Annotated in this window: 106 protein-coding genes, 1 pseudogene and 1 riboswitch (2 of these 108 only partly in view); of the genes and pseudogenes, 62 read left to right on the top strand and 45 right to left on the bottom strand. The window is 69.6% G+C overall.

Annotated features, from left to right (window positions below):
* The 6 genes from EDD27_RS28015 to cydB all read left to right on the top strand — a co-directional run.
* A protein-coding gene (locus tag EDD27_RS28015; protein ID WP_127941005.1) for a uracil-xanthine permease family protein crosses the window boundary here: on the top strand, positions 1 to 125 show its final stretch. 1,288 nt of this gene lie to the left of the window's left edge; 125 of the gene's 1,413 nt are visible here — the last part of the coding sequence; its start codon lies off the left edge, out of view; it ends in the stop codon at positions 123 to 125.
* Entirely contained in the window at positions 122 to 991 is an 870-nt protein-coding gene (locus EDD27_RS28010; RefSeq protein WP_127935033.1) for an FAD binding domain-containing protein, read from the top strand. The genes EDD27_RS28015 and EDD27_RS28010 overlap by 4 nt, the downstream gene beginning before the upstream one ends.
* The gene (locus tag EDD27_RS28005) at positions 981 to 1,457 is read left to right on the top strand and encodes a (2Fe-2S)-binding protein (RefSeq protein ID WP_127935032.1); all 477 of its coding nucleotides are present in this window, start codon (positions 981 to 983) and stop codon (positions 1,455 to 1,457) included. Before EDD27_RS28010 ends, EDD27_RS28005 begins: the two co-directional genes overlap by 11 nt.
* On the top strand, positions 1,454 to 3,814 hold the full coding sequence (gene cutA / locus EDD27_RS28000; protein WP_127935031.1) for an aerobic carbon-monoxide dehydrogenase large subunit: 2,361 nt from the start codon (positions 1,454 to 1,456) through the stop codon (positions 3,812 to 3,814). The genes EDD27_RS28005 and cutA overlap by 4 nt, the downstream gene beginning before the upstream one ends.
* A gap of 218 nt (positions 3,815 to 4,032) precedes the next feature.
* On the top strand, positions 4,033 to 5,379 hold the full coding sequence (locus tag EDD27_RS27995) for a cytochrome ubiquinol oxidase subunit I (RefSeq protein WP_127935030.1): 1,347 nt from the start codon (positions 4,033 to 4,035) through the stop codon (positions 5,377 to 5,379).
* Positions 5,380 to 5,393: 14 nt separating this feature from the next.
* Positions 5,394 to 6,278 carry a cytochrome d ubiquinol oxidase subunit II gene (gene cydB, locus EDD27_RS27990; RefSeq protein WP_127935029.1) on the top strand — a complete coding sequence of 295 codons (885 nt, stop codon included), beginning with the start codon at positions 5,394 to 5,396 and terminating at the stop codon, positions 6,276 to 6,278.
* Here the strand turns inward: cydB and EDD27_RS27985 are convergent.
* The 5 genes from EDD27_RS27985 to EDD27_RS27965 are packed head-to-tail and all read right to left on the bottom strand — an operon-like array spanning position 6,271 to position 10,848.
* On the bottom strand, positions 6,271 to 6,999 hold the full coding sequence (locus tag EDD27_RS27985) for an ABC transporter ATP-binding protein (protein WP_127935028.1): 729 nt from the start codon (positions 6,997 to 6,999) through the stop codon (positions 6,271 to 6,273). The genes cydB and EDD27_RS27985 overlap by 8 nt on opposite strands.
* Positions 7,000 to 7,042: 43 nt before the next feature.
* Positions 7,043 to 7,774, bottom strand: a complete 732-nt coding sequence (locus EDD27_RS27980; protein WP_127935027.1) for an ABC transporter ATP-binding protein — start codon at positions 7,772 to 7,774, stop codon at positions 7,043 to 7,045.
* A complete protein-coding gene (locus EDD27_RS27975) occupies positions 7,771 to 8,760 on the bottom strand; it encodes a branched-chain amino acid ABC transporter permease (protein WP_206641686.1) in 990 nt (329 codons plus the stop codon). Before EDD27_RS27975 ends, EDD27_RS27980 begins: the two co-directional genes overlap by 4 nt.
* On the bottom strand, positions 8,744 to 9,625 hold the full coding sequence (locus EDD27_RS27970) for a branched-chain amino acid ABC transporter permease (protein ID WP_127935026.1): 882 nt from the start codon (positions 9,623 to 9,625) through the stop codon (positions 8,744 to 8,746). The genes EDD27_RS27975 and EDD27_RS27970 overlap by 17 nt, the downstream gene beginning before the upstream one ends.
* Entirely contained in the window at positions 9,619 to 10,848 is a 1,230-nt protein-coding gene (locus tag EDD27_RS27965) for an amino acid ABC transporter substrate-binding protein (RefSeq protein WP_127935025.1), read from the bottom strand. Before EDD27_RS27965 ends, EDD27_RS27970 begins: the two co-directional genes overlap by 7 nt.
* Before the next feature lie 97 nt (positions 10,849 to 10,945).
* Between EDD27_RS27965 and EDD27_RS27960 the strand changes: the two genes are divergently transcribed.
* The 3 genes from EDD27_RS27960 (at position 10,946) to EDD27_RS56975 (ending at position 15,177) form a co-directional block, all read left to right on the top strand.
* On the top strand, positions 10,946 to 11,992 hold the full coding sequence (locus EDD27_RS27960; RefSeq protein WP_127935024.1) for a LacI family DNA-binding transcriptional regulator: 1,047 nt from the start codon (positions 10,946 to 10,948) through the stop codon (positions 11,990 to 11,992).
* 123 nt (positions 11,993 to 12,115) lie between these two features.
* On the top strand, positions 12,116 to 12,835 hold the full coding sequence (locus EDD27_RS27955) for a LamG domain-containing protein (protein WP_127935023.1): 720 nt from the start codon (positions 12,116 to 12,118) through the stop codon (positions 12,833 to 12,835).
* A 32-nt stretch (positions 12,836 to 12,867) separates the two neighbouring features.
* Positions 12,868 to 15,177: a PQQ-dependent sugar dehydrogenase gene (locus EDD27_RS56975; RefSeq protein WP_127935022.1), complete on the top strand. Its 2,310-nt coding sequence runs from the start codon at positions 12,868 to 12,870 to the stop codon at positions 15,175 to 15,177.
* A 103-nt stretch (positions 15,178 to 15,280) separates the two neighbouring features.
* Here the strand turns inward: EDD27_RS56975 and EDD27_RS27945 are convergent, their stop codons facing one another.
* The 6 genes and pseudogenes from EDD27_RS27945 to EDD27_RS58900 form a co-directional block, all read right to left on the bottom strand.
* Complete coding sequence (locus EDD27_RS27945) at positions 15,281 to 15,700, bottom strand: hypothetical protein (RefSeq protein ID WP_127935021.1); 420 nt, start codon at positions 15,698 to 15,700, stop codon at positions 15,281 to 15,283.
* A 32-nt stretch (positions 15,701 to 15,732) separates the two neighbouring features.
* Positions 15,733 to 16,749, bottom strand: a complete 1,017-nt coding sequence (locus EDD27_RS27940; protein WP_127935020.1) for a leucine-rich repeat domain-containing protein — start codon at positions 16,747 to 16,749, stop codon at positions 15,733 to 15,735.
* A 47-nt stretch (positions 16,750 to 16,796) separates the two neighbouring features.
* Positions 16,797 to 17,080: pseudogene (locus EDD27_RS56970) on the bottom strand (transposase); the annotation flags it as partial.
* 222 nt (positions 17,081 to 17,302) lie between these two features.
* Positions 17,303 to 17,785 (bottom strand): SMI1/KNR4 family protein, encoded by a 483-nt coding sequence (locus tag EDD27_RS58905; RefSeq protein WP_127935019.1) that lies wholly within the window; start codon positions 17,783 to 17,785, stop codon positions 17,303 to 17,305.
* A 336-nt stretch (positions 17,786 to 18,121) separates the two neighbouring features.
* Positions 18,122 to 24,367, bottom strand: coding sequence for an RHS repeat-associated core domain-containing protein (locus EDD27_RS27930; RefSeq protein ID WP_127935018.1), 6,246 nt, complete (start codon positions 24,365 to 24,367; stop codon positions 18,122 to 18,124).
* 239 nt (positions 24,368 to 24,606) lie between these two features.
* Entirely contained in the window at positions 24,607 to 24,981 is a 375-nt protein-coding gene (locus tag EDD27_RS58900; protein ID WP_127941003.1) for a GntR family transcriptional regulator, read from the bottom strand.
* A 402-nt stretch (positions 24,982 to 25,383) separates the two neighbouring features.
* Between EDD27_RS58900 and EDD27_RS27920 the strand changes: the two genes are divergently transcribed.
* The 8 genes from EDD27_RS27920 to EDD27_RS27890 all read left to right on the top strand — a co-directional run bounded on the left by EDD27_RS27920 (position 25,384) and on the right by EDD27_RS27890 (position 30,359).
* Positions 25,384 to 25,635 carry a hypothetical protein gene (locus tag EDD27_RS27920; protein ID WP_127935017.1) on the top strand — a complete coding sequence of 84 codons (252 nt, stop codon included), beginning with the start codon at positions 25,384 to 25,386 and terminating at the stop codon, positions 25,633 to 25,635.
* A gap of 147 nt (positions 25,636 to 25,782) precedes the next feature.
* Positions 25,783 to 25,980, top strand: a complete 198-nt coding sequence (locus tag EDD27_RS27915; RefSeq protein ID WP_127935016.1) for a hypothetical protein — start codon at positions 25,783 to 25,785, stop codon at positions 25,978 to 25,980.
* Positions 25,981 to 25,982: 2 nt separating this feature from the next.
* Positions 25,983 to 26,507 (top strand): DUF6879 family protein, encoded by a 525-nt coding sequence (locus tag EDD27_RS54600; RefSeq protein WP_164903821.1) that lies wholly within the window; start codon positions 25,983 to 25,985, stop codon positions 26,505 to 26,507.
* On the top strand, positions 26,504 to 27,352 hold the full coding sequence (locus EDD27_RS27910; RefSeq protein ID WP_164903820.1) for a helix-turn-helix domain-containing protein: 849 nt from the start codon (positions 26,504 to 26,506) through the stop codon (positions 27,350 to 27,352). The genes EDD27_RS54600 and EDD27_RS27910 overlap by 4 nt, the downstream gene beginning before the upstream one ends.
* Positions 27,353 to 27,399: 47 nt before the next feature.
* On the top strand, positions 27,400 to 27,657 hold the full coding sequence (locus tag EDD27_RS27905) for a hypothetical protein (protein WP_127935014.1): 258 nt from the start codon (positions 27,400 to 27,402) through the stop codon (positions 27,655 to 27,657).
* Positions 27,639 to 27,920, top strand: a complete 282-nt coding sequence (locus EDD27_RS27900; protein WP_127935013.1) for a hypothetical protein — start codon at positions 27,639 to 27,641, stop codon at positions 27,918 to 27,920. Before EDD27_RS27905 ends, EDD27_RS27900 begins: the two co-directional genes overlap by 19 nt.
* Before the next feature lie 769 nt (positions 27,921 to 28,689).
* The gene (locus EDD27_RS27895) at positions 28,690 to 29,382 is read left to right on the top strand and encodes an SRPBCC family protein (protein WP_127935012.1); all 693 of its coding nucleotides are present in this window, start codon (positions 28,690 to 28,692) and stop codon (positions 29,380 to 29,382) included.
* Between the two features lie 80 nt (positions 29,383 to 29,462).
* The gene (locus EDD27_RS27890) at positions 29,463 to 30,359 is read left to right on the top strand and encodes a hypothetical protein (RefSeq protein WP_127935011.1); all 897 of its coding nucleotides are present in this window, start codon (positions 29,463 to 29,465) and stop codon (positions 30,357 to 30,359) included.
* A gap of 18 nt (positions 30,360 to 30,377) precedes the next feature.
* Here EDD27_RS27890 and EDD27_RS27885 read toward each other — a convergent pair whose 3' ends face one another.
* A complete protein-coding gene (locus EDD27_RS27885; protein ID WP_127935010.1) occupies positions 30,378 to 31,019 on the bottom strand; it encodes a thymidine kinase in 642 nt (213 codons plus the stop codon).
* A gap of 24 nt (positions 31,020 to 31,043) precedes the next feature.
* Here EDD27_RS27885 and EDD27_RS27880 point away from each other — a divergent pair, with 24 nt between their 5' ends.
* The 4 genes from EDD27_RS27880 to EDD27_RS27865 are packed head-to-tail and all read left to right on the top strand — an operon-like array spanning position 31,044 to position 35,914.
* Positions 31,044 to 31,466: a hypothetical protein gene (locus EDD27_RS27880; RefSeq protein ID WP_241564289.1), complete on the top strand. Its 423-nt coding sequence runs from the start codon at positions 31,044 to 31,046 to the stop codon at positions 31,464 to 31,466.
* A 6-nt stretch (positions 31,467 to 31,472) separates the two neighbouring features.
* Positions 31,473 to 33,488: a hydantoinase/oxoprolinase family protein gene (locus EDD27_RS27875; RefSeq protein ID WP_127935009.1), complete on the top strand. Its 2,016-nt coding sequence runs from the start codon at positions 31,473 to 31,475 to the stop codon at positions 33,486 to 33,488.
* Complete coding sequence (locus EDD27_RS27870; RefSeq protein WP_127935008.1) at positions 33,485 to 35,299, top strand: hydantoinase B/oxoprolinase family protein; 1,815 nt, start codon at positions 33,485 to 33,487, stop codon at positions 35,297 to 35,299. Before EDD27_RS27875 ends, EDD27_RS27870 begins: the two co-directional genes overlap by 4 nt.
* A gap of 45 nt (positions 35,300 to 35,344) precedes the next feature.
* Complete coding sequence (locus EDD27_RS27865; RefSeq protein WP_127935007.1) at positions 35,345 to 35,914, top strand: hypothetical protein; 570 nt, start codon at positions 35,345 to 35,347, stop codon at positions 35,912 to 35,914.
* Between the two features lie 212 nt (positions 35,915 to 36,126).
* On the opposite strand, the gene EDD27_RS27860 is transcribed toward EDD27_RS27865, so the two are convergent.
* On the bottom strand, positions 36,127 to 36,996 hold the full coding sequence (locus tag EDD27_RS27860) for an NAD(P)-dependent oxidoreductase (RefSeq protein WP_127935006.1): 870 nt from the start codon (positions 36,994 to 36,996) through the stop codon (positions 36,127 to 36,129).
* A gap of 122 nt (positions 36,997 to 37,118) precedes the next feature.
* Positions 37,119 to 37,217: riboswitch (guanidine-I (ykkC/yxkD leader) on the top strand.
* Positions 37,218 to 37,268: 51 nt separating this feature from the next.
* On the opposite strand from EDD27_RS27860, the gene EDD27_RS27855 reads away from it, so the two are divergent.
* The 5 genes from EDD27_RS27855 to EDD27_RS27835 all read left to right on the top strand — a co-directional run bounded on the left by EDD27_RS27855 (position 37,269) and on the right by EDD27_RS27835 (position 43,214).
* The gene (locus EDD27_RS27855) at positions 37,269 to 38,408 is read left to right on the top strand and encodes an agmatinase family protein (protein WP_127935005.1); all 1,140 of its coding nucleotides are present in this window, start codon (positions 37,269 to 37,271) and stop codon (positions 38,406 to 38,408) included.
* Entirely contained in the window at positions 38,405 to 39,385 is a 981-nt protein-coding gene (locus tag EDD27_RS27850; protein WP_127935004.1) for an ABC transporter substrate-binding protein, read from the top strand. Before EDD27_RS27855 ends, EDD27_RS27850 begins: the two co-directional genes overlap by 4 nt.
* On the top strand, positions 39,382 to 40,389 hold the full coding sequence (locus EDD27_RS27845) for an ABC transporter permease (protein ID WP_127935003.1): 1,008 nt from the start codon (positions 39,382 to 39,384) through the stop codon (positions 40,387 to 40,389). Before EDD27_RS27850 ends, EDD27_RS27845 begins: the two co-directional genes overlap by 4 nt.
* Positions 40,386 to 41,141 carry an ABC transporter ATP-binding protein gene (locus tag EDD27_RS27840; RefSeq protein ID WP_164903819.1) on the top strand — a complete coding sequence of 252 codons (756 nt, stop codon included), beginning with the start codon at positions 40,386 to 40,388 and terminating at the stop codon, positions 41,139 to 41,141. The genes EDD27_RS27845 and EDD27_RS27840 overlap by 4 nt, the downstream gene beginning before the upstream one ends.
* 66 nt (positions 41,142 to 41,207) lie before the next feature.
* Entirely contained in the window at positions 41,208 to 43,214 is a 2,007-nt protein-coding gene (locus EDD27_RS27835) for an outer membrane protein assembly factor BamB family protein (RefSeq protein WP_164903818.1), read from the top strand.
* Here EDD27_RS27835 and EDD27_RS27830 read toward each other — a convergent pair.
* Positions 43,199 to 45,157, bottom strand: a complete 1,959-nt coding sequence (locus EDD27_RS27830; RefSeq protein WP_127935000.1) for a hypothetical protein — start codon at positions 45,155 to 45,157, stop codon at positions 43,199 to 43,201. The two genes, EDD27_RS27835 and EDD27_RS27830, sit on opposite strands and share 16 nt — an antisense overlap.
* Positions 45,158 to 45,226: 69 nt before the next feature.
* On the opposite strand from EDD27_RS27830, the gene EDD27_RS27825 reads away from it, so the two are divergent.
* Positions 45,227 to 45,907, top strand: a complete 681-nt coding sequence (locus tag EDD27_RS27825) for a histidine phosphatase family protein (protein ID WP_127934999.1) — start codon at positions 45,227 to 45,229, stop codon at positions 45,905 to 45,907.
* Here the strand turns inward: EDD27_RS27825 and EDD27_RS27820 are convergent.
* Complete coding sequence (locus tag EDD27_RS27820; RefSeq protein WP_127934998.1) at positions 45,894 to 46,424, bottom strand: uridine kinase family protein; 531 nt, start codon at positions 46,422 to 46,424, stop codon at positions 45,894 to 45,896. The genes EDD27_RS27825 and EDD27_RS27820 overlap by 14 nt on opposite strands.
* Positions 46,425 to 46,533: 109 nt before the next feature.
* Between EDD27_RS27820 and EDD27_RS27815 the strand changes: the two genes are divergently transcribed.
* On the top strand, positions 46,534 to 47,691 hold the full coding sequence (locus EDD27_RS27815; protein ID WP_127934997.1) for a CaiB/BaiF CoA transferase family protein: 1,158 nt from the start codon (positions 46,534 to 46,536) through the stop codon (positions 47,689 to 47,691).
* 74 nt (positions 47,692 to 47,765) lie between these two features.
* Positions 47,766 to 49,256 carry a carboxyl transferase domain-containing protein gene (locus EDD27_RS27810; protein ID WP_127934996.1) on the top strand — a complete coding sequence of 497 codons (1,491 nt, stop codon included), beginning with the start codon at positions 47,766 to 47,768 and terminating at the stop codon, positions 49,254 to 49,256.
* On the opposite strand, the gene EDD27_RS54595 is transcribed toward EDD27_RS27810, so the two are convergent.
* Genes EDD27_RS54595 through EDD27_RS27775 form a run of 7 tightly spaced genes read right to left on the bottom strand, consistent with a single transcriptional unit; the run spans position 49,247 to position 55,918 of the window.
* Positions 49,247 to 51,157, bottom strand: a complete 1,911-nt coding sequence (locus tag EDD27_RS54595) for a hypothetical protein (RefSeq protein ID WP_164903817.1) — start codon at positions 51,155 to 51,157, stop codon at positions 49,247 to 49,249. The two genes, EDD27_RS27810 and EDD27_RS54595, sit on opposite strands and share 10 nt — an antisense overlap.
* Entirely contained in the window at positions 51,157 to 51,654 is a 498-nt protein-coding gene (locus EDD27_RS27800; protein WP_241564288.1) for a sigma-70 family RNA polymerase sigma factor, read from the bottom strand. The genes EDD27_RS54595 and EDD27_RS27800 overlap by 1 nt, the downstream gene beginning before the upstream one ends.
* Before the next feature lie 33 nt (positions 51,655 to 51,687).
* Positions 51,688 to 52,083, bottom strand: a complete 396-nt coding sequence (locus tag EDD27_RS27795; protein WP_127934995.1) for a hypothetical protein — start codon at positions 52,081 to 52,083, stop codon at positions 51,688 to 51,690.
* Positions 52,080 to 52,526, bottom strand: coding sequence for a hypothetical protein (locus EDD27_RS27790; RefSeq protein ID WP_241564287.1), 447 nt, complete (start codon positions 52,524 to 52,526; stop codon positions 52,080 to 52,082). Before EDD27_RS27790 ends, EDD27_RS27795 begins: the two co-directional genes overlap by 4 nt.
* 26 nt (positions 52,527 to 52,552) lie before the next feature.
* Complete coding sequence (locus tag EDD27_RS27785; RefSeq protein ID WP_127934994.1) at positions 52,553 to 53,329, bottom strand: carbon-nitrogen hydrolase family protein; 777 nt, start codon at positions 53,327 to 53,329, stop codon at positions 52,553 to 52,555.
* Positions 53,289 to 54,209 (bottom strand): DUF418 domain-containing protein, encoded by a 921-nt coding sequence (locus tag EDD27_RS27780; RefSeq protein WP_164903816.1) that lies wholly within the window; start codon positions 54,207 to 54,209, stop codon positions 53,289 to 53,291. The genes EDD27_RS27785 and EDD27_RS27780 overlap by 41 nt, the downstream gene beginning before the upstream one ends.
* On the bottom strand, positions 54,206 to 55,918 hold the full coding sequence (locus tag EDD27_RS27775) for an alpha/beta hydrolase (protein WP_127934992.1): 1,713 nt from the start codon (positions 55,916 to 55,918) through the stop codon (positions 54,206 to 54,208). Before EDD27_RS27775 ends, EDD27_RS27780 begins: the two co-directional genes overlap by 4 nt.
* A gap of 26 nt (positions 55,919 to 55,944) precedes the next feature.
* On the opposite strand from EDD27_RS27775, the gene EDD27_RS27770 reads away from it, so the two are divergent.
* Positions 55,945 to 57,114, top strand: a complete 1,170-nt coding sequence (locus tag EDD27_RS27770; protein ID WP_127934991.1) for a pyridoxal phosphate-dependent aminotransferase — start codon at positions 55,945 to 55,947, stop codon at positions 57,112 to 57,114.
* Positions 57,115 to 57,117: 3 nt separating this feature from the next.
* On the opposite strand, the gene EDD27_RS27765 is transcribed toward EDD27_RS27770, so the two are convergent.
* Genes EDD27_RS27765 through EDD27_RS27755 form a run of 3 tightly spaced genes read right to left on the bottom strand, consistent with a single transcriptional unit; the run spans position 57,118 to position 60,053 of the window.
* Entirely contained in the window at positions 57,118 to 58,206 is a 1,089-nt protein-coding gene (locus EDD27_RS27765; protein WP_127934990.1) for an FUSC family protein, read from the bottom strand.
* Positions 58,207 to 58,240: 34 nt separating this feature from the next.
* Positions 58,241 to 59,326 (bottom strand): FUSC family protein, encoded by a 1,086-nt coding sequence (locus tag EDD27_RS27760; protein WP_206642216.1) that lies wholly within the window; start codon positions 59,324 to 59,326, stop codon positions 58,241 to 58,243.
* Between the two features lie 43 nt (positions 59,327 to 59,369).
* Positions 59,370 to 60,053 carry an alpha/beta fold hydrolase gene (locus EDD27_RS27755; RefSeq protein ID WP_127934989.1) on the bottom strand — a complete coding sequence of 228 codons (684 nt, stop codon included), beginning with the start codon at positions 60,051 to 60,053 and terminating at the stop codon, positions 59,370 to 59,372.
* Positions 60,054 to 60,209: 156 nt separating this feature from the next.
* Here EDD27_RS27755 and bar point away from each other — a divergent pair, with 156 nt between their 5' ends.
* Complete coding sequence (bar, locus tag EDD27_RS27750; protein WP_127934988.1) at positions 60,210 to 61,301, top strand: barbiturase; 1,092 nt, start codon at positions 60,210 to 60,212, stop codon at positions 61,299 to 61,301.
* A gap of 54 nt (positions 61,302 to 61,355) precedes the next feature.
* Positions 61,356 to 61,883 (top strand): SseB family protein, encoded by a 528-nt coding sequence (locus EDD27_RS27745; protein ID WP_127934987.1) that lies wholly within the window; start codon positions 61,356 to 61,358, stop codon positions 61,881 to 61,883.
* A 37-nt stretch (positions 61,884 to 61,920) separates the two neighbouring features.
* Here the strand turns inward: EDD27_RS27745 and EDD27_RS27740 are convergent, their stop codons facing one another.
* On the bottom strand, positions 61,921 to 62,925 hold the full coding sequence (locus EDD27_RS27740) for a cation:proton antiporter (protein WP_127934986.1): 1,005 nt from the start codon (positions 62,923 to 62,925) through the stop codon (positions 61,921 to 61,923).
* Positions 62,904 to 63,896: a hypothetical protein gene (locus EDD27_RS27735; RefSeq protein ID WP_127934985.1), complete on the bottom strand. Its 993-nt coding sequence runs from the start codon at positions 63,894 to 63,896 to the stop codon at positions 62,904 to 62,906. Before EDD27_RS27735 ends, EDD27_RS27740 begins: the two co-directional genes overlap by 22 nt.
* A 177-nt stretch (positions 63,897 to 64,073) precedes the next feature.
* Here EDD27_RS27735 and EDD27_RS27730 point away from each other — a divergent pair, with 177 nt between their 5' ends.
* From EDD27_RS27730 to EDD27_RS27705, 6 genes are all read left to right on the top strand, one after another.
* Positions 64,074 to 64,652: a prepilin peptidase gene (locus tag EDD27_RS27730; protein WP_206641683.1), complete on the top strand. Its 579-nt coding sequence runs from the start codon at positions 64,074 to 64,076 to the stop codon at positions 64,650 to 64,652.
* Positions 64,653 to 64,695: 43 nt separating this feature from the next.
* Positions 64,696 to 65,877, top strand: coding sequence for a chorismate synthase (aroC, locus tag EDD27_RS27725; RefSeq protein WP_127934984.1), 1,182 nt, complete (start codon positions 64,696 to 64,698; stop codon positions 65,875 to 65,877).
* 182 nt (positions 65,878 to 66,059) lie between these two features.
* Positions 66,060 to 66,560 (top strand): shikimate kinase, encoded by a 501-nt coding sequence (locus EDD27_RS27720; RefSeq protein ID WP_127934983.1) that lies wholly within the window; start codon positions 66,060 to 66,062, stop codon positions 66,558 to 66,560.
* Positions 66,557 to 67,630, top strand: coding sequence for a 3-dehydroquinate synthase (gene aroB / locus EDD27_RS27715; RefSeq protein WP_127934982.1), 1,074 nt, complete (start codon positions 66,557 to 66,559; stop codon positions 67,628 to 67,630). Before EDD27_RS27720 ends, aroB begins: the two co-directional genes overlap by 4 nt.
* Positions 67,627 to 68,061, top strand: coding sequence for a type II 3-dehydroquinate dehydratase (gene aroQ, locus EDD27_RS27710; RefSeq protein WP_127934981.1), 435 nt, complete (start codon positions 67,627 to 67,629; stop codon positions 68,059 to 68,061). Before aroB ends, aroQ begins: the two co-directional genes overlap by 4 nt.
* A complete protein-coding gene (locus tag EDD27_RS27705; protein ID WP_127934980.1) occupies positions 68,058 to 68,813 on the top strand; it encodes an SGNH/GDSL hydrolase family protein in 756 nt (251 codons plus the stop codon). Before aroQ ends, EDD27_RS27705 begins: the two co-directional genes overlap by 4 nt.
* Before the next feature lie 1,056 nt (positions 68,814 to 69,869).
* Here EDD27_RS27705 and EDD27_RS27700 read toward each other — a convergent pair.
* Positions 69,870 to 71,870: an ATP-dependent DNA helicase gene (locus EDD27_RS27700; RefSeq protein ID WP_127934979.1), complete on the bottom strand. Its 2,001-nt coding sequence runs from the start codon at positions 71,868 to 71,870 to the stop codon at positions 69,870 to 69,872.
* Positions 71,871 to 72,100: 230 nt separating this feature from the next.
* Here EDD27_RS27700 and EDD27_RS27695 point away from each other — a divergent pair, with 230 nt between their 5' ends.
* Both EDD27_RS27695 and EDD27_RS27690 read left to right on the top strand, forming a co-directional pair.
* On the top strand, positions 72,101 to 73,258 hold the full coding sequence (locus EDD27_RS27695) for a hypothetical protein (protein ID WP_127934978.1): 1,158 nt from the start codon (positions 72,101 to 72,103) through the stop codon (positions 73,256 to 73,258).
* Between the two features lie 69 nt (positions 73,259 to 73,327).
* Positions 73,328 to 74,911 carry a Na+/H+ antiporter gene (locus EDD27_RS27690; RefSeq protein ID WP_206641682.1) on the top strand — a complete coding sequence of 528 codons (1,584 nt, stop codon included), beginning with the start codon at positions 73,328 to 73,330 and terminating at the stop codon, positions 74,909 to 74,911.
* Positions 74,912 to 74,945: 34 nt separating this feature from the next.
* Here the strand turns inward: EDD27_RS27690 and EDD27_RS27685 are convergent, their stop codons facing one another.
* The gene (locus EDD27_RS27685; protein ID WP_164903815.1) at positions 74,946 to 75,203 is read right to left on the bottom strand and encodes a UBP-type zinc finger domain-containing protein; all 258 of its coding nucleotides are present in this window, start codon (positions 75,201 to 75,203) and stop codon (positions 74,946 to 74,948) included.
* Positions 75,204 to 75,329: 126 nt separating this feature from the next.
* Here EDD27_RS27685 and EDD27_RS27680 point away from each other — a divergent pair, with 126 nt between their 5' ends.
* The 7 genes from EDD27_RS27680 (at position 75,330) to EDD27_RS27650 (ending at position 82,948) form a co-directional block, all read left to right on the top strand.
* Positions 75,330 to 76,091 carry an ABC transporter ATP-binding protein gene (locus EDD27_RS27680; RefSeq protein WP_127934977.1) on the top strand — a complete coding sequence of 254 codons (762 nt, stop codon included), beginning with the start codon at positions 75,330 to 75,332 and terminating at the stop codon, positions 76,089 to 76,091.
* Positions 76,079 to 76,843, top strand: a complete 765-nt coding sequence (locus EDD27_RS27675; protein WP_127934976.1) for an ABC transporter ATP-binding protein — start codon at positions 76,079 to 76,081, stop codon at positions 76,841 to 76,843. Before EDD27_RS27680 ends, EDD27_RS27675 begins: the two co-directional genes overlap by 13 nt.
* On the top strand, positions 76,840 to 78,660 hold the full coding sequence (locus tag EDD27_RS27670; RefSeq protein ID WP_127934975.1) for an AMP-dependent synthetase/ligase: 1,821 nt from the start codon (positions 76,840 to 76,842) through the stop codon (positions 78,658 to 78,660). Before EDD27_RS27675 ends, EDD27_RS27670 begins: the two co-directional genes overlap by 4 nt.
* Positions 78,657 to 79,544, top strand: coding sequence for a branched-chain amino acid ABC transporter permease (locus EDD27_RS27665; protein ID WP_127934974.1), 888 nt, complete (start codon positions 78,657 to 78,659; stop codon positions 79,542 to 79,544). The genes EDD27_RS27670 and EDD27_RS27665 overlap by 4 nt, the downstream gene beginning before the upstream one ends.
* On the top strand, positions 79,541 to 80,707 hold the full coding sequence (locus EDD27_RS27660) for a branched-chain amino acid ABC transporter permease (RefSeq protein WP_127934973.1): 1,167 nt from the start codon (positions 79,541 to 79,543) through the stop codon (positions 80,705 to 80,707). Before EDD27_RS27665 ends, EDD27_RS27660 begins: the two co-directional genes overlap by 4 nt.
* Positions 80,708 to 80,720: 13 nt before the next feature.
* Positions 80,721 to 82,010 (top strand): ABC transporter substrate-binding protein, encoded by a 1,290-nt coding sequence (locus tag EDD27_RS27655; protein ID WP_127934972.1) that lies wholly within the window; start codon positions 80,721 to 80,723, stop codon positions 82,008 to 82,010.
* A gap of 131 nt (positions 82,011 to 82,141) precedes the next feature.
* Positions 82,142 to 82,948 carry a UTRA domain-containing protein gene (locus EDD27_RS27650; RefSeq protein ID WP_127934971.1) on the top strand — a complete coding sequence of 269 codons (807 nt, stop codon included), beginning with the start codon at positions 82,142 to 82,144 and terminating at the stop codon, positions 82,946 to 82,948.
* A 4-nt stretch (positions 82,949 to 82,952) separates the two neighbouring features.
* Here EDD27_RS27650 and EDD27_RS27645 read toward each other — a convergent pair whose 3' ends face one another.
* Positions 82,953 to 85,025, bottom strand: a complete 2,073-nt coding sequence (locus tag EDD27_RS27645) for a transglycosylase domain-containing protein (RefSeq protein ID WP_127934970.1) — start codon at positions 85,023 to 85,025, stop codon at positions 82,953 to 82,955.
* Positions 85,025 to 85,966: a class A beta-lactamase gene (bla, locus tag EDD27_RS27640; protein ID WP_127934969.1), complete on the bottom strand. Its 942-nt coding sequence runs from the start codon at positions 85,964 to 85,966 to the stop codon at positions 85,025 to 85,027. The genes EDD27_RS27645 and bla overlap by 1 nt, the downstream gene beginning before the upstream one ends.
* Positions 85,967 to 86,166: 200 nt before the next feature.
* On the opposite strand from bla, the gene EDD27_RS27635 reads away from it, so the two are divergent.
* Genes EDD27_RS27635 through EDD27_RS27620 form a run of 4 tightly spaced genes read left to right on the top strand, consistent with a single transcriptional unit; the run spans position 86,167 to position 87,653 of the window.
* Positions 86,167 to 86,556, top strand: a complete 390-nt coding sequence (locus EDD27_RS27635; RefSeq protein WP_127934968.1) for a hypothetical protein — start codon at positions 86,167 to 86,169, stop codon at positions 86,554 to 86,556.
* 46 nt (positions 86,557 to 86,602) lie between these two features.
* On the top strand, positions 86,603 to 86,929 hold the full coding sequence (locus EDD27_RS27630) for a YidH family protein (protein ID WP_127934967.1): 327 nt from the start codon (positions 86,603 to 86,605) through the stop codon (positions 86,927 to 86,929).
* A 10-nt stretch (positions 86,930 to 86,939) separates the two neighbouring features.
* On the top strand, positions 86,940 to 87,275 hold the full coding sequence (locus EDD27_RS27625) for a DUF202 domain-containing protein (RefSeq protein ID WP_241564286.1): 336 nt from the start codon (positions 86,940 to 86,942) through the stop codon (positions 87,273 to 87,275).
* 48 nt (positions 87,276 to 87,323) lie between these two features.
* Positions 87,324 to 87,653 (top strand): hypothetical protein, encoded by a 330-nt coding sequence (locus EDD27_RS27620; RefSeq protein WP_127934965.1) that lies wholly within the window; start codon positions 87,324 to 87,326, stop codon positions 87,651 to 87,653.
* Between the two features lie 75 nt (positions 87,654 to 87,728).
* Here the strand turns inward: EDD27_RS27620 and EDD27_RS27615 are convergent, their stop codons facing one another.
* Together EDD27_RS27615 and EDD27_RS27610 are read right to left on the bottom strand one after the other, a co-directional pair.
* Entirely contained in the window at positions 87,729 to 89,579 is a 1,851-nt protein-coding gene (locus tag EDD27_RS27615; RefSeq protein ID WP_127934964.1) for an ABC transporter ATP-binding protein, read from the bottom strand.
* Positions 89,576 to 91,300: an ABC transporter ATP-binding protein gene (locus EDD27_RS27610; protein ID WP_127934963.1), complete on the bottom strand. Its 1,725-nt coding sequence runs from the start codon at positions 91,298 to 91,300 to the stop codon at positions 89,576 to 89,578. Before EDD27_RS27610 ends, EDD27_RS27615 begins: the two co-directional genes overlap by 4 nt.
* Before the next feature lie 223 nt (positions 91,301 to 91,523).
* Between EDD27_RS27610 and EDD27_RS27605 the strand changes: the two genes are divergently transcribed.
* Entirely contained in the window at positions 91,524 to 91,985 is a 462-nt protein-coding gene (locus EDD27_RS27605) for a nucleoside deaminase (RefSeq protein ID WP_127940994.1), read from the top strand.
* A 99-nt stretch (positions 91,986 to 92,084) separates the two neighbouring features.
* Here EDD27_RS27605 and EDD27_RS27600 read toward each other — a convergent pair whose 3' ends face one another.
* Positions 92,085 to 93,200: a ferritin-like domain-containing protein gene (locus EDD27_RS27600; RefSeq protein ID WP_127934962.1), complete on the bottom strand. Its 1,116-nt coding sequence runs from the start codon at positions 93,198 to 93,200 to the stop codon at positions 92,085 to 92,087.
* A gap of 83 nt (positions 93,201 to 93,283) precedes the next feature.
* Between EDD27_RS27600 and EDD27_RS27595 the strand changes: the two genes are divergently transcribed.
* Positions 93,284 to 93,922, top strand: a complete 639-nt coding sequence (locus EDD27_RS27595; RefSeq protein ID WP_127934961.1) for a TetR/AcrR family transcriptional regulator — start codon at positions 93,284 to 93,286, stop codon at positions 93,920 to 93,922.
* 4 nt (positions 93,923 to 93,926) lie between these two features.
* On the opposite strand, the gene EDD27_RS56965 is transcribed toward EDD27_RS27595, so the two are convergent.
* Together EDD27_RS56965 and EDD27_RS27585 are read right to left on the bottom strand one after the other, a co-directional pair.
* A complete protein-coding gene (locus EDD27_RS56965; protein ID WP_241564285.1) occupies positions 93,927 to 94,385 on the bottom strand; it encodes an aggregation-promoting factor C-terminal-like domain-containing protein in 459 nt (152 codons plus the stop codon).
* A gap of 337 nt (positions 94,386 to 94,722) precedes the next feature.
* A complete protein-coding gene (locus EDD27_RS27585; RefSeq protein WP_338324666.1) occupies positions 94,723 to 95,127 on the bottom strand; it encodes an aggregation-promoting factor C-terminal-like domain-containing protein in 405 nt (134 codons plus the stop codon).
* Between the two features lie 187 nt (positions 95,128 to 95,314).
* Here EDD27_RS27585 and EDD27_RS27580 point away from each other — a divergent pair, with 187 nt between their 5' ends.
* Positions 95,315 to 95,800 carry a glutathione peroxidase gene (locus tag EDD27_RS27580; protein WP_127934960.1) on the top strand — a complete coding sequence of 162 codons (486 nt, stop codon included), beginning with the start codon at positions 95,315 to 95,317 and terminating at the stop codon, positions 95,798 to 95,800.
* Between the two features lie 16 nt (positions 95,801 to 95,816).
* On the opposite strand, the gene EDD27_RS27575 is transcribed toward EDD27_RS27580, so the two are convergent.
* Positions 95,817 to 96,698 carry a helix-turn-helix domain-containing protein gene (locus EDD27_RS27575; protein ID WP_164903814.1) on the bottom strand — a complete coding sequence of 294 codons (882 nt, stop codon included), beginning with the start codon at positions 96,696 to 96,698 and terminating at the stop codon, positions 95,817 to 95,819.
* Positions 96,699 to 96,736: 38 nt separating this feature from the next.
* On the opposite strand from EDD27_RS27575, the gene rplK reads away from it, so the two are divergent.
* Complete coding sequence (gene rplK / locus EDD27_RS27570; RefSeq protein WP_127934958.1) at positions 96,737 to 97,162, top strand: 50S ribosomal protein L11; 426 nt, start codon at positions 96,737 to 96,739, stop codon at positions 97,160 to 97,162.
* Positions 97,163 to 97,210: 48 nt separating this feature from the next.
* Positions 97,211 to 98,380 (top strand): 2,5-dihydroxypyridine 5,6-dioxygenase NicX family protein, encoded by a 1,170-nt coding sequence (locus EDD27_RS27565; RefSeq protein WP_127934957.1) that lies wholly within the window; start codon positions 97,211 to 97,213, stop codon positions 98,378 to 98,380.
* On the opposite strand, the gene EDD27_RS27560 is transcribed toward EDD27_RS27565, so the two are convergent.
* Entirely contained in the window at positions 98,352 to 99,410 is a 1,059-nt protein-coding gene (locus EDD27_RS27560; RefSeq protein ID WP_127934956.1) for a LacI family DNA-binding transcriptional regulator, read from the bottom strand. The genes EDD27_RS27565 and EDD27_RS27560 overlap by 29 nt on opposite strands.
* 179 nt (positions 99,411 to 99,589) lie before the next feature.
* Between EDD27_RS27560 and EDD27_RS27555 the strand changes: the two genes are divergently transcribed.
* Positions 99,590 to 100,801, top strand: a complete 1,212-nt coding sequence (locus tag EDD27_RS27555) for an ABC transporter ATP-binding protein (RefSeq protein ID WP_127934955.1) — start codon at positions 99,590 to 99,592, stop codon at positions 100,799 to 100,801.
* 120 nt (positions 100,802 to 100,921) lie between these two features.
* On the opposite strand, the gene EDD27_RS27550 is transcribed toward EDD27_RS27555, so the two are convergent.
* Positions 100,922 to 101,671, bottom strand: coding sequence for an SDR family NAD(P)-dependent oxidoreductase (locus EDD27_RS27550; protein ID WP_127934954.1), 750 nt, complete (start codon positions 101,669 to 101,671; stop codon positions 100,922 to 100,924).
* Positions 101,672 to 101,697: 26 nt separating this feature from the next.
* Here EDD27_RS27550 and EDD27_RS27545 point away from each other — a divergent pair, with 26 nt between their 5' ends.
* On the top strand, positions 101,698 to 102,867 hold the full coding sequence (locus EDD27_RS27545; protein WP_127934953.1) for a PQQ-dependent sugar dehydrogenase: 1,170 nt from the start codon (positions 101,698 to 101,700) through the stop codon (positions 102,865 to 102,867).
* On the opposite strand, the gene EDD27_RS27540 is transcribed toward EDD27_RS27545, so the two are convergent.
* Positions 102,827 to 103,162, bottom strand: coding sequence for a carboxymuconolactone decarboxylase family protein (locus tag EDD27_RS27540; protein WP_127934952.1), 336 nt, complete (start codon positions 103,160 to 103,162; stop codon positions 102,827 to 102,829). The genes EDD27_RS27545 and EDD27_RS27540 overlap by 41 nt on opposite strands.
* A gap of 261 nt (positions 103,163 to 103,423) precedes the next feature.
* On the opposite strand from EDD27_RS27540, the gene EDD27_RS27535 reads away from it, so the two are divergent.
* Complete coding sequence (locus tag EDD27_RS27535; RefSeq protein WP_127934951.1) at positions 103,424 to 104,101, top strand: LptM family lipoprotein; 678 nt, start codon at positions 103,424 to 103,426, stop codon at positions 104,099 to 104,101.
* 10 nt (positions 104,102 to 104,111) lie between these two features.
* The gene (locus tag EDD27_RS27530) at positions 104,112 to 107,102 is read left to right on the top strand and encodes an AAA family ATPase (RefSeq protein WP_127934950.1); all 2,991 of its coding nucleotides are present in this window, start codon (positions 104,112 to 104,114) and stop codon (positions 107,100 to 107,102) included.
* 23 nt (positions 107,103 to 107,125) lie between these two features.
* Here the strand turns inward: EDD27_RS27530 and EDD27_RS27525 are convergent, their stop codons facing one another.
* Positions 107,126 to 108,298, bottom strand: a complete 1,173-nt coding sequence (locus EDD27_RS27525; protein WP_127934949.1) for a TerC/Alx family metal homeostasis membrane protein — start codon at positions 108,296 to 108,298, stop codon at positions 107,126 to 107,128.
* Between the two features lie 116 nt (positions 108,299 to 108,414).
* Between EDD27_RS27525 and EDD27_RS27520 the strand changes: the two genes are divergently transcribed.
* The gene (locus EDD27_RS27520; protein WP_127934948.1) at positions 108,415 to 108,888 is read left to right on the top strand and encodes a hypothetical protein; all 474 of its coding nucleotides are present in this window, start codon (positions 108,415 to 108,417) and stop codon (positions 108,886 to 108,888) included.
* A 128-nt stretch (positions 108,889 to 109,016) separates the two neighbouring features.
* Positions 109,017 to 110,036, top strand: a complete 1,020-nt coding sequence (glnII, locus tag EDD27_RS27515; protein WP_127934947.1) for a glutamine synthetase — start codon at positions 109,017 to 109,019, stop codon at positions 110,034 to 110,036.
* A gap of 47 nt (positions 110,037 to 110,083) precedes the next feature.
* On the opposite strand, the gene EDD27_RS27510 is transcribed toward glnII, so the two are convergent.
* The 4 genes from EDD27_RS27510 to EDD27_RS27495 form a co-directional block, all read right to left on the bottom strand.
* The gene (locus EDD27_RS27510; RefSeq protein WP_127934946.1) at positions 110,084 to 111,622 is read right to left on the bottom strand and encodes an aldehyde dehydrogenase family protein; all 1,539 of its coding nucleotides are present in this window, start codon (positions 111,620 to 111,622) and stop codon (positions 110,084 to 110,086) included.
* A 59-nt stretch (positions 111,623 to 111,681) separates the two neighbouring features.
* Complete coding sequence (locus EDD27_RS27505; protein WP_127934945.1) at positions 111,682 to 112,554, bottom strand: UTP--glucose-1-phosphate uridylyltransferase; 873 nt, start codon at positions 112,552 to 112,554, stop codon at positions 111,682 to 111,684.
* Between the two features lie 196 nt (positions 112,555 to 112,750).
* Entirely contained in the window at positions 112,751 to 113,020 is a 270-nt protein-coding gene (locus EDD27_RS27500) for a DUF1876 domain-containing protein (protein WP_127934944.1), read from the bottom strand.
* Positions 113,021 to 113,087: 67 nt separating this feature from the next.
* A protein-coding gene (locus tag EDD27_RS27495; RefSeq protein WP_241564284.1) for a cupin domain-containing protein crosses the window boundary here: on the bottom strand, positions 113,088 to 113,224 show its 3' portion. The gene runs 409 nt beyond the window's last position; the window shows 137 of its 546 coding nt (coding positions 410-546); its start codon lies off the right edge, out of view; it ends in the stop codon at positions 113,088 to 113,090.

Here is a 113,224-nt window from a genome sequence, read left to right as displayed (position 1 = left end):
TCATCGCCGGGGAGTTCGTCCTGGAGGGCATCGCGCTCGGCACCATCGTGGTGCTGGGCGGCTACCACCTGCTGCGGGCCATCGCCGGGCGGTCGCTCAAGCCGGCCAGGAGCGAGGCCGGGTGAAGCCGCCGCCGTTCGAGTACCACGCCCCCCGCGACCTCGGCGCGGCGTTGCGGACCCTCGCCGAGGTCCGGGGCAAGGTGCTGGCCGGAGGGCAGAGCCTGATCCCGATGCTCAACATGCGGCTGACCGCGCCGGAGCATCTCGTCGACATCAATCATGTGGCGTCGCTGGGCGGCATCGAGAGCTTGGAGGCGGGGGTGCGGGTCGGCGCGCTGGCCCGGCACTCCGAGGTGGCGCGGGCCGGCGCGCATCCCCTGCTCACGCGGGCACTGAAGCTGGTCGCCCATCCGGCGATCCGCAATCGCGGGACCGTGGTGGGCAGTCTCGTGCACGCCGATCCGGCCGCGGAGCTGCCGGCCGTACTGGCCGTCCTGGGCGGATCCGTGCGGGTCGCCCGGTCGGAGGGGGACGCGCAGGTGGAGCGGGACGTGCCGGCGGAGGACTTCTTCACCGGGCCCATGGAGTCGGCGGTCCAGCCTGGCGAGCTGGCCGTGTCGGCATATTTCCCGGCATTGGGCCGGCGGACCGGAGGCGCCTTCGAGGAGGTCGCCCGCAGGCACGGCGACTACGCGCTGGCCGGCGTCTGCGCCGTCGTCACGCTGGACGAGGAGGCCTTCGTCACCGCCGCCAAGGTCGCCTGCGTCGGGGTCGGCCCCGTGCCGGTGGTCGTGGACGTGGGCGAGGCGAGCGGGCACTGTCCCGTTCACGAGCTCGACTGGGCCGAGGTGGCGCGGCTCGCCCAGAGCGCGGTCGAGCCGGAGGACGACATCCACGCATCGGCCGCCTACCGCAGGCACCTCGTGGGCGTGCTCGCCGAGCGGGCGCTGCGCAACGCGGCCAGGGAGGCGGAGACCGGTGGAGCATGAGATCACGCTCGTCGTGAACGGCGCCGCCAGGCGGGTGAGCGTCCCCGCCCGCCGGCTGCTGTCCGACTGCCTGCGCCACGACCTCGGCCTGACCGGCACCCACGTGGGGTGCGAGCACGGCGTCTGCGGCTGCTGCACCGTGCTGCTCGACGGGCAGCCCGTACGCTCGTGCCTGACGTTCGCCGTCACCGTGGACGGCCGCGAGATCACCACCGTCGAGGGCCTCGCAGGACCGGACGGGCTCTCGCCCGTGCAGCGGGCCTTCGCCGAGTGCCACGGGCTGCAGTGCGGCTTCTGCACGCCGGGGTTCCTGTGCACGGTGACCGCCCTGCTGGCGGAGAACCCGGCGCCGACGGAGGAGGAGGTGCTGGAGGGCGTCTCCGGCAACCTGTGCCGGTGCACCGGCTACCAGAACATCGTCAAGGCCGTCCACCGGGCCGCCGAGCTGCTGGCGGAGGAAGCATGACGACGAGGTTGTTCGGGGAGTCCGTAGCACGCCGGGAGGACCCCAGGCTGCTCACCGGACAGGGTCGCTATCTGGATGACCTCGGGGGTGACGCGCTCGCCGCCGCGTTCGTGCGCTCGCCGCACGCGCACGCCCGCATCCGCGACATCGACGTCGGGCCCGCGCTGGACGTGCCGGGGCTCGTCGCCATCTACACCTGGGAGGACCTGCCCGAGCGCGTGGGCCGGGCGCTCCCGCTGCTCATCCCGCACCCGGCGCTCACGCACGGGCGCACCGCGTACCCGCTGGCCAGAGACGTCGTCCGGCACGTCGGCGAGCCGGTGGTGATGGTCGTGGCCGCCGACAGGTACGCGGCCGAGGACGCCTGCGCGCTCATCGAGGTCGACTACGAGCTCCTCAAGCCGGTCGTCGGCCTGGAGGAGGCCGTCCAGGGCGCCCAGCTCGTGCACGAGGACGTGCCCGGCAACATCGGCGCCCACCTCGTCCAGGAGGTCGCCGCCGCCGACGGGCGCGGCGCGCGGGAGGCCATCGAGACCGCGCCGCACACCCTGGCCTTCCGGCTCGACATCGAGCGCAGCGCCAGCATGCCGCTGGAAGGCCGCGGCGTGTACGCCCGATGGGACGGCTCGGATCTGCGGGTCTACTCCAGCACCCAGACCTCCACCAGCGTCCGCATGGCCGTCGCCGCCGCGCTCGGCCTGCCGCTGCCGAAGGTCGAGGTGATCGCGCCCGACGTCGGCGGCGGGTTCGGCGTGAAGATCGTGCACCCGTGGCCGGAGGAGATCGTCATCCCGTGGGCGGCCATGACGCTCGGCCGCGAGATCAAGTGGACCGAGGACCGCAGGGAGCACTTCATCGCGTCCGCGCACGAGCGCGGGCAGGTGCAGTACGTGCGCGTCGGGTTCGACGACGACGGGCGGGTCCTCGGGCTGGACGTGACGATTCTGCACGACCACGGCGCCTACACCCCTTACGGGATCATCGTGCCGATCGTCACCTCGACCCAGCTGCTCGGCCCCTACAAGATCGGGGCGTACCGGGTCGAGTTCAGCGCCGTCTACACCAACACCGTGCAGGTCACGCCTTATCGGGGCGCGGGCCGCCCGCAGGGTGTGTTCTGCATGGAGCGCACCATGGACAAGATCGCCCGGTACCTGGGCAAGGACCGGACCGAGGTGCGCTCGGCCAACTTCATCCAGCCGGGCGAGTTCCCGTACGACCAGCGGATGACCTTCCAGGACGGGCGGCCGCTGATCTACGACAGCGGGAACTATCCCGAGATGCTCCGCATGGTCAAGGAGCTGATCGGCTGGGACGACTTCGAGCCGGCGCCCGGCCGGGGCATCGGGATCGGCTGCTACGTCGAGGGGACCGGGGTCGGGCCCTACGAGGGCGGGCACGTGCAGGTGACCTCCGACGGCCGCGTGCACGTGTCCACGGGACTCACCTCCCAGGGTCAGGGACACGAGACGGTGTTCGCCCAGATCGCCGCCACCGAGCTGGGCGTGCCCATCGAGCGGATCAGCGTGGTCACCGGCGACACCCGCAGGTTCGGCTACGCCGTCGGCACGTTCGCCTCACGAGCGGCCGTCGTCAGCGGCAACGCCATCGCCCTGGCCTGCAGAAAGGTACGCGACAAGGCACTGCGCATCGCGGCCGACGCCCTCGAGGCCGATCCGTCGGACCTGCAGATCACCGACGGCGTGGTGCACGTGGCGGGCGCGCCGACCGCCTCCATCCCGCTGTCCACGGTCGCGGTGCTGGCCAACCCCCTGCGGTACGCCTTCGACGACGAGGCCGCCAAGGCCACCCAGTTCTCCGGCACCGCCTCCCCGGACCGGCCGCCGGTGGCCGAGGGCGAGGAGCCGGGGCTGGAGGGGCGCGATTACTACTCGCCGATCAGGTCAACGTTCGCGGCGGGCATGCACGCGGCCGTCGTCGAGACCGACCCGGACACGGCCGAGATCAGGATCGTCCGGTACGCGGTCGTGCACGACTGCGGCCGGCTCATCAACCCGATGATCGTGGAGGGGCAGATCCACGGGGGAGTGGCGCAGGGCGTCGGCGGCGCCCTCTACGAGCGCATGGTGTACGACGCGCACGGGCAGCTCGTCAACGCCTCCTTCATGGACTTCCTCATGCCGTACGCGACCGAGGTCCCCCGCGTCGAGACCGCCCATCTGGAGACGCCGTCGCCGCTCAACCCGCTCGGCATCAAGGGCGCGGGCGAGGCCGGGGTCATCCCGGTGTCCGCCGTCATCGCCTCGGCCATCGAGGACGCCGAGGGCATCGAGATCGACCGCATGCCCATCTCCCCGTCCGAGCTCTTCGGCCTGCGTAGCGCCCACGCGCGGTGATCCGGACGCCCTGATCGGCGCGTGGGTCCGCCGGACGGGGTACACGGGAATCAACCCGGCGGGGGACGCCCTGACCCGCCTCCACCAGGCATTCTCGATACCCGGCAACCAGCATGCGAAGCGATGTGACCAAGGTCGCATCGCATTGCTCTACAGCTTGTAGTACTACTTCTAGTAGATGAACTACAGCCTGTAGAGCTCAGGAGTCGACGGGGAAGATGGACGCACTTGACCTGGCACGGTGGCAGTTCGGGGTGACCACCGTTTACCACTTTCTGTTCGTGCCCCTGACCATCGGTCTGGGGATCTTCGTGGCCGGCCTGCAGACGGCCTGGCACCGTACGGGGAAAGAGCACTACCTGAAGCTCACGAAGTTCTTCGGGAAGTTGTTCCTGATCAACTTCGCCATGGGCGTGGTGACCGGCATCGTGCAGGAGTTCCAGTTCGGCATGAACTGGAGTGAATACTCCACGTTCGTCGGCGACGTCTTCGGGGCGCCGCTGGCGATGGAGGCACTGCTGGCCTTCTTCATGGAGTCCACGTTCCTGGGGCTGTGGATCTTCGGGTGGGACAAGCTGCCCAAGAAGGTGCACCTGGCGTGCATCTGGGCGGCGGCCATCGGGTCCAACCTGTCGGCCTACTTCATCCTCGCCGCCAACGCCTGGATGAAGCACCCGGTGGGCTACGAGGTCGTGGACGGCAAGGCCAGGATGACGGACCTGTGGGCGGTGCTGACGAACTCGACGGCGCTGGCCCAGGTGCCGCACGTGATCGGGGCGGCGTTCATCGTGGCGGGCGGCTTCGTGCTGGCCGTGAGCGGCTACTGGCTGCTCAAGACGCGGGCCGAGATGTGGCGCAGCGCGGCGCGGGCGGCGCTGGTGATGACCGCCATCGCGGGGGCGGTGGTCGCGGGCACCGGCGACATGTCGGCCAAGCTGATGTACGAACAGCAGCCCATGAAGCTGGCCTCCGCCGAGGGCCTGGAGCGCGACACCGCGGGCGCGGCGTTCACCGTCGCCCCGGGCATCGAGATCCCGAACGTGCTCAGCTTCCTCGCCACCAACGACTTCAACGCCACCGTCCAGGGCACCGAGGACCTGCAGCGCCGCTTCGAGCAGCGGTTCGGCCCCGGCGACTACCGGCCCGACCAGACGATCGTGTTCTGGTCCTTCCGGGTGATGATCGTCTTCGGGCTGGCCACGGTGGGCCTGTCGGTGCTGGGGCTGTGGCTGACCCGCCGCAAGCGCGCGTTCCCGCGGTGGTTGTCGCGGGCGTTCCTGCTCGCGCTGCCGCTGCCGCTGGCCGCGGTGATCGCCGGATGGCTGCTGAGCGAGATCGGCCGCCAGCCGTGGACGGTCGCGGGCGAGCTGCTGACCGCCTCCAGCGTGTCGCCGGGGGTGACGCTCGCCGAGGTGGCCATCTCGTTGACGATCTTCACGTTGCTGTACGGGGTGCTCGCCGTGGCCGAGGCCGTGCTGCTGACCCGGCACGTACGCAAGGGCGTCGAAGAGCCCGAACCCGTCACCGAGAAGACCGAGCGGCTTGAGCCGTCGCTGATGTACTGAGGAGGGACACCACCATGATCGATCTCTGGTTCGTCATCATCGCCTTCCTCTGGACGGGCTACTTCGTGCTGGAGGGCTTCGACTTCGGCGTCGGCCTGCTGGCGCCGCTCCTCAGCAGGAACGCCGCCGAGCAGCGGCAGAGCCTGCAGACCATCGGCCCGGTGTGGGACGGCAACGAGGTGTGGCTGATCACCGCGGTGGGTGCGATGTTCGCCGCGTTCCCCGCCTGGTACGCGGGCGTGTTCAGCGCGTTCTACCTGCAGGTCACGCTCATCCTGGTGGGTCTGATCGTGCGCGGCGTGGGCCTGGAGTGGCGCGGCAAGGTGAACGACCCGCGCTGGTGCGACCTGGGCATCATGGTCGGCAGCGGGCTGCCGGCGTTCCTGTGGGGCGCGGTCTTCGCCGACCTGCTGTTCGACAGCGCGCCCGCGGCCGTGCTCGGCGGCGCGTTCACGCTGGCGGTGTGCGCGCTGCACGGCGCCGTGTTCCTGACGCTCAAGACCACCGGCCCGGTACGCCGCCGCGCCCGCGTCGCGGCTCTGGCGGCGAGCGCCGTGGTCATCCCGGTGGCCGTGTTCGCGCTGTCCAATCTCGGCACGTTCCCCGCGCTGGCCGCCATGGCGGCGCTGGCCGCGGCCTCCGCCCTGATCTGGCGGCGCAGGGAGGGCTGGGCGTTCGCGGCCACCGCCGCGGCGATCGTGCTGGCCACGCTGGCGGTCTTCATGGAGCTGCGCGTGTCGCCGCTGCCCGGGCTGACGCTGGCCGAGGCGGCCTCCGGGGCGTACACGCTGACGATGCTGAGCTGGATCGGGCTGATCACCTTGCCGTTCGTGCTGGTCTACCAGGGGTGGACGTACTGGGTGTTCAGGAAGCGCGTTCAGCCGGCCCCAGCTAATTAGCGGGCGCGCCGCCGAGGTAGAGCTTGCCGAGCCGCGGATCGGCGGCCAGTTCGCGCGCCGGGCCGGAGATGTGCACGCGGCCGAGGTCGAGCACGCAGCCGACGTCGGCCATCTCCAGGGCCCGGCGCGCGTTCTGCTCCACCAGCAGCACCGCGACGCCGGTCCGGCGCATGAGGTCGATCTGGTCGAAGACCACCTGGGTGTTGCGCGGGTCGAGGCCCATCGACGGCTCGTCCAGCAGCACCACCTTCGGCTCCAGCATGAGCGCGCGGGCGAACTCGACCTGCTTCTGCTGCCCGCCGGACAGCAGCCCGGCCATGCTGCCCCACCGCTCGGCCACGACCGGGAACAGCTCCTTGACGGTCTCGATGCGGGCGTTCAGCCGGGCCTGGTCGCGGACGGTGAACCCGCCGAGCCGCACGTTCTCGGCCACGGTCATCTCACGGAAGACGCTGTGTCCCTGCAGCACGTGGGCGAGGCCGAGGCCGAGCAGGCGCTGCGGGGACAGGCCCGTCACGTCCTGCCCGGCCAGAACCACGCGGCCGGACCGGGGCGTGAGCAGGCCGCTGGCGACCTTGAGCGCGGTGGACTTGCCGGCGCCGTTCGGGCCGACGAGGCAGACGACCTCGCCGGCGCGGACGGTGACGCTCAGGCCGCGCAACACGAGCGCTGCCCTGCCGTACCCGGCCTCGACGTCCTCCAGGGACAACACGGTGTTCATGGGTCGCTCACCCTCCTCACTCGCTGCGTCGGGTTCACTCCTCTCAGACACCGAGATACGCCTCCAGCACACGCGGGTCGTCCCTGATCACGGACGGCGGGCCCGCGGCGATGGGCGCGCCCCGGTCGAAGACGATGACGTGGTCGCACATGCCCATCACCATGTCCATGTTGTGCTCGACGACCAGGAACGTGCGGCCCTCGGCGTTGAGGTCGCGCACGAGCGAGACGATGCGGTCGATCAGCGCCGGGTTGACGCCGCCCGCCGGCTCGTCGAGCAGCACCAGCTCCGGCTCGGCCATGAGGGCGGCGGCCAGCTCCAGGAGCTTCTGCTGACCGTAGGACAGGTCGCGGGCCTCGGCGTCCTCCAGGTGCTCGATGCCCATCCTGCGCAGCCAGTGCCGGGCCCGCTCGACCTCGCCCTTGTCGCGCAGGCCGGCCAGCAGCTCGCGCAGGCGGGTGCGGCGGACGGCGACCAGCATGTTCTCCAGCACCGTCAGGCGGGGGAAGACCCGGCAGAGCTGGAAGGTGCGGCCGATGCCGGCGTGCGCGATGCGGTGCGGCGAGTGGCGGGTGATGTCGCGGTCGCGGTAGAGCACCCGGCCCGCGTCCGGCTTGATCATGCCGGTGATGAGGTTGAAGAACGTGGTCTTGCCCGAGCCGTTCGGCCCGATCAGGCCGTTGATCTTCCCTTCGAGCAGCTCCACGGTCGCGCCGTCCACGGCCAGCACGCCGCCGAACGACTTGCTCAGCCCCTCGGTCCGCAGCGACGTCATGGCGTCACCCCCTGGAGCCGCTGCTCGGCCGTCTCGTCCGGAATGGACGGCCCGGCGCGTCTTCTGGTGAAGCGGGCGAGGATGCCGTCCGGCATGAACAACACGACCAGCACGAGCACCAGGCCCGTCGCGGTCAGGTGGATCTGCGTCTCGCCCAGCGCGATCAGGAAGTATTCCCCGGCCGGGGCCACGATGAGCGCCCCCAGCAGCGGGCCGAACAGGTGGCGCACGCCGCCGAGCAGGCTCATCAGCACCATGTAGGAGCCGATGAGGATGGAGAAGACGAAGATCGGGTCCAGGCTGCCGAACCAGACCGCGTAGAGCCCGCCCGCCAGCGCCACGAACAGGGCGGACAGGGCGAACGCCGTCACCTTGTACGCCGCGGTCGGCACGCCCAGTGACTCGGCCTTGTCCTCGTCCTCCCTGATGGCCCGCAGGCCCGCGCCGAAGCGGGAGCGGGAGACGTACCACCAGGAGGCCAGCGCGATCGCCAGCAGCGCCAGGAACAGGTAGAAGAACACCATGTGCGTCTGGCCGCGGTGCAGCCCGGGGAAGGGCGAGGGGACCTGCAGGCCGGTGGAGCCGCCGGTGAGGGAGCGCCAGCCCTGGACGACGAGGTTCATCATCGACACCAGCGCGATCGAGACGATCACGAAGGACGCGCCGCGCACCCGGACCGCCGCGATGCCGACGACCACGGCGAACACCGTGACCAGCAGCGCCGACGCCAGCAGCGCCACGACCCACGGGACCCCGGCGCGGACGACGAGGAGGCCGGTGCCGTACGCGCCGAGGCCGAAGAACGCCGAGTGGCCGAGCGAGACATACCCCGTGAATCCGCCCAGGAGGTTCCAGGAGGTGGCCATGGCGGCGTACATGACGGTCAGCGCGCCCGCGTACACGAGGTAGTAGTTGGGCACCAGAAACGGATAGGCGATCGCCAGCGCGGCAACCAGCAGGGGGAGCCCTCTAGAAGCGATGCGCAAGCCGGCCTCCGAAGAACCCCTGGGGGCGCACGAGCAGGGCCAGGAAGAGGAAGACGTAGAACATCATCGTGGCCCAGGTCGCGTCCACGGTCACCAGCACGAGGCCCTCGACCACGCCGAGCAGGACGGCGGCCAGCGCCGCGCCGATCACGCTGCCCAGGCCGCCGACGACGATGATGGCCATGAGCTTGCCGATCCACACCCAGTGCGAGGCGGGGAAGAACGGCGTGATCAACGCCAGGACCGTGCCGCCCACGGCGGCGGTGGCCAGGCCCACACCGAAGCCGTAACCGGCCACCCGCTCGGTCTGGATGCCGACCAGTCTCGCCGCCTCCCGGTGCTGGATGGTGGCCCGGAGCGACTGCCCGAACCGGCTCTTGACCAGCACCGCGAACAGCACGACGAGAGTGATCGCGGCGACCCAGAATGCGATGATCTTGTCGTAGGGGAGGTGCACGCCGCCGATGGTCAGGGAGCGGGTCGCGTACTCCATGCTGACCGACTTGTACGAGCCGGTGTAGAACGTGCCGAGCAGCCCCTCGATCGTCAGCGCGATGCCGAACGTCAGCAGCACCGACATCATCGCCAGGTTCTCCGGCGCCAGCCGCGCGATCAGCAGCCGTTGCACCGCCACGCCCAGTGCGAAGAACAACGGCACCGTCACCGGCAGCGCCAGGAACGGGTCGAGGCCGAACGCGGTGTGCACGGTGTAGGTCAGATAGGCGGCCAGGAACAGGAACGCCGGGTGTGCCACCATGACCACCCGCATCACGCCGAAGTACAGCGACAGGCCCGAGGCGAGCAGGGCGTAGAGGCCGCCCGTCAGCACGCCCAGGGCCAGTCCCTGCAGGAGCAGGCTCACCATTCCTTCTTCGGGTAGACGATGCCGGCGGTCTTGGCGTTCTCCGGCAGGACGATCTCGACCTTGCCGTTGACGTACTGCTGGATCATGTGCGCCTGCTCGGGCCTTCCCTGGTCGTCGAAGGACAGCGGGCCCACGACCGTGTCGAAGGTGCCCTGCCGGATGTGGTTCGCCAGCTTGTCCTGGCATTCGGGGGTCGGGTCCACGCACTTGACCGCGTTCACGGCCGCCTCGACGATCTGGCCCACGGTGTAGCCGTTCGCGGCGTCCTCGTTGGCCTGGCCGCCGAACATCTCCTTGTACCGCTTGACCATGTCCTGGTTGCCGGTGAACGTGGCGGTCGCCGACCAGCCGACGGGCGAGAGGATGTGCTCGGCCGCCCCCTTCACCGCGGCGGGGAACTCCGCGAGCGTCGGCCCTGTCGAGAAAGCCGCCAGCTTGGGCTGCACCTTCAGCTCCTGCAGCGCCCGCACCAGGCCCACCGAGTCCTCGAACTGCGTGCCGCCCACGACGATGTCCGGCTTGGCGGCCGCGATCTTGGCGGCGATGGGCGCGAAGTCGGTCGTCTCCGGCGGGTAGACCTCGTCCACCACCGTCTTGATCCCGGCCGCGGCCAGCTTGTCGCGCAGCCCGTACGCGGTGCCCTGCGCGAACGGGTCGTCCAGGCTCGCGTACGCCGCCGTCTTCGGCTTCTGGTCAGCCGGCAGCTTGAGTATGTATTCGGCCAGATAGTTGTAATGATCGCCGGCGATCGCCGGAGCCGCGTAGAACAGCCGCTTGAAGCCCTGCTCGAAGACCTCCTTGGCGGCCCCGGCCGGCTCCACGAAGAGCATGTTGTACGACTCCGCCACCTTCGCCGCAGGGATGACCAGCCGCGAGGAGAAGGGGCCGAACACCAGGTTGACCTTGTCCTGCGTGATCAGCGACTCGTAGTCCGAGCTGACCCGGTTGGGGTCGGAGGCGTCGTCGCGGAAGATCAGCTCGACCTTCCTGCCCAGCAGGCCGCCCTTGGCGTTCACCTGGTCGGCCCAGACCTGGTAACCCTCCTGGATGCCCTTGCCGGGCTCGGAGAAGTCGCCGGTCAACGGGAGCGAGATGCCGATCTTCACCGGCCCCGTCTGCCGGCCCGGCGTCTGGGCGCCGCCGGGTTCGTCGGTCTTGGCGCAGGCGGTCATCCCTAACGCGCATATCGAGATGATCGCCAGGCCTTTGAGAACTCTTGCCATCGAGGGAACCCCCGTCTGGAGAGGTGCCGCGTAAGCGCTTTCGGAAGCGCTTTCGGTTACGATTACACGGGATTCAGCCCCGGACAAGGGGGTTCGTATGGCACATCGGCCCTCCTCGGGTGCCCGCCGCCCGCCCCGCCTCGTAGACGTCGCCGAAGCCGCGGGAGTCTCACTGGCCACCGCCTCGCGTGCCATGACGGGCAGCACGGGGGTCAGCCCACAGGTCGCGGCCCACGTGCAGGCGGTCGCCTCCCAAGTGGGATACGTGCCCAACAGCCACGCGCGGGCGCTGGCCGGCGGGCAGGCCTCCATGGTCGGGCTGATCGTGCACGACGTCGGGGACCCCTACTTCGGCGAGATCGCCAGGGGCGTGCTGCGCGAGACCGAGAGCCTCGGTTACCTGGCGCTGATCAGCCAGACCCAGCGCGACCCCGGTGCTGAGCTGGGCAGGATCCGGGCGCTGCGGGCCCACCGGGTGACGAAGATCGTCATGGCGGGCTCCGGCTACATCGAGGCGGCGACGGAGGTCGACATCGCCGCCGAGGTGCGCTCGTACACGGCGGCGGGCGGCCGGGTGGCCGTGATCGGCCGGCATCACCTGCCGGTGGACGCGGTGCTGCCGGACAACGCGGGCGGCGGCGTCACGCTTATGCGGCACCTGCTCGACCTGGGCCACCGCCGGCTCGGCGTGCTGGGCGGCCCCGCCAATCTGACCACGGTGGAGGACCGGCTGGCGGGCCTGCGCACGGCGTTCGACGTGGCCGGGCTGGACTGGCGCTCGGTGCCCGTCGTGCACGGGGACTTCACCCGGGAAGGCGGCGCGGCGGCGACCGAGCGGCTGATGCGGGCGCGTCCCGATCTGACGGCGGTGGTGGCGCTGAACGATCCGATGGCGGTGGGCGCACTGTCGTGGCTGCTCAACCACGGGCGCAGGGTGCCGGAGGAGATCTCGGTGGCCGGGTTCGACGACGTGCCGGTGGCGCGCGACGTCTACCCCGCGCTCACGACGATCAGGCTGCCCATGGTCGGCATGGGCAAGCAGGCGCTGGAGCTGGTGCTCAAGCCGCCCGCCTCCCGCCCGCGCCGCCGCCGCACCCCCCACGAGCTGGTCGTCCGAGCCTCCACCGCCCCGCCCCCGCCCTGACCGCGTGTCGTCCTCACAGCGGCCGCCGCCCTCTTGACAGACCCTTCCCCCGGGATACGATCCGCTCGAAGGCAGCCACGTAAGCGCTTTCGGAAGCGCTTACGACCGGCGAGAGGATCCCGGATGTCAGCCCTTCGCACTCTCACCATCGCGGCCGCACTCGCCCTGGCCGCTCCCGCACTCCCACTGCCCGCCCAAGCCGCCACCACCCAGGACTGCGCACTCGGACACGCCCGCGTGAAGCAGGTGGACGCCGGCCACAACTGGGCGCCCGTGACCCCTGCCAAGTGGCAGTTCCCCGGCGACCAGGTGATACTCGCCGAGGCCGGGGTCGCCCGTCCCGGACCACGCCGGCCTTTCGAATACGCGGTGCTGAAGACCGGCCCCGAGTTCGCCTCGGCACGCATCGACGCGAAGGTCCGGCTGGACACTCCGACCAGCGTCAGCAACCGCGACGTGATCATCGTGTTCGGCTACCGGTCGGACACCGAGTTCTACTACGTGCACCTTTCGCAGGACAACACCATCTACCCGCACAACGGGATCTTCGTCGTCAACAACGCCGACCGCCTGCGCATCGACGACCAGTGGAACGGCCAGGTCGGCGCGCCACCCGCGGTGACGGACACCGAATGGCACCGCGTCCGCGTCACGCACTGCACGGACACCGGACGCATCTCGGTCTACGTGGACGGCGCCGAAACCCCGCTGATGACGGCCACCGACCGCACGTTCACCTCCGGCCGGGTCGGCTTCGGCTCGTTCGACAACATCGGCAGGATGCGCGACATGACCGTCAAGGGCACCCCGGCCTGCGACGACACCGCGCCCGTTGAGCAGTGAACCCGCGAATCGACACCCCTTGGTGGTGAGGCATGCCCAGAACCCTCCGAGGCCTGCTCGCCGTGCTGCTGGTGACCGCATTATGCGCGTCGCCGGCGGCCGCGCAGGCGGAGCCGACTCCGATCGACGACCCCATCCCCGAGAAGCCCGCCCCGTCCGGCCTCACGCTGACGCTCGAGGAATTCGCCTCGTTCCCGAAGACCGACACGATCCCGCCGCCGACCGACCAGCGCCTGGTCCGCTGGGCCAGGATCAACTACCTGGGCGAGCTTCCCGACGGCTCACGCCGCCTGTACGTCAACGACCTCAACGGCAAGCTCTACTTCCTGGACAAGAGCGGCGGCCAGCCGCGTGAGTACCTCGACGTCGGCGCCACGTTCGCGCCCGACTTCATCTCGGGACGCGGCCTCGGCAGCGGCTTCGGCTTCGCCGCCTTCCACCCGGAGTTCGGTCAGAACGGCAAGCTCTACACCGTCCACACCGAGTGGGGGAACGCGCTCACCACCAAGACCCCCGACCTGCCGCCCCAGCCCGGCGTCAGGTTCCACGGCGTGATCACCGAGTGGACGGCGACGGACCCGAAGGCGAGCACGTTCTCGGGGACCCGCAGAGAGGTGCTGAGGCTCGCCTTCTCCGGCCAGATCCACGGCATCCAGCAGATCGACTTCAACCCGGCCGCCCGCCCCGGCGACGAGGACTACGGCCTGCTCTACATCGCCGCCGGCGACGGTGGCCGCGGCGTCAGCAGCGACGATCCGCAGAACCTGGCCGTGCCGCACGGCAAGATCCTGCGCATCGACCCGTCCGGGACGAACGGCGCCAACGGCCGGTACGGCATCCCCGCCGGCAACCCGTTCGTGAGCCGGCCGGGCGCGCTCGGCGAGATCTACGCCTATGGCATGCGCGACCCGCACCGCTTCAGCTGGGACCCGCACGCCGGCAACCGCCTGTTCCTGGGCCACATCGGTGAGCACGCGATCGAGGCCATCTACGACGTCGGCGCGGGGGACAACCTGGGCTGGAGCGAGCGCGAAGGGCCGTTCCTGTTCAACAAGGCCGACCGTTGCCATCTCTACACGCTGCCGGACAACGACGCCGAGTTCGGCTACACGTATCCGGTGGCGGCCTACGACCACGACCCGCCGCCCGGTCACTCCTGCACGTCCGACAGCGGTCACGCGGTCGTCGGCGGGTTCGTCTACCGCGGTACGAAGCTGCCGCTGCTGCACGGGAAATACCTGTTCGGCGACATCGTGGACGGCCAGGTGTTCTTCACGATCGCCTCGCAGATGAGGGAGCAGACCGGCCGCCGGGCCACCATCCACAAGCCGCGACTGGTGGACGCCGCCGGCAAGCAGGTCACCATGCAGGACCTGGCCGGCCACACCCGGGTGGACCTGCGTTTCGGGCGCGACGCCGCCGGTGAGCTGTATGTGTTGTCGAAGGCCAACGGCAAGATCTGGAAGGTCACGAAGGCCGGGTGGACACCGCCAGACGTGCTGCCGAGCCTGCGTGACGACCTGGTGGCGGCGTACGACTTCGAGCACCCGGTGGCCGGTGACCCGGCCAAGGAGCGCGACCAGGGTCTGTCCGGCACCGACATCACGCTGGTCAACGGCGGCGCGGCCATGCGCGTGGCCGACCGCGCTTACCGGGGCAGCACGTACGCGCTGCAGACCCGCCAGGTCGGGCCCGCCACGGCAGGCAACGACGACTGGAAGGCCGGGATCTACGGCGCGAACGGCGTGCCGGCCCTGCGGGCGTTCAACGCCGTGCAGGGCGTGACCATCATGGGCTGGTTCAAGATGCAGGGCACCGGGCCCGCGCCCAACTCCAACACCGCCGACCCGGCCGACTTCTTCAACGCGATCGGCCTGGCCGGAGTGCTGAGCGGCAACTCGCAGGGCCATGACGTCAGGGCGCTCCTGGAGCTGATCACCGTGAACGGCGAGCTGCGCGTGGTGGCGCTGGCCCGCCGCGTGGACGGCAGCAGCTCACAGACGTTCGCGGCCGGCCAGCCGTGGCAGGAGATCCTGCCACGGGACCAGTGGGTGTTCCTCGCCGCGACGTTCGACTTCGACACCGCGACGATGAAGCTCTACCGGAACGGCCGGCCGCTCGACGGCTTCTCCACCGTCGCCGGCGACCCGTGGGGCGTCGAAGGCGACCCCGAGCCCGACGTCACCTCGGCGACCGACCCCCGCGGCATCAAGATCGGTGGCAGCTACCCGCAGAACACCAGGGAGCAGAACCCGTGCGACTGCCGCATGGACGGGTTGATGTTCCTGGACCGGGTGGCGTCACCAGGCGAGGTCAGAGCGCAGTACGAGCTGATGCGGTAACGCACGACCGCTGGACGGGGCCGCCGCCGCTCTCGCTGCCCGGGGGAGCAGGCGGCGGCCACGCCCGGCCGGACGCGCGAATTCGTCATGCGTGCCCAACCGGTCACTTGGGCGTCTGCGAAACCCGGTGATCGGTCAGGTGCAGGTCGCCGTTGAGTTGCGGCTTGAGGACCTCCAGCACCTCGAGCGGGCCGAGGACGGTCCAGCGGGGGCCCACCAGGTGCGGGTTGTACTCGGGCGCCCGGTCCATCCACTCGTCCTTGAGCTTCTCGGTCTTGAAGGTGTTGACGAAGAACTCGCCTTCCTGGGTCTTGCAGTACGCCGTACGGATTTCATCGGCGTCGACCTGCACCTTCGGCTTGCAGCCCACCTTGGCGGAGAGTTGCTCGACGGTGAGGGGGGCGGCGTTGGCCTGCGCATTTCCCGCTGCTCCGTAGTCACTGTTCTTCCCGACGTACTGGGAACAGCCAGTGACCAGCCCGGCCAGCAGCGCGAAAGCGGCCAGACGTGGAAATGTCGTCATGTGCGGAGGTACGCAGGGCCTGCCACCCCGGTTCAGCGCAAGATCACGCAACCCCGGGCGGCCAGTCGCCGCAGCACCTCGGGATCGCCGTCGAGCTTGTTCCACCGCAGGTCGAGCTTCTCCAGCGCGGGCAGGTCGGACAGGGACTCGGGCAGCTCGCGCAGCCTGTTGTTCCGCAGGTCGAGGTGGGTGAGCCGGGGTGGCATCGTGTCCGGAAGCTCGCGCAGGCGGTTGTTGCGCAGGTCCAGCACGCGCAGCTCGCCGAGCCGGTGGATGGAGGCGGGCAGCCGGGTCAGGCGGTTGCCCTGCAGGTGCAGCTCCCGAAGCCGGGCCAGGCCGGCCATCGGGGCGGGGAGCTCCTCCAGCCGGTTGTTGTAGAGCCGCAGCTCCATCAGCGAGGTCATGCCGCCGATCGCGTCGGGGAGGCGGGTGAGCCGGTTGTCGGTCAGGTTGAGGTAGGCGAGCCGGTCCAGCCGTCCGATCGATTCGGGCACCTGCGTGAACAGGTTGTCGCTGAGGTAGAGGTAGTCGCTGAGGGGCAGGTCGCCGAGCTCGGGCGGGATCTCGGTGAGCCGGTTGTGGCCCAGGTCGAGCATGCGGAGGCGGGTCAGGCCGCCGATGGCCGAGGGGATCTCGGTGAGCGCGTTCTCGGCCAGGTTGAGCGATTCGAGTCCGGCCAGTTTCCAGAGGGAGCCGGGCACCTCGGTCAGGTCGTTCCCGCCGATCGCCAGGTGGCGGAGTGCCGGGGGCAGCCGATCGGGCAGGGCGCCGATGCGGTTGCCGTACAGGAAGAGTGTCTCCAACTGCGGCGGGCAGGCCGGGAAGGTCGTCAGCTCGTTGCCGTCGAGGTGCAGCGTGCGCAGGGCGGTGAGCCGGGAGAGGTCCGGCAGCCGGCGCAGGCCGTTGCCGTCGAGCCGCAGCTCCTCCAGCGCGGCCAGCCCCGCCACCCGCTCGGGGACCTCGGCGATCGCGTTCCAGGCCAGGTCGATCAGCCGGACGTCGTCGGGGATCTGCGGGAAGGCGGTCAGTCCGGCATCGGGCGCGCGCATGGCGTCGATCATCTCAGACGGGCGGCACCGAGAGGGAGGGGCGCACCATCGGCGGTGTTGCGCTCCTTGTACCGCTCGGCATCGAAGCCGGGCGGTCGTCCGCTCCTGCGACCTTGCTTGAGACGGCTGGCTTGCTGATCCTTCTTGATCGGAATGACGCCTTGATACCGCGTCGGCGCAGGTAGGCGCGGTTACCTCGCGAGGAGTACGCCTTATCGGCCAGCACCCGCCCAGGACGCTTACGCGGACGGCCCAGACCGAGACGCACCATCCGTACCCGCTCCAGCACGCGCAGGAAGTACGGGCTATCGGCGTGCTGGCCAGGACTGAGCATCGTCGCGATCGACGGCAACGCCAGTACGGGAAGCAGGGCAAGTCCGCCGCTGCATAGAGGCAACGGGTGCTGCCCGGAAGTGACCCGTGGCTGGAGTGGTTGGCTGGACAACCCCGGGAACGCGCCGACGCGCGGCTGAGTAATGCGCGCCAAACCAAATAGCAAGGGTTGACACAGTCGGATCTGATCGCGCGATTTCCGGGCCAGAAACCTGTGAATTTAAGTGAAATATTCGCAGGGTTTCATTCGCTCCAGGAATTCCTGAAAGGAGCTTGCGATTCGCCTAGGTACGCGATCTTCATCGATGTATGCGACTGAAGGTTCACCCCCAGGCCCCACCTCGGAGTAATCTAGCATTATAGCGTCGTGGCCCCCTGAGGGCATGACACAGATAACAATGCCTATCTCGGGATACCCCCATTCAGCGATCATGTCCGGACTTCCTAGACCTGATGATGAATCTATTCCCCACTCTCCTCCTATGCCTCGGATCGCTTCAATTTCGATATGGTCGGGCGCCCAGGAGGTCGGGAAATCGGTGGGAAAACAACGATTTCGAGGTACTCCGCCGTTTCGTTGAGATAGCACCTTGACGTATGACCGAGGCAGCTGAAAGCCCAGGGATTGTTCGGCTTGGCCGATTAGTTTAGCATCCAGTGCCGGCCCAGTATAATATTCACTATCTTCAAAGATTTGATTCATTCTCACGTAATGGACTCGGAATAATTTAGCCGGGCCCGGACTCCTTCCCGTTTTGTCTACACCCTCTGATTGTGATCGGACTTGAGTGATTTGTAACTATATACTTCAAATGTTCACAGATGACACCTTGCTGCCTGCGTGGCTATGTTCGCGTAGTGGAAAGTTACACTTGTCCGTCCAAAGATGGCAACCCCCATGTTGGCCTGCGTATCTCCTTCCGGGAGCCCGTGGCCGAAAGGAGATACTAGATGATCTCGGAATGTCCCGATCTTGTTCTCGTGGGGTCGCAGGCCATGTGTGTCATCATGGCTGGCTGTCGGCCATCTTGTTGTTGTTTTACCACATTGTGAAGCCGCCGGTGTGACCAGTCTTTGAATGCACTTCTTTTTCGATCAGCTGCATACGCCCGTAATCCTGATGATGGTGCCATGTATATCCTTCAGGGGTACGTTCCAGGCCTGCTTCCTTATTGGCCGCAGCGAAATCCTTTGAGCGGTTACCGGTGGGGGTGATGTTGACGTCATTCACGTCAGGATGACGCCATTTAGAAAAGTCTGGGTAGCCGTGTTTATCAAACGGGACACCGGTGACTGGATGCTGCTTTCCTGCCAAATGTCCGTTTCGGGGTGAGGTAACCGAGGACCTTCCGGACTTAGGTGTAGAAGGAAGTCCGGTACTGGTCCCCCCCTTGCTGCCACGTCCGAGAGTGAGCACTGTAAGCAGGATATTCAATGCGTCATCGTTCTCGTGGACAGTCCCCCTGCCACAGTGGACTGGATCACGCCTGCAGAGCTCTGCCTGTCGTTCTCGCTGCCGAAGTCTAACTTCGGCTTCTTTCTTGTCGCGTATCTGCGCGTCTCGGCCCTGGTCGCGAGTCCTAGTCCTCCGCTGTTGCTCGTACTTCTGGTGTCGCTTCTTGTGGATCTTCTGTTCGCGGGCGGTCTTCTTTTTGCCGCTGGCGTGGTGGGTTTTGGCGAAATTCTGGTTGGCGTTGGGGCGTTTCTTGCTACGGGAGTAGCCGTAGCTCTTGTCGCTGCTGCCGCCGCCGGCATCGACGCGGCGGCCGTCGGGGTCGGATTGGTCGATGGGGTTGTTGGCGGCGTAGGAGTAGGGGTTGGCCCATTCGGGGGTGCGCAGGTCGAGTTCGGGGTCGGTGGAGATGAACTTGGCGATGGTGGGGTCGTAGTAGCGGGCGCCGAGGTAGGTCAGGCCGGTGGAGGCGTCTTCGGTCTTGCCGAGGAAGCCGCGGTCGGTGAACGGCAGATCATCGGCGCCGCGGCGTTGGCCGAAGGGGAGGTAGCGTTCGCGGCTGACGGTGCCGGTGGTGTCGTTGACGGCCAGTTGAGTGCTTCCGTGGTTGCCGGCGAGTAGCCAGGTGACGCCGCCGCTGTCGCGCATGGCGATCATGGATCCGTCGCTGGCGGTGTAGTAGCGCTTGCCGGTGACCTGGCCGCTTGCCAGGCGTAGTTCCATGGCGCCGCCGAGGTAGAGGGTGGTGCTGCCGTCGGGGTCGCGGCGAAGGAGGCGTTCGCCGTCGGTGTCGTAGACCATGCTGGTCTGCTGGCCGTCGATTGTGGCTTTGGCCAGCTGGCCGACTTCGTTCCAGTCGAAGGTGGCCTGCTTGCCGGCCACGGTGCGGGCAACAAGCTGGCCGTTGTTGTCGTAGCTGTAGGTGTCGGTGCCGGTGGGGCGGGTGATGGCAGTGACAGCGTTCGGGCGGACGGCGCTGGCGCCGGCGGTGGGGTAGGTGTAGGTGGCGGTCTGGCCGTTGTCGGTCAGGCTGGTGAGATTGCCGACCTTGTCGTAGCTGTAGGCCTGGCTGTAGGGGTCGACGCCCTGGGCGTCGCCGGTGCCGGTGCACGAGCCCGCGGTGGTGGTGTAGGCCGTCTTCAGGCGGAGCAGGCCGTCGTAGGTGAAGCATTCGGACTGGCCGTCGGTGGTGCCAGAGACGGCCGAGGCGGCATCCAGGACCCGGGTGATGTTGCCGCCGATGGTGTAGCTGTAGCGGTCGTCTTGGATGGTGTCCGGGGTGGCGGTGTCGGCCTTGGTCTGGGTCGTGACGCGGGAGAGCCAGTCGGTGGTGGGGTCGCGCTCGAGGACGCGTTTGATCTGGCCGTTGCCGCCCAGCATGCGGCTGGCCAGCTTGCCAGTGAGGGTGAAGGTGGTGTCCTTGACGTAGGTGAAGCCGCCCAGGTCGGAGGTCAGGCCCTTGGCGAAGCCGAGATCGGTGTAGCTGTGGGTGAGCTTTTCGGCAGGCAGGCCCCCGGCCGCGGGCAGGCCCTGCTCGCGAAGGTTGCCGGCCACGTCATAGGCGGTGGTGAAGACATAGTCGCCGCCGAGCGCGCCCTCGCCAGCGGGAATGGTGACCTTGGTGGTGGTGGGCCGGTAGTCGCTGTCGTAGCCGGTGACCGTCTGGGTGTAGGTCTGGCCGCCGGAGTAGCGGGTGGCTGCGTCCGGCTTGCCCTTGGCGAGGGTGTCGTAGGTCCATTCGGCGAGCTTGATGCCGGTGTTCGGCTCGCCGGCCCACTGGGCGGTGCGGCGGCCGAGGTCGTCGTAGCTGGTGGAGATCTTCTGGCCCTTGCCGTCGATGCTCCAGATCTGCCGGCCCGCTGCGTTGTAGCCGTAGCTGGAGGTGCCCGCGTCCGGGTCTTTGGCGGCGGTGCGCCGGTCCAGCCAGTCGTAGGTGTAGGTGCGGACGTTGCCGTTGGCGTCCGTCATCTGGGTGAGGTTGTCGCTCAGGTCGTAGCCGTAGCTGGTGTCGGCATGAGCGGTCGCGTCGGCCCACTCTTCGACCTTGACGACGCGGTCGAAGACGTCGGTGACGGTGGCGGTCTTGCCGCCGACCGGCGGGGTTACCTCGGTGCGCTCGGTTCCCGGGTAGGTGGTGGTGGTGCGGCGCAGTTCGGTGCCCTGGTGGTAGGCGATCGATGCCATGGGCCGTTCCAGCCCGTCGTAGAGCGTCTTGGTCCACTGTGGCAGGCTGGTCAGCGCCGGGTTGAGGAGCCCGCTACCGGGCGCCTGGCTGTTGTGTACCGGCTCGGAGACCGCCTCGGCCAGGCTACGCGGGTCGTAGGTGGTGGCGATGACGATCCGGCCGCCACCCGGTGAGGCGGTCTGCGTCTCCCGGGTGCGGCCGAGACCGTCGTCGTAGCTGTGCGTGGTGATCCACTGGGCCTGGGCTCCGCTGCCGGTTAGCAGCTGCTTGACGGTGGTTTTGATCGGCGCGGTGGGCTGGCCTAGCCCGCCGCTGAATGGGATGTCGTAGGAGGCGGTGGCGCTGGGGGTGCCGCCGCTGCGCGGCTGGCCCGGCTTCCACACCGCGGTGGCACGGCCGAGCGCGTCGTAGTCGGTCTCGGTGATTTTGCCGTTGGCGTCGGTGACGGAGGTCGGCTCGCCCAGGGTGTGCGACAGGCGGGCAGTGGTGGTGTGGCCGAGCGGGTTGGTGACGGTGATGCCGTCCTTGGGCCAGCCCACGGTCGGGGTGTAGGTGGTCCTGGTGGTCTTGTTGAGCGGGTCGGTGGAGGTTAGCGTCCGGCCGTAGTCGTCGAAGGTGGCCTTGGTGGTGGAGATGGTGCTCGCGTTGGCGTAGGCGCGGATCTCGGTGGGGTTGCCGTCGCTGGGCTTGTTGGTGGCCGGGTCGGTGCCCGCGTCGTACAGGGTGATCGTCTTGCCGACCAGCGTGCCTGCGGTACAGTCGTCGCCGGAGCGTTTCTCCACCACCGACGGAAAGTCGACCAGCCACTGATCGGAGTCGGCGTTACGAGCGTAGGTGGTGGTCGTGCAGGAATTGTCGCCGGCTACCCCGTCCTGGCCGTAGTCGTTGACCCTGGTCGGCAGCCCGTCGCTGTTGTAGGCGGTCCGCTCGTCGGTGTAGCGCCAGCTGCCGCCGGTCACCTTCTGCCGGGACCGCTCGCGGGTCTGCAGGACGAGCGCCGGGTCCTTGGTGCCGGGGCCGTTGCCGGTGCTCTGGAGGGTGTACTCCCAGCGGGTGGAGTCGATCTCGGTGTAGGCGCGCGGGCTGAGCGAGGTCATCTGCCAGGTCTGCTCCTGCAGCACCTGCCCCTGCAGCAGTGGCACGTCGGTGATGGCGGTGCCGTCGAAGTTCGTGACCTGCTGCTCGCTGCCGCGCAGGAACGTCTGCGTAGTAACGGTGTAGCCAGCCGGGTCGCTGCCCGAGCCCTTCAGGGTGCGCACCTGGCCGTAACCGCGCCAGTCCGAACCGTCCGGAGAAAGGCCAGGCTCGGCGAACTCGACCGGGTTGACCCACAGAGGGCCACCCAGGAACTCGTAGCTGTGCACCACATCCGGCGAACCGGCCACCATGTCCCGCTCGACCACCTTGGTCGCGAGCTGTTTGTAGTAGCGGGTCCACGCCTCGTAGCCGGAGTCGGGGTCGGTGCCCATGTCGACCTGGTAGCAGTCCCCGACCTTGTCGTTGTGGTAGCTGGAGCCGTCGCGGCCCTTGCCACCGCCACACGGGTCCGCCTGGCCGTAGGTGACTTCTATCCGGCCGCCCATCCCGTTCTTGATCGCGGAGATGCGCGGCACCATCCGCCACGATAGCTGGTCCGGCCAGTCGGAGTTGTTGATGTAGTCCATCTTCCCGGCGAGCATCACCGCATCGAAGTCCAGCGGCGGTAGGACGACATTCGGGCTGGCGGCCTGCCCGGTCTGCTGAACAGTGTCCAGCCACATCGCCGAGTCGAACGGCAGCCCCTGGTCGGTGCGCTGGTAAACCCAGGTGTGGGTGAAGTCCAGCCGGTCCACCGGATCCCACACCCCAGAGGTGGGGTTGCGGGACTCGGTGCCGATGGTGGTGAGCTTACGGGTGGAGAAGAACGCGATCGCGTCGTTGGCGCACCCGGCAACCTGGTCGCATCGCAGGTCGGTAGGCACGTCGTCGCCGTCGCGGGCGACGGTGGTGAACGTGGTGCGCGCGGTCGGCGTACTGCTGGCAACCTGCGAGTTGTGCCCCCACGACACCGAGGCCAGGAATCCGCCCCGGTCATACGGGAGCGTTTCGTAGACCTCATCGACGCAGGAGGGCAGGCAGAAGTGGTTGGTCTCCCGGGTGTAGGAGTAGTCGATCACGTTCTCGTTGCGGTCGACCTCCTGGTCCAGGTTCCACCGCCACACCCCGGTGCAGGTCGGCGGGATGGAGTTGTTCCAGTAGCGGTCGAAGCACGGCTCGCCGTTCTCGTCACCGACGTAGGGGACCTGCCACTGGGCGGCCTTGGTATAGCCGAACCGCCACACCTGCCCCTCACGGTCGGTGATCTTCCAGTACGCATTGCCGTCCGCGCCCCCGGCCACCTGCTCGATTTTCCAGCCGAAGTCCGGGACCGTTTTCCACGCCCCCGAGGTGCGGTCCTTGATGATCTGCGCCGACCGGCCACCCGCGCTCAGCACCAGCTCCGACTGCGTCAGATCGTTGGTGCTGGAATCCTCGTCGGTCTGATCCGGCGACTCCCAGCAATACGCCCGGCCGGCTTTGTTCTCCTCGGCGATCCAGACGAGCTCGGCGGTGTTGTCGTCGTAGTAGGTCCACACCGTGCAGCGGCGATAGCGCCGCTCGATGAACCCCGCGCTCAGATCCCAGCCAACCCCGACCACACCAGACTGGTTGTTGGTCCACGACCCCTGCCCGTCCACCGACGAAGCGCTGTACTGCAGCGACAGGTCCGGGCCATTACCGGCCGGCGACGGCGGCTCCGGCAGCGGCACGTCGTAATCGAACCCGCCACCAGACGTACCCGCCTGCCACGTACCAGACGGCTTCAAGTCGGTGGCGCCCCAGTTCCCGTCCGGCCCGGTCAGGTTGCCCGCCAGCAGATACACCGAGCCCTCGGCCAACTGCGCGGCCAGCATGGTGTCGGATGCCTTGACCGCGTCCGCCTTGCGGTCCTTGCCCAACGCCGGCGTCTTGACCGTAGCCTGTCCCGCGTTGGCGGGAGCCGCCTCCACTTGCGCGGTCAGCGTCCCGGTCTTGAGGTCGTTGACGGAGGGCACTACGGTCGGCCGCACCACACAGGAGCGGGGGCGAGGCTGTTGCAGTACGCACGCGGGCAGCCGCACCACCTGCAGTCGGCTCACGAACTGACCACCGAAGGCATCGCGGAAACCGGCGTAGGAAAACGCCGCCCGCACCTTGCCCGGGCCCGTCCCGTCATCGGCCCGGGCCAGTCGGGCTGCCACGCCCACGCCACCCAGCTTCTGGGCGGTCTCCGGGGCGAGCGTCTCCACCGTGACCTTCTCTAGCTTTGCGCCTTGGACCTGGCCCACCTGCACCGGCAGTGTCCCGGCGTCGGCCAGCTTGCCTGGCTCGGGCACGCTCACCTCGGCCTTGCCCGGCTTAGGCCAGACCGGCTTCCTCCGCGTCACTTTTGGTACGGACTCCTCCGCGCCCTTGGCCACCTCTTTCGCCGGCACCGGCCGAGCATCCACCGACTGCTCGGGATTAGGCGCGGCCGCCGCCGCGGACTGGATCAGCTGATCAGGAACCCCGACACTGGAGAGCAACACCATCGCCGCAAGGCCGACGATGAAGACCACGAACCGCATCCGCAGACGACGACCACGCATCCCGAACTCCTTCGCGGCACGCTGACGCAGACCCCGGGCAACAGGGCCGTCAGGCGCCTAAAGCAGACATAAGGACGATCACTAGGAATGTGATCGACAAACGAAGATCGGTCAACGACTGGAACGTCGCTTACCCAACACGATGAGTCAGGAAGCGTTAAGCGACTCTCGCAATGTTGCCTGGTCAGGCAGGGCGTCAAGACATTCGCTATTAGTGGGATTCCACGGCGTGACCTACATCACATATATGGCGGAACCGCAGCGTGAACGCTGCTGTCTGCGGGGTTTCCACAGGGAGTTGGCACGCCAAAAATCCGATCGAGCTCTGCCCTGTCGATAAGGCGTCCATCAATTGCGGTTTGGATGCGGCTCAGGCCTGCTGTGGCCGGCTCCCCAGGGACTGACTTGTCCTCGCGGATGAACGAGCCCCGTCCGGGGATGGTTTCAATCAGCTTGAGCTCGTCTCGCAGGTAGGCGATGGCCTGACGAATCGTCAGGTGGGAGACCTCTAGCTCTCGCTCAAGCTCGACCTCGGAGATGACATCGTTGTAGCCGATCTCGCCGGCATCGATCCTCCGCTTGATCTCGTCGGCGACCTGACGCCACTTCGGAATCCGCGGGTTGAACGCGGCGTACGACCGCCGCGTCGGACGTGCGGTGCTGGTGGGCCCTGGTCCGGTTCAAGACCACGCGATCGTTCTGGAGGCTGGTGTGATTCCGCGGGAACTCCACGGCATACAAGTAGCGCCCTTGCAGCCGCAGAACTCTTGATCGAATGGTTCGATGTGTCCCCCCGATCCGCCCGCGTCAGGGCCCGAAGCTACACATGCGAATGCGAAGACGCGACCGCAGAGCACTACAGGCCCTCGGCCAGCGCGACGCCGAGCCGGGCACGGCCACCGCGTTGCGAGCCGGGTACCAGGCGTCCGCGACATCGACACTGCGCTGAGGAGCCCGGGCGAGGCCCGCCAGGCGCTCGTCGGGGAGTTGGTCGCCGAGCAGAACCGGATGATCTGATGAGCGCCAAACCGGTGGCCCGTACCGTCGCGCTCCAGCGCAGGGAGTCCGAGCGGCTCCAGCGCCACGTCGGGGCGGCCCTGGCCGCCATGCGGAACGGCATGGATCACGGCTGGCGGCATCTCTCCGCCGAGGACGCCGAACAGCTCTGGCGGGCTGGCGTCGGCATCATGGCAATCGTCGGCGAGGCCCGCGAGCGTCCGGCCGACGTGATCGACTTAGACGCCGAGCGCCGTCGCCGTAGGCGCTGACGGTCCCGCAAAGTTTGTGGAAGAGACGCCCCGCTGATCATCCGGTCGGCGGGGCGTCGCCATTCGCGAACCCTTGACGCGGTCCTGACCGCGACGGACGATCGGCACGAGTCGAGAAATCCCAAGCAATCCGATCAAGGAGTTGCCATGCGTCTGCGGTTCCTGGGAAGCAACAGCGAGCAAGGCACATGCCCCGCGGTCTACGAGACCGATCGCGACACGATCGCCGTACAGGGCAGGATCGTCACCGATCCCGCCGCGCTGGGCGATGCCGTTAACCTGGCCTCCGACGAGGTGATCGTCGAGATCCCCAAGGACCTCCTGCCCTACTTCCCCAAGGGGTGACCGTGCTTCTGTCTGAGGCTGAGCTGGGCAACCTGCTCGCGACCTTCACCACCAGCGCGTTCCGGTTCGAGCTGCGCGAGCGCTACAACAGCACCGTGGGCGCCGAGCCGTTCCGCAAGTGGCAGGCCGGCGAGCCGGATGACTACGCGTGGCATCAGTCTTGGATGGAGAAGGTCAGTCGTGATGTCGCGGCCGGGAAGACCTGGCAGCGCGTCCGCATCGTGTCCGTGCCGCCATCGGACTACACCAGGTACGGCATCGAGGTCGCCAGGCTCAGCGTGCAGGCCGGCGAGGACATCCGTTACCTGCGCCGCGACGTAGCCGAACAGCTCGGGCTGCAGCCGTACGACGCGTGGTTGCTGGACGACGCCCGCCTGATCTGGCTGCACTTCCACGACGCCGACGACACGTTCGCCGGCGCCGAGCTCGTCACCGATCCCGAGGTCATATCCCGTCATCTGGCGTGGCGGGACATGGCCCTCAAGCATGCCCAACCGCTCGAAGACTTCGCCGCGCACCTCCCGTGAATCAGCCCCTTCTTGGCCAGCAAGCCGTTCAAGCGCTCGGCATCCGCCTGCGAGACCTACGGCGCGATGCCGGGCTGACCGGCCGCCAACTCGCCGCCGCCTGCGGTTGGGTGCCGTCGAAGGTCTCCAAGCTCGAGCTCGGCAAGCAGGTGCCCACCGAGGACGACATACGCGAATGGTGCTTGGCCTGCCGCTTCCCGAGCGAGATCGCTGACTTGATCATGGCTGTCCGGTCGATCGACGCCCAGTACATGGACTGGCGCCGCTCCCTCAGGACCGGCACACGGCGCCGCCAGCGCGCCAACATCGACGCCTACGAGAAGACCACGCTCATCCGGGCCTGGGAGCCCACAGTCATCCCTGGGCTACTCCAGACGGCTGCCTACGCGCGCGGGATCCTTACGACGGTCGTGAACTTCCACGGCATCCCAGACGACGTTGAGGAGGGCGTACAGGCCCGCATGGAGGCCCAGCGCGTGTTCGATCGCCCGCAAAGGCGCATCCTGTTCCTTCTCGGCGAGGGCGCGCTACACACAGCCGTGGGTGATCGGGCGACGATGGCCGAACAACTCCGCCGGCTCCTGCAAGCTGGCCGCGCCCCGCGGATCAGCCTCGGGATCGTGCCGCTCGCGGCCCCGTACACCGTGCCGCGGAACAACGCGTTCACGATCTACGACAGTCGGATGGTCACGGTGGCCACGTACACCGCCGAGCTGACGTTGCAGCAACGCCATGAGGTCGCCATCTACGAAAGGGCCTTCGATCGCCTCCTGGCCCTGGCGGTACACGGCGAGGCGGCACGCGACCTGATCGAGCGGGCACTTGCCGATCAAGAAGAAATCTGAAGCAACTTCATTGAGCTCTGCGACGCCCGATTCGTAGCGTCCTGGACATGGACAGTCATGGGTCCGCATCGCCCATCTCCCCCGCCCGCACGGGCGTCACGAGCAGGCCTGCCGGTGGTGACGTGACGCGGCACCGGCAGGCCGTCTACGTCCCCGAGTTCCGCGACGTTGAACAGATGCCGGACGGTTCCTGGTCGGCGGTCCACCACAGCGGCCAGGAGGTCACCGCGCCGACGTTGAGGAATCTCGTGTACGTCGTCGCGCCAGCCGTGCGCATCGCCCCCGGATGGCGGCGTCGCTCATGACCTGCCCGCGGTGGTGCATTGAGGGCCACAACGACGGCGAGCGGCGGCACCTCGCAGAGATCCGCGACGTCTGTGTGACGGCGGACGGCACCGGGGCGCACATTCCACAGCTCTACTTCGACCTCCGACAGGGCCCGGACGATGACCAGCCGATGATCCATATAGAGATCGATGAGCGGCCGGTTGCGCGGCTCACGGTCGGCGAGGCGGTCAAGGCGGGCTTGAGCCTGATCGGGCTTGCTGGGCAGGTGATTGGGCAGTGACCGCCGAGGCCCGGGCGCGCGGAGTGTGCGCGTTCTGCGCCGTCCAGATCGTCAAGACCAGGTATGAGGGCATGGTCCCTGTCGACCATTGGGACGCGGTCCAGCCTCAGCCCGGCGTGCTGTTCTCCATGCAGTGCCCGAAACGACCACGGCCCGGGATGGCCCGGGGCTTGGCGCGTACGATCATCACACCCCACACTAAGCAGGGCGCGGCGGCGCTGGTCCCGTTCCAGGCGTCAGCCGCCGCGTCCCTCTCTTCCTTACCAGTCGCACGAGTGCATGCCGCCGCCAGTGGGCGCCGTGAATCTTGCAAACCATGGCCGCCGCGGCGGCCGGTCCGGCGTCCCTCTGGCCGGCCGGTATGGCTGGGACGGTAATAGTTGATCTTGTCGGGCCTCCCGGGAGTGGGGAGAAAATTGGTTCCAGGCGGCCGGTGGAGGGCGGTTTCAAGATCCACGTTGCAACCCCCCGTCCCCCGCCCTCTGACCTGGGTCTTTTTAGTGTGGCTGTCATCTTGGATGCGCGACGCTCGACGGTCTTGATCGTGGTTGTGATGCGCAATCGAGGTGAGATCCGAGCGTGTTCACGCTGCGTGACACGAGCTGAGTGACGGGTCGTCTCCTCTCATTGCTCTGCGTGATGGGGCTGGCCGTGACCGTGGGATGGATAAGGCGCCGACTCGGGTGGACCTTGACACCAGGACCCCACCGGGCAGACACGTTCGCCAGCGACTATCCCGATCTACGTGGATGGCTCTTAGAGTGGCGGGATGAAGGTGGCGGGCAGCGCCGTGATCGGCGTTCAGAGGGATCAGGTGTGGGCAGCGCTCCAGGATCCGGCGGTGCTGGTGCGCACCATTCCGGGGTGCGAGCGCCTCGAGGAGAGCGGGCCGGACACCTACCGGATGACGGTCAACGCGGGGGTGGCGTCCATCAAGGGCGTCTACCAGGGGGAGGTCGCGCTGGCGGATCCGCTGGCGCCGGAGAGCTTCACGCTCAAGGCGCGTGGGCAGGGCGCGCCGGGAACGGTGGACGCGACCGTCCAGGTACGGTTGAGCGAGATCGACGGTGGGACCCGGGTCGACTACGACGCGGACGCCGTGATCGGCGGGATGATCGGCGGGGTCGGGCAGCGCATGCTCGGGTCGGTGGCCAAGCGGACGGCGGGGGAGTTCTTCGCTGCAGTGGAGGACCATTTGCGCGCGCCGGTGGCCGCAGCTCACGGGCTGGCCCCTTCTCCGGACACGGCCGCTGTCCCGGTGAGCGCTGTGCCCGGTGCGCTGGCGGGCGAGCGCACCGGCGAGGCCGGTGCCGTGGGGGCTGTTTACGAGCGGCCGCCCAAGCGGCACACCGAGACGCGGCCGTGGGTGATGCTGGCGTCGTTCGGCATGGGGGCGGGCATCGCGCTCACGAGTGTCGCGATCGGCTGGGTCCTCGGCCGCGCCTCCCGCCGCCGCTCCTGACCGCACGCCGGGTGGCCACAGCACCGGTGGGGCGGCTGGGGCTCTCGCGGAAAAGGATCTCCAGGCGTAGCGTGGCGGGTATGCGGCAGGCACACGCGGAGGACGCACGGACAGAAGCCAGGCGAATCGTAAGCAACCTGCTCGGCGAGGAGCGCCCCACCGCCGAGACCCTGATCAATGACGTGCGCCCCGTGCTCGGGGACGAGCGCACCGACCGCACGCTCGAACTGGCCCTCGGCGCCTCCCTCACCAGGCGGTCTGCCGAGCTGGCCGCCATCGCCGCGCTGCTGGTCGGCACCCGCGAGCTGGGCGCCGACTGGTGGGGGCGGTCCAGGGGCGGCAAGCTGCCGCCGCCGGACGAGGTGGTCCGCACGGCCGTCGCGATCGAGCCGTGGACCGACCTGACCGCGCTCGAGATGCTGGCCGCCTGGATCTCCGACGACGCCGCCGACCAGCTGTGGGGCCGGGCCGTCGCCGCGGTCGATCTCAACTCCTGGCAGGCCGAGGACCGGTTCGACCTGCCGCCGGGCGTCAAGCCCGGGCAGCGGCTGGTGGTGCACTTCGACGCCGGCGGGCGGCTTGACGCGGTCGTCACGCGGCGGGCCGACGAGGATCTCGGGTCCAACCTGGACTTCCATTCCCTGCGGTATTCGCGGCCCGCGGAGGCGCAGTGGAGCTGGGGGGTGGCGGCCGGGCTCGGCCCGCACCGCCTGCCGGGGGAGCACCCCGACCCGTACGCCCGCGAGGTGCCCGCCGCCGCCGTGGGCGTCCTGCGGGCCTGGGCCCTGCGCCACGGCGCCTCCCGCGAGCAACTCGGTGAGCGCTGGGAGACGGTCGGCGATGTGGTGGCCGCCATTGAGCGGGTGGACTGGATGTGGCGCAGCGGCGAGTGGTTCGGCTGGTGGCGCGGCGCGTCGGCGCTCGTGGACGACTCGGCGTACCTTCCGTACCGGCTGGAGGAGCTGGCCGCCGGCTGATCGGCACCATCGCCAGAGCTAGTTGGGTGAGCCCTCGCCGAGCAGGCCCGAGCGGTGGTGGCGGCGGCAGAGCACCTGGTAGCGGACGGGGGAGGCATCGGTGTCACCGATCACCACCTGCTCGCCGGTCCGGACCATCGCCCCGCCCACGACCCTGGCGTTCAGCTGCCCGGGCCGCCCGCACCAGCACAGCACCTCGACCTGCAACCGGCACACCTCGTCGGCCAGCTCGAACAGCCGCTGCGCCGCCGGGAACATCACGGAACGGAAGTCGGAGGCCAGCCCGAACGCGTACACGTCCACGCCGTACTCGTCCACCAGGTCCGCCAGCTGCTCGATCTGCTCGACGGTGTAGAAGCACGCCTCGTCGCAGATCAGATAGTCGACCCGGTCACGCACTCCCGTCACCAGCCGCACGAGGTCGAGCGAGTCGTGCACCTCGATGGCCTCGAGGCCGAGCCCGATCCGGCTGGTGACCTTCGGCCCGCCCGACCGGTCGTGCTTGGTCAGCACCAGACCACGCCGCCCTTGCCGCCCGTGGTTGTAGTTCATCTGGAGCGCGAGCGTCGACTTCCCGCAGTCCATGGGGCCGAAGTAGAACTTCAGTACAGCGTCCCTGGCGGAAGACGGTACGGCAGACAAGGCAGACGATTCGGTCACGGGCCGCCAGCTTAGCGGCTTGGCTTGTTCCATGACCTCGTGGGACATTTTCCCCCTGAGGTTTCAGGAGGAACTGTGGTCACTGATAAACCGCCGGCGCTCGACGCGATGATGAAGCAGGACGACCTCACGGCTGCCCAGGCCGACGCCACCCGATGGCGATACGGCTTTCTCGTCGTCGTGGTGGGCATCGTCGCGGTCCTCGTCGCCTTCGGCGCCGCCGTGTTCGCCACGCGGGAGTTCGCTCCGCTGTTCGCTGGTGTAGCGGGAGTGATCGGTACCATAATCGGTGCATATTTCGGGGTGCAGGCGGGGCAGTCGGGGAAGGCGAGGGTCGAGGCTGAGCTCGCCAGATCGCAGGAAATGGTGATCAGGCTGGCGGCGTACGTCGGCACGGAAAACGCGCCCAGAGTCATCGACGAAGTGCTCGGCCGACGCCCAAGCTGAGGAGCCATGCGTAGCGTCCGTATCGGAGTGGACACCGGAGGCACATTCACCGACGTGGTGGCGGTGGACGAGCAGACCGGTGAGATCCTCACCACGAAGACCCCCTCGACCCCCGCCAACCCCGCGGACGGATTCCTCGCGGGCATCGCCAAGCTGGGCGAGCTCGACGTCGGGTCGATCGTGCACGGCACCACGGTGGCCACGAACCAGCTGCTCGAGGACCGGATCGCGAACCTCGGGTTCGTCACGACCGAGGGCTTCGAGTTCATCCTGGAGATCGCCAGGCAGAGCGTGCCGGACGGCTACGGCAACTCCTACTTCTGGGTCAAGCCGCCCAGGATCGTTCCCGTGCACCTGGTGAAGACCGTCGGCGGGCGGCTGGACCACCTGGGCAACGAGGTGTGGCCGTTCTCGGAGGAGCAGGCCATCGAGGTGGCTCGCTGGTTCAAGAGCAAGGGCATCACCGCGATCGGCGTGTGCTTCCTGCACTCCTACGCCAACCCCGAGCACGAGCGGCGCATGCGCGAGGTGCTCTGGCGCGAGCATCCGGAGGCGGTGATCTCGCTGTCGAGCGACGTGCTGCGCGAATACCGCGAGTACGAGCGCTCGGTCACCACCCTCGTCGACGCCGCCGTCAAGCCCGCCATGCGCGGCTACATCGCCAGCCTGTCCCACCGTCTGGGCCGGCCGTTCTCCGTCATGAAGTCCAACGGCGGGATCCTGTCGGCACGCGAGGTCGTCAACCAGCCGATCACCACCGTCCTGTCCGGGCCGGCGGCGGGCGCGCTCGGCGCGGCGCTCATCGCCTCCACGGCCGGGCACAAGTCGGTGATCACGCTGGACGGCGGCGGCACCTCGACCGACGTGGCCGTGGTGATCGACGGCGAGCCCTCCATCACCACCGAGGGCACCATCGGCCGCTACCCGTGCAAGATCCCGATGATCGACATCGTCACGGTCGGCGCGGGCGGCGGCTCGATCGCCTGGATCTCGCCCGAAGGCACGCTCAAGGTCGGCCCCAGGTCCGCCGGCGCCGACCCTGGACCGCTCTGCTACGGCAGGGGCGGGACGGAGGTGACGGTCACCGACGCGCACGTGTTCCTCGGCCGCATCCCGCCGCACCTGCTCGGCGGCGAGATCCCGCTGAACGCCGACGCCGCTCGCACCGGCATCGAGGCGCTGGCCGACAAGCTCGGGCTCAGCCCGGAGCGCACCGCGACCGGGATCCTGGAGATCAGCGCGTTCAACCAGAGCAACGCGATCCGGCAGCTCACCGTCAAGCGCGGGCTGGACGTGCGGGACTTCCCGCTGGTGACGTTCGGCGGGTCGGGGCCGCTGCTGGCGTGCCGGCTGATCGACATCCTGGGCCTGCCCTCGGTCGTCATCCCGCGCGACCCCGGGAACGTTTCAGCGTTCGGGCTCCTCACGGTGGACGTCAAGAACGACTACGTCCGCACGTACGTCACCCGCGACCTCTCCCTCGGCAAGGCCGCCGAGATCTTCCACGACCTGGAACATCAGGCGGGCGAGGCGCTGGACCGCGAGGGCTTCGACGACCCGGTCTACGTGCGCAGCGCCGACCTGCGCTACTACGGCCAGGGCTACGAGGTCCGCGTCCCCGCCCCGGCCGGCGAGGTCGACGCCGACTGGTGCGCCCAGGTGATCGACCGCTTCCACGACGCCCACGAGAAGCTCTACGGGTACGCCTACCGCGACGACCCCCGCCACGGGGTCGAATGGGTGAACCTGCGCGTCTCCGGCATCGGCCCCATCACCCGCCCGACCCTGAGCCCGCTGGAGAAGCCCGGTGTGGGCGCCACGTCCGTCCGGCCCGTGCACTTCGAGGAGACCCGCGACACCCCGATCCACCAGCGGGCCGCCCTCGGCCCCAATGCCCGGGTGAGCGGACCAGCGGTGATCGAGGAGTACGGCTCGACGATCCCCATCCACCCCGGTTTCACCGCCACGGTGGACACGTACGGAAATGTGGAGATTAAGGCGGAGCTGGTGAGTGACCATTGAGCACGGCTGATCCCATCCTCATCGAGATCGTCGAGGGCACGCTGGCCTCCGTCGAGAAGGAGGTCGAGACCGCCATCGCGCGGACGGCGCGCTCGCCGATGATCCGCGACGCGCACGACTTCCGCGCCGGCATCCACGACGTGCGCCTGCGCAAGCTGACCGGCCGCTCCTACAGCGCGCTCGTCCAGCCGATCGTGCGCGACTTCCCCATCGAGACGATGAAGCCGGGCGACGTCTACTTCCACAACGACGTCTACCTCTCCGAGGGCGGCATCGGGCACCTGCCCGACCTGTGCGTGACCGTGCCGGTGTTCCACGAGGGCGAGGTGGTGGCGTTCGTGCAGGCGTTCGGCCACCACGACGACATCGGCGGCGCCGTGCCCGGCTCGATGCCCTCGCACGCCCGCTCGGTCTTCGAGGAGGGGCTGATGGTCCCGCCGATCAAGCTCTGGGACGAGGGCGTGCCGAACGAGGCCGCGCTGCGCATCATGACCCGCAACTCGCGGATGCCCGACTCGCTCGCCGGTGACCTGGACGCCGAGTGCTCCGCCTGCCTGATGGGCGCCCGCCGCCTGGCCGAGCTGTTCGAGCGGTACGGCAGGCAGGCCGTCGAGGAGTGCTTCGACGCCATCATCTCCAAGACCACGGAGACGTTCCGCAGGGAGCTGCTGTCGAAGGTCCCCGAGGGGACGTACGTGTGGGAGGACTACGCCGAGCACGACGGCGTGGACGAGCCCCGCCTGCACGCCCAGCGCATCACGCTGACCGTCGACCACGCGGCCGAGTCTCCTTTGACGATCGACTTCACCGGCACGTCCCCGCAGGCCAAGGGCCCGATCAACCACGCGGGGGACTACGCCGACGGCGTGTTCCTGAAGAAGTGGCTGGCCCCGGTGCTGCGCAACCTGGCCGACACGCCGGAGCGGATGGCGGAGCTGGACGTCAACGAGGGCGTCGTGCCGCTCATCAAGATGATCTTCCCGGAGAAGGGCACGCTGCTCACCCCGATCTTCCCGGCGCCCACGAACGCCCGCACGTTCGTCATCCTGCGCCTGCTCGGCGTGCTCGCCGGTGTCCTGGCGAAGGCCACGGGCGGGCGCATGCCGGCCGACCAGGAGACGATCCGGTACACGGGCGTGTACGGGACGGACGCGGACGGGCAGCCGTACCTGATGCGCGAGGTCCTCGGCGGCGGCTCCGGCGGGCGCTGGTACGCCGACGGCGAGGACACCATTCACGTGGTGCCCGATTCGCGCAACATCCCGGTCGAGTTCGCCGAGGCGCGGTGGCCGTTCCGGGTGGAGCGGCTGGCGCTGGCCTGCGACTCCGGCGGGCCCGGCATGTTCAGAGGCGGGCTCGGCTACGACAAGCACATCAGGATGCTCCGGGACGCCTCGTACATGTCCATCGCCGACCGCTCGATCCTGTCCTGCTGGGGCGTCAACGGCGGCCTCGCCGGGCGGCCGTTCCGGGTGGAGATCGCCGGCAAGGAGATGGAGGGCCTGGTCGACGACTATCCGGTCCAGGCCGGGGAGGTCATCCGCATCCGGACCACCGGGGGTGGCGGCTGGGGGTCGCCGTATGACCGGGATCCGCGGGCGGTGGCGGCCGACGTGCGGGACGGGAAGGTGTCGATCGCGGGGGCGCTCGGGGACTACGGGGTGGTGCTGGACGGGGACCGCATCGACGAACAGGCGACGGCCGAACTCCGCGCCACACTGCGGCCGCCGGCGGATCGGTTCTTCGACAGGGGGCCTGGGTACGCCAAGCTCTCGGGAGGACGGGCTCAAGCTGGCGTGGACGAATTGTGAGGAGTTAATCACGCTTCGTAAGGATGGGGATTAGCATGATCCTTCGTGAACCCCCCGTTCTCTGCTTACGTCGATGAATCCATGCTGCTCGCACGCGGCCTGTATTTGATGGCGGCGGTGCTGGTGGCCCCGCACCAGGCCGACCGCTATCGCGCCGAGCTCCGCGCGCTGCTCCTGCGAGGTCAGCTGCGGCTGCACTGGCGCGACGAGAACGACAAGCGTCGGGCACAGCTCATCGAGGCTGTGACGGCGTTGCGGCCGCTTGGCGTCATTGTCGCCGGTACCGGCCTGGATTCGAGGCGTCAGGAGCGAGCGCGTCGGAAGTGCATGGAATGCCTTCTCTGGGAACTCGGCAATCATCATGTGGACGATGTGGTCTTCGAACGTCGGCACAGCGAGCTCGATCAACGGGATCACGAAATGGTCGTGATTCTAAAAGGTCGCCACGCGATCCCGCCAAGGCTGCGTCTGTCGTGGCATCACCCAGAGGCGGAGCCTCTGCTGTGGCTGCCGGACATCGTGGCGGGCGCAAAGTCGCTAGCCGAGCGCGGTGATGAAAGGTTCTGGAGCCAAGTAAACGCCGACCTGCTGGTGCTCAACATCGATGCCCGCTGAGAAGCGCGAAGCCCGGGCTTCCGTCGTCCGGCGGTCCACCCGGGCCCACTTCCATCCCCCCCGCAGGAGGGCGGCGATGCCCCTACTGTACCCGAACGCGCACGGATAGTCACGTGGAATGCGCAGGCCCGGGCTCCTGTCAATTCCGGCAGTACACCCGGGCCCACTTCCCATCCTCCCCGTAGGAAGGCGGCGTGCTGCGACCTTACCGTTTACCCCTTGTCGAAGCTCGCGAAATACGTAGCCGCCATGTCCTCATCGCCGTGCCCCTGAGCCTCCGCTCGCCGGAACCTCTCCCCGGCCGCCGCCACCACGTCCAATCTCACCCCGGCCGATTCCCCGGCCTCGACGATCAGCCGCGTGTCCTTCTCGGCATTGGACACCGTGAAGCTGGGCGTGAAGTCACCCTCCATGATGGCCTTGGACTTGGCCTGGAAGTAGGCGTTGTCCAGCGGCCCGCCGCTGATCACCTGGCGCACCAGATCGGGGTCCATGCCCAGGCCCTTCGCCAGCGCCAGCGACTCGGCCACGACGGCGGTGAGGGAGATGGCGTAGCTCACGGATGCCATCTTCAGCTTGGACCCCGTGCCCTCCGCCCCGTCCTCGCCCAGCCACAGGGTCCGCTGGCCGACCGCGTCAAAGACGGGCTCCAGCACCTTCCTGGCCGCCGACGGCCCCGCCGCCAGAATGATCAGCTTGCCCTGCTCGGCCGGCGCCTTGGTGCCCTGGACCGGCGCGTCCGCGAACGTCAGCCCTTGCTCGGCCGCCAGTGCGGCCAGCCCCGCGACCGCGTCCACGCCCACCGTGCTCATCTGCGCCCACACCTGCCCGGACCGCAGCCCGGGAGCGGCGGCGGTCATTGCGGCGCGTACCGTGTCGCCGTCGCTCAGCATCGTGACGATCACGTCCGCGCCCTCGACCGCCTCCGCCGGCGAGCCCGCCACGACCGCGCCGTCGGCCGCCAAGGGCTCGGCCTTCGCCCTGGTACGGTTCCACACCGTGACACGCAGGCCGGACTTGAGCAGGTTGCGGGCCATGGGAGCGCCCATGATCCCCGTTCCGAGTACCGCGACAGAAGTCATGGAATCACCGTATGACTGCCGGGGGAGCGGCCTGCGGCCGGGGAGCCGGTAAGCCGACTGGAACAAGGTTTTAACGGCGTGGAAACACCGCGGGAGTGCACTGAGGGGGACTCACCGAGAGCGTGAGGCGCACCTAGGGTTCCGCCGGTTCGCGGGTCTGGTCCGAGAGGTGCAGGCGGCCTGTGCCGGCCGCTCCACGGCGGGACAAAAGCCCGGGAGGTCAGCCAACGCCTGGCTGCCTTCCGGCCGGGCGACGATCATTCGGAGCTCGAATGCACTGGCACCCCCGCAAACTCCACGACGACTACGGACCCGAGGCGCGCTTCGCCGTCGAACGCGAGGCCGAACTGCCCACCACCGCCTGGGACCGCGAGGTGGCCCGCGCTCTGGAGCTGGGCCTGCAGGGCGCCGACTCCATCGTGGACCGGCGCATCCCCACCTTCTCGCGCGGAGAGTTGCCGCACTTCGCGGGCATCAACACCTTCCTCAAGGCCCCGTACGTCGAGGACGTGCGCACCTGCGGCGACTACGACGTGGCCGTGCTGGGCGCACCGTTCGACGGCGGGACCACGTACCGCCCCGGCACCCGGTTCGGCCCGCAGGGCATCCGCCGCATCTCCGCGCTGTACGGCCCGTACAGCTTCGAGCTGGGCGTGGACCTGCGCGAGTCGATCACGATGGCCGACCTCGGCGACATCTTCACGATCCCCGGCAACATCGAGAAGACCTTCGACCAGATCTCCAAGGCCGTCTCCCACGTGTACGCCAGCGGCGCCTTCCCCGTCGTCCTGGGCGGCGACCACTCGATCGGCTACCCGACGGTACGCGGCGTCGCCGAGCACCTGTCCGGAAATCTCGGGATCATCCACTTCGACCGGCACGTCGACACCCAGGAGACCGACCTCGACGAGCGGATGCACACGACGCCGTGGTTCCACGCCACCGACATCCCGAACGTGCCCCCGCAGAACCTCGTCCAGATCGGCATCGGCGGCTGGCAGGCCCCCAGGCCCGGCGTGAAGGTGGGTCGCGAGCGCGGCACCACCATCATGACGGTCACCGACTGCGTCGAGATGGGCATCGAGGCGGCCGCGGAAAGGGCGCTGGAGGTGGCCTGGCGCGGCGCCGAGGCGGTGTGGTTGTCGTTCGACGTGGACTGTCTGGACGCGGCGTTCGTGCCGGGCACCGGGTGGCCGGAGCCGGGCGGGTTCCTGCCGCGGGAGGTGCTCAAGTTCATCCAGATCATCGCCGACGCGGCGCCGCTGGCCGGGATCGAGGTCGTCGAGTGCAGCCCACCGTACGACAACGCCGACATCACCTCGCTGATCGCCACCCGCGTCATCTGCGACACGCTCGGCTGCCTGGTCCGCTCCGGTCACCTGCCGTCCAAGAAGAAGGAGGCCGCGTCATGATCCGCCGGCTCCTGGCCGCCGCCCTGCTCGTCCTCTGCGCCGCCTGCGGCGGCGGCCAGTCCGCCGCGCCCACGGGCTCCGGCGGGAAGGCCGTCACCCTGGGTTTCTCCGCCTGGCCCGGCTGGTTCCCGTGGCAGGTCGCCCAGGAGAAGGGGTTCTTCGCCAAGAACGGGGTCACCGTCGAGCTGAAGTACTTCGACAGCTACACCGACAGCCTCACCGCCCTCGCCACCGGCAACATCGACGCCAACAGCCAGACGCTCAACGACACGCTCGCGTCCGTCTCCGGCGGTGCCCGGCAGACGGTCGTGCTGGTGAACGACAACTCCACCGGCAACGACCAGATCATCGCCAAGCCGGGCATCACGTCGGTGGCGCAGCTCAAGGGCAAGACGGTCGCCGCCGAGCAGGGGACCGTGGATCATTACCTGCTGCTGCTCGCCCTGCGCAAGGCTGGGCTGAAGCCGAGTGACATCACGTTCAAACCGCTGCCGACGGATGCGGCGGCGGCCGCGTTCAAGGCAGGGCAGGTGGACGCGGTCGGCGTGTTCGCGCCCTTCACGACGACCGCGCTGGAGCTGCCCGGCGCCACCGCGATCGCCACGTCCAAGGACTTTCCCGGGGCCATCCCGGACCATCTGGTGGTGTCGCGCTCTCTCGCGGCCGACCGGCCGGAGGTCGTGCAAGGGCTGGTGAAGACCTGGTTCGACACGCTGACCTGGATCGGGGCGAACAAGGCGGAGGCTCGTACGATCATGGCCGGGCGGGCAGGGGTGAGCGAGCAGGCCTACGCCGACTACGACGCCGGGACCACGATCTTCTCGCTCGCCGACAACCTGGAGGCGTTCAGCTCGGGGAGCCTGGAGAAGCAGGCCAAGGAGATCGGTGCTTTCCTGATCCAGTCGGGCCTCGCTGACACGTCCCCGCCGCTGGACGGCCTGCTGGATGCGCGCTTCGTCCAGGGGGTGTCATCATGAGTGGTCCACCTGCCCGTACGGCATCCGCCCAGAGCGCCGAGTCAGCGCGGTCGAGGTCCGTGCCACCGGGCGGGGGCCCCTCACAAGAGGTGGCCGCCGCACCGACGAGCGAGCGGCGGTCAGGAGACCGCGCCGACTGGCCGCCGCTCCCCAAGCGCCCCATCCGGGGCGGGGCGCGCACGACCGCCTCACCGCTCGCCCGCTTGCTGCCCCGGCGGCCGGGGAGTGCCCGTGGGTGGCACGGCCGGGCGTTGCGGGGCCGGACGCGGTGGGGGCTGCGGGCCGTGGCGGTGCTCGTGCCGCTTGCCCTCTGGTGGGCCGTCAGCTCCATAGGCGTCGTCGACCCCACCTTCCTGCCCTCGCCGGTCGCGGTCGCGCAGGCGTTCGCCGAGATGGCAGCCAGTGGGCAACTCCTGACGGACGCCGGCGCCAGCCTGGGCAGGGTGAGCGCGGGATTCGGGCTGGCGGTGGTGATCTCGGTGCCGCTGGGCATGGCCATGGGCACGTCCCAGGTCGCCCTGGCGCTGCTGGAGCCGGTGATCGGGCTGCTGCGGTACCTGCCGGCGTCGGCGTTCATCCCGCTGCTGATCATCTGGCTCGGCCTCGGCGAGCCGTCCAAGATCGCGATCCTGGTCATCGGGGTGGTGTTCTTCAACACGCTCATGACGGCCGACGCGGTGCGCGCCGTCCCCGGGGAACTGCGCAAGGCCGCCGCCACTCTGGGGGCGACGCGAGGCGAGGTGCTGCGCAAGGTCGTGTGGCCGTACGCGCTTCCCGGCGTCCTCGACGCGATGCGCGTGAACGCCGCCGCGGCATGGAACTTCGTGGTCGTCGCGGAGCTGATCGCCGCCGAGTCCGGGCTCGGCTACCGGATCGTCCGCGCCCAGCGTTTCCTGCAGACCGACCGCATCTTCGCGGTGCTCGTCGTGATCGGCGTCGTCGGTCTCGCCATCGACGTCGGCCTGAGGCTGGCCAGGGCCAGGATCGGGAGGTGGGTGGGGTGACGCTCGTGCTGCGCGACGTCGTCAAGGAGTACGCCGGCCACCGCGTCCTCAACGGCATCGGCCTGGAGGTGGGACGCGGCGACTTCGTCTGCATCGTGGGCGCCAGCGGTTCGGGCAAGTCCACGCTGCTCAGCATGATCGCCGGCCTGGAGCCGGTCACCGGCGGCACGATGGAGCTCGACGGCGTTCCCGTGAGCGGGCCGGGCCCCGAGCGCGGGCTGGTGTTCCAGTCGGGGGCGCTGTTCCCGTTCCTCACGGTCGCCGAGAACGTCGGGTTCGGCCTGCGGCTGCTGCCCCTGCCCGCCGCCGAGCGCGAGCGGCGTGTCCAGTGGTACCTGTCGGAGGTCGGACTGTCGACCCTCGCGCACGCGTTGCCCAGGCACCTGTCGGGAGGGCAGCGGCAGCGGGTGGCGATCGCCCGGGCACTGGCCTGCGAGCCGTCCATCCTGCTGCTCGACGAGCCGTTCGGCGCCCTCGACGTGCAGACGAAGGAGGACATGCAGCTCTTCCTGCACCAGGTCTGGCGCGACACCGGCGCGACGGTGCTCATGGTGACGCACGACGTCGAGGAGGCCGTGCTGCTCGGCAGGCGCGTGATCGTGCTCACGTCCGACCCGGGACGCGTGGCGGCCGAGTTGCCCGTGCCGCTGCCCGACCGCCGGGAGATCGGGCTCAAGCGGACGCCGGACTTCCTCGACCTCCGCGCGACGGTCGAGGACCTCATCAGAGGACGAGTATCGACACGAGATTAGTTCCTTTACCGTTATCCGCTATTGACGGGAAACGACGCGCCTTCCTAGGTTTCGGTCATGACCCTAATGAAACGCTTACTGGCGTGCGGCATGGTGACCGCCCTCGCCGTGCTCGGCGCCGCCCCAGCGGTCGCGTCGGCGCCACGCGTGGAGGATCTCGGCGTTCCCCTGGAGGACGTGCTGCTGATCGGCGGCGTGGTGGCTCCGGGACCCGGCGGCCGGACCGTGCTGTGGGGCGCCTCCTCGGGTGCCCCCGCCCACCTCAACGCGGTCGATCCCGCGACCGGCGCCGAGGTGGGCAGGTACGACCTGCCGGGCGCCGCCGGCTCCTGGGCCGTGGACGCCGCTCCGGACGGCGGCGTCTACGTCGGCACGTACGGCGACGGCCGCCTCTACCGCTGGACGGACCAGGGCGGCGTCCAGGACCTCGGCAGGCCCCTGCCCTCGGAGAACTTCATCTGGACCGTGGCCGCGGGCGAGGGCGCCACCGTCTACGGCGGCACCTCGCCGGGCGGCCGGCTGTTCGCCTACGACCCGGCGACCGGCGTGCGCGACTACGGCAGGCTCTCACCCAGCCACGCCTACGTCCGCAGCGTCTCCTACGCCGACGGGAAGATCTACGCGGGCACCGAGGCCCCCGCAGCCGTTTTCGAGATCGACGCCGCCTCCGGCGCGACCAGGCAACTGCCCACGCCCGACGGACTCGACCCGGCAGGCAAGTGGGCCTACGACGTGAACGTCGCGGCCGGCTACCTCTACGTCCGCTTCGGCGGTTCGAGCCCCGGCCCGCTGCACGTCTGGGACATCGCCGCCGGCCGGTGGAGCGACACGCTCGACGTCGCGCACGGCCTGGACGTCTCGCCCCCGGACGACGACGGCGCGGTCTACCTGGTCAAGAGCGGTGAGCTGGTCCGCTACGACCCCCGCACCAAGGGCACGACGGGGACAGGCGTGCCCATCACGGGCCGGGTGGCCAACACGCGCGGCATCGGCTGGGCCGAGCTGGGCCTGCCGGACTATCCGGGCAAGAGCGTCGTCGGACTGCTGTGGCGCGGCCTGATGTTCCGCTACAACCCGCAGACCGGCGCCAAGTCGTTCGTGCAGACGGCGGTCAAGGGCGAGCCCATCGACGTGACCGCGCTCGCGGAGGGCCCCGACGGCCGCATGTACGCCGGCGGCTTCCTCAACGGCGGCTTCGCCGCGCTGGACCCGGAGACGGGCAAGAGGGAGGAGTTCCACACGTTCTCCCAGAGCGAGGACATGACCGCCCACGACGGCAAGCTCTACATCGGCGCTTATCCCGAGGCCAGGGTGTACGCCTACGACCCGGCGCTGCCGTGGAACAGCACCGAGTACTCGCCGAGCCCCGAGCCAGGCCCGGCGGCGAACCCGGCCCGGCTGTTCGACCTGGCCGCGGACCAGCAGATCAGGCCGCGGGCTCTGGTGTCGGCGGGCCGCTATCTTGCCGCGGGCACCATGCCCGACCTCGGTCACCTGGGCGGCGTGCTGGCGGTGTGGGATCCGCGGACCGGGACGCTCAAGCACGCGCAGCGCCATGTGGTGAAGGACCAGAGCATCGTCTCCCTCGCCTACCACGACGGCGTGCTCTACGGCGGCACGTCCATCTACAGCGGCCAGTCGGCCACGCCGCCGACGCAGCCGGAGGCCAAGCTGTTCGCCTGGTCGGTGAAGGAGAACCGGCTGCTGTGGGAGATCGTCCCCGCCCCGGGCAAGCCCGCCGTCCCGGCGCTGGCGTTCGACGACCGGGGGCGGTTGTGGGGGATCGCCGGTGGCGAGGTGTTCGCGGTCAGCACGGCCGCCCGCAAGGTGGTCGAACGCGTGACGCTGTCGGGCAGCAAGAGCGCGAGCGGGCAGCTCGCCTTCAACCGGCGCGATCACGTCCTGTACGGCGCGCACGCCGGCCAGTACGTCTTCTCCCTCGACCCGCGGACCGGGCGGCACACCGTGCTGCGGCAGGGACCCGTGCACCAGCTCGCGGTGCACGGGTCCGGGGACGTCTACTTCGCCGAGGGACCGCGCCTGTTCCGGCTGACCGGTCAGCAGACGCGGTAGGTGTAGAAGTTCTCGAAGCGTGACAGGTAGAGGTGGCCGTCGGGACCGAGGGTCAGGTTGGAGATCGGGCGGGCGATGAGCGCGAGCGCCATCGTCCCCGGATCCATCCGGTACGCCTTCCCCTGCACCTTGCCCCACAGGAAGCCCTTGTGGAAGACGAGGTGGGTGTCCAGCCAGACCTGCGTGGCGCTGGACCAGGGATAGGTCTGGTGCTTGACGCTCCTGACGGTCCGTCCGCTGGCCGGGTCCAGCTCGAACAGGGTGTCCGGGGTCAGCCCCCACAGCCGCCCGGCGCCGTCGAAGGCGATCGAGCCGAGCGCCAGGTCGCCGGGCACGGGAGTGGTCTGCCAGAGGAGCGAGTCCGTGGCGATGTCGTACGCGAACGCCACGGCCTCGCCCCGCGGCGTGCTGGTGCCGCCGAAGGCCGAGGTGGCGCCGTAGACGATCCCGTCGCGGTAGGCCAGCCCGATGATGCTGTGGCCCGGGATGATGTCCCGTCTGATCACCGTGCGCCCGGTGGCGGGATCGAGCAGGCCGAGCGCGCCGCCATGGGTGCCGGACTTGGGCACCGTGCCGAACGCCAGCCAGTCGCCCGCGGAGATCATCGCGAAGGGCCGGTCCTGCTCCTGGCCGCCGAGGTCGAGGAGCAGCCTGGGCGCGGTCCCGTCGAACTCGTAGATCCGCGCGCCGGGGTAGACGCCGAGGTAGAGCTTGCCCTTGTGGGTGACGATGCCCTCGCTCTGGCCGACGTTCGGCCAGTACGCGGACTCACCGGTGGCGGGATCGTAGGCGGCCAGGCCCCCGGTGAAGAAGCCGCCCGCGTAGATCCGGCCGTCGGGGCCCGCGCCGAGTGAGCGGATGCTGACGGGCTGGCCGGTCAGCGTGCCGTCGAGCAGCCGGCTCTGCCCGGTCTTGCGGTCGAAGTGCCAGATGCGGCCGGTGGAGCTGGTGCCGACGAGCGTGTGCCCGAGCCAGCCGAGCGTGCGAGCGGCGCCTTCGCCGTACTCGGTGAAGCCCAGCTTGGTGATCTTCCCGGTCTCGAGGTCGTACTTGGCGAGTTCGCTGTTCTGGAACAGGTAGAGGTCCTGGCCGTGCCTGCCGCCGCCGACGGTGAGGCTGTCGACGTCCGGCACGACGTCCTTCCACTTGCGTTCGTCCAGGTCGTACACGCCCATGGGGTTGGTTCCCGTGGAGGTGCCGAAGCGGACGAGCAGGTGGCGTCCGGCCACGTCCACGTCGTAGGCGTAACCGCTGCCCTCGATCGGCGGGTCGATCACCCGCTGGAGCGTGCCGTCGGGGGAGAGCACCGCGACCTTCATGCTGACGGCGCCGACGCCGGCGTACACGGTGCCGTCCTCGCCCACGGCGAGGTCCCTGACGAACTGGTCGCCCGGGACCGGGCTGCCCAGGTCGGTGTACCGGCCGGTCGCGGTGTCGTAGCGGAAGAGCTTGCCCGTGGGCGAGGTGCCCCCGTAGACGGCCGAGCCGTCGGGGGCGGCGGCGACGGTCCAGATGAACGTCTCGGTCGCGATGGGGATGCCGAGCTCGCTCACGTGGTCGGTGGACGGGGTGTAGCGGAAGAGGCGGCCCATCGCCCCGGCCGTGGCGTTGTAGCTGCCCACGTACACCGAGTGGTCCGGGGCGACGGTGACGGCCCAGGAGCCGAGGGCGAGCGGGAGTGGCCGCTCGGCGATCAGACGGCCGTCGCGGGCGTCCCTGATCCCGAGCAGTGCCGGGCCGGAGGCGCTGGAGGTGACGGAGTAGACGCGCGGGCCCTGCGGGTGGGTGGCGTCCAGTGCGGTGCCCGCGGTGGTGGCACCCGTCAGGGGGAGCCTGCCGAGGGTGTGGAAGCCGCATCTCGTGGGCGGGGCTGATGCGGATTCGGCCTGGGCCGGAGCGAAGAGAGATAAGACGATGAGGAGTGCTGCTGCCAAGATGCGCATGTGCGACCTCCGATGGCTGATAACGGCCTTGACCGTAATTGGTCGGCGGCTCCGTGGCAAGATGGGCGGATGGGGCCGGTGCAGATCATCGCGGTGCGACACGGACAGAGCCAGGCCAACTTCGCTCATGAGCAGGCCGGCGACCGGCCGCTCTTCTACGAGCCAGGCGACCACGAGGTCACGCTGACCGAGCTGGGCAGGATGCAGGCCGCCGCGCTGGGCCGGTTACTGGCGGGCATGCCCGCCGCCGAGGTCCCCGAGCTGGTGTGGTGCTCGCCCTACCTGCGGGCGCTCGACACGTGGAAGATCGCGCAGCACGCGTGGGGCGTGGACCCGCTTCCCGTCAGCGTGGACGAGCGCCTCAGGGACCAGGAGGCGGGGGCGTTCGCGCACTACAACCTGCCAGCGATCAGGGAGCGGTTCCCCGAGGAGCTGGCGCGGCGGGAGGAGGAGGGCGCCTACGCCTTCCGGCCGCCCGGCGGCGAGTCCCTGGCGGACGTCGTCGTCCGGCTCAGAGACTTCCTGAAAGATCTGGACGGGCGGGCGGACGGGCGGCGGGTGCTGATCGTCGCCCACGACTCGGTGGTGCTGGGGTTGCGCCACGTCATCGCGGGCGGCCCGGACGCGGAGCTGGCGGCCGTGCTCGCGTTCGCGCCGGTGCTCAACGCGTCCGTCTCCGTCTGGCGCACCGGCGGCGGCCGGTTCGACCTCGTCCGCTTCAACGACGTCGCGCACCTCACGTCCGGATGACGAGATCGGCCCGCTCGCGGGTGCGGTCCGCCGCGAACCACGCCTTCTCGGCCGCGAACCACTCCCGCCACCGCGGCTCCAGCCCGGGCCCGTCCCGCTCCAGCACGCGGGCGAAACGCACCGGCTCCGCCGCCTCCAGCCATACCGCGAACGCCAGCAGGTGGGCCGCCGAGGCGCGGGCCGTGCCGACGCCCTCGATGACGAGGGCCGGCGCGACCGGGACCGTCACCTGCTCGGCGTACTCGCCGCGCACCCAGTCGTACCTGCGGAATCCTCCAGGCTGACCGTGCTGGAGCGGGTGCAGCACCTGCTCCTCCAAAGCGTGGAACCAGTGTCCGGGGCCCTCCTCCCATGGCACGGGGAAGTCGTCGCTGTGGATCACCTGGCACGCGAGCGCCGCCCCCAGCCGCTTCGCGAACGTGGTCTTGCCCGCCCCGGCGGGCCCGTCGACGGCCACCAGGCGGACCGGCCCGCAGGAGGGCGGCAGGCTCCTGATGCGGTCGGCCAGCGAATTCATCGACCCAGGTTAGATGACGGGGGACGGGCAACTGAGAGAATGTTCTTTCGCTCGAACGCACAAGCAGCCCGGACGCACAAGCAGCCCGGACGCAAGCAGGAGGACAACCGTGCTCGGACCCCTCGGTGACATCGTCGTGCTCGACCTGTCCAGGGCCCTGGCCGGGCCGCACGCGGCGCAGATGCTCGGCGATCTGGGCGCACGGGTGATCAAGGTGGAGCATCCGGACGGAGGCGACGAGTCACGCGGATGGGGCCCGCCGTTCGTGGGCCCCGATCAGGATATTTCGACGTATTTTCTGGCGGCCAACCGTAACAAGCAGTCCATCGCCGTCGACATGAAGTCCCCCGAGGGCAAGCAGCTCATCGAGCGCCTCGTCCGCCAGAGCGACGTGCTCGTCGAGAACTTCCGCACCGGCGTGCTCGACCGCCTCGGCTTCTCCGTCGAGCGGCTGCACGAGCTCAACCCGCGCCTGGTCATCCTGTCGATCACCGGATTCGGCCACGACGGCCCGGAGGGCGGCCGGCCCGGCTACGACCAGATCGCGCAGGGGGAGGCCGGGCTGATGTCGCTGACGGGCCCCTCGCCCGACGAGCCGTACCGCGTCGGCGCCTCCATCTCCGACCTGCTGGCCGGCATCCATGGCGCCTACGGCGTGGCGGCCGCGCTCTACGAGCGCGCGCGCACCGGCAAGGGGCGGGTCGTCCGCACCTCGCTGCTGGCCGCCGTCACCGGCGTGCACGCCTACCACGGCACCGCATGGACGGTGGGCGGCCAGGTGCCCGCCGCCAGCGGCAACCACCACGTCTCCATCGCCCCGTACGGCTCCTTCCGCTGCGCCGACGGCATGCTGCAGATCGCCGCCGCCAACGAGGGCCAGTGGCGCAAGGTCGCCACCCTGCTCGGCATCGACCCCGAGACTCCCCGATACGCCACGAACAAAGACCGGCGCGCCCACCGCGACGAGCTGATCGCCGACATGGAGAAGGCCCTGGCCGCCCACGACCGCGCCCACTGGCTGGCCGAGCTGGGTGAGGCCGGAGTGCCGGCCGGTGCGATCAGATCGCTCGACGAGGTCTATACCTGGGACCAGACCCGTTCGCAGGGCCTGGTCGTCGAGGTGGAGCACCCGGTGCTCGGCCGCATCGAGCTGCCCGGGCCGCCGCTGCGCTTCGACGGGCTGACCGAGGTGGAGCACACCGCGCCGCCCCTGCTCGGCCAGGACGGCGACGCGGTGCTGGACTGGCTGGAGGAACGTGAAGGATGATTCACGATCGGTGGCACCGTCTGATGCGCTCGCGCGTCAACATTGCAACATCGGCAGATAATTAGGGAGCGATAGTGAGCCGTCCGGACGCGCGCACACTGATCGAAACGGTCCTCGACCGGGGATCGTGGAAGTCGTGGGACGCGCCGCCCGCCGACCCGGCCGAGCCCGGCTCCTCCTATGCCGACGAGCTGGCCGCCGCCCGCGTCAAGTCCGGCTATGACGAGGCGGTGATCAGCGGCGAGGGGCTGCTCGGCGGTCGCAGGGTGGCCGTCGTGGCGTGCGAGTTCTCGTTCATGGCCGGCTCGATCGGGGTGGCGGCGGCCGAGCGGTTCGTGTCGGCGGTCGAGCGGGCCACCCGCGAGCGGCTGCCGCTGCTGGCCGCGCCCGCTTCCGGGGGCACGCGCATGCAGGAGGGCGCGCTCGCGTTCGTCCAGATGGTGAAGATCACGGCCGCGCTCCAGGCACACCGGCTCGCCGGGCTGCCCTACCTGGTGTATTTGCGGCATCCGACGACGGGCGGGGTGTTCGCGTCGTGGGGATCGCTCGGGCACGTCGCCGCCGCCGAGCCAGGGGCCTTGATCGGGTTCCTGGGTCCGCGGGTGTTCGAGGCGCTGCACGGCTATCCCTTTCCCGACGGCGTGCAGGTCGCTGAAAACCTGCACAGCAAGGGGCTGCTCGACGCCGTGGTCTCGGCCGGCGACCTGCGGGAGATCGCGATCAAGGCGCTGGCCGTGCTGGCCGCCGACCGGTCCGCCGTCGAGGCGGGACCGGCCCCTGAGGAGGACCTGCGGCCGGTGGAGGCGTGGGAGGCGATCACCCGCTCGCGCCGCGACGACCGGCCGGGCGTGCGTGCGCTGCTCAAGCTCGCCGCCACTGACGTGACCCCGCTCAGCGGCACGGGGGAGGGGGAGAACGAGCCGGGGCTGCTGCTGGCGCTGGCCAGGTTCGGCAGCGCGCCGGCCGTGGTGCTCGGCCAGGACCGGCGGGTCCAGCGGGCCAGCTCGCCGCTCGGCCCGGCGGGGCTCCGGGCGGCCAGGCGCGGCATGCGGCTGGCCGCCGAGCTGGGCCTGCCGCTGATCACCGTGGTCGACACGGCCGGAGCCGACCTGTCGAAGGCGGCCGAGGAGGGCGGGCTGGCCGCCGAGATCGCCCGTTGCCTGGCCGAGCTCGTCATGCTCGACGCGCCGACCGTCTGCCTGCTGCTCGGTGAGGGCGCGGGCGGCGCGGCGCTGGCCCTGCTGCCCGCCGACCGGGTGCTCTGCGCGCAACACGCCTGGTTGTCGCCGCTGCCGCCCGAGGGCGCCTCGGCGATCCTCTACCGTTCGGTCGACTTCGCTCCCGAGATCGCCCAGGCGCAGCGCATCCGCGCCACCGACCTGCGGCACGACGGCATCGTGGACCGGGTCATCCCGGAGCTGCCGGACGCCGCGTACGAGCCGAGGCAGTTCTGCGAGCGGGTCGGGCGGGCGCTGGAGCACGAGATCGCGGGATTGCTGGCGATGAACCCGGCGGACCGTCTCGCGGCCCGCCAGGCCCGCTACCGCACCATGGGTCAGCGGTAGGTCCACACCTCCTTGCCGTCGGCGTCATAGCCCGTGAGGGTCGCTCCCTCGCCGAAGTCGGTTCCCTTGGGCGTCACGCCCGCGAACAACGTCACGCCCTGCCCCCAGGGATCGGGCACGGCCGCGGCTGTGGCGGTCCCGCCGACCTTCAGGGTCATCACGACCTTGGCCGTGCCGGCGGGCGCGTAGCCGTACCAGGCGTTGTCGCCGTGGCTCCAGTACGCCGGCCGCCGGGCGTCGAACTGCTCGCTCAGCTTCGCGCCGGGGACCGGCCCGGGAAGGGCCGGCACCATCTCGCCGTCCTCCCAGAAGGCCATGCAGCTTCCGCTCAGGAGTGCCGTGATGTTCTCGGGCAAGGCGAGTCGGTCGGACGCGGACGAGGCGACCTGCCTGCCACAAGCCTTGTCGAAGGTGGCGACCGGCCGGGCCGCCTGGCCCTGGACCTTCAGGATGTAGCCCCCGACCTGGGCGTCGAGCGGCACCGAGGCGTGCCAGACCCGCAGCGGGGCGCCCTCGCCGCGCAGGAACTCGGCCCGCACCCGCCGCCCGTCGGCGAGCACCGCCTCGACCCACTCCCAGTCGTCGCGGGCCGGGCCGAAGTGGATGACGGCTCCCGGCTCCGGCAGGTAGGCGGTCGTCGACTGGACCGGGAAGGAATGCTCCTGGCCGGTGGCGGCGCACCACATCATACCCCGGTCGGCCGGTGAGGCGCCTCCGGACGCGCAGAACATCTGCGGGTCGCCGTCGTGCTGGGAGAACCAGACGCGCATCGGCCGGCCGGAGCCCTCGGTGCCGGGGACGGCCATCACGGGGCCGATCGTCCGGGTGTCCGGGCCGGGGTTCTCCCTGGACGGTTCCTCATGCCGCCAGATCTCCTTGCCCGTGGTGTCGTAGGCGACCGCGCGGTAGCCCTGGTACCCGTCGCCGTCCACGCCGGCGTCGGCGAACAACACGATGCCCAGGCCCCACGGATCGGGCCGGGTCTCCAGGCTGGTGGTGCCCCCGCCGCTGACGGACACCTCGACCCTGGCCACGCCGTCCCGGGCGTAGCCGGTGATGACGTCGTCGCGCACGTTCACGATCACCGGCGCGTCCCGTGTGGTCGCCAGGCCCCCGCCGAGGTGCGCGCCGTTCCGCGACCAGTTCAGCTCGGCGCCGTCCTTCGTCCGGTGCGGCCGCACGGTGATGCCGTCGGACAGCTCCATGGCCGGGCCCATCGCCGGCCCGGACGGCGGCGAGAGCATGTCGCGGGACGATCGCGCGATGCTCCTGCCCTGCTCGTCGGCGTACTCGACGCTGGTCATCGCGTCCTGGGCCGGATAGGTCACCGTCCAGATCCGGTACGGCGCCCCCTCCGGGGTCACCAGCGTGCCCGTGATCTTCCGCCCGGACGTCGTGATCCCGGTGACGGCGCCGATGTTCCGCGTCGCCACGCCCCAGTCCAGTGCTGTCGCCGCCCCGTCGCGCAGGGTGCTGCCCGAGAACCAGACGTCCCACTGCTCCGGCACGTCCGAGCAGCCGCCGTACGGGTTCCCTGCGGCCCGCTCCGCGATGTAGCAGACCTCGGGATAGCCCGCCCGCGCCTTGGCGAACCAGAGCCGCAGCGGCTTGCCCTCGGTCGGATTCTCCACGGTCACCTGCTCGCCGGCGGGCGTACGATCACGCATGAGCTCCCGGTAGATCGCGTCAGGGTCGGCCGCGGTGTTCCTGCCCAGGCCCCCGTTGAGCAGGACGGGAACGAACACGGCCAGCAGCGCCGCGGGCAGCGCGGCCACGAGGAGCCGGCCGGGGCGGCGGCGCGGCCGGCGGGCGAGCACCCGCGCCCAGGCGTCCGGGCTCGCCTCGTAGGTCCGGGCGCGCGCGTCGAACGCGGCGCGAAGGCGCTCTTCCAGCTGGTCCATCACGCGTCCTCCTCCTTCAGCGCCTTGCCGAGGGCGGCAAGGGCCCTGCTGGCGTGCGTCTTCACCGAGCCGGGCGACACGCCCATGGCGTCGGCGATCTCGCGTTCGGACAGGTCCAGCCAGTAGCGCAGGACCAGGGCCTCGCGCTGGCGGCGCGGCAGGCGGTCGACGGCGGCGAGCAGCTCGCGGTGCTCCTCGGCGACGAGCACGTCGTGCTCGCTGCTGCGCGCCGGTTCAGGGGGCTCGGGGCGGCGCAGCCGGACGAGCCTGAGGTGCCGCAGCCGGTTGCGCGTCAGATTGCAGACGGTCGCGCGCAGGTAGGCCAGCGCGGCCCCGTCGTCGCGCAGCCGCCTGGTGTGCAGCCGGGCGAACGCCTCCTGGGCGATGTCCTCGGGGTCGTCGGCGCCGAGCAGGCCCGCCAGGCGTACCAGGCCTTGGTATTGGGCGGCGAATAACTCGGCGAACGACGGCTGCGCCATGGTCGCTGTGTCGATCACACTTCAGAGACACACGAGGCGCGTGCCGGTTGACTAAGGAACCGGGATACGTTCGACCCGGATGGAGAAGACCTCCTCGCGGGGCACCACAACCTCGTAGGCGCCGTGATCCACCATCCAGTAGCCCAGGGCCTCCGCCTTCATCCCGCTGTGCCCGGTGTAGGCGATGTGCAGCCCGTCCTCGTCCTCGTCCAGCACGATGCACGGCTCCCCGCCGAACGCCCCCACCGTGCGGATCAGGACCAGCCACTCCACCTCGGACCTGGCCACCGTGCGCCGCCAGTAGCCGGCCGCCGGCTCGAAGCCCTCCAGCTCGGCCTCGCTGAACAACACCACCTGGTCGTTGTCGGGTCCGAGTGCGGCGGGCAGGGTCCGCTCGCCGTAGCGGGCCACGAACCCCGACGCCACCGGCGTGATTTCCGCGCTCATGCGGCCGGCCGCCAGGTCAGCCCGTCGTATTCGGCGAAGGGCCGCTCACCGTCCCGGGTGACGTGCACGATCTCCGCCCCGGCCGGGATCGGCATCGGAACGGTGTGGAACTGCGGCACCACGTGGTCGGGCGAGGTGGTGAACCCGTTGCCGGCGAACGGCGGCGCGTCGCTCCAGTCGCCTCCCATGTGGGGCCCGTACGGCACCGCATAGGTGTCCACGTCGCGGGCGAACCACCGCATCACGTAAAGCTCGGGCACCTCGGCGAACAACTCCGATCCGTCGAACGACAGGTCGAGCCCCCAGTAGAGCCCCTCGGGCGTGGTCAGCCTGACGCAGTCCTGCACCCGATAGACGTAGCCGGAGATCACCGTGCGCTTGCCCGACAGGTATGGCACAAGCAGACGCGGCGGGATCACCTTCTGCATCTGCGTTCCGCTCACGGTACTACTTTACGATCGGTTGACCCCTACAAAACCCGGTGTTCCAAGCACGGGAGCGTGGCCCGGGCCGTGGCGGTCCATTCCTGGTCCACCCGCACGACCTGTACGCCGGGCGCGGTGCCGAGATCGGCGCGGACCACGCCCAGCGGATCCACCAGCATGCTGCGCCCCACGCCGTAGCCGTCGGACGACTCGGCCGGGTTGGGCGCCTGGCCGACGGCCGCGGTCCACATCGTGTTCTCCAGGGCCCGCGCCCTGACGAGGGTCACCCAGTGGTCCTCCTTCAGCGGCCCCGACCCCCAGGCCGCGATCACCGCGAACAGCTCCGCGCCCTTGTCGACCAGCGCCCTGGCCATCTCGGGGAAACGGATGTCGTAGCAGGTGATCAGGCCCACCCTGAGCCCGGCCAGGTCCACGACGACCGGCTCGGCCCCGGGCGCGACCAGGTCCGACTCCTTCGCGCCGAACGAGTCGAACAGGTGGATCTTCCGGTACGCCGCCGTGATCGAGCCCCGGCCGTCGATGGCCACCGCCGTGTTGTGCACACGCCCCTCGCCCGGCTCGAAAACACCGGCGATCACCGCCGTGCCGTGCTCGCGTGCCGCCTCCGCCAGGCCCGACACGAACGGCCCGTCCAGCGGCTCGGCCAGGCTCGTGATGCGCCGCCCGTACCGGGTCAGCGTGGCCTCGGGGAAAATGGCCAGATCGGCCCCTTCGGCCCGGGAGAGCGCCTCCCTGGCCCTCTTGAGATTCGTCGACGGATCAGGAGACACCGGGATCTGGCAGAGGGCGATTGTGGTCACGGCCCGACTCTAACCTGTTAGGCACCAGTCGAAACCAGGTCAGGCACCGCCAAACCCACTCGAGCGGGCCGTACCTGAACCGCGCCAGCCACCACCGGCTGAACACCACCTGCGCGGCCACGGTCACCAGCGCCACGGCCACCACCGACCAGCGGGTCGGGTCGGGCTCCCGCAGCGAACCGGTCAGGACGATCACCGCGGTGCCCGAGACGTAGTTCGTCAGCGCCATCTTCCCCAGGGGCTCCAGCACCGCCGACAACGACGGCCGCAGCGCCAGCAGCAGCCCCAGCGAGTACGCCGCCGCCCCGGCCAGCGCGGCCATGCTGTAGGCGAGCCACTCGTTGGTGAGGTCCCACGCGGCCGTCAGCAGCGCGGTGGCCATCGCCGCCGCCGCGAACCCCGGCAGCAGCAGCCACCTGGGCGGCCGCAGCTCCCACAGGGCCATGCCGACCAGGAAGAGGCCGGGGATCAGCAGCGGACCTCCGCCCACCATCAACGCCCACGCGAGCGCCGCCAGCCCCAGCAGCAGCACCGGCATCCCCGGCGCCAGGAACGAGGCGGGCAGCAGCACCACCGCCCCGTAGAAGGCGTAGTCGGTCAGTACCTCGCCCTTGTAGAAGGTGTGCTGGACCAGCCCGATGCAGAACAGCCAGAACAGCCGGCTCAGCAGCGCCCACCGGCTGTTGCCGCGCAGGAAGAGCATGAAGCTGATGCCGAACAGCAACGAGAAGATCGGATAGAACCGGCTCTGGAAGAACGCCTCGATGGTCCAGTCGAGGGTGTTCGGCGGCTCGTGGGGGGTGTGCTGCCAGGTGTTGACCAGCATGATGCCGCCCACCGCGAAGCCGCGGAGGGCGTCGAGCTCTCGGATACGTGTCATAGGACCCAGGTGAACCACCATACGAGGAATCCGCCGCTGATGACGGTTGCGGTGATCTGTGGCCATCGGCGGTCGCGGAGCAGCACCGCCGTGGTCAGTACGGCCGACGCGACCGCGATCCAGGTGTACATGTCCACCACGCCGGGGACGCCGACGGCCAGGGCCGTCGCGTTCCTGGCCGCCTGGCCGTACACGGACTGCGTCACCAGCCCGGCGAACGCCACGCCGGCCAGCCCGCCGAACGCCGCCAGCGACCGGCCCTTCAACGCACCCGTCACCAGCTGGACCAGTGCCGCGAGCGCGAACAGCGCGAACGGCGCGGCCAGCCAGGGCGAACGGGAGATCTGGTACGGAGCGCCGGTCACGTGCAGGTCGCCAGGCCGGTCGGCGTCGTCCAGGCAGGGCGCGGCGGTGTTGGCGGCCGGGTCGGCCACGAACCCGGCGATCTTCCTCCGGGCGCATTCACTGGTGAGGAAGACGGCGTGCGCGGCGCCGGGGATCTCGGCGAAACGGCCGGTGGGGAGCGCCTCGGCGGCGGGCCTGCTGGTCCTGGGCGGGGTGGTGGGGTCGTACTGGCCGCCGAGCACGTACACCGGGGCCTTGGGGACGCTGCCGACCGGCGTGGACTTGGGGAGCCGCCACGCGTCGCACACCGCTTTGTCGGCGTTCACGGTGAATAGCCGGGACTTGGCGGTGAAGGTGTTGAACGGGACCTCGTCCTGGCACTGCACCGCGTGATACAGCCCGAACGCGTGCGACGTCAGCCCCTCGCCCACGGCGTCCGCCAGCGGTCGCAGCAGCTCGTCGTGCCCGCCGGCCAGCGCGGGGACCAGCGTCGGCGCCACCGCGGCCACGTCCGCCTCGTGCAGCGCCTCCGCCATGATCGTGGCCACGTCGTCGCCGGTCATCCGCGCCGTGAACCCCCTGCCGAGCACCGGGTCGGCGACCGGCACCCGCGCCGGTGAGGCGTTCAGCCTGGCGGTCGTGGCCGCGGCTTCGTCCCCTACGCCGAGCAGGGTCATCGTGTCCGCGAGGTTGCGGTCGGCGTCGTCGTACCAGGTGACGCGCTCCGGCAGGAATGAATCCAGCACCACCGAACGGGTGCCCTTCTGGTCGGCCGCGGCCACGTCCAGCATGACCCGCGTCGAGTAGCTGACGCCGAACAGGTTCCACGACTCGTAGCCGAGCTCCCCGCGTAACGCGACGACGTCGGCCGCGATCTCCTTCGTGTTGTACCCCCGCAGGTCGACGCCCTGCTCGCGGAGCCGGTCGCGGCACGTGACGGCGGCCGCCCCCACGTCGGCGGGCGGCGTGCGAAGCTGCCCGAGCAGCGCCGCGGCCGTCTCGGGGCAGCCCAGGGCCGGCTCGGAGTACGGGCCGCCGCGCTGCTCGATCGTCACCACGTCACGGTCCGGGAACATCTGGCTCAGGAAGCCGGTGAGCTGGATCGACGCCGACCCCGGGCCGCCGCTCATGTACACGACCGGATCCGGCTTGTGCCCTCTCACGGTCGAATGGCGCACGGCGTAGCCGACCTTGATCTTCCTTCCGGGTGCGTCCCTGCGCTCAGGCACGGTGAGGAAACCGCAGGTCGTGCGGGGCGGCATGGCGACCGGGCAGTCGCGTGACCCGGGCACGGCGGACTGTGGGGTGAAGGTCATGACGGGAGGCGCGGACAGGGCGAGGGCGAGCACGACCCGAGTGATCACGGGAGGAAGACTAATAGTCTGACGGTGTGACGGAACCTCTTGTGGCCAGGATGCGCGCCTTCGGGACGACGATTTTCGCCGAGATGAGCGCGCTCGCCGTTCAGACCGGATCGATCAACCTCGGTCAAGGTTTCCCCGACACCGACGGACCTGCGGCGATGTTGGATCGCGCGATGCAGGCGATCATGTCGGGCGCCAACCAATACCCCCCTGGGCCAGGGATGCCGGAGCTGCGCCGCGCGGTCTCCGAGCACCGGGCCGAGCACTACGGACTGTCCTACGACCCCGCCGGCGAGATCCTCGTCACGGTGGGCGCCACCGAGGCCATCGCGGCCAGCGTGTTGGCGCTGTGCGAGCCGGGCGACGAGGTGATCGCGTTCGAGCCCTACTACGACTCCTACGCCGCCTCGATCGCGCTGGCCCAGGCCCGGCTGGTGGCCGTCACGCTGCGGCCGGTCGCGGGCCGTTTCACGTTCGACCCGGACGAGCTGCGTGCCGCCGTCACGCCGCGTACCCGCGCCATCCTGGTCAACTCTCCGCACAACCCGACGGGGACCGTGTTCACCCGCTCCGAGCTGACCGTCATCGCCGAGCTGTGCAGGGAGCACGACCTCGTCGCGATCACCGACGAGGTGTACGAGCACCTGACGTTCGACGGGGTCGAGCACATTCCGCTGGCCACGCTGCCCGGCATGCGGGAGCGCACCGTGCTGATCTCCTCGGCGGGCAAGACGTTCTCGGTGACCGGTTGGAAGACCGGGTGGGTGTGCGCGCCGGCGCCGCTGGTCACGGCGGTGCAGACGGTCAAGCAGTTCCTCACGTTCACCGCGAGCGCCCCGTGGCAGCTGGCGGTCGCGTACGGGCTGCGGCATGAGCTGGAGTGGGTGGCCGCGCTGCGCGCCGGGCTCCAGGACAAGCGCGACCGGCTCATGGAAGGGCTGGCGGCGGCCGGGTTCGAGGTGCTCAAGCCGGCGGGCACCTACTTCGTGCAGACCGACATCAGGCCGCTCGGGTTCACCGACGGGCTGGAGCTGACCAGGCGGCTGCCGGAGCTGGCCGGGGTGGTGGCGATCCCCACCCAGGTCTTCTACGAGCACGCCGAGCGCGGGCGGCACTTCGTCAGGTTCGCCTTCTGCAAGAAGGAGGAGGTCATCGACGAGGCGGTGACCAGGCTCAAGCGTCTCTCGGGAGCCTGAGCCTCACTCCCGCCCGGCCTTGTCGTCGAGCGGAGTGAGCGCGGCCGTGGCCTCCGCGTGCTCCATCCCGGTCGCCTGCAGCAGATCCACGACCACGGACCGCAGCTGGGCGATGATCACATGGGCTGAGAAGCCCAGCTGCTCCGGCCGCTCGCGTGCCGCCACCGCCAGCAGCGCCTGCTGCGCCAGCGTCGGCTCCCGCCCCGCCCCCAGCTCCAGCTGCAGCAGCAAGGCCGCCTCCGACACCTCACGCATCGCCTCGGCCAGCGCCGCCGGGGGCGGGCTCGCCTCTCCGAGCGAGGCCAGCGTGCGCCGGCTCAGCACCCGGGCGTTACGCAGGGCCAGGTCGACGGGCTGGGCGGCGGTCTCGTACCGGGCCAGGCGGGCCCGCCGGTGCCAGTGCAGGGGCGAGATCATGGTGATCTCCTTGCTGGTCTCCAGCGCCTGCTCGAACTCCTCCACCGCCGCCTGCGTGCCGCGCGCCTCCTCCAGCGCCTCCGCGGCGAGGTCCACGTCCCGCTTCTCGATGGCCTCCGCGGCCCGTTCCAGCACCGTGGACAGCGCGTCGAGCACCCCCGACAGGTGCTTGGCCGCGATCGCGAAGGGGCTCGCGGGCAGCAGCGCGACAGCCGCGATGCCGATGAGGCCGCCGGTCAGCGCGTCGAGCATGCGGTCCAGCCCGCCTGCGCCCGCTCCTGGCACCAGCGTGGCGACCAGCACCGCCGACGACCCGGCCTGGGCCACGAACAACGCGCCGCTGTCCAGCAGTCCCGCGATGGTCATCGCCAGCGCCACCACCAGTGCGATCTGCCATGGGCCCGAGCCGATCCAGGACACCAGCAGGTCGCCCACGCCGACGCCGAGGCTGACGCCCACGACGAGCTCGACGACTCGCCGCAGCCGCTGTCCGAGACCGATGCCCACGCAGATCAGCACGGAGATCGGCGCGAAGAACGGCTGCGGGTGGCCGAGCAGCTCCCTGGCGATGACCCAGGCCAGCGCGGCGCCCACAGCGCACTGCGCGATGGACGGCACGATGAGGCCGAACGTGCTCAGCCGGTCCTTCACATGATCGCTGAGCCAGGTTCGCACGCTTCTACCTTGGCGGATCTTTGTGACATTAAGGTCACGTTCCCTCGGAAAAGTCCTTTTCGGTGAAGGCGTCCAGCGGCGGCAGCGCGACCACGGCCTCTTCACGATCGGCGCCGGTGGCCTGCAACATATCCACGATGATCGACCGGACCTGCGCGATCATCACGTCCGCCGAGAACCCCCACCGCTCGGCGCCCTGCCGCGACGCCACCGCCATGATCGCCTCATGGGCCTTTTCCGGCGTGCGGCCCTCCGCCAGCTCGTCTCTGAGCAGCAGCGTGGCGTCGGCCAGCGCGCGCAGCGTCTCAGGCAGCCAGGGCGGCAGCGCGCTGGAGCCGTCGAGCGCCACAATGGCCCGCCTGGCCAGCACCCTGGTGTTCCGCAGCGCGTGGTCGAGCGGCACGGCGGCCTTCTCGTACCCCTCCAGCCTGGTACGGCGGTGCCGGTGCAGCGGCGAGATGGTGGCGATCTCCCGGCTGGTCTCCAGCGCCTGCTTGAACTCCTCCACGTTCGTCTGGCTGCCCCGCGCGGCATCAAGCGCCTCGGCGGCCAGGCTCGACTGGGACTTCTCGATGGCCTCCGCGATGCCCCGCAGGGCGTCGGCGAGCGCGTCGAACATCCCCGCCGCGTGCCGATGCGCCAGCGCCGACGGGCTGGCGGGCAGCAGCGCCACCGCGGCCAGCCCCATGAGACCGCCCACCAGAGCGTCGACCATCCGGTCGATCCCTCCCGTGCCGCTCGGCGGCAGCAAGGTCGCCACCAGCACCGCCGAGGAGCCGGCCTGCAGCACGATCAGAGAGCCGCTGTCGAGCAGCACCGCGACCGCCATCGCCAGCGCCACCACCAGCGCGATCTGCCACGGGCCCGAGCCGATCCAGGACACCAGCAGGTCACCCACGCCGACGCCGAGGCTGACCCCGACGACCAGCTCGACGACCCGCCGCAGCCGCACACCGAGTCCCACGCCGATGCACACGACGACCGCGATGGGAGCGAAGAACGGGCGGCTGTGCCCGAGCAGGTCCTTGGCGACGAGCCAGGCGAGAGCGGCGGCCACGGCGCACTGGCCGATCGGCGGCGCCATCAGCCGCAGTCTGCTCAGGCGCTCGTGTACGTGCATCTCGACCACGCCTCTACCCTTGCCCCTGCGGGTAACACGCGCGTTACGGCGCGGTGAGGCGGTCGTTCACGAAGTCGTCGACCGCCAGCAGGAACGCCCGGCGCGCCGTCACGTGGACGAGGTGCCCGGCCTCGATCGTCACCAGTCTGGCCCCCGGAATCCGCGCAGCCGTCCCGGCGGCGTCGAACGGGCTCGCCGCCCCTCCCGAGATCACCAGCGTCGGCGCGGTGATCCCGGCCAGCCCCGCCAGCCAGCCCGGATCCGGATCGAGGAACTGACGCTCGGTGTCGTGCATCATGCGCCAGTCGAACCCGGTGGAGCCGTCGTCCACGATGGGGGGCCGGTCCTTGAACGGCAGCGGCGGCGGCACGTCCTCCAGCACGAGCCGCTCGACGCGGCCGGGATGGGTCATGGCCAGCTGGTAGGCCACCATGCCGCCCAGCGAGTGCCCGATCACCGTTGCCGGTTCCGCCGTCAGGTGATCGAGCAGGCCCGCGATGTCCTGGGCCATGTCCGGCAGCGCGTACGCGCCCGGGTAGTCGCTGGCCCCATGTCCCCGCAGGTCCGGGACGAGCACGTGGTGGCGGGCCGCGAAGTGCTGGGTGATGCCGTTCCAATCGTTGTGGTTCGCGCTGCGGCCGTGGATCAGCAGCAGCGGGGGAGCGGCGGGATCACCTTCCTCCCGGTAGACGAGCTTGATCCCGTTGACGTGTGCTTCGCGAATCACGCGTTTAGATTACGTTGAGGCCGCCCGGCAGTCCCCGACCGTGGCGCTCAGCGCACCTTGACATGGCAGGCGGGGTTCATGGGCAGACATTGCCCATGAACCCCGCTGACCGGCTCGGTTAGCGTCACGAACGGGCGCAGAGGAAAGGGACGTCGCATGCCGGAACCGATCGAAGTACGCAAGGTGCCGATCGAGAGCGTCACCGACGCCTCCGGGCTGTCGCGGCTCATCGCCGACGGCGTCATCGAGGCGGAGCGGGTGCTGGCCGTCATCGGCAAGACCGAGGGCAACGGCGGCGTCAACGACTACACCCGCATCCTGGCCGACCGCGCCTTCCGCGAGGTGCTGGCCGAGCATGGGCACCCGGCGCCGGAGAGCGTGCCCCTGGTGTGGTCGGGCGGCACCGACGGCGTGCTCAGCCCGCACGCCACCATCTTCGCCACCACCGCGAACGCCCCCGCCTCCGAGGAGCCGCGCCTGTCGGTCGGGGTGGCGATGAGCGAGGTCATCCTGCCCGAGGACATCGGCCGTCCGGCCATGGTGGAGAAGGTCGCCGCCGGGGTACGCGAGGCCATGAAGATCGCCGGCATCGACGACCCGCGTGACGTCCACTACGTACAGACGAAGACGCCGCTGCTCACCCTGGCCACCATCACCGACGCCAAGAGCCGCGGCCAGGACACCGCCATCGAGGAGACCGGCCCCTCCATGGACCTGTCGAACTCGACCACCGCCCTCGGCATCGCCGTGGCGCTCGGCGAGATCGACATGCCGCGCGCCGACCAGATCCACAAGGACCTGTCGCTGTACTCCTCGGTGGCCTCCTGCTCGTCCGGGGTGGAGCTGGACCGGGCGCAGATCGTGCTGGTGGGCAACGTGCGGGGGATCGGCGGACGCTACCGCATCGGCCACAGCGTCATGAAGGACGCCCTGGACGCCGACGGCATCTGGGAGGCCATCAGGGACTCCGGACTGCCGCTGCCCGAGCGGCCCCATCCGTCGGACCTGGGCGGCCGGCTGGTGAACGTCTTCATGAAGTGCGAGGCCGATCCGTCGGGGCGGGTGCGAGGGCGGCGCAACATCATGCTGGACGACTCCGACGTGCACTGGCACCGCCAGATCAAGGCGGCCGTCGGCGGGGTCGCGGCCTCGGTCACGGGCGACCCCGCGGTGTTCGTCTCGGTGGCCGCCGTGCACCAGGGCCCGTCGGGAGGCGGCCCGGTGGCGGCCATCTCCGACCTCGGGTAGCGGCAATGCGGCCCGCCGCCGGGCCGAGGCTCGGCGCAGGTAGACTCAAATGCTGTGCCCAGCATTCCGCAGCCACTCGACCCCGGCGACGACGGCCGCGCCGCGCCCGCGGTGGCCGCCGCTCTCGCCGCCTACCAGGCGGGCACGGCCGAGCCCACTGACGTGCTCAACGCCCTCACCGGCGCCAGGCTCCTGGTGCCCGTCGTCGCCCTGCTGACCGAGTCCGAGGTCGGCGCGCACGGGCTGCGGCAGGAGAAGGAGAGCGAGATGGCCCTGCCCAAGCTCGTCGGGCAGGACGGCAGGCAGGCGGTGCTGGCGTTCACCGGGGCGGAGGCGCTGGCCGGCTGGCGGCCGGACGCGCGGCCGATCCAGGCCACCACGCTGCAGGTGTGCCGGGCCGCCGTGCAGGAGCAGGCGGCGGCGGTCGTGGTGGACGTGGCAGGGCCGGTGCAGTTCGTGATCGAGGGTGCGGTGCTGGAGGCGCTGGCGGCGATCGAGTCCGGCACCGCCGACCGGCTCGAGCGCGCGACCGTGGCCACAGTGGAGCCGGTACGCAGGCGCCGCTGGTTCTCCCGGCGCTGAGCCGGGGACGCGTCGGTTCCCCCGGCGATGGACCGGGTCAGGGCACGGACGAGCGGCGCCGTTCCCAGGTGTCCGCCGCGCGGTTCGCCAGAGCGTGCAGGAGATTGACGGTCACGACCGCCGGCGCCACCACCGCCACGAATCCGTCCAGCGACCGCTCGAACACCAGCGCCAGGATCACGGCCGTGACCCCGTTCTGCTGCGCAAGTGCCAGGCGCACCCGGTCGATCACCGGCAGTCCCCAGGTCAGCGCCGCGGCAGCGAGCACCTGGGCGCAGAACGCCACCGCCCCCAGCAGCATGCCCTCGGCCGGCGCCATCCCGTTCACCAGCAGCATCCCCATGAGGAAGGCCGCAAGCGGGAACGCCACCGCCACCGCCTGCGCCAGCCGCCGCCCGTCGGGCAGCCGCAGGAACAGCCCGATGATCGCCACCGCCAGCATCAGGAACGTCCACGCGCCCACGAGCACCGCGGCGACGGCCGCCGTGTTGATCAGCCAGGCCGGGCCGCGCCGCACCAGCCGCCACACCGCGTACGCCACCGCGGCGAACAACGCGTTCCATCCCAGATCGGCCAGATGGGACACGGAGATCCCGTCGGACGAGAACGCCAGCGTGGCCGCGTACACCGACAGGACCACCGTCACCGGATCGTCGAACGATGCCCACGCCGCCAGGATCGTGCGGGCCTTGGGCGAGAGCCGCGAGTCGCCCATGACGGACGCCACGGACAGCGGGTCGATCTGCGCCACCGCCACCGCGAGCACCACCGCGAGTGGATCGCCGGTGAACAGGTAGAGGACGCTCGCGATGAGCGCCGCCTTCAGCACCACCCCGACCGTGACCGCCGCCACGATCAGCCGGGCATGGGCGCGTGCGACGGCCCTGTCGATGTCGTGCGTGCTCCCGTACAGGCCGATGGCCAGCAGCAGCTGACTGGCGAGCAGGTACGTCTCGGACGTCTCCAGATCGGCGATGCCGGTGAGCCGTGCGGTGCCCCATCCTGCGAGCAGGACGAGGATCAGGAGCCAGACTCGGGCCACGGCTCGTCTTTCTTGATCGCCCGGATGTTCCCGGCTCCGGGCTCGGGGCGGGCTCGCTGGTTGATCGGCGGAAGCGTGAAATGGCCGCGGATCAGGTCCACCAGCTTGGCCATCTTGTCGTCGGCGACATCGACCTTGCGCTGGTCCAGGGTGACGCCGATGAGGTAGCGGCCGTGGTCGACCCAGTAGTGGAAGAGAGCGCCGCGCTCGACGTCCAGCACCGTCCTGATCACCGTGCCGCTCTCCAGGAACCGCAGGTGCGTGTCGAGCCGGTGACCGAGCCAGTCGAGCTGGCGGCCCAGCCGGAGGTACGTGATCCGCCGCTCCTCGGGCGTGGTCGCGTGGAAGAAGTGCCGCAGGTCGGCATCGTCGAGCACGTCGGTGTAGAACGCGCAGCCCTCCGGCCCGAAGTAGGCCACGAAGTGCAGGTCCTCCTGGTCGATCACAGACACGCAGCTGGCGAGTGCCTTTTCCAGGGCGTTGCTGATCTCCGGCTGGGTGCGGATGAGGATTTCGGACTCGCCGATGACCTTACGCTTCGTGGTCGTCGGAGACGGCACGGCCGTGGCCTCGAGGTGCGGCACGTAAAGACCGCGCCGAAACTGTAACAGCAGGTATGAGCCGGTCAGCGCGGTGAACGCGGCGATCCCGATCAGCGACAGGCCCAGCAGCTCGCCGGAGATGCTCCGGTTCCACAGGACGGGGCCGAATCCGGCGACGAACCCCAGCACCAGCCCGCCCACCGAGGCCACCGTCATCGCGCCGACCAGCATGACCGGCAGCCTGCCGCGGATCCGGCCGGCCACGAGCGCGATCACCGCCAGCCCGCCCACCACGGCGAGGACGGTGAGCGCGCGGGACAGGTTGTAATCCTCACCCTCGATGTACCAGGCCAGCATCTCCAGTAACACTGGGGCAAGCACGAACGTCGCGATGACGACCGCGATCCTGGCGAACCGATCCCTGTCCACGCGGGAAGTGTCCGTGATCGTCGGCCGTCACCGCAATAGCACCGCTTTCGAACTGTACGGCGCCGTTCCGCTTCCATCGGGGTCCGCAAGGTGAACACCGCGCCGGTCGGCGGGCGGGTCCATGCCGGCTCCGTTGATCGGCCGCGGGAGGGCCAGGGCCCGCATTAGGGTCGGCTCGTGGTCGCACTCATGGCGCTGGCCGGACTCCTCTGCGGACACCGCATCAGGGCGCTGGCCGACACCTACGACGGCCTCCCGGAGCCCGCCTGGCCGCCGAAGGCCGAGCTGGTGACCGCCGCCGTCACCGCGCTGGTCGCCTGGCGCCTCGGCCTCCCTTACGTGCCGTTCGCCGTGATCGGCGTCGCTCTGGCCGTCATCGACTGGCGCACGACGCTTCTGCCCGACGCGATCACGCTTCCCGCGTACCCGATCATCGCCCTCGCTCTCCTGCCCACCGGCGAGCTGCCGAGAGCGCTGGCCGGAGGGGCGGCGCTGGCGGCGATCTACGGGCTGCTGTGGGTCATCAGACCGGACGCGCTGGGGCTCGGAGACGTCAAGCTGGCCGGGCTCATCGGCATGGCGGCCGCGGCGCTGGGCTGGCAGGCCTGGGTGGTCGCCGCGTTCTGCGGGCAGCTGCTGGGCGCGCTCTACGCCCTGGCGCTGCTCGTGACCGGGCACGGCACCAGGCACACGCAGTTCCCGTTCGGGCCGTTCATGCTGTTGGGGGCGTTCACGGTGCTGTGTCTCGACACGTGAACGTGGGACGTCTCACTAGGCCGCACATGGAAGACTTGTACGCATGTTGCGCTGGTTGACCGCCGGAGAGTCCCACGGGCCCGAACTCGTCGCCATCATGGAAGGCCTCCCCGCCGGGGTGGAGGTGACCACGGCCGCGATCGACGAGGCCCTGCGCCGCCGCCGTCTCGGCTATGGCCGCGGCGCCCGGATGAAGTTCGAGCAGGACCAGGTCACGATCGTCGGCGGCGTGCGCCACGGGCGGACCATGGGCAGCCCGGTCGCCATCCGCATCGGCAACACCGAGTGGCCCAAGTGGGAGAAGGTCATGGCGGCCGACCCGGTCGACCCGGCCGAGCTGGAGGGCCTGGCGCGCAACGCGCCCAGGTCGCGCCCCCGCCCCGGCCATGCCGACCTGGCCGGCATGCAGAAATACGGGTTCGACGACGCCAGGCAGGTGCTCGACCGGGCCAGCGCCCGCGAGACCGCGGCCCGCGTCGCGCTCGGCGAGGTCGCCAGGCGTTTCCTCAAGCAGGCGCTCGGCGTCGACATCGTCAGCCACGTCACCGAGATCGGCGGCGCCCGGACCCCGACGGAGGACCTGCCGGGGCCCGGCGATCTGGCCAGGATCGACGAGGACCCGGTGCGGTGCTCCGACCCCGAGGGCAGCGCCGCCATGGTCGCCGTGATCGACAAGGCGCACAAGGACGGCGACACGCTCGGCGGCGTCGTCGAGGTGCTCGCCTACGGCCTGCCGCCGGGCCTGGGCAGCTACACGCACTGGGACCGCAGGCTCGACTCCCGGCTCGCCGCCGCGCTCATGGGCATCCAGGCGATCAAGGGCGTCGCGGTCGGCGACGGCTTCGAGACCGCGCGCAGGCCCGGGTCCCGCGCCCACGACGAGATCGAATACACCGCCGAGGACGGCGTCAAGCGCATCACCAATCGTGCGGGCGGCGTCGAAGGCGGCATGACCAACGGCGAGATCCTGCGGGTCAGCGCCGCCATGAAGCCGATCTCCACCGTGCCGAGGGCGCTGGCCACGATCGACGTCAAGACCGGCGAGGCGGCCAAGGCGCACCACGAGCGCTCCGACGTGTGCGCCGTGCCGGCGGCCGGCGTCGTGGCCGAGGCCATGGTCGCGCTGGTGCTGGCCGACGCGGCGCTGGAGAAGTTCGGCGGCGACTCGGTCGAGGAGGTCGCACGCAACCTGTCCGGCTACCTCTCCTCCATGGTGATCAAATGACACGGTGGAGCGTACGAGGAGGGGTGAAATGACACGGAGCGAACCGACGGCCCGCGAGCAGAGCGAGCATTTGGACAGAGTGCGGCTCCGCGAAGCGGAATGGAGGCTCGACACGTGCAAACGGCGCGCCTTCGGCACGACATGGGACTCCGCGGAGCGAATGAGGAGCTGGTGAGCGACCAATGAGCACAGTGGTCCTGATCGGGCCTCCCGGGTCCGGCAAGACGACCATCGGGCGGCTGCTCGCCGAGCGGCTCGGCGTCGGCTTCCGCGACACCGACGCCGACGTGGAGGCCGTGGCGGGCAAGCCCGTCGCCGACATCTTCGTCGAGGACGGGGAGAGCCGCTTCCGCGAGCTGGAGCACGAGGCCGTACGCCGGGCGCTGGCCGAGCACGACGGCATCCTGTCGCTGGGCGGCGGCGCCGTACTCAACGAGGAGACCCAGGCGCTGCTCGCCGGCCACCACGTGGTCTACCTGCAGGTCGGGCTCTCGGACGCGGTCCAGCGGGTCGGGCTCGCCTCCGCCCGGCCGCTGCTCGTGCTCAACCCGCGCAGCCAGCTGAAGAAGCTCATGGAAGAGCGGCGGCCGATCTACGAGCGGCTCGCCGTGGCGACCGTGGTGACAGACAAGCGCGAGCCTGCAGAGCTCGCCGACGAGATCGTGAAGGGGCTGCCCGCATGACCGCCGCGACCAGGATCACCGTACGCGGTGACAGCCCTTACGACGTGGTGGTCGGCACCGGCGTGCTGGCAGAGCTGACCACGCTGCTCAAGCCGGGCGTGCGCACGGTCGCCGTGATCTGCCCGGAGACCCTGCCGCAGATCTCCCGGCCGGTCTGCGCGGCGCTGTCCGACGCCGGCTACGACGTGGTCGAGCTGCCCGTGCCGGACGGTGAGCAGGCCAAGACCGTCGAGGTGGCCGCCGGGCTGTGGTCGGCGCTCGGCCGCCACGGCGTGACCCGTTCCGACGCCGTCGTCGGCGTGGGCGGGGGCGCGACGACCGACCTGGCCGGGTTCGTCGCCGGGACGTGGCTGCGCGGCGTGCAGGTGGTGCTCGTGCCCACGACCCTGCTCGCCATGGTGGATGCGGCGGTCGGCGGCAAGAACGGCATCGACACGCCCGAGGGCAAAAACCTCGTCGGCACGTTCCTGCCGCCCGCGGGCGTGTTGTGCGAGTTGTCCACGCTGGACGGCATGCCGAAGCGTGACTACGTGGCGGGCCTGGCCGAGATCATCAAGGGCGGCTTCATCGCCGACCCGGAGATCCTCCGGCTCATCGAGGCCGACCCCGAGGCCGCCACCCGCCCCGACGGCCCCCACACCCGCGAGCTGATCGAGCGCAAGATCCAGGTCAAGGCCGACGTCGTGGGCGCCGACCTGCGCGAAGCCGGGCTGCGCGAGATCCTCAACTACGGCCACACGCTCGCCCACGCCATCGAGCGCAACGAGCACTACGGCATCCGCCACGGCGAGGCCGTCGCCATCGGCATGGTCTACGCCGCCGAGCTGTCCCGGCTCTCCGGACGCGCCGACCTGGTCGACCGCACCCGCGCGATCCTCACCAGCGTCGGCCTGCCCATCTCCTACCGCGCCGACGCGTGGCCGCAACTGCGCGACCACATGCGGCTGGACAAGAAAAACCGCGGCGCCAAGCAGCGGTTCGTGGTGCTCGACGACCTCGCCAAGCCCGGCCTCCTCGAAGACCCCTCGGAAGAGCTGCTCGACGCCGCCTACAAGGAGATCTCGGCATGATCCTCGTGCTCAACGGGCCCAACCTGCGCAGGCTCGGCACCCGCGAGCCCGACGTCTACGGCGCCGAAACGTTCGAGGATCTGGCCCAGCTCTGCCGCGACACCGGGCGCAAGCTCGGCGAGCACGTCGAGGTGCGCCAGACCGACGACGAGGCCGAAATGATCGGCTGGATCCATGAGGCGTGCGACGGCCGCATCCCCGTCGTGCTCAATCCCGCCGCGTTCACCCACTACTCCTACGCCCTGCGCGACGCCATCGCCCAGCGCACCGCCCCGCTCGTCGAGGTGCACATCAGCAATCCCGCCGCCAGGGAAGAGTTTCGCCATACCTCCGTCGTGGCCGGGGTGGCGTCGGGCACCATCGCGGGGTTCGGGCTACAGTCGTACGTCCTTGCGCTGCAGGCTATTGCGGAGATGAACACCACCTCATGAGGCACTACAAGTCCTTCGTCGCGCTCGGCGACAGCTTCACCGAAGGACTGAACGACCCCAGCGCCAACGGGCACTATCGCGGCTGGGCCGACCGGGTTGCCGAGCGGCTCGCCGCCGAGGACCCGTCCTTCCGCTACGCCAACCTGGCCGTGCGCGGCAAGCTGATCGACCAGATCGTCGCCGAGCAGGTGCCGGTGGCCGTCGAGATGGCCCCGGATCTGGTCAGCTTCTGTGCCGGCGGGAACGACCTGCTCAGGCCGGGCAGCGACCCGGACGTGATGGCCAAGAAGGTCGCGCGGGCCGTGCGGGACCTGCGGGCGGGTGGGGCGGACGTGCTGCTGTTCACGGGGGTGGATCCGCGGGACACGCCGCTGATGCGGCGGCTGCGCGGGCGGTTCGCGATCTTCTACCTGCACGTGCGGTCCATCGCCGACCTCTATGGGTGCCGGCTCGTCGACCAGTGGTCTATGCAGGGGTTGCGGGACTGGCGGGCGTGGAGCGCCGACCGGCTGCACATGAACGAGGACGGGCATCGGCTGGTGGCGGCGCGGGTGCTGGATGTGCTGGGGGTGCCGTTCGAGGACTGGCGCAAGGACTGGCCCGCGAGAGTGGTGGATCCGCGTGCTCGGCGGCGCGAGGACGCCCAGTGGATGCGGGAGCATCTCGTTCCGTGGGTGGCGCGCCGTCTCCGGGGGGTTTCCTCCGGCGATGGGCTTCCTCCCAAGCGGCCTGATCTGACCCCGTTTTCATAACCATTTGTTACGCGTTGCCGTGGTCTGCCACTCGCCGTACTTTGGCTGAGGGCCCTCCAGGAAACGGCCTCTGATCCCTTCACCGGCGGGCCGCCGTTACGCGAGCGGTTCCTCGACCGGCTCCGTGGTTCGAAGGCTGGTCCGGGTCGGTGGTTCGAAGGCCGGTCCGGGTCGGTGGTTCGAAGGCTGGTCCGGGTCGGTGGTTTGACGGCTGGTCCGGGTCCGGGTCCGGGTCCGTGGCTTGTGCTGGCCGCCGTTCGCGTTGCGCCGAACTCCGCCGCACGGCCTCTCGCCGCACCGGCGCTCGGGCGGCACCCATGGCTGCGGACAGTGCCGATGTGCCCACGTGGCATGTGCCCACGTGCCATGTCCGATGGCTGGAGTGCGTCACATGACGCACGGCTGCCCGCCGCAGGCCGTTCCTCACAGGAGGGACGACGGCTACAGGATCCGAGTCGAGCAATCCCCAACCGAAGGTGCGCCACCGCCACCGCCACCCTCACCGCCACCGCCAACGACGTGCGACGCGCGCGGTGGCCGCAGGACCCGGCCCGGCGCCCCAACCCGGGATGGCTCCCAGCCCCTGGCGCCCTCGCCGCGTGACGTCCCCCGGTTGGGACGCTTCCAACCGGGGGACGCCCCGCGGTTGGGGCTCTTCCCGCCGCGGGATGCTCCCTGACAGGGACGCCTCCGGCCCGGGACGCCCGTGACGGGGACGCCCGTGACCGGGACCGAGACGTTCCTGACCAGGACCGACACGTTCCCTGACCGACACGTTCCCTGACCGACACGTTCCCTGACCGGGACGTCCCCGACCGGGACGCCCTCAGACCGGGACGCCCGTGAGAGGGACGCCCGTGACCGGGACCGAGACGTTCCTGGCCAGGACCGACACGTTCCCTGGCCGGGACGCCCCCGACTGGGACGCCCGCGACCGGGGGCCCTGACTGGGACGCCCCCGATCCGGGACGCCCCCGAGGGGGAGGCGCCCCTTCGGGAGGCCCGGGGTCCGGGACGGTCGGTCACGGGGCGGCGGGCGACAAGAAAGCGGGGATGTTATGCGGGTGGTTCGGATGCTAGGCGTTTGAGGGCGGCGCGGGGGATGGTGGGGTCTGTGGTGCGCCAGAACGGGGGGAGGGAGCCCAGGAGGAAGCTGCTGTAGCGGGCCGTGGCGAGGCGGGGGTCGAGGACGGCGATCACGCCCTTGTCGTTCTGGGAGCGCAGGAGGCGGCCGGCGCCCTGGGCCAGGAGCAGGGCGGCGTGGTTGGCGGCCACCGCCATGAAGCCGTTGCCGCCCCGTGCCGCCACATGGCGCTGCCGGGCCGACGTCAGTGGGTCGTCCGGACGCGGGAAGGGCACCCGGTCGATGATGACCAGCCGCAGCGACGGGCCCGGCACGTCCACGCCCTGCCACAGCGACAGCGTGCCGAACAGGCAGGTCGGCTCGTCCTCGGCGAACTGCTTGACCAGCAGCATCGTGGAGTCGTCGCCCTGGCACAGCAGCGGCACCTCCAGCCGCTCCCGCAGCGCTTCCGTGGCCGCCTTGGCGGCGCGCATCGACGAGAACAACCCCAGCGTGCGCCCTCCGGCCGCCTCGATCAGCTCGGCGATCTCGTCCAGATACTGTTGCGGCAGCCCGTCGCGCCCCGGCTGGGGGAGGTGCTTGGCGACGTAGAGGATCCCGGCGCGGGGGTGGTCGAACGGGGAGCCGACGTCGATGCCCTGCCAGCCCTTGGCGTCGCCGAGCCCCCACTGCGCGGCCAGCCCGTCGAACGTGCCGCCCAGCGCCAGCGTGGCGGAGGTGAGGATCACCGTGCGCTCGCCGAACAGCTTGTCCCGCAGCATGCCGCTGACGCTCAGCGGCGCCACGCGCAGCATGGGCGGCCGCCGGTCGGTGCCCGCGTCGAGCCACACGACCTCCGCCCGGTCGGCCTCGGAGGCGTGCCCGTAGGCCTCCAGCATGCGTACGGCCGTGTCGTGCACCTCGTCCAGCGCCGTGAAAGCGGCCTTGCGCTGCCCTGCCTTGTCCGGGTCGTCCTTGTCGGCGCCGCGCGGCCCCATCGCGGTGATGCAGCGCCAGGCGGTGTCGCGGATCAGCTGCAGCGTCAGGCCGAGCACCTGCGGCATTTCGTCGATGCGGCCGGGCGGGGCGGCGGCCAGGAGCGCCTTGAGGTCCTCGCCCGCCTCCTGGAGCTGGTCGGTGACCGTCTGCTCGATCAGCCTGCCCACCCGGCGGACCGCCAGCGACACCGTCAGCTCCGACAGCTCGCCTGTCACCACCGACGTCACGCGGTCCACCAGCTCGTGCGCCTCGTCCACCACCACGACCTCGTGCTCGGGCAGCACCGGCAGGTCGCCCATGGCGTCGATGGCCAGCAGCGCGTGGTTGGTCACCACCACGTCGACCTCGCCCGCGCGGGCCCTGGCCAGCTCGGCGAAGCACTCGGCGCCGCTCGGGCAGCGGTTGGCGCCCAGGCACTCCTGCGCGCTCACCGAGAACTGCCGCCACGCCTGCTCGCTCACCCCCGGCACGAGCTCGTCGCGGTCGCCGGTCTCGGTCTCCTCGGCCCACTCCTGGATGCGCTGCACCATGCGGCCGGTCGCGCTCACTTCACGCGGGTCGAACAGCTGGTCCTGCTCGTCCTCCTCGGGCCAGCCCGCCGTGGCCTTGTAACGGCACAGGTAGTTGCGGCGGCCCTTCAAGATCGCGAACGTCGGCTCGTGCGGCAGCTCCTTGCCCAGCGTCTCGGCCAGCCTGGGCAGGTCGCGGTCCACGAGCTGGCGTTGCAGCGCGATCGTGGCCGTGGACACCACGACCGGCTTGTCGCTGTCCATGGCGTGGCGGATCGACGGCACGAGATAAGCCAGCGACTTCCCGGTCCCCGTGCCGGCCTGGACCGCCAGGTGCTCCTCGTCGTCGATGGCCTGCTGCACGGCGCGGACCATCGTGATCTGGCCCTGCCGTTCGCTCCCTCCGAGAGCGCTGACCGCGATGTTGAGGAGTTGGTCCACTGGCGGGAGATGGGAGTCCGGCACGGCAGTAAACGCTACCCGCATTTACCGGGTCGCCGTGCCGAACGCGGTGTGATCGGCCATGCGCATCCCGGCGTTCCCGAATACTTCGGCCGACGCGCATGGCACACTGGGCGATCGGGACTCCAACTGGTCAAACACGATCTTCCTGTGTGTGATCGGGGGGATTCACGGTGTATATGGGAAGGCCGGTTCCGTAGGGTTTTCCGGGGTTGAGTGGACGAATAAAGGCTGGTTAAAGCAGTATGTCTGCCATGTCGGAAGTTGTCCCGTTGCCGTCGTTCGGCGAAGTCTTCTTCGATGCACGAGGTCAGGAGCGGTGTCTCCGGGTCACGTGGCACGAGGGCACCTTGGTGCTCAGCCTGTGGCGGGGGGAGATGTGCACAGCGAGCTTCCGCATGCCGATGGAGGACGTCGGCCGGCTGCTCGACACCCTTGACGAGGGCTATGCCGAGGCCACGGGCGAGCAGCCCGCCGTGCCCGCGCACGATCCGGGCACCGAGGTCATCCCAGGCACAGGCCAATACCAGCGGCCGCCGCAGCCCGCTCCGCAACACCACCAGCAGCAGCCGGCCCACCAGCCCGACGAGCGTCCCACTGCCGCTTTGTCGCCCAATGACGTCCTCGTGGCCAGGGGTCCGGCGCCCCAGGACAAGCTCGTCGCCTCGTTCGGCGAGCCGGCGGCCCCCAGGGACGCGACTCCGGCCTACGGCGACCGGGCGGCGGCGCCGTTCACCGGGCCGCAGTACGTCGACTCGACCGCGCCGCAACCGCAGTACACCGGTGACCCCTTCAGCGGTCCCCAGTACAACGGCGATCCCTTCAGCGGGCCTCAGTACACCGCCGACCCCCAGCCGTACCAGCAGCAACCCGATCCTTTCAGCGGCCCCCAGTACGTGGACAACCAGCCCGTCTACCAGATGCCCGACGCTCAGCGTCGCTCGTCGCCGCTGAGCACCGACCCCCTCGGCTTCCCCTCCCAGGCGGCCGATCCCTACGCGGCGGCCTCCCCGCACCGGTCCGACCAGTACCACTCCGACCCGTACCCGTCTGACCCGTACGCGTCCGATTCGTTCGGGCGGCGGCAGGAGGCCTACCAGCAGCCCCAACCCCAACCCCAGCCGCAGAGCCAGAGCGCGGCAGGGCTCGGCACGCCCATGCACGGCATTCCGGGCGCCGGGCGGCGTCGCGCCCCTCAGCCCGCCGCTGACGACTACGCCGCCTACCAGCAGGCCCCGCAGGCCAACCCCGTCGATCCGCTGCTGGCCCTCGGCAGGCAGGAGCCGGCGCAGCCGGATGCCGGCATGCAGCGTCCGTATGTCGGGGATCCCATGTTCTCCACCGGCGAGCGCCTGCGTCCCGAGCAGCAGCACCCGGACTACCACCAGCGGAGCGACCGCAGGGAGTGGTGATTCCCGCCGGCGCGCCCAGGTACGCTCTCGGCGAGGCGAGGTGAACGGGCCGAGGGAGAAGGAGCGCCGGTGAGTCCCATCCTGGTCCTGCAGCTGCTGCTGGTGGCCGGCGGTGCCATCGCGGTGGCCGCTGTGGCGCGGCGCAAGGGCTGGCCGGCCCCGCTGCTGCTGGTGGCCGCGGGGTTGCTGGCCTCGCCGCTGGTGCCCGCGGTGCCGCTGGATCCCGAGCTGGTGCTGTTCGTGTTCCTGCCGCCGCTGCTCTACTCGGCCGCGCTCGACAGCTCCTACCTGCGCCTGCGTGACGTCAAGCGGGCCGTGCTGCTGCTGTCGATCGGGCTGGTCCTGTTCACGACGGCCGTGGTCGGGTTGCTCGTGCACCTGCTGCTGCCGGACCTGCCGCTGGCACTGGCGTTCGCGCTCGGCGCCATCGTCGCGCCGCCCGACGCGGTGGCCGCCGTCGCGGTCGGCCGGCGGCTCGGCCTGCCGCGCAGGACGCTGACGATCCTGATCGGGGAGAGCCTGTTCAACGACGCCACCGCGCTGACGGCCTACCGGGTGGCCATCGGGGCGGCCGTGGGCGGCACCGTGGACCTGTTCCAGAGCGTCGGAGCGTTCCTCCTCGCGGCGGTGGGCGGGGTGGCGATCGGGCTGGCGCTGGCGTTCGTGTTCGCCTGGGTGTTCCAGCACACGCGTGACTCGCTGGTCGAAAACACGCTGATGTTGCTGATCCCGTTCGCCGCCTTCGCCGCGGCCGAGACCGTGCACGCCTCCGGCGTGATCGCGGTGGTGATCATCGGCCTCTACCTGGGCTACCGGATGCATCTGCGGGGGTTCGGCACCCGGCTGGTGTCGGACGCGGTGTGGAAGGTCACCGACTTCTTCCTCGAGACGATCGTGTTCGTGCTGATCGGCCTGCAGCTCGTGACCGTGATCCAGGGCATCTCCGGTTACAGCGCGTGGGCGGTCGCGGGCTACGCGGCGGCGGTGCTCGCGGTGACGATCCTCAGCAGGTTCGTCTGGGTGTTCACCGCGACGTCGGTGATCAAGCTCGTCGCCAAGAACACCACGCAGCCGGCGCCCACGACGAAGCAGGCGGTGATCCTGAGCTGGGCGGGGATGCGGGGCGTGGTGTCGCTGGCGGCGGCGTTCGCCATCCCGCCGGAGGTCCCTCCCCGCGACCGTGCCATGTTGTTGTTCCTGACGTTCACGACGGTGATCGGCACGCTGCTCATCCAGGGCACCACGTTCCCCGCGCTGATCAGGCGGCTGGGCGTGACGACCGAGCGGGAGCGCTACGAGGACCGCCTGGCCGAGGCGGCGGCCCAGCAGGCGGCGCTGGAGGCCGGACTGGCCGAGCTGGATCGGCTGGTCGCCGAGGAGGGCGAGCCCGACGAGATCCAGAAGCAGGTCATCGACCAGCTCAGGGAGAAGTCATGGCGGCGTTCGCTGACCGCGTGGGAGCGTCTGGGCGGCGGCACCGGACAGGGCGGCGCGGAGACCCCGAGCGCGCTCTACCGGCGGCTGCGCCGCGACATGCTGCAGGCCGAGCGCCAGGTCTTCGTCCGCATGCGTGACGAGCGGCGCCTGGACGACGAGGTGCTGCGTGAGGTGATGGCGCAGCTCGACTTCGAAGAGGCCATCCTGGAGCGTTAGCCCGAGCCGTCCCGGACCGCGGTCGCTGACCCAGCTAACCCATCTGGCTGTCCACGAAGCACCACCGCCAGTCCTCGCCACGCTCGAACGACTGGATCACCGGATGGTTCGTCGCGTGGAAGTGGGCGGTGGCGTGCTTGGCAGGCGAGGAGTCGCAGCACCCGATGTGACCGCATTCCAAGCAGCGCCGCAGGTGCACCCAGCGGCCGCCCTCGGCGAGGCACTCCTCGCAACCCTCCGGCGTGTTCGCCGCGGGGTCGCCTGAATGGGAAAGATGCTCGCACATTGCCATAACAGAAATCTTAGGGCCAGTGCTCGGTCTAATTTCGGCCAGGCCTCTTGTCGGTTGCCGGGCAAACGTGGACATTGTGCTCAGCGGGGGGAGTGACATAGGCCACACTGTCCCGAGGAGCCGCGTTTGCTGGAGGTACGCAACCTCGAGGTCGTCTACGACGACGTGATGCTCGTGCTGCGCGGCGTGAGCCTCAACGTCCCCCCGGGCTCGATCGTGGCCCTGCTCGGCGCGAACGGCGCGGGCAAGACCACACTGCTGCGCGCCCTGTCCGGACTGCTCGACGTGCACGACGGCGAGATCACCAAGGGTGGCGTCACCCTGGAGGGCGAGCCCATCCACCACCTGAAGCCCGCCCAGATCGTCCGGCGCGGGGTGAGCCAGGTGATGGAGGGCCGCCGCATCCTGTCCGAGCTGACCGTCGAGGAGAACCTCAAAGTCGGCGGCCACACCGCGACCGCCTCCCACCTGGACCGCGTCTACGGGCTGTTCCCGCTGCTGCGCGAGCGGCGCAAGAGCGTGGCCGGCTACCTGTCGGGCGGCGAGCAGCAGATGCTGGCCGTCGGCCGCGCCCTCATGGCGGGCCCGACGTACCTGCTGCTCGACGAGCCCAGCCTGGGCCTCGCGCCGTCCCTGGTCGGCCAGATACGCGACCTCATCGTCGAGATCAACCGGCAGGGCACCACGGTCCTGCTGGTCGAGCAGAACGCCACCATGGCCCTGTCCATCGCCTCCCACGGCTACGTCATGGAGACCGGGAAGATCGTCATGGACAAGCCGGCGAAGGAACTGCTCGCCGACGATGACATCAAGGAGTTCTACCTCGGGGCCGTCCGGTCCTTCCGCGAGGTCAAGCACTACAAGCGGAGGAAACGATGGCTCTCCTGACGTTCGAGGACGTGCACCTGAGCTTCGCCGGCGTCAAGGCCGTCGACGGCGTCTCCTTCGAGGTCGGACAGGCGGAGCTGCTGGCCGTCATCGGGCCGAACGGCGCCGGCAAGACCTCGATCTTCAACGTGCTCTCCGGCGTCTACCGGCCCCAGCGCGGCCGGGTCACCTTCCTCGGCGAGAACCTGCTGCTCAAGCGGCCGCACGAGATCGCCGCGCTGGGCCTGGCCAGGACGTTCCAGAACGTCGAGCTGTTCCACAACCTCACCGTCCTGGACAACCTCATGCTGGGCCGCCACCACCACTTCCGCTACGGCGCGTTCTCCGCCCTCCTCTGGTACGGGCGCGCCCGGCGCGCCGAGCTGGCCGCCCGCGCCAAGGTCGAGGACATCATCGACTTCCTCGAACTGGAGGCCTGGCGCCGCCACCCCGTGCGGCTGCTCCCGTACGGGATCCAGAAGCGGGTCGAGCTCGGCCGGGCCCTCGCCATGGAGCCGCGGCTGCTGCTGCTCGACGAGCCGGTGGCCGGCATGAATCTGGAGGAGACCGAGGACATGGCCAGGTTCGTCCTCGACATCCGCGATGAACTGGGCATTCCGATCGTGCTCGTGGAGCACGACATGGGGCTCGTGATGGACCTGGCCGACCGGGTGCTCGTGCTCGACTTCGGCCGCCCCGTCGCGCTCGGCAGCCCGGCCGAGGTGCAGCAGGACCCGAACGTGATCGAGGCGTACCTGGGAGGCGCCGCATGACGATCGTGGACAGGGTGCGGGAGCGGGCCATGACGACGCCTGACGCGGTCGCCATGCGGCACAAGGACTTCGGCATCTGGCAGGAGGTCACCTGGGCGGCGTACTGGACGCACGTCGAGCTGGTCGCGCACGCCCTCCTCGCGCTCGGCGTCGAACCTGGCGACCGGGTGGCCATCCACGCGGAGAACCGCCCGGAATGGCTCTACGGCGACCTCGGCACGGTCGCCGTGCGCGGCATCACGGTCGGCCTCTACCCGACGAACCCCACCGCAGAGGTCGCCTACCTGCTGGCCGACTCCGGCGCCACGATCCTCATCGCCGAGGACCAGGAGCAGGTCGACAAGGCCCTTGCCGTCCTCGGCGAATGCCCTGACCTGCGGCGCATCGTCTACATCGAGCCGCGCGGCATCCGCGGCCGCTACGACGACGAGGTCCTCATGTCCTGGCCGGAGCTGCTCGCCCTGGGCGCCGAGCACCGGGCCGCGCATCCGGACGCGGTGGAACGCCGCATGGCGGAAGCGGCGCCCGGCGACGTGGCGACGCTCATCTACACCTCCGGCACCACCGGGCCGCCGAAGGGCGTCATGCTCACCATCGGCAACGTCGAGTTCGCCGTGGACACCCTCGTCACGGGCGGCGGCTTCACCTCGCCGCCGCCGTCGGAACGCGACCTGGCGCTGTCGTACCTGCCGCTGTGCCACGTCGCCGAGCGGGCGTTCACCGTGTGGTTCAACTCGGCGGCCGGCGTGCAGGTGAACTTCGCCGAGTCCATCGACACCGTCCAGGCCAACCTGCGGGAGGTGCAGCCGACGATCCTGTTCGGGGTGCCGCGCATCTGGGAGAAGGTGCTCGCCCAGGTCAACATCAAGCTGGAGTCGGCCTCGCCGGTCAAGCGGGCGATCGCCCGGCTCTGGCTGCGGGTGGCCGACCGGATCGGCGACACGCTGGTACGCACCGGCGGCCGGCACACGCTCTGGACGCGGGTGGCGTACGGGATCGGGTGGGTGTTCTGCTATCGCGCGCTACGCGAGCGGCTCGGCATGCGGCGGGTGCGCTACGCCGCCTCAGGCGCCGCGCCGATCGCGCCCGACGTGCTCAAGTTCTACATGGGGATCGGCATCCCCATGCACGAGGTGTACGGGATGAGCGAGAACACAGCCATCGCCACCGCCAACCGCCCCGGCCGGGTGCGCCTCGGCACGGTCGGGGAGCCGCACCCCGGCATCGAGCTGAAGATCGACGAGGCCACCGGCGAGATCATGACCCGGCATCCCGGCAACTTCGCCGGCTACTGGCGCAACCCGCGCGCCACCGCCGACGTGCTCGATCCCGACGGCTGGCTGCACACCGGCGACGTGGGCGAGTGGGTGGAGGGCACGCACGTGCGCATCACCGACCGGATGAAGGACATCATCATCACGGCCGGCGGCAAGAACGTCGCGCCCAGCGAGATCGAGAACGCGCTGAAGGCGTCGCCGTACCTGAAGGAGGCCGTCGTCATCGGCGACCAGCGGCCGTACCTGGTGGCGTTGATCGGGATCGAGCCGGACACGGTGGGGGAGTGGGCGCGGCGGCGCGGCCTGCCGTACACCACGTATCGGGACCTGTCGGAGAAGCCGGAGACGCGGGAGCTCGTCCGGGAGATCATCAACGAGGTGAACGCCCGGTTCGCCTCGGTCGAGCAGGTCAAACGGTTCGCGTTCCTGCCGAAGGAGCTCGACCACGAGGACGGCGAGCTGACCGCAACCCAGAAGGTCAAGCGCAGTGCCATCGCCAAGCTGTTCGAGGACCTGGTGGAAGGGATGTACACCCGGTGAAGGGGCTGCTGGAGACGGTCATCAGGGGCCTGGGCAACGGGTCGGTGTACGCGTTGCTCGCGCTCGGGTTCGTGATCATCTACAAGGCGACGCGGGTGATCAGCTTCGCGCAGCCCGCGCTGATGCTGGCCGGGGCCGTCGCGGTGAGCTACCTGGCGGAGGTGACCGGGTTCTACGCGGCCGTGCTGCTGTCGGCGCTGCTCATCGCTCTCGTGGCGCTCGGCATCGAGCGGGTGGCGATCAGGCCCATGGTGGGGCGGCCGGTGTTCGTCGTGGCGATCATCACGCTCGGCATCGACGTCGTCGTGCGGGTGGTGGTCAATGCCTTCATCGGCAGGGACGTGCGGCAGATGGGCGATCCATGGGGGTTCACCCAGGTCTCGCTCGGGCCGCTGGTCGTGCAGCAGCGCTGGCTGGCCATGCTGCTGGTCACCGCGGTGCTGGTCGGGCTGCTGTTCGCGTTCTTCCGCTTCACCAAGTACGGCCTGGCCATGCGGGCGGCGGCCTTCGACCAGGAGATCGCCCTGGCGCAGGGCGTGTCCGTCGGCATGGTGTTCGCGCTGTCGTGGGGGCTGGCCGGTTTCCTGGCGGCGATCGCCGGAATGTTCGTCGGCACCGGGCAGGGCGTGGAGCAGCTGACCTGGGTGATCGCGTTGAAGGCGCTGCCGGCGATCATCGTGGGCGGGCTCGACTCGCTCGGCGGCGCCGTGGTGGGCGGGCTGGTGGTCGGCGTCGTGGAGTCGCTGTTCCAGTCGTACCAAGGGGATGTCGCGCCCTGGCTGGGACAGAACTTCGCGGTCGTCTCGCCGTACGTGGTGATGCTGATCGTGTTGCTGGTCAGGCCGTACGGCCTGTTCGGGACCCGGGAGGTCGAGCGGGTATGACCGACACGCGCTCCGCGGCGGCCCCGGCCGCCGCTGACATACCGACCGGCCGGTCTCGCAAGGTACGCGGCCGGCCGCTGCTCTACACCTCCTACGCCCAGGACATGGCCCTGCTCGACACCCGGGCCAAACGGGTGTGGACGGGGGTGCTGGTGCTGCTCGCGTTCGCGCTGGCGGTGCTGCTGCAGGACCGGTCGCTGGAGGTGCTGGCGGGGGCGTACGTGCTGGCCATCGGGGCGATCGGGCTCAACATCGTCACCGGGTACGCCGGCCAGGTCTCCCTCGGCCACGCCTTCTTCGTCGCCATCGGCGCCTACACCGCCGCCGCCCTGTCGGGGCCGGTCGACGGCGATCGGCTCGGCTACGGGATCGCGGAGATCTGGATCTGGCTGCCTGCCGCCGGACTGGTCGCCGCCGCGGCCGGGGTGCTCGTCGCCCCGCTGGCCACCCGCCTGCGCGGCCTGTACCTGGCCGTCGTCACGCTCGGCCTGGTCTTCCTCGGCGAGCACGTCTTCAAGGAGTGGCAGGAGCTCACCGGCGGCCCCGGCGTCGGCCGGGAGGCGGCGATCCCGCAACTCTTCGGCACGCGCCTGGACCAGGACGGCCCGCTCGGCACCAAGGAGCAGACTCTGTACGTCCTCATGCTGGTGCTGCTCATCGTCTTCGCCGTCGCCGCCCGCAACCTGGCCCGCTCCCGCATCGGCCGCGCCTTCGCCGCCATCCGCGACCGCGACATCGCGGCCGAGGTCATCGGGGTGCCGTTGACGCGGTACAAGGTGCTGGCGTTCGGGATCTCCTCCTTCTACGCCGGATGCGCGGGCGGCCTGCTCTACACGATCTCCGGGTACGTCGAGCCGGGCTCGTTCAGCCTGCTCATGTCGGTGCAGTTCATCGCGATGGTCCTGATCGGCGGCGTGGCTACCGTGTCCGGGGCGATCGCGGGCGCGTTGTTCATCTCGCTGTTGCAGCCCCTCACCAGGTCGCTGCCCTCGCTGGTGCCGTTCGTCAGCGGCGACACCACGCAGACCCCCAACGTGTTCCAGGTCGAGACCGTGCTGTACGGGCTGCTGATCGTGCTGTTCCTCATCTTCGAGCCGCGCGGCCTGTTCGGTCTGTGGATCCGGATCCGCAACTACTGGAAATCCTGGCCTTTTTCATACTGAGAAGGGATTTTTCATGAAGAGTCGCTATGTGGTGGCGTTCACCGCGGTGGTGGCACTTCTGTCCGCATGCGGCGTCATCCGGGGGGACGACGAGGGCAGCAAGGGCGGCGCGCAGGCTCCAGGGGTCACCACGGAGCCCTGCCCGAACGCGGTCGATCGCAACAAGGGCTGCATCTACCTCGGCACGATCTCCGACCTCACCGCGGGCCCGTTCGCCGCGCTGGCCGTGCCGATCACCGACGCGCAGAAGGCCTTCTGGGCCCGCGTCAACAAGGCCGGCGGCATCGGCGGCAAGTATGAAGTGGACGTGACCCGCTACGTCCGGGACAACAAGTACAACCCGGAGGTGCACCGGCAGGTCTACAACGAGATCAAGGACCAGGTGCTCGGCCTGGCCCAGACGCTCGGCTCGCCCACGACCGCCGCCATCATCGGCGACCTCAAGGCCAACAACATCGTCGCCGCCCCGGCCTCGTGGACCTCCGCGTGGGAGTTCGAGGACGTGATCCTCGAGTCCGGGTCGAACTACTGCGTCGAGGCCATGAACTCCGTGGACTACGCGGTGGAGACGTACAAGCCGAAGTCGGTCATGGCCGTGCACCTGGCCGGCGACTACGGCGCGGACGCCGCCGCGGGCGCCAAGATCGCCGCCGAGCGCAACGGCCTGGAGTTCACCAGCGTGGAGACCCCGACCGGCGCGAACGAGCAGGGCCGCGCCATCACCGAGATCACCAAGAACAAGCCCGACCTGGTGATCCTCACCACGGGCCCGGCCGACGCCGCGACGATCATCGGCCAGGCGGCCGCGGCCGGCTACAAGGGCCGGTTCATCGGCACCGGCCCCACCTGGAACCCCGCGCTGCTGAAGTCCCCCGCCGCCCCAGCACTGAAGGCCCTGTACGAGCAGTCAGCCCCGGGGAAGCCGTGGGGCGCCGAAACGCCCGGCCACCAGGCCATGCGGGAGGCGCTCCCGAACGTGTCCGCCAATGACGGATACACCTCCGGCTGGGCCTGGGCGTATCCGCTGAAGGCGGCACTCGACAAGATGGTGGCGAGCGGGGACGTCAGCAGGAAGGGCCTGCTGGCGGCCGTGAAGACCCTGAAGACGGTGGACTACGAGGGCATGCTGCCCCCGGAGGCCGGAAATTACGCGGACGACGCCAACACGGCGACGTTCCGCCAGACGTTGATCAGCAAGGTAGACGACCAGGCGCCGACCGGCGTCTCGATCGTCAAGGACTTCTTCACGGGCGAGACCGCGAAGTCGTACACCTTCGACGGCCCCTGCTTCGCCAAGCTGTAGTTCTCTGCGGGGGCGCTGCGCGACGGGAACGCCGCGCAGCGCCCCCCGGAAAGCCTGAACCCTCGGATGGGCCCTCGCAATAGGGGGCCTAAAATACCGCCGTATGCCGGTCGCCGAGGAGGAACGCCCCGATGGACGTGAAGACGCTGAGGGACGTCGCGCAGGTGAGCGACCCCGTGGAGCGAGCCCGCATCCTCAGCCGGTTGATGACCGAGGAGCAGGTCCTGGTCACCGAGGCCGCCAAGATGCGGCGGCAGGCCATCGCGGAAGCGCGGCAATCCGGCATGAGCCTGGAGGAGATCGCCGGGCGGTTGGGCGTCTCGCCCGGCCGGATCTCGCAGATGAGGAAGGGGCCGGCCGCCCGCGCCCCGGAAGGCCCTGACGCACCGGCGCCTCGGGTGCTGGTGCAGCGGGCGTTGCCGACCGAGCCCGCCGTTCGCGGTTCCAAGTCGCTGTTTCTGGCGGAAGCGGAGCGTCAGGGGCTCAAGGCCGGCCGCCGGATGCTCTACGTCGGGCTGGAGCCTGCCAGCGATCATGTCGCGGCCTGCCTGCGCGTCGCACCCGGGACGGAGGTCGTGGCCAGGCGGAAGATGATGACCGCCAATGACGTGCCTGTACGTATCGCGACCAGCTACTTCCGCGCCGACCTGTTCGGCGGCACCCGGCTCGCCGAGCCGGAGTTCGTGCAGCCGTCGCTGCAGTCGGCACTGATCGCACTCGGATACGCCTTCGGGCACGCGGAAGAGAACCTGACCGCCCGGCCGCCCACGGCCTTCGAGCGCGAGACCCTGGAGCTCGACCCTGGCGAGTGGATCGTCCAGGTGCTCCGGGCCGGCTACTCCCGTGACGACACGCCGGTTCACGTCCTTGAGACGATCTGCGCCGCGAACCGGCATGTCTTCCCCATCGGCCAGGTCTCCGGACACGACGAGTTCTGACCCCTTACCGACGGCAGAACCGATCGCAGCCGCCGAACCGTGCGGTGTCCATGGGCGTGAACGACGACGGTGGCACGTCCCTCAGCGCAGCCACCATGGTGTCCCTCCAGATCGGCCCGGGCAGGCTCGCCCCGGCCACCGTCCCGTAGTACCGGCCGCCGATCGTCACGCCGACCAGCTTGTGCCGCTGGGAGCCGCGCGGATCCCCGATGCTCACGGCCCCCGCCAGATCCGGGGTGAAACCGGCGAACCAGGCGGTCGCGTAGTCGTCCGTGGTGCCGGTCTTGCCGGCCGCGTCGCGTCCGATGCCGCCGACGTCCCGCATCGTGCCCTTGGTGAACACGCCGGACAACACCTCTGCCGTCGCGTCCGCGATCGCCGGGTCGAGGACCTGCCGGCAGGTGGGCCGGTACGTCGTGGTCCTGCCGCCCCGGTCGGTGATCCGGGTGATCGCCATCGGCGCGCAGTACGTGCCGCGTGCCCCGATCGCGGCGTAGGCATTGGCCACCGTGACCGGGTCCATCTCGTTGATGCCGAGCGTGAACGTCTCGTACTCCTGCAACCTCTGCCCGTCCGCGCGGCGGATGCCCAGGGACTTGGCCGTGGCGACGGTCTCGCAGAGCCCGACCCGCTGCTCCAGCTCCATGAAGAACGTGTTCACCGAGCCCCACGTGCCGGTGCGCAACGTCTTCCACCCCGGGGAGCCCTCGTCGTTGGTGACCGTGTGGGTGGGATCGCCGACGTTCTGGCCCGCGCAGTTCGTGAAGGTCGCGTAGCCGGGCGCGCGGTAGCCGGCGCCCGCGGTGAGCCCGTCGTCCACCTTCATTCCCTGCTTCAGCGCGCTGATCAGGGTGAACGTCTTGAACGTCGAGCCTGCCTGGAACCCGACCCCGCCGCCGTGCGCGGCGTCCGCGACGACGTTGTACGAGATCTCGTTCCTGGCCGCGCGCCGCCCGTAAGGCTTGCTGGCGGCCATGGCCTTGATCGCACCCGTCCCCGGCTGGACCAGGGCCTGGGCGGCGACCGGGGCGTCCGAGGCGTGGACGTGGCGCCTGATCGTCCGCTCCGCGGCGGCCTGCATGGCCGGGTCGATCGTGGTGGTGATCGTCAGGCCGCCGCGGTTGAGCGCCGCCAGGCGGGCCTTCGCGGTCTTGCCGAAGTCGGGATTGTTGAGGATCTCTTGGCGGACGTACAGGCAAAAATAGGGATATTTGCTGGATTCACACCCGCCGGGCAGCTCTGTGCCCTTGTAGCCGAGCTTGGTGGCCTTGGCCTTCGCCGCCTCGGCAGGCGTGATCTTCCCTAGCTCGGCCATGCGGTCGAGCACGACGTCACGGCGGTTCTTGAGTCGTTCGCGCTGCTTCCTGCCGAGGTTGGGGTCGGTGGCGTTCGGGTCCTGCACGGCCCCGGCCAGCGTTGCCGCCTGGGGTAACGTCAGGTTCGCCGCCTTCACGCCGAAGAACCGCCTGGCGGCCGCTTCGACGCCGTAGGCGCCCGCGCCGAAGTACGCGATGTTCAGATATTTCTCGAGAATCTGGTTCTTGGTGTACTTCTTCTCGACCCCCATGGCGTACCGAAGCTCCTTCAGCTTGCGCGCGTAGCTGGCCTCCAGCGCCGCGTTACGCTCCCGCTCGGTGCCGGCGGAGTTGAGCAACACCTGCTTGACGTACTGCTGCGTGATGCTCGAACCGCCCTGGCTCACCCGCCCCGCCTGCAGGTTCTTCGCCAGCGCGCGGAGCGTGCCCTCGACGTCGATGGCGCCGTGCTCGTAGAAGCGGTAGTCCTCGATCGCGACGATCGCCGTCTTCATGACCTCGGCGATCTCGTCGAAACGGACGACCTCGCGGTACTGCTCATAGAACCGGGCGATCACGTTGCCTCTGGCGTCCCGCACGGTCGTGACCTCGGCCGGCGGCGGCTCCACGAGGTCGACCGGCTCCAGATCGATCTCCCCGGCCGCCGTCACGAGCCCGAATCCGGCGCCCCCCACGGCCGGGACCGCGATTCCGGCAACGAGCACGCCCGCCGCCGCGCCGGCGGCGGCGAGGCGTGCGATCTTCGTCCCCCGACCGGACATCAGAGCTTGCCGAGCCCGCGGGCCAGGATCGTCGCGGTCTTCGCGATCGTCTTGTCGTCGGTGGCGAGGCCGGGGGAGCGGTTGGTGTAGATCGCCATGATGAGGGGAGCGGCGCCCTTCTCGGGCCAGATGACGGCGATGTCGTTCCCACCGCCGAATCCCGTGGAGTTGGTGCCGGTCTTGTCGCCGATCGTCCAGGTCTTGGGCAGGCCGGCCCGGATACGCGCGTCGCCGGTCTTGGTCGCGATCAGCCAGGCGTTGAACTGCTCCCGGTCCTTGGCGTGCAGCGCGTTGCCGATCGTCAGCACGCGCAGGTCACGGGCGATGGCCGCGGGGGTCGTGGTGTCGCGCTTGTCCTTCGGCGTCCAGTCGTTCAACCCGGGCTCGTAGCGGTCCAGGCGGGAGATCGCGTCCTTGAGCGAACGGAAGTATTTGGTCAGACCGGCGGGGCCGCCGATCTCCTTCAGGATCAGGTTGCCCGCGGTGTTGTCGCTCACCGTGATGGTGGCCTCGCACAGCTGCGCCACGGTCAGCCCGTCCTTGACGTGCTTCTCGGTGACGGGTGAGTGCTCCAGCAGCTCGTCGGCCGTCCAGTGCATCACCTTGTTCATCAGCCCGGGGTCCGAGGTGCGGGCCTTGTGCAGCACGGCCGCGCAGGCGAAGGCCTTGAACGTGGACAACAGCGGGAAGCGTTCACCCGCCCGGTAGGTCACGGTCTTGCCGGTGGCGGTGTCGACGGCGTACGCGCCGATGCGGCCGTTGAAGGCCTTCTCCAGCGCGCGCAGTTCCTTCTTGACGTTGACCGGGGCCTGGCTGGAGACCGCCGGCGCCGCCGCCACGCTCGCGGCCGAGGCCGGCGCCGGGCCGAGGGCGCCGCCCGCCAGAAGGGAGATCGTCAGGGTGGTCGCCGCAGCCAGCCGCCGGACGCGCAGGTTCCGCATGTCATATGTCCTTGCTCTCGCCTGTCAGAGGGCAGGAGCAAAGCAGATGAGATCTCCGCATGTCTAATAGCGATATCGGCAATCGGACGATATCCATTCGGATATCGGTGCAGGTGGCCCGAGTCTCACACCGATCGCGCGCTGGTGATCAGTGACGCCGCTTACCCGGCTGAACAGGGAATCTTGGGTAGGGTCGAAGCATGCGACTCCACAAGAGCCGGTACGTGCCTCTCGCCGCCTTCGCCCTTTGCATCGCCGCCGCCGGTTGCGGTGAGGTCAATCAGACCATCGACAAGGCCCAGGCGTGCCTGGAGGCACCGAAGATCGTCAGCGAGCTCGGCGGGCAGATCGCCCAGCTCACCAACGACCCCCAGGCCATGGACAAGGCCCTGGACGACGCCGCGGCCAAGCTCAACGATGTGGCCGACAAGGCAGCCAACACCACGATCAAGGAAGCCTCCGACGACTTCGCCAAGACCCTGAGCGGCATCACCGTCAAGGACGCCAACGACGCCGTCGACGCGGCCCAGAAGGTCACCACCGAGGGCGCCGCGTACGTGGAGAAGGTGACCAAGGCCTGCACCGGCTGAATCCCGGCTTCTCTAGGGGTAATGGGGGCGAAATATCGTTTTACCCATGGAACCCGACCCGCGTTTCACCTTGGCCAATGAACGCACCTTCCTCACCTGGCTGAGCACGGCGCTGGCGCTCAGCGCGGGTGGGGTGGCCATGGCGGCGGTGCCGGCCGACGTGTTCGTGCCATGGATCCGCACCGCCCTGGCCGTCGTGCTTGTCACACTCTCCGCGCTGGCCGCGGGCATGGCCTACCCGCGCTGGCGAAACATCCAGCGGGCACTGCGCGATCAGGCGCCGCTGCCGCCGCCCGCGCTCGCCGCCGTCTTCGGCTACGGGGTGGCCGCCGTCGCCGTGATCGCCCTCGTTCTCATCATCCTCTCAGCATGACGGAGTGAGGATGGCTTCCGAAGAGGAGGTCTGGGATCGTGGGCTACAGAGTGAGCGCACCAGGCTCGCGTGGGTGCGGACGGCCGTGGCTCTGGCCACTGGCGGGCTCGGCGCGACCGGGCTGTCGGCCAGGCACGGCCTGCCGGCCCTCGCGGTGGCGGCGTTCGCGCTGGCCGCGCTCTGCGGCGGCGTGCTGCTCATCAGGACCAGGGTCAGGTTCCGGCGGGTGCAGGCGGCGCTGCACGGCGGCAGGCCGCTTGACCCCGGGCTCGACGTGGTCCTGGCCTGGCTGGGTGTGCTCGGCGTGGTCGCAGGTGCCCTGACCTTTGTCTTCACCGTTCGGTGAGTCCGCTTGCGAGATTCCGACAAGCAGGCGGAAACTCGAAGCAAGGGGGTGACCTCGTTGGATGAAGAACGCAGGATCGTGCCTTTCGAGTGCCGCAGCTGCTGGCACGTGTGGGAAGAGGAATACCTGGTCAGGCACGTCGACGACCACCATGGCAACGAAGCGGACGTTTGGCTGCACAACGGGCTGCCGGTGCCGCCGCCGTCGCCGGGCGCCATCTGCCCGCGGTGTCGCCGGCAGGACTCCACCACCTTCCCTGAGGGCTACCTGTCGCGCCATCCGGAGCTGATCCCGCCAGAGAAGCCGGCGGCGCCCGATCCGACCCCGCTGCTCAGCCCGGTGCCACGCCCGCTCTATTGGCAACCTGACACACGGTAAGGACGCCGCCCGCGGCCGAGCCGGACAGCGCGCCCGCTGAGCGGACGCCGCTGCCCGGCCGGCTGCCGGTGGCGGTCAACTGCTGAGGCTGTCCAGCCAGGCCTGGTGCAGTCCGGCGAAGCGCCCCGAGGCGGCGATGAGCCGGTCCGGCGGCCCGTCCTCGACGATCTCGCCCCGCTCCATGACGAGCACGCGGTCGGCGATCTCCACGGTGGACAACCGGTGCGCGATGATCAGCGCCGTGCGGTCGGCCAGGATCGTCCGCAGCGCACGCTGCACCAGCCGCTCGCTCGGCACGTCCAGGCTGGAGGTCGCCTCGTCGAGGATCAGCACGGCCGGATCGGCCAGGAACGCCCGGGCGAACGCGACGAGCTGGCGCTGGCCGGCGGACATGCGGCCGCCGCGTTTGCCGACCTCGGTGTCGTAACCGTCGGGCAGGCCCGAGATGAAGGCGTGCGCACCGATCGCCTTGGCCGCCTCGCGCACCTGGCGGTCGGTCGCGTCCGGCTTGCCGAACCTGATGTTGTCCGCGACCGTGCCGCTGAACAGGAAGTTCTCCTGCGTCACCATGACCACGGCCTGGCGCAGCGTCGGCTCGTCAAGCGTGCGCAGGTCCACGCCGTCCAGCAGCACGCGGCCCTCGGTCGGGTCGTAGAAACGCGAGATCAGCTTGGCCAGCGTCGTCTTGCCCGCACCCGTGGCGCCGACCAGCGCCACGCTCTGCCCGGCCGGGACCGTCAGGTCGAGCCCCGGCAGGATCGGCCTCTCCTCGACGTAGGCGAACCTGACGCCCTCGAAGCGCACCTTGCCGCGTGCCCTGCCGCGCGGCAGCGGCTGCGGCTTGCGCGGCTCGGGCACCGACGGCTCCTCCTCCAGCACGCCGGACAACTTCTCCAGCGCCGCGCCCGCCGACTGCAGCGTGTTGTAGAACTGGCTGACCTCCTGCATCGGCTCGTAGAACTGGCGCAGGTAGAGCAGGAACGCGGCCAGCACGCCCTCGGTGACCTCACCCTGGAGCACCAGCCAGCCGCCGTAGAGCAGCACCCCGCCGATCGTCAGGTTGCCGATGAGCTTGATGCCGGTCATGAACGTCGCGCCGAGCCGCATGCCACTGGCGTTCGCGCCCCGGTAGTCGTCGTTCAGCTGGTGGAAGATCTCCTGATTGCGCGGCTCGCGGCGGAAGGCCTGCACCGCGCGGATGCCGGTCATCGACTCCACGAAGTGCACGATCACGAGCGCGACCGTCTCCCGCGTACGCCGGTAGACGATTACCGACTGCCGCCGGAACCACCGCGTGAAGAGCAGCAGCAGCGGCAGCGGGATGAGCGCCACCAGACCCAGGTGCACGTCCAGGATCAGCAGCAGCACGGCCGTGCCCACCATGGTCAGCACGGCCTTGACCAGCGCGTCGAACCCGGACTGCAGCAGCTCGGCGATGGCCTCGATGTCCGAGGTCAGCCGCGAGATGACGCGGCCGGAGGTGTAGTGCTCGTGGAAGCTCAGCGACAGCCGCTGGAACTGGCCGAACACCCTCCTGCGCAGCTCCAGCAGGATGCTCTGGCCGATCGTGCCCGACAGCCGCAGGAACGCCTGCCGGGTCAGCGCCTGGGTCACGGCGGCGGCCAGGATCACCCCGACCACGGTCAGCAGGATCGCCGGGCCGGACCCGCGGGTGATCGGCGGGATGCCCGCGTCGATGCCGACCGAGACCAGGTAGGGGATCGCGAGCCCGGCGGCGTTCGACACCACGATGATCGACACGAGCAGCGCGATCTTCTTCCGGTACGGCCTGAGCAGGTCGCCGAGCAGCCGGCGGGAACGCTCCCGCAGCAGGAGGGAGACCTTCTCCGGCAGCTCGTCCTGGTCCTCGGAGGCGACGCCGCGCCAGGAGGCCGAGGTCGATGACGTGGTCGTCGTCGTGGTCATCGCAGCGCTCCTTCCGACGCGTCGTCCAGGTCGGCGTCCTGGGCCAGCAGCTCCCGGTATTCGGGCACCTCGGCCAGCAGCTCGTGGTGCTGCCCCACGTGCGTGATCGTGCCGTCGCGCAGCAGCGCCACCTTGTCGGCCAGCAGCACGGTGGAGGCGCGGTGGGCGACCACGATGCCGGTGGCGTCGCGCAGCACGTGCCGCAGCGCCTCCTCCACCAGCGCCTCGGTCTCCACGTCGAGCGCGGACAGCGTGTCGTCGAGCACGAGGATCCGCGGATTGCTCAGCACCGCCCGGGCCAGGGCGAGGCGCTGCCGCTGGCCGCCGGACAGGGACAGGCCCTGCTCGCCGATGCGGGTGTCGAGGCCCCACGGCAGGTCGTACACGAACATGGCCTGCGCCGTCTGAATGGCGTCGGCCAGCTCCTCCTCGGTGGCGTCGAGCCGGCCGAGGGTGAGGTTCTCGCGCACGCTCATGGAGAACAGCGTCGGCTCCTCGAACGCGGTGGCCACCACCGACCGCAGCGTGGTGAGCTCCAGGTCGCGTACGTCATGCCCGTCGATCGTGACGCGGCCCTCGGTGGGGTCGATCAGCCGGGGCACCAGCGCGGTCAGCGTGGTCTTGCCGGCGCCGGTCGCACCCACGATCGCCACCGTCTCGCCAGGGCGCACGTCCAGCCAGACGTCGTGCAGCACCGGCCGGTCCGCGCCGGGGAAGCGGAACCCGACGCCCTCGAAGCGCAGGTGGCCGCGGGGCTTGTCGATCGTGTCCGTCCCGCCCTCGATGGCGGGGACCGTGTCCATGACCTCCATGAGCCGGTCGGCGGACGTCATGGCCTCCTGGCCCATGGCCAGGATGTAGCCGAGGCTCGCGATCGGCCACACCAGCTGCAGCATCAGCGTGGTGAACGCGATGAGCGCGCCCAGCGTCAGCGCGCCGGACCCGACGGCCAGGGCGCCCAGCAGCAGCACCAAGGCCAGCGTGATGTTGGGGATCACCTCGAGGAAGGCGAAGAACTTCGCCGACAGGCGCGCCTTGTCCATCGACGAGCCGTAGACCTTGAGCGCGGCGTCGTCGTAGCGGTCATAGACGTAGTGGCGGCGGCCGAACGCCTTTATGGTGCGGATGCCGAGCGCGGACTCCTCGACGAGCGTGGCGAGGTCGCCCTGCTCGTCCTGCACCTGGCGGGAGATCCTGATGTAGCGCTTCTCGAACCGCAGCGACGTCCAGATGATCGGCACGGACGAGGCCAGCACCAGCAGTCCGAGCGGCCAGTACTTGTTGAGCAGCAGCGCGGTCACCGTGATCAGCTGCAGGATGTTCATGACGAGGAACAACATCCCGAAGCCGAGGAAGCGGCGGATCGTGGACAGGTCGGTCGTGGCCCGGGATAACAGCTGCCCGGACTGCCACTCTCCGTGGAAGCCCATGGGCAGGCGCTGGAGGTGCTTGTAGAGGTCGTCGCGGATGGCGGTCTCCAGGCCGAGCACCGGTTTGACCTGGGCCCACCGTCTGAGCAGGATCAGCAGAGCCTCGACGACGCCGACGCCGATCGCGAGCAACCCGAGCGGGAGCAGCCCGTCGGAGTCGCCCTGGGCGATGGGACCGTCGATGACCCGCTCGATGATGAGCGGGAGCGCGATGCCGGCTCCGATGCCGACGATCGCGGCCAGCCAGATGAAGACCAATCTGGTGACGTAGGGGCGGAGGTAGGACTTCATCCGCCACAGGGAGTTGGAAGACAGCAGGGGACGGCGAGGTATGTGCGTATCGGGAGGCATCCCTTCCAGGTTAGTACGCTCGATCAACCTATTTTTGGTGTCCCCATGGTGCGTCTTCCCTGCCTGACGTGGGGAAACGCGAAGAATCATGCCCTTTGAGGACGACCATTACGCTCATGGTGATGAGGCATAGGATGGGGGACTCGTGATCGACAAATCCGACATGCCGCATCTGCGGCGGTGCGTTGAGCTGGCCACGCGAGCGCTGGAAGTGGGCGACGAGCCGTTCGGCTCCGTGCTCGTCTCCGGCGACGGCGCCGTCCTGGCCGAGGACCACAACCACGTGGCGTCCGGTGACCGCACCCAGCATCCGGAGTTCGCGCTGGCGCGCTGGTCGGCGGCGCACCTGACGCCGGAGGAGCGCGCCGCGGCCACCGTCTACACCTCCGGCGAGCACTGCCCGATGTGCGCGGCCGCCCACGCCTGGGTGGGGTTGGGGCGGATCGTGTACGTGGCGTCGTCGGAGCAGCTCGCCGCCTGGCTGTCGGAGCTCGGCGTGCCCCCGCCTCCGGTCCGGACGCTGCCGGTCAACGACGTCGCGCCCGGGGTTGTGGTGGAGGGGCCGGTGCCGGAACTGGCCGACGAGGTACGCGAGCTGCACCGCCGTTTCCATCGCGGCAGCTGAGCCCTCATGGCGGCAATACGCCTCGCTATCGTCGCGAAAGCTGAGTGAAGGCCGCACACGAAGCGGTCTGCCGGAATCGGAGGGTGGCCGACAGGCTGATCAGGATTCCTGGCCGAGGATGATCGTCTCGGCGACCTCGGCGTGCCGCTCGGCCTCCTCCTGCGCGAAGCGCTCCGCGTCGAGCTTGTCGGCGATCTCCTCGTCCTGCTTCATCAGCGCCTCGAGCGACTGGCCGGCCATCTCCAGCACGCCCATCTCCGCGTACGCCTGCTGCAGCCGCGGGCTCCACAACCCGATGTCCTTGACGCACGGCACGATCCTGCTGAACAGCAACGACCGGAACAGCCGCAGGTACTCCGAGTGCTCGGTGGCCTCCATGGCCTCGTCGACCTCGGCCTTCGACAGGCCCAGGTTCTCCCAGGTCTCCTTGCCGCGCAGCCGGTCGCGCATCAGGTAACAGCCCTCGATGACGAAGTCCTCGCGCTCGCGCAGCTCCGTCTCCGACAGGTTCTTGTAGTAGTCGCGCAGCGCCATCCGGCCGAACGCGACGTGCCGGGCCTCGTCCTGCATCACGTAGGCGAGGATCTGCTTGGGCAGCGGTTTGGTCGTGATGTCGCGCATCACCCCGAACGCCGCTAATGCCAGGCCTTCGATGAGGACCTGCATGCCCAGGTACGGCATGTCCCAGCGCGAGTCGGTCAGCGTGCTGTCCAGCAGAGCCTTGAGATGCTCGTTGATCGGGTACGCCAGGCCCACCTTCTCCTGGAGGAACCGGGCGTACGTCTCGGCGTGGCGGGCCTCGTCCATGGTCTGCGTGGCCGCGTAGAACTTGGAGTCCAGGTCGGGCACCGACTCCACGATCTTGGCTGAGCAGATCATCGCCCCCTGCTCGCCGTGCAGGAACTGGGAGAACTGCCAGGCCGCGCCGTGCCGGCGCACCTCCTGGCGGGTCTGCTCGCTCATCCGCTCCCACAAGGGGGTGCCGTAAATGGCAATCGTCTGGTCGGGGATCCCGAGCACGTTGTACGGGTCCACCTCCAGGTCCCAGTCGATGCGCTTGGCCGAGTCCCACTGCTTGTCCTTGCCCTTCTGGTACAGGGCCAGCATGCGATCTCGGCCGTCGTCGTACTCCCAGGTGAACCGGCTGCTGCCGGCCATCTGGACGTCCCAGGTGGAGAGTTCGGCGGGGATGGTGTAGAGATCATGCGTCGACATCGGACCTCCGGGGGGGTTACGTACACCGTACGTCCATGGTTCGAGCTTGCACGTACGGCGTACGTCCGTCAATAGAATGAGCTATGCCCACGGAGCCTCTCTCGCGCGGCCGGATCGTCGCCGCGGCCATCGGCCTCATCGAGCGCGAGGGCGCCGACGCGGTCTCCATGCGGCGCATCGCGGCCGACCTGGGCGTCGGCGTGATGTCGCTCTACAACCACGTGCCCAGCAAGGACGTCCTGCTCAACGGCGTGGCCGAGGCGGTGCTGAGCAAGATCGAGTTCACCGACGACCCTGACGCGCACTGGACCGACCGGGTGCGCATGCAGGCGCGGGCGTTCCGGCAGATCGCCCATCACTACCCGCGTTCGACCATGGTGGTGGTCAGCCGCCAGCTTCACTCCGCGGCCGGCTTGCTGCCCGTCGAGCGGGCGCTCGCCACACTGCGCAGCGCCGGGTTCGGCGGGGCGGACGCGGTCAGCATCCTGCGTATGTTCATCGCGTACATCGTGGGCTCGCTGCTGCGCGAGGTCGGGGTGACGCCGACGTTCGCTCCCGTCCACACCAGGACGATCAAGGCCGACAGCGTCGACGCCACCCTGTTTCCTGAGGTCGGCTCACTGGCGCCGCTGCTGGACGAGTGCGACCACGAGGCAGAGTTCGAGTTCGGGCTCGAGCTGCTGATCCAGGCGATGGTGGCGCACTCAGCGCGCAGCCGGTGAGTGCTCAGTACCAGTTGTGCGATCTGAAGTGGCCCCAGGCGCCGCACGGCTTGCCGTACCTGCCCTTGATGTAGGCCAGGCCCCACCGGATCTGTGTCTCGGGGTTGTGCCTCCAATCGTGGCCGGCGCCGCTCATCTTCCCCGCGGGCAGCGCCTGGGGGATTCCGTACGCGCCCGATGAGCGGTTGAGTGCGCGGTGGTTCCAGTTGCTCTCCCTGGTCCAGAGGTTGTCCAGGCAGCGGAATTCCTGAAGGTTCCAGGACCGCTGGACGACGTGGTCCAGAGCGATCCTCTTGTTCCTGTTCTCGGGCCGGATGGCCGGGATATCGGGTTCCGTCGACGTCGTCCAGGTCCCGATCCGGACCGATGGCCTCGACTCCGCCCAAGCGGTCGTCGTGGCGCCGAAGGTGGTGAATGCGGTGACGGAAATCAGAGTGACGCTGAAGGCGCGTGTGCTGTCCAAGACGATCCTTGCTGTCGGGTCGCGTGCGGACAGGCGCACCGACGTTCTGTGCGCCCTGCTCGTCCGCGTCCGTGGCTCGGACGTGGCGGGTCCGCCCGGCCCTCCGGGATCCTGATCCGCCCGATCCTGCTGGGCGGCCCGGAGGGCTCCGCGACGTGTCCTTTAGCACGATTCCTATTACGCGCCGTCACCGTGGGTCATACATCGCGACACGCGAAGGACAGGTGTTTGTGTGATCGTTGCGGATAAACAGCCGGCTCGCTGGGACGGGATTGCCCGGCCCGTCGAGCCCATGGCCTGCTCTTGCCACAAGATTCGGGCAAGTCTGAGGTTTGGCTCAGTACCAACGGTGGGATTGGAAGTGCGCCCACGCGCGACACGGCGTGCCGTACCGCTTCTTGATGTATCCGAGGCCCCACTTGATCTGGGTGCGGGGGTTGGTGCGCCAGTCGCGGCCCGATGAGGCCATCTTGTGGGCGGGGAGCGCCTGAGGGATGCCGTAGGCACCCGATGAGCGGTTGCCCGCCCGGTGGTTCCAGCCGCTCTCACGCGCCCAGAGCTTCTCCAAGCACCTGAACTGGGCCTTGTTCCAGCCGCGCGCCGCCACCAGGGGCTTGGCGATCGACTTGTTCCTGCTGCTCGCGCTCGTCTGGGAGCTCTGCGCCTGTGCGGCCGAGGCGCCGCCTGCCGCCACGAGCGTGGCGGTCAGGACCAGGACGCCGGTACGGCGGAGCATGGGCATGCGGGTTCCCTTTCGAAGGGGGACATGGACCGCGCCACCGTGCCTGATGGGATCGCTTTACAGGGAATTGACCGCGCAAATGGAGATCGTCAGTAAAGATCCCGATATATAGCAGTTTCAGGGGTTTTGTCGGATAAATGTGTCCTGCGTCTCATTTTCGACGTGACTCGTTCTGTAAGGTCTCTCTATGACGCTCAGCGAGATCCCTCTCCGCACCCTCACGGACACCCCGACCACCCTGCGCGAGCTGTCGGCCGGCAAGGCCGCCCTCATCGTGAACGTCGCCTCCCGCTGCGGCCTCACCCCGCAGTACGACGGCCTGGTCAAGCTGCAGGAACGGTACGGCCCGCGCGGCTTCACGGTGATCGGCGTCCCGTGCAACCAGTTCGCCGGTCAGGAGCCCGGCTCGCCGGAGGAGATCCAGGAGTTCTGCTCGACGACGTACGGCGTGGACTTCCCGCTCCTGGAGAAGACCGACGTCAACGGCCCGGACCGGCACGCGCTGTACGCCGGGCTGACGCAGGCGCCGGACGCGGACGGCGAGGCCGGGGACATCCAGTGGAACTTCGAGAAGTTCCTGGTGGACGGAGAGGGCAACGTGGTGGCCCGGTTCCGTCCCCGCACCACGCCGGAGGACCCGGCGATCACCGCGGCCATCGAGAAGCTCCTCTGACTGAGGAGTCACGCGGTCAGGACCGGGCGCGCAGGGCCTGTTCGATCCACCTGTAGGCGGCCGTATGGGGCCAGGACGGCTCCATGCCGCGGACGATCGCCACGAGCTCCCAGAGACGTCCTGCGCGCGGGTCGTGCTCGTCGAATCCGCGCAGCATCTCCTCGCCGGTCTGCCCGCTCAGCTCGAGGACGCGTTCGAGCACGGGATCGGCCTCCGGGGACTCGGGAGCGATGCCCGCCGCCAGGGCGGCCCGCACTTCCTCGATCATCGTGGCGGTGGCGCGCCGCCACGCCTCGTGGTCCCGCGGCTCCGCCCAGAAGTCCGCGCTCATGCTCCGCAGGCCGGCCTGGAAATCCTCGTCGGACAGCAGGCCGGCGAGCTCGAGCCAGGCGTCGAGTTGTGCGGCGGTGGGGTCCTCGGGCAGGTTGGGCAGCATGGCGTCGCGCATGCACGCCAGCCAGTCGCGCCGGGCCGCGATGTCGCCGCCCACCCCGTCGATGAACGAGTCGAGCAAGGCGGCCATCTCGGCGGCGCCCACCCGCCCGAGCGCGTGCAGCCTGCGCAGGTCCTCCTCGGCGGGGTCGTCCTTGTCCACGGTGGCACGGAGCACGGCCCTGGTCCGCTGGAGCGCGGCGATCTGCGTCTCGACCACCTCCAGATGGAGAGCCAGGACGTCCTTGAGGCGGCGGTGTCCCAGCGAGCGGATCGTCGCCAGGTCGAGGCCGATCTCGCGCAGCGTGCGCACCAGCTCCAGGTGGGCCCGGTGCTCGTCGGTGTAGCGGCGGTAGCCAGAGGAGGTGCGGTGGGGGGTGGGCAGCACGCCCGCGTCCGAGTAGAAGCGGATCGTCTTGACCGGCAGCCCGGTGAGGGCGGCCAGCTGCCCGATCGAATAATGCACTTGAGTCTCCACTAACGGGAGACTTTAGCGTACCGCGCATGGCTAAGAACAAGATCGCCAGGGCCGTCACGCTGCACCTCGGCGCCGGGGAGGCGAGTCCCGCCAACGTCGGCAAGGACCTCGGCCCGCTCGGCATCAACCTCATGGAGTTCTGCAAGCAGTACAACGCGCTCAGCGCGAACCTCCGCGGGCACGTCGTCCCCGCCGTGGTGACCGTCTTCGAGGACCGGTCTTTCGAGGTACGGGTCAAACAGCCGACGACGGCGTCGCTCATCCGCAGGGTGGCGGGGCTGAACGGCGGGAGCCCGCGGCCGGGGCACCAGAGCGGCGGCGTCGTGACCGTGGCGCAACTCAAGGAGGTCGCGGCGGCCAAGCTCGCCGACCTCAACACCACTGATCTGGACCAGGCCGTCAAGATCGTCGCCGGTACCGCCCGGTCGATGGGGCTGACGATCAAAGAGTAATCGACTGCTTACGGTAGGTGACTTCCTGGCGGGGGTATCAGCTCCGGCATGACGATCAATCCGTACGCAGGATCGCCTTTCAGCTACGTCGCCGAGCCGGCCGCGGCGCCGTACTCGATCGTCGAGCTGATGCCCGGGGTCCGCAACCTGGTGGAGTACGTCGGGTTGCGGGCCGGCGAGCGGGTGCTGCTGCTCATGGAGCACACCGTCGACCCGGTCGTCGTCCAGGCGATCGCCGCGGCGGCCGCCTACCGGGACGCCGACGTGCGGATCCTGTCCGTGGCGCCGTTCAGTCCCGGGGGGTGGGACCGGGAGGCGCCGCTCGACATCGAGACGGCCGCCTTCCGCGAGTCCGACGTCGTGATCAGCGGCACCTGGTGGGGCGAGGTGCACACGGCCCCGCTCTTCTTCGACCAGATCAGGTCCCGCTCCGCCCGGTTCCTGTCCCTGCACATGACCGCCACGGCCGGAGCACTCCTCACCGGAGCGCGCCTGCCCACCGAGGTCTTCTACGCGCTGCTGGGCCGCGCGCTGCGGCAGTTGTCGGGAGCCCGGTCGATCCGGGTGACCTCCGAGCGGGGAACCGACGTGACGTTCTCCGGGCTGACGTTCGAGTCCAACCCGGGTGGCGCGTTGCGGCCCGGCGACTGGCGGCCCTTCCCGTACGGGGGCGCCAACTTCTGGCCGACCGACACCGAGGGCGTCCTCGTCGTCGAGGACTCCACGGTCACCGGCGTGCCTGAGGAGCCGGTCCGGATCACCCTGGAAGGCAACCTGGTCCGCAAGATCGAGGGTGGGGCCGCCGCCGAGCAACTGCGGCGGTACGCGCCCGGCGGCTACTACATGCGGCACGCCCTGTTCGGGCTCAACCCGAAGGTGCGGGTGTCCGGCGGGACGCAGTTCGAGCGGGAGAAGCACGCAGGGGCCTTCTACTGCGGCCTCGACGGGCTGACGGACGGGGTGCCGGTCACCACGGGGCCGGGGTTCGCGCACTGCGACTGCCAGGTCGACCGGCCCACCGTGCTGGTGGACGGCGAGCTGTTCGTCGAGCGCGGCCGGCTGCTGATGCTGGACGAGCCGGAGATCCGCGAGGTCGCCGCCGCGTTCGGTCCGCCGGACGTGATCCTCGACGACAACCCCGTCATGATCCTGCCTCGCCGCTACACCGGCACGCCGGGCCGGCAAGAGGTCAGCGGCGTGGGCCGCAGCTCCCCCTGATGATCAGCTCGGTCGGCAGGACCACGCTCCGCGGTCTCCTGCCCCCGGCACGCAGCACCAGCTCCGCCGCCCGATAGCCCATGTCCCGCCCCGGCTGGGCGATCACCGTCAGCGGCGGGGAGCACAGCTCGGCCCAGGGCACGTCGTCGTACATCACCAGCGAGACGTCCCGCGGCACCCGCAGGTCCAGCTCCCTGGCCGCCAGCACGGCCGCCTCCCCGAGCACGTTCCCTCCGGTGACCACCGCCGACAGGTCGGGGCGGCTCTGGAACAGGCCGGAGGCGGCGGCGTAGGCGGAGTCGCGGCTGCCGGTGCCGAACACCACCAGCTCCTCGTCCACCGGCGCCCCCACCGCCTCCCTGAAGGCCGCCGCCCGGCGGTCGTGGCCGGGGCCGCCCAGGAAGGCGATGCGCTTGTGGCCCAGGCCCCGCAGGTAGCGGACGGCCGTGCGGATGCCGGCCCGGTCGTCGGCCAGCACCGCGGGCACGTCCAGCGGGCGGGCCTGCGCGGCGGCGCCAAGGCCGTCCAGGGCCATGAGGTCCGCCAGGGCCGCCGTCCCGGCGTGCTCTTCCGTGGCATGGGAGGGAAGGCGGTCGGCGAAGACCACGGTCATGCCCGCGCGGATCACCGGGGTCCAGGTGTCGGAGTCGCCCGAGGGCACCGCGATCAGACGGTCCACGCTCTGCTCCAGCAGCATGCCGATCAGCTCGGACTCCTGCTCGGGGTCGCCGCCGGTCGAGCCGAGGACGACCGGCTCGCCCGCCGAGCGCGCACACGCCAGCACGCCCTCCGCCAGCTGGCCGTAGAAGGTGTCGGTCAGGTCGGGGACGAGCAGCCCCATGCCGCCCGTACGGCGCTGGCGCAGGTTGCGGCCGAGCGCGCTGGGGCGGTAGTCGAGCTGCGCGGCGACGGCCAGGACACGTTCCCTGGTCTGCGGGCTGGCCGAGCCGCCCGAGAGCACTCTGGACACGGTCGCGACGCCCACGCCGGCCGCCTCGGCCACATCCTTGATCGTCGCCCGCCTGTCCATGGAAACGATTCCATCATGGTTTTCACCGAAGGGGAAGGCTGGCACGGCGACAAAGGCTGGTCACGCGGGAACCCTTGACACCGATGTCCGTTTCGGGTGAGATGCTTGAAAACGTATCCACGCCAGTGGGCACAAGGTAACAACATCCGGGCCACCGCCCTGGAGCGCGAAGGAATGTCATGGCATCCATCGTTCTGACGAACGTCGACAAGATCTACGCCGGTGGCGTAAAGGCCGTGAACGGGCTCAACCTTGAGATCAAGGATGGCGAGTTCATGGTGCTGGTCGGTCCCTCCGGTTGCGGTAAGTCGACCGCGCTCCGGATGATCGCGGGCCTGGAGGACATCAGCGGCGGTGAGATCTCCATCGGCGACAAGGTCGTCAACCACCTGCCGCCCAAGGACCGCGACATCGCGATGGTCTTCCAGAACTACGCGCTCTACCCGCACATGACGGTCGAGGAGAACCTCGCCTTCGGCCTCAAGCTCCGCAAGATGCCCAAGGCGGAGATCCAGAAGCGCGTCAACGACGCCGCCAAGATGCTCGGTCTGGAGCAGTACCTCAAGCGCAAGCCGGCCGCCCTGTCCGGTGGTCAGCGCCAGCGTGTCGCCATGGGCCGCGCCATCGTGCGTGAGCCGCAGGCCTTCCTCATGGACGAGCCGCTGTCCAACCTCGACGCCAAGCTCCGCGTCTCCATGCGCGCCTCGCTCAACACGTTGCACGAGCGCCTCGGCGTCACCACCGTCTACGTCACCCACGACCAGGTCGAGGCCATGACCCTGGGCGACCGCGTGTGCGTGCTGCGCGACGGTCTGCTCCAGCAGGTCGATACCCCTCAGAACCTGTTCGACAAGCCGGTCAACCTGTTCGTGGCGGGCTTCATGGGCTCGCCGTCGATGAACTTCGTCACCGCCGAGCTGGTCCGCGACAACGGCGCCGCCGTCACCTTCGCCGACATCAAGCTGTCGATTCCCGAGTCGACCTTCTCCGACAAGCCGGGCCTGGACCAGTACATCGGCAAGAAGATCATTCTCGGCATCCGCCCGTCCGACTTCGAGGACGCCACCTCCGCGGGCAACCACGCCAATGGCTGGGCCACGCTGCCGGTCAAGGCGGAGGTCACCGAGGAGCTGGGCTCCGAGATCAACGTCCTGTTCCTGATCGACGCCCCGCCGGTCGAGCACAAGGACACCGTCGCCGCCGCCGACACCGGTGACGACGACGAGGCGGCGCTGCCGCTCGTGGGCGACAAGTCCCTGTGGACGGCCCGCGTCAACGCCCGCAGCCACGTGCGCCCCGGCCAGAACATCGAGCTGGTCGTCGACACGCACAACATGCACTTCTTCGACCCGGCCTCCGGTCTGGCGATCGGCCACGAGGCCAACCGCTGACCGCCAGCCACAGTTCTCGATCGTGAGCCCAGCTCACGATCGCTGGGCCCCCACCGCGACCCCCTCCCGCGGCGGGGGCCCGTCCATGTCCGCAGGCAGAACCCCGTCAGCGTCTGATCCTTAACGTCCGAGCCTGCTCGACACCAGGCTCTGCAGGTTGCGCGGCACCAGCCTGCCGGCCGCCACGATGGCCTTGTAACGCAGGTCCGGCACCGACACCCGTTTGCCGAGCGCCAGGTCGCGCAGCGCCTCCCGTACCACGTCGTCGGCCTTCAACCACAGGAACCGGGGAATGCCCGACGTGTCCATGGAGGCCCGCTGATGGAACTCCGTCCGCACGAAACCGGGGCACAACGCCATGATCTTGATGCGCGGGCTGCCGGCCTCGGCCGCGGCGGACTCGCTGAAGTTCACCACCCACGCCTTGGACGCGCTGTAGGTGCCGCGCGTGAAGAACGCCGCCACGGACGCCACGTTGATCACCGCACCCCGGTCACGGCTGCGCATCCCGGGCAGCGCGGCCAGCGTGAGCCTGAGCACGGCCTCGCAGTGCACCTTGAGCATGCGGACCTCGTCCTCGACCGGCACGTCGGGGAAGGGCCCCGGGTGACCGAACCCGGCGTTGTTGACCAGCAGGTCGACGCCGTCGCGCAGGCGGGATTCGACCGCGGCGATCCCGTCGTCGGTCGCGAGGTCGGCGGGCAGCACCTCGACGTTCACGCCGTACCTGAGCTTGAGCTGGCCTGCGGCCTCGGCGAGCCGGCTTTCGTCCCGCGCCACCAGGACGAGCGAGTACGCTTCGGCGGCCAGGCGCCGGGCGAAGGCGGCGCCGAGACCGGCGGTGGCGCCGGTGATCAATGCGGTTGGCATGCCTGAACCCTAGCGGTCATGGCAGGATGAACAGTGTGCGCCTCGTCGTGGCTGTGCTCCTTTTGGTAGCGATCGTCACCGCCTGCTCGTCAGAGGCTCCGCCGCCCGCCGGGCAGCTCACTCCTCGTGCCGAGCTGACGACGACCGCCCCCGCGCCCACCACCCCGGCATCCACGACTCCGGCCGAGCGGGGTGAGCTGAGGTTCCGGATGATCGGCCGCTTCGAGCAGCCGGTGGCGTTGGCCGTGCGCGAGGGCGACGACCGCATGTACGTCGCGGAGCAGACGGGCCGGCTGCGCACCGACGACGGCAAGACCGTGATCGACCTGTCGGGCGAGGTGAGCGGCGGCAACGAGCAGGGCCTGCTGGGCGTGGCGTTCCATCCGTCCGGCCGGTGGGTCTACCTCGACTGGACCGACGCCCAGGGACGCACCCACGTCACCGAATGGGCCTACGACGGCTCCAAGGCGACCGGCCGGCGCGACGTCCTCACCCAGGACCAGCCCTTCCCCAACCACAACGGCGGCCAGCTCGCCTTCGGTCCCGACGGCTACCTCTACATCGCGCTCGGCGACGGCGGCGGCGCGGGCGACCCCCAGGGCAGCGGCCAGGACCTCGGCACGCTGCTCGGCAAGGTCCTGCGCATCGATCCGCGGGGCGGCCGGCCTTACAAGGTTCCCGAGGACAACCCGTTCGTCGGCAAGGAGGGCGCGAAGACCGAGATCTGGGCATACGGGCTGCGCAACCCGTGGCGTTTCACCTTCGATCGCGACACCGGCGACCTGTGGATCGGCGACGTCGGGCAGAACGCGTGGGAGGAGGTCGATTACCAGCCGGCAGGCTCGGAAGGCGGCGAGAACTACGGCTGGAATCTCCGCGAGGGGGACAAACCCTTCCGCGGCGGTAAGGGCCGGGAGCTGGTCGACCCGATGATCGTCTATCCGCTCGGCGAGGGCGGCAACTGCTCGGTGATCGCCGGGTACGTCTACCGGGGCGAGAAGATCCCGTGGCTGCGGGGCCAGTTCATGTACGGCGACTTCTGCGCCGGATGGATCAAGGCCGCCCCCGTCGACGAGCTGGACAAGGCGGCCGAGGTCGGAAACGTGGAGCAGCTGTCGTCGTTCGGCCAAGGGCACGACGGCGAGCTCTACGCGCTCAGCCTGAGGGGCCAGTTGTATCGGATCGAGCCTGCCTGACCCGCTCGATCAGGCTCTCCACCTGGTCGTTCAATATCGCCCCGCGCGCCCATCCCGCGTAGTGCGCCAGGAAGACGACCACCTCCCGCAACTCGGTCTCGCTGAGCTCGCCGGCTCGCAGGGCGACATCGAGCTGGACGTCCGTCAACTGGTCGAGACCCTGGCCGACGAGCAGCCCGAGCAGGAGCAGGCGGCGCTCCCTGACCGTCAGGACCGTCCTCGACCAGACGTCGGCGAACTGGCGTTCGGCCGACATGCCGAAGGAGTCGACGGTCTCCATGGCGGGTTCTGTCATCGCAAGCTCCGGATGTCGCTAGGGATCCTCATATCTTTAGCTACTTCCTGACTTGAACCAATGGGGGTTGCATGAACGTTGTACGGTGAGCGATCCACTCAGCGAAGCACCCAGATCACGTCGCGCGATTTTTGATCTGTAACAAGTAAAGCCAATGCTTGGCCAAGATTTGGTCAAGATTTCTCAGCCTTTAAGGGGCTCATTCCGCCTGAAAGCGGGCACAACAACTCCGTTGGTCCGTAAATGCGGAGGTAAGCCCTGGTGAAAAAGACACGGGCTTCGATCGTGCTCCTGGCCGCGATCTTCATGCTGTCTGCGTGCGGGCAGCCGGAATTCACCTACGTCCGTGACCGGACGGGCACCACCTACTTCAAGGTGCCGGCCTCGTTCACACAGCTCAACGCGAACGCCATCGAGATGTATCTCTCCGGCGACCACCCCAACTCGCAGGCGGCGCAGCTGCGGGCCCAGCGGGTCTGGTCGACGGCGTTCGACCAGTCCACGGAACCGTCGGTCAACCACCTCCTGGGTTCGGCGGATCCCTTCGTCTACGCCACCGTTCATCAGCTCACCGAGGAACAGCGGGACGGGATCTCGCTCAACAGGCTGCGCGACTTCGTCCTGCCCGTCACCGAGCAGATGCGTGAGCTCTACCAGCAACAGTCGGTGGCGACGGGCCAGCCGCCGACCTTCCGCAACTTCGAGCTGCTCAACGACGAGGTCCTGAGCCTGGACAACGGCGCCCGAGGTGTCCGTGTCCGCTTCAACTACCAGATCGGCAACGACGTCCAGACGTTCGACCACACCGCCATTCTCGACGAGAAGGGTGCCACGGTCTCCGTCATGCTCATCGGCTGCCAGTCGCTCTGCTTCAGGAAGCGCGCCGGCGAGTTCGACAAGATCGCGAGTTCTTTCAAGCTGCTCCGGCTGCCTGGATGAGGGAGCACCATTGACCACGACCATTCACCATGAAGGGCTGCGTGCCCCCGGCAGCGGGCCCTCCGACCCCGAATCCGTGACCAGGAAGAAGATGCAGTTCTGGGATCGGAGCAAGTTCCTCATCGCTCTGGTGGCGGCCTACCTCATCCTCACCTGGAAGGTGATGGCCGACTTCGAGGGCGTCGTCACCTTCCCCGAAGCCGCGCGGGCCATCGCGCAGGAATACCAGTGGATCTTCTGGTTGCTCGGCGTGGAGGTCGTCCGCCAGCTGCACTTCGTCATCAGTGAGCATTGGTCGGCCTACCACCGCTTCTGGAGCCAGAAGGTCTTCGGCGGCTTCGAACGCTGGACGCACCGGCGCTTCGACGACTGGACGCGCTACCGGCTCTCGCGGGCACTCAAGATCACTTTCTTCGTCGTGCTGATCGCCCTGGTGCTGGGGGCGGTGCTGGACGTCAGCCCGTTCCAGGCGCTGTTCCAGGTGCCCGCGCTGATCTGGCAGGCGCTGCCGTTCTTCCTGCAGATCGTCTTCCTGTTCTTCTTCATCATCATCCAGTTCGTCGGCCTGTTCTGGTTCCTGTCCAGAGGCGGCGTCGAGACGTACTTCCCCGACGACATCAAGACCCGCTTCCGCGACGTGTGGGGGCAGGACCACGTGGTCGAGCGCGTCCGGGAGAACATCGTCTTCCTGGAGAAGCCCGACGAGATCGAGAAACGCGGCGGGTACGTCCCCAGCGGCCTGCTGCTGTGGGGCCCGCCGGGCACCGGCAAGACCCTCATGGCCGAGGCCGTGGCCGGTGAGACCGGCAAGCCGTACGTGTTCGTGGATCCGGGCGCGTTCACGAACATGTTCATGGGCATCGGCATCCTGAAGGTGAAGGGGCTGTTCAGGAAGCTGCGCAAGCTGGCGCTCCGGTACGGCGGCGTGATCGTCTTCTTCGACGAGGCCGACTCGCTGGGCAAGCGGGGGAGACTGGCCCAGCAGGGCCCGAACGTGCCGGGCGGCGGCTTCTCCGGGATGTCCGATGTCCACGGCTGCCACGGGTTCAGCTACCTGTCCGAGGAGACCCGCCAGGTGCTGGCCTTCCGCGCCCGGCGCGAGGAGCCGGAACAGACGCGCAACCGCTTCTTCATGGGCGGCGGCATGAACAGCAGCGGCGACCCCGGCACCCTGCAGGCGCTGCTCACCGAGCTGTCCGGGCTCAAGAAGCCGCGCGGGTTCTTCAACCGGCTCGTCAGGCGGCTGCTCGGGATGCGTCCCAAGCCGCCGCCCAAATACCGCATCCTCGTCATGATGGCCACGAACCGGCCCGACGCGCTGGACGAGGCGTTGCTGCGGCCGGGCCGCATCGACCGCATCTACAAGGTCGGCTACCCGTCCAAGGCCGGGCGGGTGCGCACGTACCAGGGCTACTTCGACAAGGTGCTCCACGAGCTCACCGCGGAGCAGATCGACAAGCTGGCCACGATCACCCCGTACGCCACCGGCGCCACGATCAAGGACCTGGTCAACGAGTCGCTGATCACCGCCATCAGGGACGGGCGTGAGATCATCACCTGGTCGGACGTGCTGCGCGCCAAGCGGCTCAAGCAACTCGGCCCGCCCGAGGACGTCGAGTACATCGAGCGCGAGCGGCACGCCGTGGCCGTGCACGAGGCCTGCCACGCCGTGGTGGCGTACGTGACCCGCTTCCACCTCGAGATCGACATCGCCACCATCGAGAAGGGCGCCGACTACCTGGGCATGGTCGCCTCGATCAAGCCCGAGGACCAGTTCACCCGATGGAAGTCGGAGCACGAGGCCGACATCATGGTGTCGCTCGCCTCGCTGGCCGGGGAGCGGATGTTCTTCGGCGAGGACAACTCCTCAGGCGTGTCCGGCGACCTGTTCTCGGCGACCTACCTGACCGCGATGATGGAGTCGTACTGGGGCATGGGCTCCGGCGTCACCTCGCTGCCCGCGCTCCAGGAGCTGGAGATCATGGGAGGCAAGGCCGTACGCAAACCCCTCCCCGGCGGCGGCTCCATCGGCATCACCGAGAGGGAGCCCAGCAGGAAGGAGCCGGACCTCACCCCCGACGTGCTGGGGGAGCGGATCGAGTTCAACCTGGTGCGGCTGCTGGAGAAGACCGAGCAACTGCTGCAGGAGCACCGCAGGGAGGTGCTCTGCGTGGCGCACGCGCTGGAGACCCACAAGACGCTCAACGGCGACGACGTGGTGGCGATCATACGGCGGGAGCCCGGGCCGCTCATCGACGGCACGATCTACGCCTCCGACGAGCTCTACGACGAGCTGGAGGACTATCACCGGGACGCGGCCAGGGCGCACAAGGAGCACAGCCGCATCGACCGCGACCTGCCCGGGGTCGTGGAGCAGCAGGCCGAGCCCGTGCCGGTCGCCTACAGCGGCCCCGGCGTCACGGCCGTGCAGCTGGGTCCCCCGTCCTCGCCGCCGATCACGACCATCCAGCCGCCGGTGGCCGCGCCGCCACCGGTGATCGCGCCGCCGCCGTCGGCGGTCACCCCGGCCGCCGATCAGGCCGACCGGCCGGAGTTCGTGCCATGGGCGGGCCAGCCGACGCCGGCGCCCCCGCCGGTCCCGGTCGTCGCCGAGCCGGCCTCCGCGCCGCCGCCACCGAGGCGGCGCAGCCCGGGCCGGGTCTGGCTGGTCATCGCCAGTCTGCTCGGGCTCGTGGTGCTGTCCATCATCGCCGCGCTGGCGGTGACGGGCACGGGCGGCAACGGCGTGGGCGCGGCGGGCTCCTCCGTGGTGGCCTCCCCGGGCCTGCTGTTCCTGCTGTTCGTGGTGATCGTCGCGGTGATCGTGGGCGGCGGCCTCGCGCTGGTGGCGATCAAGGGGGTACGCGCAGCGCAGGCCAAGGCCGAACGGGAGCGTGACGAGGCCCACGCCCGGGCCCAGCTCCTGGCCGCGGCGATGGACCCGGACACCGCGATGCGGCTGCTCGGCTATGACGGCAACGGGCGCGACGGTCGTACCTGAGGGTGGCGCACGACCGGCGCGCGTCAGCGCCGGTCGTGCTCCTCGTGGACCTTGTGCAGCAGCGCCATCAGCTTCTCCTCTTCGCGAATGCGCCTGCGGTATTTCTCCGGCAGCTTCTTGAGCTGCTCCTCCTCGTGGCACAGTTTCCTGAACAGCTCCTCGCGCAGCTCGGGGTCGTGCTCGACCTCCAGGTACGCCTGGGCGTGCCGCCGCGCGGCCGAGACGGCGTTCTGCGCACGGCCCTTGGCACTGGTCAGCGAGGCGATCACGGTGATCACGAGCACGCCGACGATCACCGACAGGGACAGGCCGGTGCTGATCTCGGTGACCGGCACGGGCCGGCCGTCGTTGATGAACGGCACGTTGTTCTCGTGCAGCGCGTGCAGGATGAGCTTGACGCCGATGAAGCCCAGGATGGCGGCCAGGCCGATGGCGAGGTAGATCAGCCGGTCGAGCAGGTCGTCGAGGAGGAAGTAGAGCTGCCGCAGACCCAGCAGGGAGAACGCGGTGGCGGTGAAGACGATGTAGAGGTTCTGGGTGAGGCCGAAGATGGCCGGGATGGAGTCGAGGGCGAACATGATGTCCGTCCCGCCGATGGCGATCATGACGAGCACCATCGGCGTCATGACCCGCTTGCCGTCCTGGACGGTGAACAGGCGGTCCCCGTCGTAGACCTCGGTGGCCGAGAAGAGCCGGCGGGCCAGGCGGACCATGAGATTGTCGGAGTCGTGGCTCTCCTCGCTCTCCGGCTTGAGCAGGTTTCCCGCCGTGATCAGCAGGATGAGGCCGAACAGGTAGAACGCCCAGGCGAAGGCGTTGATCAGCGCCGCGCCGAGCAGGATGAACCCGGTCCTGGCCAGCAGCGAGAACACGATGCCGAAAAGCAGCGCCTTCTGCTGGTTGGCGCGCGGCACCTTGAAGCTCGACATGATGACGAGGAACACGAAGAGGTTGTCGACCGACAGTGCCTTCTCCGTGATGTAGCCGGCGAAATACTCCGTCCCCGGATCCTGGCCGCCGAAGATCCACACGCCGACGCCGAACAGCAGGGCGGCGCCGACGTACGCCGCCGACCAGATCGTGGCCTCGCGCAGCGAGGGAACGTGGGCACGGCGGACGTGGAAGACGAAGTCGAACAGCAGCAGCCCGATGATCGCCGCGATCGTCAGCCACCACACCAGCGGTGACACGTCCATCAGACGCGCCTCCCTGCCCGGCCACCCTTGTCATACGGAACGTACATGAACAATCCCCCTCGGTGATGATCGTACGGGAGGCGAACCCGATACGCCTGACCCACGTCTTAAGGGTTATGCGTCGGCTCCTCTGGCCCGCCCTCGCCTGCGCCCTGCTCGCCGGCTGCTCGGCCGATCCGTTATGCACGCTCATCGGCACCCCGGTCGGGGTGTCGGTCCAGGTCAAGGGACCGCTGGCGGGTCGTGCCGCGACCGCCTCGATGGAGGTGTGCTGGGACGGCGCCTGCAAACCGGCCCACGTCGAGCTGATGCCGTCCACGCGACCGGGCAAGGAGTCCTGCTCCGGCGACACCTGCTCGGTGACCGCCGTCCCGGACGGTGGCAAGCACGGGTTCGGCGACGTGCCCGGGCTGCCCGACCGGCCGGTGCGGGTGCGGCTGCGACTGCTGGACGCCGACGAGGCGCCGATCCTTGACCGTAGGCTCGACGTCACGCCGCGCCTGCGTTACCCCAATGGACCCGAGTGTGGCGCCGGCGGACCGAACGCCGTGCTCACCGTTGACGGAGCGGGCCTGGTGACGTCCTCGTGATGACCGGGGCATGCATCTGGCTTGGTAAAACTTTCGCTGATTAACACGGCGTTCACATGCGGGCAAAAACCGGGAAACGGCTGTCCATAAGACTCGGCGTGGCTGGAAGGAACCCTGAAAGGACCGCCGTGAGCTACAAGGCTGAGTACATCTGGATCGACGGCACCGAGCCCACGGCTCTGCTGCGCTCGAAGACCAAGATCCTTGCCGACGGAGCCGAGCCTCCGGTCTGGGGCTTCGACGGCTCCAGCACCAACCAGGCCGAAGGGCACTCGTCGGACCGCGTGCTCCGCCCGGTGTTCACCTGCCCCGACCCGATCCGCGGGGGTGACAACGTCCTGGTGCTGGCCGAGGTCGAGGAGATCAACGGCGAGCCGCACGTCAGCAACACCCGCGCCCTGCTGCGCCCGATCGCCGAGCAGTTCGCCGACCAGGAGTCCTGGTTCGGCATCGAGCAGGAATACACCTTCTTCAAGGGCAGCCGCCCGCTCGGCTTCCCGGAGGGCGGCTTCCCTGCCCCGCAGGGCCCGTACTACTGCGGTGTCGGCGCCGACGCCATCTTCGGCCGCGAGATCGTCGAGCTGCACCTCGACCGCTGCCTCGCCGCGGGCCTTGCGATCTCCGGCATCAACGCCGAGGTCATGCCGGGCCAGTGGGAGTTCCAGGTCGGCCCGGCGGGCCCCGTCGAGGTCTCCGACCACATGTGGGTCGCCCGCTACCTGCTCTACAGGACCGCTGAGGAGTTCGGCGTCGAGGCCACTCTCGACCCCAAGCCCGCCCGCGGCGACTGGAACGGTGCCGGCGCGCACACCAACTTCTCCACCAAGGCCATGCGCGAGGGCTACGAGGCCATCATCGCCGCCTGCGAGGCGCTCGGCGAGGGTGACAAGCCCATGGAGCACATCTCGCAGTACGGCTCCGGCGTCGAGGCCCGCCTCACCGGCGCCCACGAGACCGCCCCGTGGAACAAGTACAGCTACGGCGTCTCCAACCGCGGCGCGTCCGTGCGTATCCCGTGGCAGGTCGAGGTGGACAAGAAGGGCTACATCGAGGACCGTCGCCCGAACGCCAACATGGACCCGTACGTCGTCACCCGCCTGCTGGTGAACACCGTCTGCGCGGCCCTGGAGAAGGCCGGCCTGGTCTGACCTTCCTCGTGAAACGGGGCCCCCGGTTCGGGGGCCCCGTTTTCCGTTCATGGGAGGCGGAAGTCCAGGTCGGGAACGATCTCCGCGACGTCCATCTGGGCCTTCTGCAGCCGTCCTGAGTGGTCCCAGTTCATGGCCTGCCAGCGGGTGAACTGGTCGAGCACCCACATGCCCGACTGGCGGCTGCCGTTGCCGGACTTGCCGTTGCCGCCGAAGGGCAGGTGCGCCTCCGCTCCCGAGGTGGAGTTGTTGACGCTGACCATGCCGGCCGAGATGCCCTCGCGGAAACGGAAGGCGTTCTTCGGGTTCGTGGTGTAGATGGAGCTCGACAAGCCGTAGCCGGGCAGGTTCGCCAGCTCGATGGCCTCGTCCAGGGTCTCGAACGTGGTCACGCCCACGATCGGGCCGAACGTCTCCTCCATGAACAGCCGGTCGCCGGGCTTGACGCCGTCGACGACGACCGGGTGGTAGTAGAGACCGTCCTCGCCGTCGAAGTCGCCGCGCGGGTTGTCTTTGGTGATTCTTCCGGTATTTCCTGACACGACGGTGTGGTGCGGCTGGATCCAGGTCAGGTACTCCTCGTACCGCTCGGCGAACTTCTGGTCCAGCAGCGGGCCGGCCAGCACCTCCTGCGTGGGATCGCCGATCCTGGCCTCGCCCACCGCCCGCGCGAACCGCTCCACGAACGCGTCGTGCACGCTCTCGTGCACGATGACCGTGCCAAGACTGGTGCAACGCTGGCCGGCGGTGCCGAAACCGGAGAACAAGGCGCCCTCGATGGCCAGGTCCAGGTCGGCGTCCGGCATGATCACCATCGGGTTCTTGCCGCCCAGCTCCAAGCAGGCGGACTGCAGGTGGCGCCCCGTCAGCTCGCCGATCTTCCTGCCCACCTCGCTGGAGCCGGTGAACCCGACCTTGTTGACGCTGCCCTCGTCCAGGGCCAGCTCCAGGCCGCGGAAGGTCTCGGCGCCGTCGGCGAAGACGACGTTGAGCACGCCGTCCGGCAACCCCGCCGCGACGAAGAGCCGGAACATGGCGTGCGCCGAGGCGGCGGCGTACTCGGCGGGCTTCCAGACGACGGCGTTGCCGCACAGCAGGGCCGGCACCAGATACCACGACGGCACGGCCACGGGGAAGTTCCCCGCAGTGACGACGGCGGCCACGCCCACCGGGTTACGGAAGGTGAAGAGGTTTTTGTCCGGCATCTCCGACGGCACCGTCTGCCCGTAGAGCCTGCGGCCCTCGCCGAGGAAGAAGTCGCACGTGTCCACGATCTCCCGCACCTCGCCGAGCGCCTCGGCGTACGGCTTGCCGATCTCCTCGGTCACCAGCCGCGCCAGCCGCTCGGTGTTGGCCTCGACCAGCCGCCCGATGGAGGCGATCACCCGGCCCCGCACCGGGGCGGGCACCCTGGCCCACTCGCGCTGGGCCTCCTTGGCGGTGCGGCAGGCGTCGGCGAACGTGCCGGCGTCGGCCATTCCGACCCGGGCCACGACCTCGCTCGGCCGGGCGGGGTTGGTCGATTCGTACGTGGTCGTGGCGGCGGCTTCCTTGCCGCCCACGATGGAAACGATTTGTCGGCTCACCGGGCCCTCCTCATAGGTTCTGCGGCAAGACAATCATCCCGCCGTAAGAAACCCAACTCTCAGCCGCTCTCGAGGGCCAGCCTACGCAGCTCCGGGCCGTAGGACGGGTCGGCGAGGGCCGCGGCGAACTGGGCCTTGAGGTAGTTGAGCGGCGAGCCCGTGTCCCACCAGGTGCCGTCGATGACCTGCCCGTACACCGGGTGCCTGGCGGCGTGGCGGTGCAGGGCGTCGGTGAGGTAGATCTCGCCCTCGGGGTTCTCGTGCCACTTGCGCGTCGCGGCCTCCAGCTCCTCGACGACGCCGGGGGTGACGACGTAGCCACCGATGGCGGCGTACCGGGACGGGGCCTGCTCCGGGGACGGCTTCTCCACCAGGCCCGAGATCCGCAGCCGGCCGCCGCCCAGGTCCTCCTCGACGACAGGGACGCCGTAGCGGGAGGCGTCCTCGACCGCCATCGGCATCAAGGCCAGGACGGGGGCCTTCGCGGCCTCGTACGCGCTCTTGAGCTGCTTGGCGCGCGGCACCTCGGCCACGAACACGTCGTCGGCCCAGAGCACCATGAAGGGCTCGTCCCCGATGACGCGGGCGGCGTTGAGCACGGGCGTGCCGTTGCCGTAGGGGCCGTTCTGGTACAGGTACGTGATGTGGGCCATGGACGACAACTCCGCCACCGCGTCGGCCAGGTCGTCCTTGCCGGCGGCGCGCAGCTGCAACTCCAGGTCGGCGTCCGGGGCGAAGTGCCGCTGCACGAGGTCCTTGCGGGCCGAGGTGACGATGATGATCTCGTCGATGCCGGAGTCCACGAGCTCGCGGATGGTGTGCTCGATGACGGGTTTGTCGCCGATCGGCAGCATCTCCTTCGGCAGCGCCTTCGTCAGGGGCAGCAGCCGGGTGCCCAGGCCGGCCACCGGGATCACGGCTTTGCGGACCATGCCACTCTCCTTGATCGACGTGAGGGGAGAGTGCCGACCTTACCTCAGGCGGTTTCCTTGATCACTTCGTGGATCGTGTGCCACGCGGCCCGCGGCCAGGGGAACCCCTCAGCCGGTGAATCGTTCGGTTCGCCACGGCAATTCTCCGGAGCGGATGGAAAAGTACTGAATTCCATTCTTCGCGGCCCAATGACATTTACCAAGAACGGCTCTGGGCTGGAGAGTCCGCCGAGCTCGCGATGTCCCGTTGGGTGATGACCGCCAGGCGTTCGGCCAGGTCGGCCAGGGCGCGGGAGGCGGCCAGCTCGTCCCCGATCTCAGGCACCGAAGGGTCGGACGGATTGCGCCTGGCCCGCCCGTCACCCCTGATCACGGTGCCGTCGTCAATGGTGAGCGCTGCCCGCGCAGCCGTGTCGTCGCCGTCCTCGGTCAGCAGGATGCGCACGTTCCATTCTTTTTCTTTCATGGCGCACGGGCTGCCCCTTGGCGGCCCGGCGAAACCGTGGTCGTTTGTCACGCGGCAGCCCGCCCGCCTATGCGGTGAAATCGGCAAAATCGAAGCCCGGGGACACGACGCAGCTCACCAGGACGGGCTCGTCGCCTGCCGGGCGGGCCGACTGCCACACCCCGCCGGGGACGATCGCCTGCGGCACCTGCCCGTCCTCCACCT

The organism is Nonomuraea polychroma (genome assembly GCF_004011505.1).
Lineage (GTDB): Bacteria > Actinomycetota > Actinomycetes > Streptosporangiales > Streptosporangiaceae > Nonomuraea > Nonomuraea polychroma.
Note: the sequence above shows the minus strand (reverse complement) of the source record. Positions and strands in the feature narration are given on the sequence as shown.

Bases quoted from the DNA above. Each gene is read 5' to 3' on its own strand.
- cydB (WP_127935029.1), top strand. From the start codon at position 5,394: ATGATCGATCTCTGGTTCGTCATCATCGCCTTCCTCTGGACGGGCTAC.
- EDD27_RS27545 (WP_127934953.1), top strand. From the start codon at position 101,698: ATGAACAGTGTGCGCCTCGTCGTGGCTGTGCTCCTTTTGGTAGCGATC.
- cutA (WP_127935031.1), top strand. From the start codon at position 1,454: ATGACGACGAGGTTGTTCGGGGAGTCCGTAGCACGCCGGGAGGACCCC.
- EDD27_RS27955 (WP_127935023.1), top strand. From the start codon at position 12,116: ATGTCAGCCCTTCGCACTCTCACCATCGCGGCCGCACTCGCCCTGGCC.
- bla (WP_127934969.1), bottom strand. From the start codon at position 85,966: ATGCGGAACCTGCGCGTCCGGCGGCTGGCTGCGGCGACCACCCTGACG.
- EDD27_RS27585 (WP_338324666.1), bottom strand. From the start codon at position 95,127: ATGCCCATGCTCCGCCGTACCGGCGTCCTGGTCCTGACCGCCACGCTC.
- EDD27_RS27720 (WP_127934983.1), top strand. From the start codon at position 66,060: ATGAGCACAGTGGTCCTGATCGGGCCTCCCGGGTCCGGCAAGACGACC.
- EDD27_RS27820 (WP_127934998.1), bottom strand. From the start codon at position 46,424: ATGAATTCGCTGGCCGACCGCATCAGGAGCCTGCCGCCCTCCTGCGGG.
- EDD27_RS27520 (WP_127934948.1), top strand. From the start codon at position 108,415: ATGCGTCGGCTCCTCTGGCCCGCCCTCGCCTGCGCCCTGCTCGCCGGC.
- EDD27_RS27780 (WP_164903816.1), bottom strand. From the start codon at position 54,209: ATGACACGTATCCGAGAGCTCGACGCCCTCCGCGGCTTCGCGGTGGGC.
- EDD27_RS27860 (WP_127935006.1), bottom strand. From the start codon at position 36,996: ATGACTTCTGTCGCGGTACTCGGAACGGGGATCATGGGCGCTCCCATG.
- EDD27_RS27705 (WP_127934980.1), top strand. From the start codon at position 68,058: ATGAGGCACTACAAGTCCTTCGTCGCGCTCGGCGACAGCTTCACCGAA.
- EDD27_RS27625 (WP_241564286.1), top strand. From the start codon at position 86,940: ATGGCTTCCGAAGAGGAGGTCTGGGATCGTGGGCTACAGAGTGAGCGC.
- EDD27_RS27940 (WP_127935020.1), bottom strand. From the start codon at position 16,749: ATGCGCGCGCCCGATGCCGGACTGACCGCCTTCCCGCAGATCCCCGAC.
- EDD27_RS27965 (WP_127935025.1), bottom strand. From the start codon at position 10,848: ATGGCAAGAGTTCTCAAAGGCCTGGCGATCATCTCGATATGCGCGTTA.
- EDD27_RS27615 (WP_127934964.1), bottom strand. From the start codon at position 89,579: ATGACCACGACGACGACCACGTCATCGACCTCGGCCTCCTGGCGCGGC.
- EDD27_RS27550 (WP_127934954.1), bottom strand. From the start codon at position 101,671: ATGCCAACCGCATTGATCACCGGCGCCACCGCCGGTCTCGGCGCCGCC.
- EDD27_RS27875 (WP_127935009.1), top strand. From the start codon at position 31,473: ATGCGTAGCGTCCGTATCGGAGTGGACACCGGAGGCACATTCACCGAC.
- EDD27_RS27610 (WP_127934963.1), bottom strand. From the start codon at position 91,300: ATGAAGTCCTACCTCCGCCCCTACGTCACCAGATTGGTCTTCATCTGG.
- EDD27_RS27565 (WP_127934957.1), top strand. From the start codon at position 97,211: ATGACGATCAATCCGTACGCAGGATCGCCTTTCAGCTACGTCGCCGAG.
- EDD27_RS27540 (WP_127934952.1), bottom strand. From the start codon at position 103,162: ATGACAGAACCCGCCATGGAGACCGTCGACTCCTTCGGCATGTCGGCC.
- EDD27_RS27650 (WP_127934971.1), top strand. From the start codon at position 82,142: ATGGACGTGAAGACGCTGAGGGACGTCGCGCAGGTGAGCGACCCCGTG.
- EDD27_RS27695 (WP_127934978.1), top strand. From the start codon at position 72,101: ATGTCGGAAGTTGTCCCGTTGCCGTCGTTCGGCGAAGTCTTCTTCGAT.
- EDD27_RS27600 (WP_127934962.1), bottom strand. From the start codon at position 93,200: ATGTCGACGCATGATCTCTACACCATCCCCGCCGAACTCTCCACCTGG.
- EDD27_RS27795 (WP_127934995.1), bottom strand. From the start codon at position 52,083: ATGAGCGCGGAAATCACGCCGGTGGCGTCGGGGTTCGTGGCCCGCTAC.
- EDD27_RS27555 (WP_127934955.1), top strand. From the start codon at position 99,590: ATGGCATCCATCGTTCTGACGAACGTCGACAAGATCTACGCCGGTGGC.
- EDD27_RS27630 (WP_127934967.1), top strand. From the start codon at position 86,603: ATGGAACCCGACCCGCGTTTCACCTTGGCCAATGAACGCACCTTCCTC.
- EDD27_RS27890 (WP_127935011.1), top strand. From the start codon at position 29,463: ATGCGGCAGGCACACGCGGAGGACGCACGGACAGAAGCCAGGCGAATC.
- EDD27_RS27850 (WP_127935004.1), top strand. From the start codon at position 38,405: ATGATCCGCCGGCTCCTGGCCGCCGCCCTGCTCGTCCTCTGCGCCGCC.
- EDD27_RS27920 (WP_127935017.1), top strand. From the start codon at position 25,384: ATGAGCGCCAAACCGGTGGCCCGTACCGTCGCGCTCCAGCGCAGGGAG.
- EDD27_RS27560 (WP_127934956.1), bottom strand. From the start codon at position 99,410: ATGGACAGGCGGGCGACGATCAAGGATGTGGCCGAGGCGGCCGGCGTG.
- EDD27_RS27500 (WP_127934944.1), bottom strand. From the start codon at position 113,020: ATGAAAGAAAAAGAATGGAACGTGCGCATCCTGCTGACCGAGGACGGC.
- EDD27_RS27985 (WP_127935028.1), bottom strand. From the start codon at position 6,999: ATGAACACCGTGTTGTCCCTGGAGGACGTCGAGGCCGGGTACGGCAGG.
- EDD27_RS27845 (WP_127935003.1), top strand. From the start codon at position 39,382: ATGAGTGGTCCACCTGCCCGTACGGCATCCGCCCAGAGCGCCGAGTCA.
- EDD27_RS27905 (WP_127935014.1), top strand. From the start codon at position 27,400: ATGGACAGTCATGGGTCCGCATCGCCCATCTCCCCCGCCCGCACGGGC.
- EDD27_RS54595 (WP_164903817.1), bottom strand. From the start codon at position 51,157: ATGGACCAGCTGGAAGAGCGCCTTCGCGCCGCGTTCGACGCGCGCGCC.
- EDD27_RS27900 (WP_127935013.1), top strand. From the start codon at position 27,639: ATGGCGGCGTCGCTCATGACCTGCCCGCGGTGGTGCATTGAGGGCCAC.
- EDD27_RS27700 (WP_127934979.1), bottom strand. From the start codon at position 71,870: ATGCGGGTAGCGTTTACTGCCGTGCCGGACTCCCATCTCCCGCCAGTG.
- EDD27_RS27855 (WP_127935005.1), top strand. From the start codon at position 37,269: ATGCACTGGCACCCCCGCAAACTCCACGACGACTACGGACCCGAGGCG.
- EDD27_RS27605 (WP_127940994.1), top strand. From the start codon at position 91,524: ATGCCGCATCTGCGGCGGTGCGTTGAGCTGGCCACGCGAGCGCTGGAA.
- EDD27_RS27760 (WP_206642216.1), bottom strand. From the start codon at position 59,326: ATGCACGTACACGAGCGCCTGAGCAGACTGCGGCTGATGGCGCCGCCG.
- EDD27_RS27525 (WP_127934949.1), bottom strand. From the start codon at position 108,298: ATGGACGTGTCACCGCTGGTGTGGTGGCTGACGATCGCGGCGATCATC.
- EDD27_RS27970 (WP_127935026.1), bottom strand. From the start codon at position 9,625: ATGGTGAGCCTGCTCCTGCAGGGACTGGCCCTGGGCGTGCTGACGGGC.
- EDD27_RS27505 (WP_127934945.1), bottom strand. From the start codon at position 112,554: ATGGTCCGCAAAGCCGTGATCCCGGTGGCCGGCCTGGGCACCCGGCTG.
- EDD27_RS27645 (WP_127934970.1), bottom strand. From the start codon at position 85,025: ATGTCCGGTCGGGGGACGAAGATCGCACGCCTCGCCGCCGCCGGCGCG.
- EDD27_RS56975 (WP_127935022.1), top strand. From the start codon at position 12,868: ATGCCCAGAACCCTCCGAGGCCTGCTCGCCGTGCTGCTGGTGACCGCA.
- EDD27_RS27980 (WP_127935027.1), bottom strand. From the start codon at position 7,774: ATGACGTCGCTGCGGACCGAGGGGCTGAGCAAGTCGTTCGGCGGCGTG.
- EDD27_RS27660 (WP_127934973.1), top strand. From the start codon at position 79,541: ATGACCGACACGCGCTCCGCGGCGGCCCCGGCCGCCGCTGACATACCG.
- EDD27_RS58905 (WP_127935019.1), bottom strand. From the start codon at position 17,785: ATGAATCAAATCTTTGAAGATAGTGAATATTATACTGGGCCGGCACTG.
- EDD27_RS27655 (WP_127934972.1), top strand. From the start codon at position 80,721: ATGAAGAGTCGCTATGTGGTGGCGTTCACCGCGGTGGTGGCACTTCTG.
- EDD27_RS27960 (WP_127935024.1), top strand. From the start codon at position 10,946: ATGGCACATCGGCCCTCCTCGGGTGCCCGCCGCCCGCCCCGCCTCGTA.
- EDD27_RS27915 (WP_127935016.1), top strand. From the start codon at position 25,783: ATGCGTCTGCGGTTCCTGGGAAGCAACAGCGAGCAAGGCACATGCCCC.
- rplK (WP_127934958.1), top strand. From the start codon at position 96,737: ATGGCTAAGAACAAGATCGCCAGGGCCGTCACGCTGCACCTCGGCGCC.
- EDD27_RS27825 (WP_127934999.1), top strand. From the start codon at position 45,227: ATGGGGCCGGTGCAGATCATCGCGGTGCGACACGGACAGAGCCAGGCC.
- aroB (WP_127934982.1), top strand. From the start codon at position 66,557: ATGACCGCCGCGACCAGGATCACCGTACGCGGTGACAGCCCTTACGAC.
- EDD27_RS27835 (WP_164903818.1), top strand. From the start codon at position 41,208: ATGAAACGCTTACTGGCGTGCGGCATGGTGACCGCCCTCGCCGTGCTC.
- EDD27_RS27995 (WP_127935030.1), top strand. From the start codon at position 4,033: ATGGACGCACTTGACCTGGCACGGTGGCAGTTCGGGGTGACCACCGTT.
- EDD27_RS27930 (WP_127935018.1), bottom strand. From the start codon at position 24,367: ATGCGTGGTCGTCGTCTGCGGATGCGGTTCGTGGTCTTCATCGTCGGC.
- aroQ (WP_127934981.1), top strand. From the start codon at position 67,627: ATGATCCTCGTGCTCAACGGGCCCAACCTGCGCAGGCTCGGCACCCGC.
- EDD27_RS27580 (WP_127934960.1), top strand. From the start codon at position 95,315: ATGACGCTCAGCGAGATCCCTCTCCGCACCCTCACGGACACCCCGACC.
- EDD27_RS27635 (WP_127934968.1), top strand. From the start codon at position 86,167: ATGCGACTCCACAAGAGCCGGTACGTGCCTCTCGCCGCCTTCGCCCTT.
- EDD27_RS27895 (WP_127935012.1), top strand. From the start codon at position 28,690: ATGAAGGTGGCGGGCAGCGCCGTGATCGGCGTTCAGAGGGATCAGGTG.
- aroC (WP_127934984.1), top strand. From the start codon at position 64,696: ATGTTGCGCTGGTTGACCGCCGGAGAGTCCCACGGGCCCGAACTCGTC.
- EDD27_RS27945 (WP_127935021.1), bottom strand. From the start codon at position 15,700: ATGACGACATTTCCACGTCTGGCCGCTTTCGCGCTGCTGGCCGGGCTG.
- EDD27_RS27675 (WP_127934976.1), top strand. From the start codon at position 76,079: ATGGCTCTCCTGACGTTCGAGGACGTGCACCTGAGCTTCGCCGGCGTC.
- EDD27_RS27830 (WP_127935000.1), bottom strand. From the start codon at position 45,157: ATGCGCATCTTGGCAGCAGCACTCCTCATCGTCTTATCTCTCTTCGCT.
- bar (WP_127934988.1), top strand. From the start codon at position 60,210: ATGCCGGAACCGATCGAAGTACGCAAGGTGCCGATCGAGAGCGTCACC.
- EDD27_RS27595 (WP_127934961.1), top strand. From the start codon at position 93,284: ATGCCCACGGAGCCTCTCTCGCGCGGCCGGATCGTCGCCGCGGCCATC.
- EDD27_RS27670 (WP_127934975.1), top strand. From the start codon at position 76,840: ATGACGATCGTGGACAGGGTGCGGGAGCGGGCCATGACGACGCCTGAC.
- EDD27_RS27685 (WP_164903815.1), bottom strand. From the start codon at position 75,203: ATGGCAATGTGCGAGCATCTTTCCCATTCAGGCGACCCCGCGGCGAAC.